The sequence below is a fragment of the Ammoniphilus resinae genome (assembly GCF_017873965.1).
In the GTDB taxonomy this organism is placed as follows: Bacteria; Bacillota; Bacilli; order Aneurinibacillales; family RAOX-1; genus Ammoniphilus_A; species Ammoniphilus_A resinae.
On record NZ_JAGGKT010000007.1, the window covers coordinates 1 to 115,343 of the forward strand.

95 protein-coding genes, 1 tRNA gene, 2 other RNA genes and 2 riboswitches (1 of these 100 running past the window's edge) are annotated in these 115,343 nt (G+C 44.3%); of the genes, 79 read left to right on the forward strand and 19 right to left on the reverse strand.

Annotated elements, in window-relative coordinates:
- Window positions 1-299: 299 nt before the first annotated feature.
- The 8 genes from J2Z37_RS12385 to J2Z37_RS12420 form a co-directional block, all read right to left on the reverse strand.
- Window positions 300-461: a hypothetical protein gene (locus tag J2Z37_RS12385; RefSeq protein ID WP_209810588.1), complete on the reverse strand. Its 162-nt coding sequence runs from the start codon at window positions 459-461 to the stop codon at window positions 300-302.
- Between the two features lie 9 nt (window positions 462-470).
- On the reverse strand, window positions 471-3,638 hold the full coding sequence (locus tag J2Z37_RS12390; protein WP_209810589.1) for a DEAD/DEAH box helicase: 3,168 nt from the start codon (window positions 3,636-3,638) through the stop codon (window positions 471-473).
- Window positions 3,635-5,200: an SWIM zinc finger family protein gene (locus tag J2Z37_RS12395; RefSeq protein WP_209810590.1), complete on the reverse strand. Its 1,566-nt coding sequence runs from the start codon at window positions 5,198-5,200 to the stop codon at window positions 3,635-3,637. Before J2Z37_RS12395 ends, J2Z37_RS12390 begins: the two co-directional genes overlap by 4 nt.
- A gap of 114 nt (window positions 5,201-5,314) precedes the next feature.
- A complete protein-coding gene (locus J2Z37_RS12400; RefSeq protein ID WP_245203778.1) occupies window positions 5,315-5,992 on the reverse strand; it encodes an ECF transporter S component in 678 nt (225 codons plus the stop codon).
- Window positions 5,965-7,626 carry an ABC transporter ATP-binding protein gene (locus J2Z37_RS12405; protein ID WP_209810591.1) on the reverse strand — a complete coding sequence of 554 codons (1,662 nt, stop codon included), beginning with the start codon at window positions 7,624-7,626 and terminating at the stop codon, window positions 5,965-5,967. The genes J2Z37_RS12400 and J2Z37_RS12405 overlap by 28 nt, the downstream gene beginning before the upstream one ends.
- A complete protein-coding gene (locus tag J2Z37_RS12410) occupies window positions 7,607-8,485 on the reverse strand; it encodes an energy-coupling factor transporter transmembrane component T (protein ID WP_342453820.1) in 879 nt (292 codons plus the stop codon). Before J2Z37_RS12410 ends, J2Z37_RS12405 begins: the two co-directional genes overlap by 20 nt.
- The gene (locus J2Z37_RS12415; protein WP_209810592.1) at window positions 8,482-9,225 is read right to left on the reverse strand and encodes a DUF4430 domain-containing protein; all 744 of its coding nucleotides are present in this window, start codon (window positions 9,223-9,225) and stop codon (window positions 8,482-8,484) included. The genes J2Z37_RS12410 and J2Z37_RS12415 overlap by 4 nt, the downstream gene beginning before the upstream one ends.
- A 396-nt stretch (window positions 9,226-9,621) precedes the next feature.
- Window positions 9,622-14,118 carry an S-layer homology domain-containing protein gene (locus J2Z37_RS12420; protein WP_209810593.1) on the reverse strand — a complete coding sequence of 1,499 codons (4,497 nt, stop codon included), beginning with the start codon at window positions 14,116-14,118 and terminating at the stop codon, window positions 9,622-9,624.
- 124 nt (window positions 14,119-14,242) lie between these two features.
- Window positions 14,243-14,430, reverse strand: a riboswitch (cobalamin riboswitch).
- 157 nt (window positions 14,431-14,587) lie between these two features.
- Here J2Z37_RS12420 and J2Z37_RS12425 point away from each other — a divergent pair.
- The 8 genes from J2Z37_RS12425 (at window position 14,588) to J2Z37_RS12460 (ending at window position 23,461) form a co-directional block, all read left to right on the forward strand.
- Window positions 14,588-15,124 (forward strand): S-layer homology domain-containing protein, encoded by a 537-nt coding sequence (locus tag J2Z37_RS12425; RefSeq protein ID WP_209810594.1) that lies wholly within the window; start codon window positions 14,588-14,590, stop codon window positions 15,122-15,124.
- Window positions 15,125-15,753: 629 nt separating this feature from the next.
- Window positions 15,754-15,903: riboswitch (SAM riboswitch) on the forward strand.
- Between the two features lie 138 nt (window positions 15,904-16,041).
- Complete coding sequence (metK, locus tag J2Z37_RS12430; protein ID WP_209810595.1) at window positions 16,042-17,250, forward strand: methionine adenosyltransferase; 1,209 nt, start codon at window positions 16,042-16,044, stop codon at window positions 17,248-17,250.
- Between the two features lie 387 nt (window positions 17,251-17,637).
- A complete protein-coding gene (locus J2Z37_RS12435; protein WP_245203779.1) occupies window positions 17,638-18,801 on the forward strand; it encodes a sensor histidine kinase in 1,164 nt (387 codons plus the stop codon).
- Window positions 18,802-18,820: 19 nt separating this feature from the next.
- Window positions 18,821-19,516, forward strand: a complete 696-nt coding sequence (locus J2Z37_RS12440) for a response regulator (RefSeq protein WP_209810596.1) — start codon at window positions 18,821-18,823, stop codon at window positions 19,514-19,516.
- Window positions 19,517-19,570: 54 nt separating this feature from the next.
- Window positions 19,571-19,987 carry a glycosyltransferase family protein gene (locus J2Z37_RS12445; protein WP_209810597.1) on the forward strand — a complete coding sequence of 139 codons (417 nt, stop codon included), beginning with the start codon at window positions 19,571-19,573 and terminating at the stop codon, window positions 19,985-19,987.
- A gap of 85 nt (window positions 19,988-20,072) precedes the next feature.
- Window positions 20,073-21,662: an ATP-dependent helicase ComFA gene (locus J2Z37_RS12450; protein WP_209810598.1), complete on the forward strand. Its 1,590-nt coding sequence runs from the start codon at window positions 20,073-20,075 to the stop codon at window positions 21,660-21,662.
- Window positions 21,659-22,342: a ComF family protein gene (locus J2Z37_RS12455; protein ID WP_209810599.1), complete on the forward strand. Its 684-nt coding sequence runs from the start codon at window positions 21,659-21,661 to the stop codon at window positions 22,340-22,342. The genes J2Z37_RS12450 and J2Z37_RS12455 overlap by 4 nt, the downstream gene beginning before the upstream one ends.
- A gap of 132 nt (window positions 22,343-22,474) precedes the next feature.
- On the forward strand, window positions 22,475-23,461 hold the full coding sequence (locus tag J2Z37_RS12460; protein WP_209810600.1) for a stalk domain-containing protein: 987 nt from the start codon (window positions 22,475-22,477) through the stop codon (window positions 23,459-23,461).
- A gap of 554 nt (window positions 23,462-24,015) precedes the next feature.
- Here the strand turns inward: J2Z37_RS12460 and J2Z37_RS12465 are convergent.
- Complete coding sequence (locus tag J2Z37_RS12465; protein WP_209810601.1) at window positions 24,016-24,792, reverse strand: alpha/beta fold hydrolase; 777 nt, start codon at window positions 24,790-24,792, stop codon at window positions 24,016-24,018.
- A gap of 143 nt (window positions 24,793-24,935) precedes the next feature.
- Between J2Z37_RS12465 and J2Z37_RS12470 the strand changes: the two genes are divergently transcribed.
- Window positions 24,936-25,973, forward strand: coding sequence for an S-layer homology domain-containing protein (locus tag J2Z37_RS12470; RefSeq protein ID WP_209810602.1), 1,038 nt, complete (start codon window positions 24,936-24,938; stop codon window positions 25,971-25,973).
- Window positions 25,974-26,735: 762 nt separating this feature from the next.
- Entirely contained in the window at window positions 26,736-27,299 is a 564-nt protein-coding gene (locus J2Z37_RS12475) for a GGDEF domain-containing protein (protein WP_209810603.1), read from the forward strand.
- Between the two features lie 56 nt (window positions 27,300-27,355).
- Here the strand turns inward: J2Z37_RS12475 and J2Z37_RS12480 are convergent, their stop codons facing one another.
- Both J2Z37_RS12480 and J2Z37_RS12485 read right to left on the reverse strand, forming a co-directional pair.
- Window positions 27,356-29,047: a methyl-accepting chemotaxis protein gene (locus J2Z37_RS12480; protein ID WP_209810604.1), complete on the reverse strand. Its 1,692-nt coding sequence runs from the start codon at window positions 29,045-29,047 to the stop codon at window positions 27,356-27,358.
- Between the two features lie 322 nt (window positions 29,048-29,369).
- Window positions 29,370-29,900 carry a BlaI/MecI/CopY family transcriptional regulator gene (locus J2Z37_RS12485; RefSeq protein WP_245203780.1) on the reverse strand — a complete coding sequence of 177 codons (531 nt, stop codon included), beginning with the start codon at window positions 29,898-29,900 and terminating at the stop codon, window positions 29,370-29,372.
- A gap of 389 nt (window positions 29,901-30,289) precedes the next feature.
- Between J2Z37_RS12485 and J2Z37_RS12490 the strand changes: the two genes are divergently transcribed.
- The 12 genes from J2Z37_RS12490 to prfB all read left to right on the forward strand — a co-directional run bounded on the left by J2Z37_RS12490 (window position 30,290) and on the right by prfB (window position 42,757).
- Entirely contained in the window at window positions 30,290-31,468 is a 1,179-nt protein-coding gene (locus J2Z37_RS12490; protein ID WP_209810605.1) for an ABC transporter substrate-binding protein, read from the forward strand.
- Between the two features lie 69 nt (window positions 31,469-31,537).
- The gene (locus J2Z37_RS12495) at window positions 31,538-32,419 is read left to right on the forward strand and encodes a branched-chain amino acid ABC transporter permease (RefSeq protein ID WP_209810606.1); all 882 of its coding nucleotides are present in this window, start codon (window positions 31,538-31,540) and stop codon (window positions 32,417-32,419) included.
- A gap of 9 nt (window positions 32,420-32,428) precedes the next feature.
- Window positions 32,429-33,379: a branched-chain amino acid ABC transporter permease gene (locus J2Z37_RS12500; RefSeq protein WP_209810607.1), complete on the forward strand. Its 951-nt coding sequence runs from the start codon at window positions 32,429-32,431 to the stop codon at window positions 33,377-33,379.
- 2 nt (window positions 33,380-33,381) lie between these two features.
- Complete coding sequence (locus J2Z37_RS12505) at window positions 33,382-34,155, forward strand: ABC transporter ATP-binding protein (protein ID WP_209810608.1); 774 nt, start codon at window positions 33,382-33,384, stop codon at window positions 34,153-34,155.
- Window positions 34,148-34,849 (forward strand): ABC transporter ATP-binding protein, encoded by a 702-nt coding sequence (locus J2Z37_RS12510; RefSeq protein ID WP_209810609.1) that lies wholly within the window; start codon window positions 34,148-34,150, stop codon window positions 34,847-34,849. Before J2Z37_RS12505 ends, J2Z37_RS12510 begins: the two co-directional genes overlap by 8 nt.
- Window positions 34,850-35,142: 293 nt before the next feature.
- Window positions 35,143-36,093, forward strand: a complete 951-nt coding sequence (locus J2Z37_RS25840; RefSeq protein ID WP_280922209.1) for a methyl-accepting chemotaxis protein — start codon at window positions 35,143-35,145, stop codon at window positions 36,091-36,093.
- 274 nt (window positions 36,094-36,367) lie between these two features.
- A complete protein-coding gene (locus J2Z37_RS12520; protein ID WP_209810611.1) occupies window positions 36,368-37,174 on the forward strand; it encodes a basic amino acid ABC transporter substrate-binding protein in 807 nt (268 codons plus the stop codon).
- An 85-nt stretch (window positions 37,175-37,259) separates the two neighbouring features.
- Window positions 37,260-37,928, forward strand: coding sequence for an amino acid ABC transporter permease (locus J2Z37_RS12525; RefSeq protein WP_209810612.1), 669 nt, complete (start codon window positions 37,260-37,262; stop codon window positions 37,926-37,928).
- A 94-nt stretch (window positions 37,929-38,022) separates the two neighbouring features.
- Complete coding sequence (cspD, locus tag J2Z37_RS12530; protein ID WP_209810613.1) at window positions 38,023-38,220, forward strand: cold-shock protein CspD; 198 nt, start codon at window positions 38,023-38,025, stop codon at window positions 38,218-38,220.
- 153 nt (window positions 38,221-38,373) lie between these two features.
- The gene (hpf, locus tag J2Z37_RS12535) at window positions 38,374-38,928 is read left to right on the forward strand and encodes a ribosome hibernation-promoting factor, HPF/YfiA family (RefSeq protein ID WP_209810614.1); all 555 of its coding nucleotides are present in this window, start codon (window positions 38,374-38,376) and stop codon (window positions 38,926-38,928) included.
- Window positions 38,929-39,151: 223 nt separating this feature from the next.
- The gene (gene secA2 / locus J2Z37_RS12540) at window positions 39,152-41,650 is read left to right on the forward strand and encodes an accessory Sec system translocase SecA2 (protein ID WP_209810615.1); all 2,499 of its coding nucleotides are present in this window, start codon (window positions 39,152-39,154) and stop codon (window positions 41,648-41,650) included.
- A 5-nt stretch (window positions 41,651-41,655) separates the two neighbouring features.
- Window positions 41,656-42,757 (forward strand): peptide chain release factor 2 gene (gene prfB, locus J2Z37_RS12545; RefSeq protein ID WP_209810616.1). Its coding sequence is split into 2 segments (ribosomal slippage): window positions 41,656-41,727 and window positions 41,729-42,757, totalling 1,101 coding nucleotides; the frame shifts between segments, so codons are not numbered across the junction.
- A gap of 153 nt (window positions 42,758-42,910) precedes the next feature.
- Here the strand turns inward: prfB and J2Z37_RS12550 are convergent.
- The gene (locus J2Z37_RS12550) at window positions 42,911-43,909 is read right to left on the reverse strand and encodes a copper amine oxidase N-terminal domain-containing protein (RefSeq protein ID WP_209810617.1); all 999 of its coding nucleotides are present in this window, start codon (window positions 43,907-43,909) and stop codon (window positions 42,911-42,913) included.
- 153 nt (window positions 43,910-44,062) lie between these two features.
- Here J2Z37_RS12550 and J2Z37_RS12555 point away from each other — a divergent pair, with 153 nt between their 5' ends.
- Complete coding sequence (locus tag J2Z37_RS12555) at window positions 44,063-44,893, forward strand: YitT family protein (RefSeq protein WP_209810618.1); 831 nt, start codon at window positions 44,063-44,065, stop codon at window positions 44,891-44,893.
- A gap of 115 nt (window positions 44,894-45,008) precedes the next feature.
- Here J2Z37_RS12555 and tkt read toward each other — a convergent pair whose 3' ends face one another.
- The 3 genes from tkt to J2Z37_RS12570 all read right to left on the reverse strand — a co-directional run bounded on the left by tkt (window position 45,009) and on the right by J2Z37_RS12570 (window position 49,955).
- A complete protein-coding gene (tkt, locus tag J2Z37_RS12560; RefSeq protein ID WP_209810619.1) occupies window positions 45,009-47,003 on the reverse strand; it encodes a transketolase in 1,995 nt (664 codons plus the stop codon).
- An 844-nt stretch (window positions 47,004-47,847) separates the two neighbouring features.
- A complete protein-coding gene (locus tag J2Z37_RS12565; RefSeq protein WP_245203781.1) occupies window positions 47,848-48,714 on the reverse strand; it encodes a nuclease-related domain-containing protein in 867 nt (288 codons plus the stop codon).
- 113 nt (window positions 48,715-48,827) lie between these two features.
- Window positions 48,828-49,955, reverse strand: a complete 1,128-nt coding sequence (locus J2Z37_RS12570; RefSeq protein ID WP_209810620.1) for a mandelate racemase/muconate lactonizing enzyme family protein — start codon at window positions 49,953-49,955, stop codon at window positions 48,828-48,830.
- Window positions 49,956-50,113: 158 nt separating this feature from the next.
- On the opposite strand from J2Z37_RS12570, the gene argC reads away from it, so the two are divergent.
- The 40 genes from argC (at window position 50,114) to J2Z37_RS12770 (ending at window position 93,323) form a co-directional block, all read left to right on the forward strand.
- Window positions 50,114-51,124, forward strand: a complete 1,011-nt coding sequence (gene argC, locus J2Z37_RS12575) for an N-acetyl-gamma-glutamyl-phosphate reductase (RefSeq protein ID WP_209810621.1) — start codon at window positions 50,114-50,116, stop codon at window positions 51,122-51,124.
- Between the two features lie 230 nt (window positions 51,125-51,354).
- Window positions 51,355-52,101 (forward strand): acetylglutamate kinase, encoded by a 747-nt coding sequence (argB, locus tag J2Z37_RS12580; protein ID WP_209810622.1) that lies wholly within the window; start codon window positions 51,355-51,357, stop codon window positions 52,099-52,101.
- A 1-nt stretch (window position 52,102) separates the two neighbouring features.
- Window positions 52,103-53,236, forward strand: a complete 1,134-nt coding sequence (locus J2Z37_RS12585; RefSeq protein WP_209810623.1) for an acetylornithine transaminase — start codon at window positions 52,103-52,105, stop codon at window positions 53,234-53,236.
- Window positions 53,233-54,300: a carbamoyl phosphate synthase small subunit gene (locus J2Z37_RS12590; protein WP_209810624.1), complete on the forward strand. Its 1,068-nt coding sequence runs from the start codon at window positions 53,233-53,235 to the stop codon at window positions 54,298-54,300. The genes J2Z37_RS12585 and J2Z37_RS12590 overlap by 4 nt, the downstream gene beginning before the upstream one ends.
- Entirely contained in the window at window positions 54,293-57,484 is a 3,192-nt protein-coding gene (carB, locus tag J2Z37_RS12595; protein WP_209810625.1) for a carbamoyl-phosphate synthase (glutamine-hydrolyzing) large subunit, read from the forward strand. The genes J2Z37_RS12590 and carB overlap by 8 nt, the downstream gene beginning before the upstream one ends.
- Entirely contained in the window at window positions 57,481-58,449 is a 969-nt protein-coding gene (argF, locus tag J2Z37_RS12600) for an ornithine carbamoyltransferase (protein WP_209810626.1), read from the forward strand. The genes carB and argF overlap by 4 nt, the downstream gene beginning before the upstream one ends.
- Window positions 58,450-58,525: 76 nt before the next feature.
- The gene (locus J2Z37_RS12605; RefSeq protein ID WP_209810627.1) at window positions 58,526-59,152 is read left to right on the forward strand and encodes a flagellar hook capping FlgD N-terminal domain-containing protein; all 627 of its coding nucleotides are present in this window, start codon (window positions 58,526-58,528) and stop codon (window positions 59,150-59,152) included.
- 100 nt (window positions 59,153-59,252) lie between these two features.
- Window positions 59,253-60,860 (forward strand): AAA family ATPase, encoded by a 1,608-nt coding sequence (locus J2Z37_RS12610; RefSeq protein WP_209810628.1) that lies wholly within the window; start codon window positions 59,253-59,255, stop codon window positions 60,858-60,860.
- Window positions 60,861-60,908: 48 nt separating this feature from the next.
- The gene (locus J2Z37_RS12615; protein WP_209810629.1) at window positions 60,909-61,631 is read left to right on the forward strand and encodes a S16 family serine protease; all 723 of its coding nucleotides are present in this window, start codon (window positions 60,909-60,911) and stop codon (window positions 61,629-61,631) included.
- A 125-nt stretch (window positions 61,632-61,756) separates the two neighbouring features.
- Window positions 61,757-62,152, forward strand: an RNA gene (rnpB, locus tag J2Z37_RS12620) — RNase P RNA component class B.
- A 23-nt stretch (window positions 62,153-62,175) separates the two neighbouring features.
- Window positions 62,176-62,252 (forward strand) — tRNA-Met (locus tag J2Z37_RS12625).
- 198 nt (window positions 62,253-62,450) lie between these two features.
- On the forward strand, window positions 62,451-62,780 hold the full coding sequence (locus tag J2Z37_RS12630) for a cyclic-di-AMP receptor (RefSeq protein ID WP_209810630.1): 330 nt from the start codon (window positions 62,451-62,453) through the stop codon (window positions 62,778-62,780).
- Between the two features lie 183 nt (window positions 62,781-62,963).
- Window positions 62,964-64,217 carry an argininosuccinate synthase gene (locus J2Z37_RS12635; protein WP_209810631.1) on the forward strand — a complete coding sequence of 418 codons (1,254 nt, stop codon included), beginning with the start codon at window positions 62,964-62,966 and terminating at the stop codon, window positions 64,215-64,217.
- A complete protein-coding gene (argH, locus tag J2Z37_RS12640; RefSeq protein WP_209810632.1) occupies window positions 64,217-65,638 on the forward strand; it encodes an argininosuccinate lyase in 1,422 nt (473 codons plus the stop codon). The genes J2Z37_RS12635 and argH overlap by 1 nt, the downstream gene beginning before the upstream one ends.
- Before the next feature lie 553 nt (window positions 65,639-66,191).
- A complete protein-coding gene (locus J2Z37_RS12645) occupies window positions 66,192-66,386 on the forward strand; it encodes an aspartyl-phosphate phosphatase Spo0E family protein (RefSeq protein ID WP_209810633.1) in 195 nt (64 codons plus the stop codon).
- Between the two features lie 244 nt (window positions 66,387-66,630).
- Window positions 66,631-67,317, forward strand: a complete 687-nt coding sequence (ftsE, locus tag J2Z37_RS12650) for a cell division ATP-binding protein FtsE (protein ID WP_209810634.1) — start codon at window positions 66,631-66,633, stop codon at window positions 67,315-67,317.
- Window positions 67,307-68,200, forward strand: a complete 894-nt coding sequence (gene ftsX / locus J2Z37_RS12655; protein WP_209810635.1) for a permease-like cell division protein FtsX — start codon at window positions 67,307-67,309, stop codon at window positions 68,198-68,200. Before ftsE ends, ftsX begins: the two co-directional genes overlap by 11 nt.
- 16 nt (window positions 68,201-68,216) lie before the next feature.
- The gene (locus J2Z37_RS12660; protein WP_209810636.1) at window positions 68,217-69,395 is read left to right on the forward strand and encodes a murein hydrolase activator EnvC family protein; all 1,179 of its coding nucleotides are present in this window, start codon (window positions 68,217-68,219) and stop codon (window positions 69,393-69,395) included.
- A gap of 131 nt (window positions 69,396-69,526) precedes the next feature.
- On the forward strand, window positions 69,527-71,002 hold the full coding sequence (locus J2Z37_RS12665; protein WP_209810773.1) for a S41 family peptidase: 1,476 nt from the start codon (window positions 69,527-69,529) through the stop codon (window positions 71,000-71,002).
- Between the two features lie 202 nt (window positions 71,003-71,204).
- A complete protein-coding gene (locus J2Z37_RS12670) occupies window positions 71,205-72,374 on the forward strand; it encodes a PDZ domain-containing protein (RefSeq protein WP_209810637.1) in 1,170 nt (389 codons plus the stop codon).
- A gap of 206 nt (window positions 72,375-72,580) precedes the next feature.
- A complete protein-coding gene (gene uvrB, locus J2Z37_RS12675; RefSeq protein WP_209810638.1) occupies window positions 72,581-74,557 on the forward strand; it encodes an excinuclease ABC subunit UvrB in 1,977 nt (658 codons plus the stop codon).
- Between the two features lie 6 nt (window positions 74,558-74,563).
- The gene (gene uvrA, locus J2Z37_RS12680) at window positions 74,564-77,443 is read left to right on the forward strand and encodes an excinuclease ABC subunit UvrA (protein WP_209810639.1); all 2,880 of its coding nucleotides are present in this window, start codon (window positions 74,564-74,566) and stop codon (window positions 77,441-77,443) included.
- Window positions 77,444-77,558: 115 nt separating this feature from the next.
- Complete coding sequence (gene hprK / locus J2Z37_RS12685; protein ID WP_209810640.1) at window positions 77,559-78,494, forward strand: HPr(Ser) kinase/phosphatase; 936 nt, start codon at window positions 77,559-77,561, stop codon at window positions 78,492-78,494.
- Between the two features lie 16 nt (window positions 78,495-78,510).
- Window positions 78,511-79,320: a prolipoprotein diacylglyceryl transferase gene (lgt, locus tag J2Z37_RS12690; protein WP_209810641.1), complete on the forward strand. Its 810-nt coding sequence runs from the start codon at window positions 78,511-78,513 to the stop codon at window positions 79,318-79,320.
- An 11-nt stretch (window positions 79,321-79,331) separates the two neighbouring features.
- On the forward strand, window positions 79,332-79,979 hold the full coding sequence (ppaX, locus tag J2Z37_RS12695) for a pyrophosphatase PpaX (protein WP_342453822.1): 648 nt from the start codon (window positions 79,332-79,334) through the stop codon (window positions 79,977-79,979).
- A gap of 6 nt (window positions 79,980-79,985) precedes the next feature.
- A complete protein-coding gene (locus J2Z37_RS12700; RefSeq protein ID WP_209810642.1) occupies window positions 79,986-80,486 on the forward strand; it encodes an acyltransferase in 501 nt (166 codons plus the stop codon).
- Window positions 80,487-81,163: 677 nt separating this feature from the next.
- Window positions 81,164-82,318 carry an ATP phosphoribosyltransferase regulatory subunit gene (locus tag J2Z37_RS12705; protein ID WP_209810643.1) on the forward strand — a complete coding sequence of 385 codons (1,155 nt, stop codon included), beginning with the start codon at window positions 81,164-81,166 and terminating at the stop codon, window positions 82,316-82,318.
- On the forward strand, window positions 82,311-82,934 hold the full coding sequence (gene hisG / locus J2Z37_RS12710; RefSeq protein ID WP_425340319.1) for an ATP phosphoribosyltransferase: 624 nt from the start codon (window positions 82,311-82,313) through the stop codon (window positions 82,932-82,934). The genes J2Z37_RS12705 and hisG overlap by 8 nt, the downstream gene beginning before the upstream one ends.
- 33 nt (window positions 82,935-82,967) lie before the next feature.
- Window positions 82,968-84,251 carry a histidinol dehydrogenase gene (hisD, locus tag J2Z37_RS12715; RefSeq protein ID WP_209810775.1) on the forward strand — a complete coding sequence of 428 codons (1,284 nt, stop codon included), beginning with the start codon at window positions 82,968-82,970 and terminating at the stop codon, window positions 84,249-84,251.
- Entirely contained in the window at window positions 84,251-84,835 is a 585-nt protein-coding gene (gene hisB, locus J2Z37_RS12720) for an imidazoleglycerol-phosphate dehydratase HisB (protein WP_209810645.1), read from the forward strand. The genes hisD and hisB overlap by 1 nt, the downstream gene beginning before the upstream one ends.
- Window positions 84,836-85,453: an imidazole glycerol phosphate synthase subunit HisH gene (hisH, locus tag J2Z37_RS12725; RefSeq protein ID WP_209810646.1), complete on the forward strand. Its 618-nt coding sequence runs from the start codon at window positions 84,836-84,838 to the stop codon at window positions 85,451-85,453.
- Between the two features lies 1 nt (window position 85,454).
- Complete coding sequence (gene hisA, locus J2Z37_RS12730) at window positions 85,455-86,195, forward strand: 1-(5-phosphoribosyl)-5-[(5-phosphoribosylamino)methylideneamino]imidazole-4-carboxamide isomerase (protein ID WP_209810647.1); 741 nt, start codon at window positions 85,455-85,457, stop codon at window positions 86,193-86,195.
- Entirely contained in the window at window positions 86,196-86,960 is a 765-nt protein-coding gene (hisF, locus tag J2Z37_RS12735) for an imidazole glycerol phosphate synthase subunit HisF (protein ID WP_209810648.1), read from the forward strand.
- Complete coding sequence (gene hisIE, locus J2Z37_RS12740; protein WP_245203782.1) at window positions 86,951-87,580, forward strand: bifunctional phosphoribosyl-AMP cyclohydrolase/phosphoribosyl-ATP diphosphatase HisIE; 630 nt, start codon at window positions 86,951-86,953, stop codon at window positions 87,578-87,580. Before hisF ends, hisIE begins: the two co-directional genes overlap by 10 nt.
- Window positions 87,581-87,661: 81 nt before the next feature.
- Window positions 87,662-88,960: a tetratricopeptide repeat protein gene (locus tag J2Z37_RS12745; protein ID WP_209810649.1), complete on the forward strand. Its 1,299-nt coding sequence runs from the start codon at window positions 87,662-87,664 to the stop codon at window positions 88,958-88,960.
- 58 nt (window positions 88,961-89,018) lie between these two features.
- Entirely contained in the window at window positions 89,019-89,978 is a 960-nt protein-coding gene (trxB, locus tag J2Z37_RS12750; protein ID WP_209810650.1) for a thioredoxin-disulfide reductase, read from the forward strand.
- 214 nt (window positions 89,979-90,192) lie between these two features.
- On the forward strand, window positions 90,193-91,065 hold the full coding sequence (gene rapZ, locus J2Z37_RS12755; protein WP_209810651.1) for an RNase adapter RapZ: 873 nt from the start codon (window positions 90,193-90,195) through the stop codon (window positions 91,063-91,065).
- Between the two features lie 12 nt (window positions 91,066-91,077).
- Entirely contained in the window at window positions 91,078-92,055 is a 978-nt protein-coding gene (locus tag J2Z37_RS12760; protein ID WP_209810652.1) for a gluconeogenesis factor YvcK family protein, read from the forward strand.
- Between the two features lie 10 nt (window positions 92,056-92,065).
- Window positions 92,066-93,007, forward strand: a complete 942-nt coding sequence (gene whiA, locus J2Z37_RS12765; protein ID WP_209810777.1) for a DNA-binding protein WhiA — start codon at window positions 92,066-92,068, stop codon at window positions 93,005-93,007.
- Window positions 93,008-93,065: 58 nt separating this feature from the next.
- A complete protein-coding gene (locus J2Z37_RS12770; protein WP_209810653.1) occupies window positions 93,066-93,323 on the forward strand; it encodes an HPr family phosphocarrier protein in 258 nt (85 codons plus the stop codon).
- Between the two features lie 58 nt (window positions 93,324-93,381).
- Here the strand turns inward: J2Z37_RS12770 and clpP are convergent, their stop codons facing one another.
- A complete protein-coding gene (gene clpP / locus J2Z37_RS12775; RefSeq protein ID WP_209810654.1) occupies window positions 93,382-93,978 on the reverse strand; it encodes an ATP-dependent Clp endopeptidase proteolytic subunit ClpP in 597 nt (198 codons plus the stop codon).
- 491 nt (window positions 93,979-94,469) lie between these two features.
- On the opposite strand from clpP, the gene rpoN reads away from it, so the two are divergent.
- The 14 genes from rpoN to J2Z37_RS12845 all read left to right on the forward strand — a co-directional run bounded on the left by rpoN (window position 94,470) and on the right by J2Z37_RS12845 (window position 111,051).
- Window positions 94,470-95,846, forward strand: coding sequence for an RNA polymerase factor sigma-54 (gene rpoN / locus J2Z37_RS12780; RefSeq protein WP_209810655.1), 1,377 nt, complete (start codon window positions 94,470-94,472; stop codon window positions 95,844-95,846).
- Window positions 95,847-95,857: 11 nt separating this feature from the next.
- Entirely contained in the window at window positions 95,858-96,133 is a 276-nt protein-coding gene (locus tag J2Z37_RS12785; protein WP_209810656.1) for a glutaredoxin family protein, read from the forward strand.
- 565 nt (window positions 96,134-96,698) lie between these two features.
- Window positions 96,699-97,703, forward strand: a complete 1,005-nt coding sequence (gene gap, locus J2Z37_RS12790) for a type I glyceraldehyde-3-phosphate dehydrogenase (RefSeq protein WP_209810657.1) — start codon at window positions 96,699-96,701, stop codon at window positions 97,701-97,703.
- A gap of 97 nt (window positions 97,704-97,800) precedes the next feature.
- Entirely contained in the window at window positions 97,801-98,982 is a 1,182-nt protein-coding gene (locus J2Z37_RS12795; RefSeq protein ID WP_209810658.1) for a phosphoglycerate kinase, read from the forward strand.
- A gap of 20 nt (window positions 98,983-99,002) precedes the next feature.
- Window positions 99,003-99,755 (forward strand): triose-phosphate isomerase, encoded by a 753-nt coding sequence (gene tpiA / locus J2Z37_RS12800; protein ID WP_209810659.1) that lies wholly within the window; start codon window positions 99,003-99,005, stop codon window positions 99,753-99,755.
- Window positions 99,748-101,286 carry a 2,3-bisphosphoglycerate-independent phosphoglycerate mutase gene (gpmI, locus tag J2Z37_RS12805; RefSeq protein WP_209810660.1) on the forward strand — a complete coding sequence of 513 codons (1,539 nt, stop codon included), beginning with the start codon at window positions 99,748-99,750 and terminating at the stop codon, window positions 101,284-101,286. The genes tpiA and gpmI overlap by 8 nt, the downstream gene beginning before the upstream one ends.
- Before the next feature lie 16 nt (window positions 101,287-101,302).
- The gene (gene eno, locus J2Z37_RS12810; RefSeq protein WP_209810661.1) at window positions 101,303-102,589 is read left to right on the forward strand and encodes a phosphopyruvate hydratase; all 1,287 of its coding nucleotides are present in this window, start codon (window positions 101,303-101,305) and stop codon (window positions 102,587-102,589) included.
- Between the two features lie 171 nt (window positions 102,590-102,760).
- Entirely contained in the window at window positions 102,761-102,994 is a 234-nt protein-coding gene (gene secG, locus J2Z37_RS12815) for a preprotein translocase subunit SecG (RefSeq protein ID WP_209810662.1), read from the forward strand.
- Between the two features lie 153 nt (window positions 102,995-103,147).
- Complete coding sequence (locus J2Z37_RS12820; RefSeq protein ID WP_209810663.1) at window positions 103,148-103,906, forward strand: alpha/beta hydrolase; 759 nt, start codon at window positions 103,148-103,150, stop codon at window positions 103,904-103,906.
- A gap of 56 nt (window positions 103,907-103,962) precedes the next feature.
- A complete protein-coding gene (gene rnr / locus J2Z37_RS12825) occupies window positions 103,963-106,269 on the forward strand; it encodes a ribonuclease R (RefSeq protein WP_342453823.1) in 2,307 nt (768 codons plus the stop codon).
- A gap of 105 nt (window positions 106,270-106,374) precedes the next feature.
- Window positions 106,375-106,842, forward strand: a complete 468-nt coding sequence (gene smpB, locus J2Z37_RS12830) for an SsrA-binding protein SmpB (protein ID WP_245203783.1) — start codon at window positions 106,375-106,377, stop codon at window positions 106,840-106,842.
- A 144-nt stretch (window positions 106,843-106,986) separates the two neighbouring features.
- Window positions 106,987-107,344, forward strand: a transfer-messenger RNA (tmRNA) gene (gene ssrA, locus J2Z37_RS12835).
- A gap of 239 nt (window positions 107,345-107,583) precedes the next feature.
- The gene (locus J2Z37_RS26015; RefSeq protein WP_209810664.1) at window positions 107,584-110,685 is read left to right on the forward strand and encodes a trifunctional glycoside hydrolase family 18/polysaccharide deacetylase/glycosyltransferase family 2 protein; all 3,102 of its coding nucleotides are present in this window, start codon (window positions 107,584-107,586) and stop codon (window positions 110,683-110,685) included.
- Window positions 110,686-110,700: 15 nt separating this feature from the next.
- The gene (locus J2Z37_RS12845; RefSeq protein ID WP_209810665.1) at window positions 110,701-111,051 is read left to right on the forward strand and encodes a hypothetical protein; all 351 of its coding nucleotides are present in this window, start codon (window positions 110,701-110,703) and stop codon (window positions 111,049-111,051) included.
- Window positions 111,052-111,098: 47 nt separating this feature from the next.
- On the opposite strand, the gene J2Z37_RS12850 is transcribed toward J2Z37_RS12845, so the two are convergent.
- Window positions 111,099-112,190: a glycoside hydrolase family 18 protein gene (locus J2Z37_RS12850; protein ID WP_342453824.1), complete on the reverse strand. Its 1,092-nt coding sequence runs from the start codon at window positions 112,188-112,190 to the stop codon at window positions 111,099-111,101.
- 13 nt (window positions 112,191-112,203) lie between these two features.
- Window positions 112,204-112,338, reverse strand: a complete 135-nt coding sequence (locus J2Z37_RS25845; protein ID WP_280922210.1) for a hypothetical protein — start codon at window positions 112,336-112,338, stop codon at window positions 112,204-112,206.
- 312 nt (window positions 112,339-112,650) lie between these two features.
- On the opposite strand from J2Z37_RS25845, the gene J2Z37_RS12855 reads away from it, so the two are divergent.
- Window positions 112,651-113,559 (forward strand): nuclease-related domain-containing protein, encoded by a 909-nt coding sequence (locus J2Z37_RS12855; RefSeq protein ID WP_209810666.1) that lies wholly within the window; start codon window positions 112,651-112,653, stop codon window positions 113,557-113,559.
- A gap of 596 nt (window positions 113,560-114,155) precedes the next feature.
- Window positions 114,156-114,953, forward strand: a complete 798-nt coding sequence (locus tag J2Z37_RS12860; RefSeq protein ID WP_209810667.1) for a sulfite exporter TauE/SafE family protein — start codon at window positions 114,156-114,158, stop codon at window positions 114,951-114,953.
- A gap of 96 nt (window positions 114,954-115,049) precedes the next feature.
- On the opposite strand, the gene J2Z37_RS12865 is transcribed toward J2Z37_RS12860, so the two are convergent.
- Window positions 115,050-115,343: the 3' portion of a YhcN/YlaJ family sporulation lipoprotein gene (locus J2Z37_RS12865; RefSeq protein WP_209810668.1), read on the reverse strand. 195 nt of this gene lie beyond the right edge of the window; the window shows 294 of its 489 coding nt (coding positions 196-489); the start codon falls outside the window, past its right edge; its stop codon occupies window positions 115,050-115,052.

Consider the following 115,343-nt stretch of genomic DNA (forward strand, 5'->3'; position numbering starts at 1 on the left):
TTTTGGTTTTGCTGGGTTTTTAAACTATCTCAGTCATTTCCAAATTCAACCTACGTAAAACATTGTGGTAGTCGGTTTCGTTCATTGTAACTATTGGCTTTGCAGGCTTGAAAAGTGGCATCTTAGCGGAAAAAGTTTCCGTTATCAATTGCAAAACTGGCTTCAAACAGTATTATAGACCCCTTTAACGGAAAAAAATTCCGCTATTCCCCTTTTTAACAAGTGATTTCTAGGGATAGCGGAAAATTCTTCCGTTAAAAGGGAAGGACCCACAACACCATAGTAGCAAGCCCCAAAAACTATTCTTCCATTTTCCGCGGACGCATCTCCCGTCCCATGTCCATCTCTTTGCGGAGAGTGATAAACCAATTTCTCCACGCTGGTGACATGTCCTGCAAATGGGCGGGAAGGTGCTTCATGATTTCCTCTTGTTCCTTCTTTGACAACTTCTCTCTCGGCATAGAAAACACCTAACTTTCAATCCATTCTTTGCGCAGCGTAAAAATGTCCTTCAGCTCGTCCGTCGACATTTCGGAAATCCATTGTTCCCCGGCACCAACAATCATTTCGCTTAACCCCAATTTACGTTCCAGCATCTCATCGATGCGTTCCTCCAAGGTCCCCAACGTAATAAACTTGTGCACGTGGACATGACGGGTTTGGCCGATTCGATAGGCACGATCTGTCGCCTGATTTTCGATGGCAGGATTCCACCACCGATCAAAGTGGAAGACATGGTTAGCCCCAGTCAGATTGAGTCCGGTTCCCCCAGCTTTTAGCGAGAGAATAAATATGGCATGCTGTTCTTCAGGCGGAAGCGTATCATCCTGAAAACGGGCAATCATCTCATCCCGTTTGTTCTTGGTCACCCTACCATGAAGGAAAAGCACGGGTTCCTGTCGATGATCCTCGATCACTTTTTGCAGCAGACGGCCCGTTTGAGCAAATTGTGTGAAAATCAGACACTTCTCACCCTCATTGCGAAGATCCTCAATCATTTCCAACAAGCGTTCAATCTTTTGGGAGCGGAACACACTCACCTGACTCAAGGGAATAGTGGCCACAGGTGCCGACCCCATGTCACCTTCCGTGCCCCCCTGACTCGAAGGAATAGTGGCCACAGGTGCCGACCCCATGTCACCTTCCGTGCCCCCCTGACTCAAGGGAATAGTGGCCACAGGTGCCGACCCCATGTCACCTTCCGTGCCCCCCTGATCCGAAGGAATAGTGGCCACAGATCCCGGCCCTATGTCATCTTCCGAATCCTCCTGACCCGAAGGAATAGCGTCCATAGGATCCGCCTCCATGTCACCCTCCACATCCTCCTGACTAGAAGGTATATCGACCACAGGACCTTGACCAACACCATGATCCAGCGCCCTGTCCCCCAACCGCGCTATCTCCTCCTTCAAATACAAAGACGGGTGATTGCACAGCTGCTTGAGCCTTGTCAATGCAGCAAAGATTAAGCCCCGCCGTTCCATTGGGGTTACGGTTTCCAAACGGGCAAACAGATCCTGGATGTACATCTCATAGAGCGAGGCCTGCTCCACGGTGAGGGAGACGAATTCCTTCGACTCATTTTTCTCCGGGAGGTCCAGTTGAATCGCGGGATCTGTCTTCAACCGTCGGAGCAGGAAGGGGCGGACGAGCTGTTGCACCCTTTGAATGACCACGGGGTCACTCGTTTTTTCTATGGTCGTAACAAATTGCTCAGAAAACTGACGCAAACTTCCCAAGTAACCCGGATTGATAAACTCAAAAATCGACCACATCTCCGTCAACCGATTTTCCATCGGGGTTCCGGTCATCGCGATCCGATGGCGGCCTTTCAAACGGCGGATGGCAGCGGATTGCTTGGTGTAGGCATTTTTAATGTTTTGCGCTTCATCTAGACAGATAGAGTCCCAACTCACAGTAGTCAGTTCCTGTTCATCCAAATGGCTTAAGGCATAGGAGGTTAACACTATATCCGCCCCGCTGACCGCCTTCGCAAATTCATCCCCTTTGATCCGCTTGGAGCCATAGTGCAGATAAACCTTCAAAGATGGGGCGAAGCGCTCCAATTCTTTCTGCCAATTTCCAAGCACAGAGGTGGGGCAGATGAGAAGCGAGGGTGAACCCGGCTGCTCCTTTTCCACCACATCAAGCAAATAGGTAATGAACTGGATCGTTTTCCCGAGGCCCATATCATCAGCAAGGCAGCTGCCAAGTCCCAAACGTCGAAGGAACAACAACCAGGAAACCCCCTGCAACTGATAAGGGCGTAGTGTGGCCTGAAGTTCTTTTGAAGGTTCAAAAGGAGGCATCGTACTTCTTTGACCGAGCTGTTCCATAACCTTGGACAAATGGGGTCCCCAATCAATTCCCATTCCCCATTCTGCAGAGGAGGGATCTCGGGTCAGCTGGGTTTCCAACAGTTCCTGAAAAGAAAGTCCATCTTGCTTCTGTGCCCTTTTCACCAGTTGTTGAATTTTTTCCATCAGCGAAAGGTCAAGCTGAACCCATTTTCCCTGGATGTTGACCAACGATTTTCGCTGCTTCAGCATTTTCAAAAATTCCTCTTCGCTAACGTCCATGTCTCCAATCGCGACTTGCCAGTCGAATTGGATAATTTGATTCAGTCCGAAAAGGGGGGCAGCAGCCGAACCCACAGAGGAAGCGACCCGCGCCGTAAGCTTAGGTTGAAGTTTCTTGAGATCTTTCCACCATTCCGGGAGAAATACTTTAATCCCCGCTTCAATTAAACGAGGTCCTAACTCGAGCAAAAACTCCCAGGCCTGCTCGTCATCCAATGTCATCCCTTTGGGTCCTTCCGAAAAAGGGAGGTGTTGAGTGAGCGCTTGAATTCCCTCTTGCATTCGTTCCATATGTTCAGCCCACAGTTTGGGATAAGAAGGACGCAATGGCTTACCGTCTCCCGTCACGGGATAAATCCGCTCTTCTTTTTCTCGATCTTGAAGAACAGGGCGTAAGATCCAATCCCCATCCTTCTTCGGTTCCTTCAATTGCAGCCCCAAATGGAAAGGACAATGATCCTCCTTCCAGCCAATCGCGACTAGCCAATCTTCATCCGTTTGTAAATTGGAGATCGGAACACTTTGCCGAACTGTAGGATGCTCAACCAGCACCTGTAACCAAGCTTCCTGAATAAAAGGGAGAGTATCCACCCTTCCGGACAGATCCCTCATGACCGCTGCAAACCAGTCGTCAAGATAGGGAAGGGGTTCCGCTGGAGGATTCGTCAAACACCAGCTCCAACCGCTCTTTTGCTCAGCATCCTCATCAAAATGCAGCCGAACAGGGAGGATCCTTCCTTCATAAATTTCATTCCACAACCAAGTAGCAGTTCGGCGCAAAATATGCGCTTCATCACTCCAAGCAATCTCCGCATGTTCTAGCGAGACCGGGGCGGAAAGATATTCAAGGGCCAAATAAGGAGGCAACAAGACCCCTTCTTGTCCATCGAGCTGATGCTCTTTAATCAATGCCCCAAAAAAAGAGGGAGAGTGCCAAGCAAATAGGGTTGACTTGATCGAATAAGGGTAAAAATCCTCATCATCACATTCCGCCCAAATGAAAACGCCCTGCTTTGGCATCCATTTTGTACGGATGTGTATCGGACTGGTCAAAATCATGTGCGGATCTTCCCCCTTTCCAATTCATCCTGAAAGGCACGAAGCCGGCTATATTCATTGGTAAGAAAGGAAACATACTGCTCCCATTGGCTTTGCATTTTCAGGTGTTTATAATGTGACTTCAATTTTTTCAACAGCTTAACTGCTTGTTTATAAGAAGGACGATTTTTAAATTGAATCCATCGCTCCACATCTTGGTGATAGAGTGGCAGCAGCAAGCGTCGGTCGTGATTTTCGACTTCTTTTAATACCTGTCTTGGGACTTCAAAAGGGGAAATCCTCTCGGCCAGCAAGAGATCAACCCACGTTTGGTAGGCTTCTAATTCAAAAAGGTAGTCCGAATAAACCCTGAAACTCCCAGGCAGCATAGAGGCTAAAGCTTTCTTTACTTCCTTCTGAATGGACGGATCCTGCTTAGAACAAGCCACCCAAAAGTTCCCAATAGAAGTCGCCATTTCACGTTTTTCATATGCTGCATAGGGACGAAGCCAGCGCAGCCATTGAAGTAGCCGCTCCCATTCTTGATAATGTTGGAAAGTGTTTAGATAAGGTAGGACATGGTCCATTCGTCGGATAAAAGTGACTTGTAAATGTTTCTGTGCGGACTCGTCCTTTTTTTCCATAAAGTCAAGATGGGCAAGTAGGACATGACAGAGATCTTCCTGCACGTCTGACCATTCGGCCTCCACCAATGCGTTTTCCAGGCGCTTCCTTTCCTGCTGAATCCAAGGCTGACGGTTTAAAGCTTTGGACCACAAAATCTGATTGATGTGAATCCACTCTCGATAGAAATTCCGTGAGGAAAAGAGAGCGTCAGATAAAAAGGGAGCCAAAGGATCCAAAATCTGGACTTCCACTTTCGCCATTTCCGAGAGGGAGCCTAATTTGGAAATCTGCTCGTACAACTGATTCAAAAGGCTGTGGATATTATTTGAATTGGGATTATAATAGTAATGGCGATTTTCAACGCCCGTTTGTTCCAGTTCCTTTACCAAATAAAGGTGAAGATAAAGGGCAAAAAACTTCTTTTTGGTTAGATTCCAGCTTGTTGTGGCATTTTGCCAGGAGCTGATAAAATGATTGATCTTGTATTCCACGTTATAGGGTTGGAACAGAGCCTGTTTTTTGGCCTCCCGATCGATAAAGCGCAGCCACTCCACAGGAGAATCGGTTTCCAATGGGGAAAGGTGGGCGGGTTTTTTCTTTTGGGGCCGCGAGACGTTGGTTACAGCCAGTTTTTTATCCTTGTAGGCAGCTAATAGATTCCGCGGATGTTCCACGGTTTCATAGATGGTGAAAAAAACAGCAACAATATGCTTGCATATCCCATCATAGGGACAGGTGCAAGTACTATTTAAAAAGAAATGAGGATCAACAATCACGTTGTAAAGGTCTGTTCCTTCAACCAAGGCGAAGACCTCGTCATCGATGACATCCAAATCTGAAACGGATTGCCTAAAATAATAATCAAAACCACGAGATATAATTTTCTCCTCTGTATACATGTCCAGGTGTTCGGCAATAAAAGTTAGGATGTCCCTTGGAATTTGTAAAACAGACATACAGGCACCTCCGTAAACGCCAAACACAACGGATCCCCGAGTGGAAGGCGTGATCATACTTATATTATCATACAACAAGCAGGCTGGTTTGCGAACCCTGTCGAATTTACCAGCCTAACTTAACAATCCATATTTCCGTTTAAATCGCTGCAGAATTCGCAGCCAACTTGGTCCAAACACAGCTAGAAAAAACACATTGGAACAGGCATGCATCAGGTCGAACAAGGCACTCGATAGGTAGGTGAAAGCAAAAGATGACCAACTAAAGTCTTCCAAAAAACTTAGTACAATAGAGAGATTCATCACCCATCCAAACAAAAATCCCCAGACAAACCCGAACACCCATTGCCCTCCGCGTTTTTTCATCCACCAGGTATCCTTTAGCAAACCTGCAGTAAAACCAACGAGCCCCCAACTCAGCATTTGCCAGGGGGTCCAAGGACCTTGACCCAAAAACAGATTAGACACTAGGGCGGCTGTGGCGCCGATCATGAAGCCTGTTTCCGCCCCGAAGACGAGGGAGGATAGGATGATGACAAAGGTTGTCGGCTGTACGCTTGGGATCGCAGCAAAAGGGACCCGGCTCACGGCAGCAATCGCGGCAAGAATGGCAATGAGTACGATCTCTCGACTACTTATTTTCCGTCCCTCAAACCGCAGCAAAAAGGGAACCAGTGACAGAATCACGAACCCCATGCTTACAAGAAGAAAATGGTCTTCATATAAAAAGGGGACGAGGCATATAAACAGGATTAGCAGCAAAATCATGAGATAGAGCGTACGGCGCGGCAATGCGCAAGCACCTCCTCACAGGTGATCATGGTGGGCAATACGTTCCGCACGGCACGGCTAACCGCTGTGGTATAGAACACATTGCCTGCAAACATGTCCTGCGGTGTCCCATGGGAAGCGATCCCCCCGTCAAAGAGAAGGGCGCAGCGGGACGCATACTGGGCAGCAAACTCGACATCATGGGACACGATCACCAGGGTGATCCCTTGTGCATGCAGTTCCTGAAGTAGGAAAGCCAACTGCTGTTTCGACACCGGATCGAGTCCTTTGGTTGGTTCATCAAGCAACAGCACTTCAGGCTGATTCAGCAATAGACAGGCAAGCGCTGCTTTTTGCCGTTCTCCGCCGCTGCAGTCGTGAGGGTGACGGTTGAGAACGTTGCTTAATCCTAACTGGCTCGTTATCTCGTGCACCGCTTTCTTGGGATCCGCTTGTCCACTTTGCTCAGCCGACGCGATCAATTCCTGTTCCACCGTTTCTCGAACAAAGAACAGCATGGGATCCTGTGGCAAATACCCGATTTTCTGATAGAGCTCCGACTTTTTGAGTTTTTTAATGTTTTGCTTGCCAAAGAGCACTTTCCCTTTTTGTGGGGAGAGGAGTCCGGCGAGAAGTTTCAGCAGGGTGGATTTTCCAGCCCCATTTCCGCCAAGGATCGCAAGGTGGTCACCCTTGTAGATCTGAAGGGAAAGGTCTTCTAGAATCCACGGTGTCTGCCGTGAATATTGATAGAAGGCTTCTTTGATTTCAAGTAAGACTTCCGGGTACTGTTCGTTGGTTCCTTGATTAGGACTCATTGGCTTTAACGTCTTTTCAGCCCATGCTTTACACTCTTTTACGGTGAGTGGAATCTGTTCCTTCGATGGATCCAATTCCAAATAGAGTCTTGCAATCGAAGGGAGGTAAGTGATCAGTTCTGGATTTCCTGATTCCCAAACTTGATCAATCACCTCGCGGGGGGACCCTTCACAGTGAATGCGCCCCTGTTTCATAAGGATCACGCGATCTGCCAAAGGGAACACCTCTTCTAATCGGTGTTCGACGAGCACAATGGTGAGACCAAACTCCTGATTGAGTCGATAGACGATTTGAATCAGTTCCTTGGCCGCAATCGGATCAAGCTGCGCTGTCGGTTCATCAAGCAGCAGCACCTGTGGTCGCAAAAGCAGCACAGAGGCAAGGTTCAACAGCTGTTTTTGTCCGCCTGACAAGGTCTCTGTTTTTGCATGCAGTAAGGGTTCCAAACCAAAAAAATGCACCAATTCCGCCACTCTTCGGCGCATCTCAGCCACCCCGACCCCCATATTTTCCAGACCCAAGACAAGCTCCTGCAGTACTTCGTCCATCACTATCTGATTTTCCGGATCTTGAAAAACCAGTCCAATGTCTTTGGTTAACTGAGCGGGTGGATAGTCTTCTAGGGCTTTTCCTTGGTAAAAAATATCTCCGGTTAGTGAGCCGAAGGGGTGAATTTCTTTTTTTAATAATTGTAAAAGGGTGCTTTTTCCGCATCCGGAAGGACCTGCCAACACGAGAAATTCCCCTTCCTGAATCGATAGAGACAGCTCGGAAAGGGTTTCTTTTGGCTCTTCGGGGTAGGAAAAATACAGTTGTTTACATTCGAGAATGGCCAAAGCCCTCCCTCCCTTCGATGAAAATGGCCAGCAGTAAGTATAGAAGAAGACTGAAGTAGTATGGAACTTCCGATGTTGTGAGCACTATCCCTTCTAATCCGGGGTAAAAGGTTAACTGGCCATGACCCAGGATCCAGCCTCCAATACAGCAAAAAAGGGCGGCGAGCGTCAGCGTTAAAAATAGATAATCTGCACGTTTGAAACGATAGGGAACATAACTGCTTCGTTGTTCGAAAAGCCCATATCCCCTCGCCTTCATCGAATCCGCTGTTTGAATCGCCTCCTCGAGAGACATCGTCAAGAGCACCTGCAGCAGCAGCATTCCATCTCGCACCCTTTTCCATAGGGGACCTTCTGTGGGGTCTATTCCTCGCGTCTTTTGGACACTATGGATTTCGCTTAGGCGACGTTTTAAGAGTGGTACAAATCGTACAGCCATCAGGCAAAGCAGGGCAGTCTTTGGAAACAGCCGACAAAAGAGAAGAAGAAATTTCCCCGCGGTGATCACGTGGTTATACGAAATAAAAACGAGTAAAATACACCAAAGCGACAGCATCATCGTGATCCCATACCAAATCGACTCCAGGGTGATCGGTTGATCAAACAGATAGAAGAGGATGTGCTGCCCCCGGTGCGAAAGAAGCGGGTTGAGGACCAGGATGAATAGTCCGATCCACAGATAGGATTTTAGGTAGCTGCGGAGGACCGAAGTCTGCCCTTGCATGCAGATGAGCAGCACAATTCCCAGCAGCATGGTGGCTAAATAAATCGGGTGGAGGAGCAGCATGGATAATAGGAATAGCCCGATAAAATAAAGCCAACTCGTAAACGGATGAAAACCGTGAAGTCCACGCGTCACTGGCTACTGCCCCTTTCAAGGTCTTTCCCTAAGTCCAGGGTATAGAGCCACTCGATCCGATCACCCGTTTTTATTTTTGTAGCCCCTGCACTTTTTCCGCCAAAGGTCCCATTCACCCGGTACATCCAACCGCTTTTCGGTCCTCTATCAAACTCATAGATATTATTAATTCCTTCGACATAGGCAAAGCTTCCCGATCCGCTAAACTCCATCTGAATCTTTTTCTCTCTGGTGATTCGCTTCAAAACGTCTAGTACATTCTCCCCATCTTTCAACTCCACTTGAGTTTCTCCAAGAATGACCTGCTGCTGATCTGCCACGACCGATACAGTCACCGTCTGTACCTGTGGCTCAGGTTGAGTTGTTGGCTGCGGTGTAGGGGCAGGTGCTGGCTGAGATGGAGCTGGTTTTGTGGCTTCAGGTTGTTCCTTTTTAGGTTGAACGGTTGGTTGAACTGATGGTTGTTCGGGTTGCTTTGTAGGCTGCACCCTGTTCGCCGCTGGCTCTGATTCCTTGCCGGTCTGTTCGGATGGCTTAGTTGCCTCCTGATCAGAAGGGATTGCGGGTTCTGTAGGAGAAGCCTCGGACGATGGCTTGGTTGGTGGAACCGTCGCTTCTACTTTGGCTGGCTCAGATGCGATTTTTGGTGGGCTTGTTGTTGGTGAGGTAGGTTGAGTGCTTTCTGTGCCGCACCCAACTAGAAGTATAAGTGTTGATAGAATAATATAAAAACGTCCCATAAAAAACCTCCTGCAAAAAATAGGCGTAAAATTTTCCTTTAAAAGGTGCGGACCCTCAGATTTATCAAAAATAGGTGGAGATTTCACCAGTAAACCTTGAAAAGGGGGCATTTTATGCCGTTTTTATCATGATAAGTGGAAATGCTCCCCCTATTTAGCCATTCTTATTGGAGAATGAACGAATAGGGGGAAATTTTCCCCTTAAGTATTGGAATAACGGTACTTTTTTCCGTTATTTCAAAATTCAAATCGGATTTTAAATGAATAGCGGAAAAATATTCCGTTATGGAGAGTCCTGAAGCCCTTTACGGCACTTCCCAGGGATGTTAACGGAACTATTTTCCGCTATTTCGTCCTTTTATTATTTATTTCAATGAATAACGGAAAATCTTTCCGTTATTTCTCAAACACCTTTACGGCAACGGTTGCTGCCATCTCTCGGGTGACAGGATCTCGTGGGGCAAAGACCCCTTGACGGTAGCCTGTCATCACCCCGTGGTTAACCACAGCCTGGATGGCGGGGACAGCATCTATGTAAGCGGAATTCAAATCATTGAACTTCGCAATTTCCCCATTTGTTTGCCAATTCATCGCTTTCGCAATCATCATGGCCATCTCTTGACGGCTGATTGATTTGTTCGGCATAAAGGTGGTGGCAGTGATCCCTTGGACAATGCCCTTTTCCTTGGCTTTGGCCACATATCCATAATACCAGGAATCTACAGGGACATCGTCAAATATTTTTTCGTTTCCGCTGGCAGGTTCATCACCTAAAAGCTGGATCAAAATCTTCGCAAACTCCGCTCTAGTCACCGTTTTTTTCGGTTCGAATTGGGGAACGGTCTTGCTGGTTCCTTCCATTAATCCATGTTGATGTGCCTGTAATACAAAAGGTCTAGCCCATGCAGAAACGCGATCTGCGTCCTGATAGAGTTCTGTTAATGAAACATCAAAGCGGTAAATCGAACCTTTTCCTTGCAGAAAAGAATCATAGGCGACAAGGGCTGATAAAGCTTGTTCCGTTGCCATCTCATTTATCTTCTGATCCTGAGGATTATGAGCGAACCCTCCATTTTTCAGCTGATAGCTTAGTAGATTGGTGACGAGGTTGCTCTTTGACTTACTAAAAGCAGGGCTTGTCGGATCAACCCCAATGGCAGACAAACCAAGGATTACCTGTGAAACGGCCTCGCTGTTCGTTGTGCCATCCAGTGTCTCCTGATATCCCCCCTGATCTGTCTGGTGTGCAGAAAGCCAGGCAACAGCCTTACTAATCGCCTTTTGTACGCGCTCCTGACCTTGATAAGGTTCCAACGCTCCTAAAGCCATCCCCGTCAAATCCACGATTCCGGGGTCGCCGACGACCAGCGCAAAGCTGCCGTCCTCATTTTGTTGTTCAAGCAGCCAATTCAATAACCGCTCCTTCGACCACTTGGCATCGGCAGGAATATCATAATTCCCACTGTTCAGGGCAATCAAGGCAAACATCACACCATTAGTTCCCTGCAGGGTCATACGTTCATTGTTGTAAATCTTTTCAATTAAATCATAACCAGCGATGTTCCGCGGATCCCCACCTGCGGCAACGACTCCAAGCACCATCCGTTCGTAGTCCGTCACATTGCGGAAGACCCCGTCTTTTTCTTTCAAAAGAGCCTCGACACTCTTTAAATACGAAGCCGGTACAGCATTACCTGCACGGGCCAACGCGAAGGCCTCCCAATCCGAAATATCCTCTGAGCCAAGGATATAGTGGGCAGAGGCTTCGATAGCCGATGCCACCGGCACCCCTTTACCCGAATGAAGTTTGGTTCGATCAATCACGGCAAACTTCGTAAAATGGTCTACTTGCCCGCTCACAATTCCCGTTTTTACATCGACCACGGCCGGGATTGGAATCCACTCACTGGTTGTTTCGTTCCACCAAACCATAGCCAATTGTTCTAAATCGCTCACGTTCCCTAATGGAACCTTGATGGAGATCTGGATAGGTTGATCAAATTGGGTGCCGCTTGGGCCAAATTCATATAACGAAGATAGTAGTTCCGGCTGGGAAGTACTCAATTCTTTAACCGTTAGGGTCCTAGAGCTTTTCAGTGCCTCAGCAGGAATAAAAAGCTGCACTTCTTGCTCATCATCTTGCAGGATCATCTCCGATGATGATGTAACCGTATCACTCAACTCGACCACATTATTCTTTAATTGCGCCGCCAACTTGTTGCTCTCGTCAACAGACATCCGCTCAGAGGGATTAATAATGGCAACTGTTTTGGCTATTTCTTTAAGAGGCTTGCGATTATCAAAGCTAAATTCAAGGGATGAAATGGCATCATCCATTGGTGTCTTCGGTAAACTATAGCCAGGATTTCGGGTAAAATCATCTGTATAGATCCATTCCACCTCATCGCCGGGTGCAAGCTCGTATATTGCCGCACTAATTTCCGGAAAACTTCCATTTACAGAGAATTCCCAACCACTTTTTGGTCCCTTATCAAATTGTGCCAAGTCATTAATTGCTTTGACATAAAGGGTATCCCCACGTCCCGAAGTTTGTACCCGACTGCTACCTAATGCCCGCACGAGGATGGAGTAGGGAGTATCCCCAGCTTCCCAAGTGATCGTTTGGCGCGGCAGGAGCGTCCCATTTTCACTATCTCCCTTTACCGAGAGACTCACCGTTCTTTGCACAGTTCCGGCAGGTGAAGGCTTAATGCTAATTTCTTTTACACTTCTCAGAACCGTAGGCGCATCATTTTGAAGGTAGCCCGTTACAATGAGGTCGTGTTTTCCAGCTGTTACCCCATAAGGAAAGCTCGCCAGCCCATCACCGTCTGTTGTCACTGTCTTAGCCCCGATACGGACCTGCACGCCTGCTGCAGGAGATATTACCTCTTGGTTTTGAACCCAGTCCCAGCTGGTTTTTTGGACGAGAACATTAAAAGGTTGGTAAGCCTCTGGTTGCTCAGGCTGGATCGTGACGCTGTCAATGAATTCGGTAATGTTCCCATAGTAAACGTACAACTCATCAGAAGGCTGGAGGAGAAACGTACCGATGCTTTCTCCCACAAAGATCCATTTTCCATTCCGCTTTACCGTATATTGCCATCCATCATACCCACCATAGGTAGAAGGGCCAATTCCTTGAATCGTATCGATGTAAGGACCATAGGGTGAATCCTTAATTATATAAGGTATTTGGTTTTTATTCAGAAATTCTTCCAGAGCATTTCGTGCCGTAACCCCATTAGCAAATCCTTCTGCAATAGGGGACTGTGGGCCCTCTACAATGACACGGACGGGAACGCGCTCAACAAAAAAGGACGCTGTCTCCCGGACGACTTTGGGTGCACTGTCATCTTGGTAACCCGATACCTCCATTGAATAGGCCCCGCGTGGGAGACCTTGCACAAATGAAGCCACTCCGTACTCGTCTGTTGTCCCGATCAGATCCCCGATCTGGATTTGAATTTCGGATGCGGGGGTTGTAATCGTTCGACCGACTGTCCAATCGTAGGTAGCCTGCGTAACCGTTACTGTGAAGGCTTCATTTTCTTCTGGCTCTTCCGGACTCACTTGGACTGAATCAATAAGAGTGGTTTCATCCCCGTAATAGACAACAAGCTGATCATCTTTCTCAAGGACAAAGTCGGCGATGCCTACCCCAGGGAAAATCCAATCTCCACTGCGTTTAACGGCATAACGCCAGCCATCATAGCCACCATATGTTCCCTCTTTGATTCCTTGAATTTCCGATACATAAAGGCCAAAAGGTAATTCTGTAAGCTGATAGGAAATGTCCTTTTCATCTAATAGTTTTTCAAAAGCATCTAAAGCTGATCTTCCTGACGAGCTTCCTTCAACAATTGGTGCATCTGGACCTTCAACACGTACGGTGGCAGAGACCTTTTGACCCGTTGGCGGCTCTGCAGGATCCTCTGTTCCAGGCTCATCGGTACCAGGTGCCATCGTATTTTCAATTCCCTGAAAAATGAGTCCGCTGCCTGAATCTAAAAGCTTTTGATAGGATAAAAGAGCCAACAATGCCTGTTGGGTCGCTAATATATTCGCGCTGCCATCTTGTTGAAAAGTGAATGCCCCTTCCACATCCTCTGAGGCAAACCCAAGCAACGATTCTACCATCTCTTCCAAATCATTTGATTCCACATTTAAGGAAGAAAGACCAATAATCCCTTGGGCAAGACTATTGCTGTTGGCAGGACGAAGTCCCTGGATTTGCTGTACTGCAGCGGATATTTTATGTTGGACTTGCGGGTACTGGTCTGTATTATAGGGAGCTAGTGCAGCAAGCGCCATCCCTGTAATATCAAAGTCGGCCTTCGTCCTTCCAAGCGTCCACCCGCCTGTATCAAGGCTTTTAGCGAGAATTCCCTCAATAAGTCGGTCTCGTGTCGTTACGGCATCACTCGGAACCTCAAAATTCCCGCTATCCAATGCAAGCAGTGCCCAAATTGCACCATTTACACCTTGTTTCGTAATTTCCAAGATAGATCTGCTATAAACCTCTTCTATTAAATTAGTGCCCCCGATATTCGTAGGATCCAATCCTGCAGATTGAATGCCCACAACCGCAAGTGACAGATCGGTCATTGTCGAGAGTTCAGACCAATTCTCGCTCTGAGCATAGGTAATGTAGCTTTTACTAATTGGCTTTTCACTTAAATAAAGGGTAAAAGCATCCCAATGGGATGTTGGGTCGGCTTTGGTTGCGTAATAGGAAATGGATTTTTCCAATTGATCAGCTACCCGTGTAGAAAGCACAGATTGTGTTTCCTCAGCCTGAGCAACATTTGCTGTTCCAATTCCAGAAAATTGCAGCAAAAGCATCATAACCATCCACAAGCTGAGATAACGCTGCATGTTTATTCGCTTCATTCAAGTATCCTCCTTTTTTGCAAACAAAAAACGCTCTATCAAAAAAAGATAGAGCGTAAGATTTTACCGTTGGGTCTCCCATAAAAGAAACCATGGCCACCTCCCTATCTCCCGTAGGTCAAAATTTGTGCCTGTTGCTACGGCAGGTCTCCTGACTCGGCTTCATTCAATGGTTTCCCCTTCCCAGTCCGATGGACCAGTGGTTTGGAAACATTGTCAGCCTTACAGTGGCGGGACCGTGTCGGATTTACACCGAACTTCCCTTTTAAAATCATCGAGTTAACGATGATTACCGTCGCAATTTTCATATGTAGTTCTTGCCCATCATACTACCCCAACCCCAATCCGTCAATAAACCGGATGTATTGTTTTTCCTCTAATTCCACGGATCTACTAGTGAGTCTTTCATCGTTGTTCGGTATCATCGGTTTTGTTGGGGTTAGACCCCGTAAATAAAGGGAGGTACATCATGAATAAAAACACAGTAAAAGGTTTTGTCCTTGGAATGGTAGCTACTATGTCTATTGGCGTTGGGATCAGTGCAGTTGCTGCTGAAGGCTTCTTTAAAGATGTAAAAGAAGGCGCTTGGTATACAACAAATATCGAGTGGGCAAAAGATATGGGATTAATGCAAGGGACTGGTGATGATCAGTTCCAACCTGATAAAGCTTTGACTCGTGCCGAAATGGCTACTGTCTTGCGCAACCTTTATGAAAATGGATATTTTGCAAAAGACGTTGAAGAAAATACAGTAAACGAAGAACCTGCACAGGATCAAGTGAAAGAAGAGCAACCTGCTAATGATCAAGTGACAGAAGAAGAGCAGGGAACTGATGAGCAAGTGGATGAAGAACAGCCTGCTGATCAAACAGTAACTGAAGAACAACCTGATAGTACAGTAACTGAAGAGCAAGCTGATAGTACTGTAACTGAAGAGCAAGCTACAGACGAGCAACCTGCTGCAACTGATGAGGCAGCTACTGAAACACAAGCAACTCAACAATAAAAAATGATGATAGGCTGTCCTTTTTGGGGGCAGCCTTTTTAATGGGCTAATATTCCATACACCTTTTGGTAATTAGGTACAGGATGATACATTTTTTAAAAAATTCGTTCGATTCAGGTGTTTTTTAAAAAAATTGGGTCTGAACATGCAAAGCTTCATCGTTTCTTTCGATGATAGAGGAGCAGATGAGATTTTGGGGTGCCCTCTAACCATTATCCCCTCATTTTGACCTTCGACGTCACCAATAATTAATCCAGGTCACAAAATGAGAGGCCCAGGTCACAAAATCGGGGGTCCAGGTCACGGGAAATAGGATTCAGGTCACAGGAAATGAAATCCTGCTCACATTGGTGTAATCATTACAAATAAATACTTGGGCTAGTATACTCCTATACTAAGAGGGTCCATTATTGGTCTTACAATCACCACTTTTAAAGGAGAACCGATCGTCAGTCCGGCATGTCTCCCGCTGAACCAAAGGGATAGCGCCCACAAGCAGCCCTGTAGCCCACACAAGCCAAGTCCCTCCAACCACACCCAAGCTCCCAGCCAGCCCCATCCCCCTGTCACCAGCATAAAATCAAATTGACAAGTTTCCAAAACTTAGATATTCTTATCCAGGACGGATACTCTTATTCCGAGCAGGCTGAGGGACTGGCCCGATGATGCCCGGCAACCGCACAAGGGGATATTGGTATTTTTCTCATAATTGGGGAAAGCTAGTATTAATCGTGAAAGGTGCTAACCAGCAGGGCCTTTACAGGTTCTGGAAATAAGAGGTAAAGGATGCGAACTAATAGCCTTTTCCTCAGGGAGAAGGTTTTTTAACGTCTTAACAGCAACACCTCTCTAACGTTCGGAAAAGCTTTGAAAGTGAGTGCCGTATCTACGATTGTTATTTAAAGGAGGTACGTGAAATGGCCCTACAAAAAGGACGTCATCTTTTCACATCTGAATCAGTAACTGAAGGCCATCCAGATAAAATTTGTGACCAAATTTCCGACTCGATTCTGGATGCGATTATTGAGCAAGATCCTAATGCCCGGGTGGCTTGCGAAACATCTGTAACAACAGGGTTGTGCCTTGTTGCAGGCGAAATTACAACATCCTCCTATGTGGATATTCCAAAAATTGTGCGTCAGACGATTCGGGAAATTGGTTATACCCGAGCCAAATACGGATTTGATGCAGATACTTGTGCAGTTTTGACTTCAATCGATGAACAATCCCCGGATATTGCGCAGGGGGTTGACCAGGCGTTAGAAGCACGCGAAGGACAAATGACCGATGAAGAAATCGAAGCCATTGGAGCAGGGGATCAGGGGTTGATGTTTGGTTTTGCCAGCAATGAAACACCTGAGTTGATGCCGCTTCCGATTTCCTTGGCGCATAAGCTTTCCCGTCGTCTTTCCGCAGTGCGTAAGGATGGCACACTAGCTTATCTTCGCCCAGACGGCAAGACACAAGTTACGGTGGAATATGATGGGGACAAGCCTGTACGGGTGGAAACAATCGTTATTTCTACCCAGCATGATCCAGAGATTACCCTTGAACAAATCCAAAAGGACTTGAAGGAACAGGTTATTCAACCCGTTGTTCCTGCTGAGTTCCTGGATGAAAACACGAAGTATTTCATCAACCCAACAGGCCGTTTTGTTATTGGTGGACCACAAGGGGATGCTGGATTAACCGGCCGTAAAATCATCGTGGACACTTATGGCGGATATGCTCGTCATGGCGGTGGAGCATTCTCCGGGAAGGATCCAACGAAAGTGGACCGTTCTGCTGCTTACGCTGCTCGTTATGTAGCGAAGAACATTGTTGCTGCGGGACTGGCTGACAAATGTGAAGTTCAAGTGGCATATGCCATTGGGGTTGCGCAACCTGTTTCAATCAGCGTGGACACCTATGATACCGGGAAGATTGCAGAAGAGCGTATCGTGGATTTAATTCGTAAACATTTCGACCTTCGTCCAGCCGGAATTATCAAAGAACTAGACCTTCGTCGTCCGATTTACAAGCAAACAGCAGCCTATGGCCATTTTGGCCGGACAGATGTTGACTTGCCTTGGGAACGCACAGACAAAGCAGAAGTTTTAAAACAGGATGCAAAAACCTTAGTTTAATTCGAACACCAGCAAACCCGGTTATTTAACCGGGTTTTTGTTTTGCCCATTATTTTCCGGTAGGAAAATAGAAATCAATGACGAATTAAATTAGATTAGACTGCAGTACGCAACAAAGGAGATAGAAAATCAGGTCATGGTACTTAATTACCATCATATCGAGCGCAACTTTCAATCAACCTAAAAGATCATACATGAAAATTTCTTGAGCAGATTTAAAAAGAATAATTTTAACCCCCTTAAATTGGAAGAGCTCTACGAATTTATGGGTACAGGACTATTGACCCAGGAAAAAGATGTTCTTACTACTTTTGATGATGGATATGAAAGTTTTTTATAAGGAATCTTTTCCTATTCTTAAATATACAGGGGAGTGACCTAGAACAGATGTATATGAGAGATTCCCTTGATTTTTCTACCCTCGACTCCGTCCTGAAAAAGACGATCGAGGCGGTTGAAACAAGTAAGGAACAAGTTTTTGACATCGCAGAAAACGCCCGCCATGAGTGCTACTCCACCCGTTCGGAGTTGGAAAGGTTGAAACGGGAGGTAGCTGCCATTATTCAAGAAACGGATGAATTGGACCGCCAGTTTCGGAGAAGTAGACAACGATTGGTGGAGGTAAGCAGGGATTTCACCCGCTACACAGAAAAAGATATCAAAGAAGCCTACGAAAAGTCGAGCGAGATGCAGGTTACTTTGTCTGTTTCTAGAGAGAAAGAAATGAGCCTACGAAAACGCCGAGACGATCTTGAGCGGCGCATGCGCAATCTTTCTGTCACAGTAGAAAAAGCTGACCAGATGATGACACAAATTGGCGTAGTCTTAGGGTACTTAAATGGCGACCTTGGCAATTTTGTCAATGCTGTCGAATCCGCTCAACATCGTCAACAGCTGGGGCTACAAGTGATCCAGGCACAAGAAGAGGAAAGAAAGCGGGTGGCCCGGGATATTCATGATGGTCCGGCTCAATCGATGGCTAACGTCGTGATTCGCACGGAAATTGCCCAGCGAATTCTTGAGCAAGGGAAAATCGATGAGGCTAGGCAAGAGCTTCGCGAGCTAAGAGAAATTGTGAAAAATACATTGGGTGAAGTGCGGAAGATTATTTTTGACCTGCGTCCCATGGCGCTCGATGATTTAGGTCTCATCCCCACTTTACGAAAATACTTAGTGGATTTTGGACAACGCTATCCGATTCAAACCGAGATTGACACTTCCGGAACCGAAAGAAGACTAGAAACGGCCAAGGAGGTTGTTATTTTCCGGATGATCCAAGAGGCGTTGAATAATGTGGTGAAACATTCCCAAGCGAAGAATGTGAAGATCACCTTATCGTTTGGAACGGAACAGGTGCAAGTGGAAGTCAAGGATGACGGAGTTGGGTTTGAGCATAAAGCTCAGACAGATCATCCGCAATTTGGTATTATGGGAATGAGAGAGCGAATGAAGCTCATCGATGGAAGGCTGAATTTGGAATCTTCAAGTGGAAAAGGAACAAGAGTTATTTTTACTATACCGATTAAAATCGAAGAGGAAAAAAAATTGTGAAAAGGGCAGAGGAGATAAAATGACGAATAAAATTCGTATCTTAATTGTCGATGATCATCAGCTGTTTAGGGAAGGCATTCGTCGTATTCTAGAAATGGAAGAGGAATTTGAAGTTGTCGGCATCGCCTCAGACGGGGAAGAGGCATGTACCTTGGTACAGGAATTTTTTCCGGATATCGTCTTGCTTGATATCAATATGCCCAACATGAATGGGGTTCAGGCGACGGAGAGAATCAAAGGGATTTCCCCGCACTCCAAGATTATTATTCTATCGATTCACGATGATGAAAACTATGTACACCAAACGTTATATTCCGGAGCCTCCGGCTATTTGCTTAAGGAAATGGAATCCTCTGATTTGATCGAGGCGATTCAAGTCGTCGCCAATGGGGAAGCGTATATTCATCCAAAGGTCACGGGTAAACTGATTACCGAGTTTCGACGTCTGAGTACTTTGCAGGATTCAGAACAGGTGAATGTAGAAATTACCGCGGATTCTGAAACCGATAGATTTTCTGCATTGACTCCAAGGGAAAAAGAAGTGCTTCAACTGATGGCTGAAGGAAAAAGCAATAAAGCCATTGGGGATCATTTGTTTATTAGCGAGAAAACGGTGAAAAACCATGTGTCCAGTGTATTGCAGAAATTGGATGTACAAGACCGGACCCAAGCCGTTGTCATTTCTATTAAAAACGGATGGGTGAAAATCAGCTAAACACTCACTCTTGAACAGCACACGGAATATCCTGTTAGAAAAGGAGGGGTATCCGTGATTGCTATGTGGGTTACCTGGTTATTGGCTATTTACGGTTTAGCCGCCATCCTTATTCAATTATTCAAGAGATTAAACAAGTATTATGATCAAGTGGCCATCCTGCGGGTGAAGTTGCTTGTGTACAATTCGGAGACTTGTTTAGAAGGAGCTGTTCGCTCCCTGGCAAATCTCTCGAGGCTGGAAGGACGTCCGATCCAAATGCTAGTGTACGATTTTGGTTCAACAGACAGCACGGCGGATATTCTTTTCAACCTGGAAAGAGAGCATCCCTTTCTATTTCAGCATATCGACGTGATAACATCCGAATTACAGCCCTATAGTTTGGTATCGATGGAAGATAAAATCGGTCAAAGCTCCGTCATTATTGACTTGCGACAAAATCTGACGGGGGCAGAACTATCGATCACCTGACAAAAAGTAGTGCTTTCAAGCTGAAAGCACTTTTTTCTTTTTCCCTGAGTCATGGTATGGTATTCCCAAAAGGGGATGTCGCGGATTGAACTTTTTTTCTTACGAAATAAACGGGAGAAGATATCTGTCTCGGGATTTATCCTTTGATCTTTTGTTTTGGTCAGCTGAAGGGTACGAGGGGGCCGGTATCGAGCAAACGACGGAGCCCGCTTCCTTGGCACATCTGGAAATGACGAAGAAACGAAAAGGCTCAGTCCATCCTATCACAACAGCCCCGCATTCTTCTCTGCGGCTGAAACAGGCCAAGCATGCTGCCACATATATCCCCCGGGGACGCGCTCTTCTTGCGGAAGAATTGGAAACCTTTCTTTCTATTGCTTGGGAAGAGGCGATCCAATTGCTGCATTTACAGGGGGAGGTCGAAATACTGCCAGGGGTAAGTCTTAAACACCAACGCTGCAATCGCTGCGGCAGTACCGAAATTCTTCCGTTAGGGAGTTGTGCAAGTTGTGGGCAAGTTTGTGCCTATTGTCCAAGCTGTTTGCAAATGGGCAGGGCAAAAGCCTGCACCCCCCTTTTTTATATCCATGATCCGGAGCCAGAGGGTGAATGGAAGGGAGGGGTTCAGCAAGGCTTCCTGAACTGGAAAGGAACCTTAACCCCTGCGCAACAGGAAGCTGCGGATGAGGCTGTAACTGTGTTGAAAAGGGAGGGTGACGGCTTGTTGATCTGGGCTGTTTGCGGCGCTGGAAAAACGGAGGTGGTCTTTACGCCGATGGATGAGGCCTTGAGATTAGGTCGAAAGGTAATGCTCGCCACCCCAAGGAAGGATGTGGTGATTGAACTGGCGCCGCGAATCCAGGAGGCCTTTCCCACTTGCAAGGTAATTGCCCTGCATGGCAAAAGCACGCAAAAATGGGATGAAGCAGCGATCACTTTGGCTACTACCCATCAGGCGATGCGCTTTTATCAAAAGTTTGATCTTGTCATTCTTGACGAAGTGGACGCTTTTCCGTACCATGGCAATCCTATCTTGTATCGCGCCGTTGAACGTGCGAAAAAACCAACTGGAAACATCTTATATCTAAGTGCTACCCCGCCTCGTTACCTTCTACGCAAGATTCCCCATGTCAAAATCCCAGCCCGATTTCATAGAAAACCATTAGCCGTTCCCCAAGTTCTATATGATTATAAGTTAGTCAAACGGATCAAAAATCAAACGCCAATCCCCTACATCCCCGTCATCATGGAGTTTCTATATCGAGAGAATCGACAAGCGCTTGTCTTTGTTCCCTATATTGAATGGGTGGAGCTGGTGGTAGCGCAGCTCGCTGGAATATGGGAGGCGGTGGAAGGGACCCATTCACGTGATCGTGACCGGGAGGAGAAGGTACAGCGATTTCGCCGAGGAGAAATCCGCGTTTTGGTGACGACAACCATTTTGGAGAGGGGGGTGACGATTCCTAAAACCGATGTTGTGGTCATTCATGCTGATTCAACGATTTTTGACGAAGCATCACTCGTGCAAATGAGTGGAAGAACCGGTCGATCAAGTCTTGATCCGATTGGACATGTCATATTTCTAGCAGCGGAGAAAACGAGAGCCATCAAAAAGGCTGTCAAGCAGATTCAAACGATGAACCGAACGGCCAAAAAAAGGGGGTTAATCGAATGAGGAGTGCACTAGAAGTTTTATTTCCGATGTATGATAAATGCGGGTTTTGTGATCGCCGTACCTACAGGAACGGGATGTGCAAAATGTGTTTGAAAGAAGTAGAGATGATCCGCGGAGCGATCTGCGAACGCTGTGGAAGACCGATGGGACAGGCTACTTTGTGTGTCGACTGCTTTCAGCGAAAGGAAACCTATTTTATGTGCAACCGAAGTGCGGTTCTTTACAACGGCAAAATGAAGGAAATGCTCAGTCTCTACAAATTCCGTGGGCAGGAAACCCTGGCACATACCTTTGCCCTTTTTCTTGAATCTGCTTACCGACAATACTATCAGCGTGTCAATTTTGATTATATTACCTTTGTCCCCGTCCATGAGGAGAGGTTGAGGGAGCGAGGGTTTAATCAAGCCCAGCAGCTGGCCTTCCAGTTAAGTCTACGAACCAAGATCCCCGTCCTGTCCCTACTCACCAAGATCAAAAACACCGACAAGCAAAGTAAAAAACATCGCAGCCAGCGTCTGCATACCCTTTACAATGCCTTTCATGTTCGCCCCTTTCCAGCTCGAATTAAACGGGTGCTGCTAGTGGACGATGTGTACACGACTGGAACTACGGTCAATGAGTGTGCTCGTGTGTTGAATAAGGCAGGGATCATTGTGTACTCTTTGACAGTGGCGAGATAAGGGGAACGGGGTCAGACCCCTATACGGAAAAAAATATAAAAAAATTGTAACCTTTGGCAGGGGTTGTACGTCATAAAATAGAAGTGGTAGAAAATGGTCGGAAATGGCCGTCGAAATAGGAGGGAATAGACGATGAAACAATGGAAGAAAACCGCTGCCGTATTGGGGACAACAACTGTATTGGTATCTGGAACTCTTTTTTCAACGGGAACCTATGCTTCCCAAGCGAAAAAAATGATAGAGGCTACATATCAGGATATTAAAATTGTGTACAACGGCAATGAAGTGGCTGTTGATGCTCAAACTGAACCATTCACCATTAAAGGAACAACCTTTATTCCGCTGCGTCAAATGGGTGAGTTGTACAACAAAAACGTTCAATGGGATGCTATTAATCATAAGATTCTAATCACTGACAAAGCCCCAGTTGTAGTACCAGATTCGAGCCAAGTCATTGCTTTGAAAGTGGAAATTGCTAACAAAGATGCGCGGATTAAACAGTTAGAGCAGCAGTTAGCGGATGCTAAGGAAAGCAGCAAAAAGGGAGATATTGATGATCTTGAAGATCAACTCAATGACGATTATGAAGATTTCTATGATGGTGATCTTGATGCATCGATTGAGCTTAGTGGTGATGAGGACGAAATCGAGGTTTTCATCGAAGTCGATGAGGATGAGTGGAATGATCTATCCACCCGCGAAAGGGAAAATCTGATAGAGAACATGGTTGATGATATTTTAGAAGAGTTTGAGGATGCCGAAATCACTGGAGCTGTCGAGGATGGATCGAGTACCCTTCTTACCTTCACAGCAGATACAGATGGAGATGTCGAATACGCTGACCTTGATGATTTGGAAGATGAGTTGAATGATGACTATGAAGATTACTTTAGGGGAATCAGACTTTCCATTGATCTAAGCGGAGACACAGAAGATATCACCTTCCGGGTTAATATCGCGCTGGATGATTATCAAGATGAATGGGATGACCTTGATCAGAATGATATCGATGATTTATTTGATGATATTGTTGATGATATTGAAAAGAAATTTAAATCAGCCGATATCGAGGGCGATATCTATGACACTGACAACCGAAAGGTTTTGGATAGATATTAATAGGTTGGTGAAAAGGGGGGCGGAGAGATCTGCTCCTTTTCAATATAGTCCTAAAGTACCAATCTATATTTTTTTGTAAAAATATGTTGAAAAAATAGTGGATATTGTCGATATTAAAAGTAAAAGGTATTTGGGTCAGCCTCCAATCGAAATTTGCCGAATGGATACAAATAGATAGCATAGTCACTTTTAGGTTTTGTATTCGACAAATTACGAGAGTGGTCTGACCCCATTATAAGGGGCAGAGAGAACCGTGAAAAAACTAAGATTATTCTATCTATTCCTCTTGATTTTCACCGTGTTTTTTTACTGGTATCACGTAAGGGATTTCGGATTTAATTCGGTTATAAGTACGATGTCGTTAGCTAGTTGCCTTTCAATTCTTATGTTTGTGGCTGCTTTTAACAAGGTAAAGAAGAGGGGGATGTAAAAATACTTGTGGGCACAAGTATTTTTTTGTTAACCAGGCATTTGCCTGTCCAAATCCTGGTCGAATCAGGGCAGGGATCATGTGAAATTTCACTTTTGCCTGTCCGAATCCCCCCTTTGGCCCCCTATATCAAATCCATAAAATACTGCAGCTCTTGATTAAACACCTTCGGCTGTTCTACATTGGGCAGATGCCCGCTTTCCGGAATCACCACAAGCCTAGAGCCTCGTATCGTATGGTGCAGTTCCTCTGCTGCTGAGAAAGGGATGAAGCGGTCCCGCTCACCGTGAATAATGAGCGTAGGTTTACTAATCGTTGAAAGAAAAGGCCGTTGGTTGTATCCAAGGGTTTGGATAAACAGGCGGTAGATGAAATCTAGTTGATTTTGCAGGATCCCTTTATGAAATCCCTTCGCAATTGAGCTATCAGGGTCAAAGCCCATCTCTTCGACGACCCTTTCCACCCATTTCTTTCCACCATCTTCTTCATAAATCAGATCAAAGATTTCTTTCCTTCGTGCTGTATCTGCTTCTTCCATCCCCGCAAACGTATCAGCGAGAACAACCGCTTTCACCATTTCCGGATAATAATGGACGAAATCAAGGGCAACTCTGCCGCCCATGGAAATACCACAGATCACAACCTGCTCAAGCTGCAGAAGCTCTTTTAGAAGTTGGTGCAAAACCTGATGGTAATCCGAATAACTCAGGTCTGCCGCGGCTTCTGATTTTCCATGACCAGGTAGGTCGATGGCTATGACTTGATAATATCGCTTAAAATTCATGCGCTGGTTCAGCCAATTAATTGAATTTCCGCCCATCCCATGGATAAAAACGATCGGCTCGCCAGTGCCTTCATTACTATAAAAAATTTCATGTCCTCTATATAAAAACGTACCCATGTTTTCACCTCCCCTCCATTTTATCCTATTCAGCCCAAAATCTCCAAAAAGTTGGTCGAAAATTGGTACATTTGGTCGATAGATAGGGTATACTAAATCTATTAAACTAGTATTATCAGATTTGAGAGGTGAAGAATACTTCGATGAAGCGCTTACTTACAATTTTGACGGCAGGCTGTCTTGCTTTATCTATTTTCCAACCAGTGGCCGCTGCTAAAGTATATCAATTTGAAGATGCAGGTCAGATTCCTTGGGCTGCGACGAGCATAGAGAAACTCTATCAAGAAGGGATTGTTAAAGGGTTAACGGAAAAAAGTTTTGAGCCGATGGCTCCGATTACCCGTGCACAACTTTCTGCGATTTTAGCCCCATTAATTAACGAAAAGGTAAAGGAAAAGGATTTTCCTTTTCAAGATATATCGGAAAAAGATTGGTTTTATGGTCCGGTTAAAAAGTTATATTCTATGGGAATGATCAAAGGTGTGAGCGAAACAGTCTTCGATCCGAATCGTCAATTGACAAAGGAAGAAGCTGCTGTGATTTTGGCTCGTACGTTTCATTATCCCCAATCTAGCCAAGCACTCGAATTTGATGATGCTTCTGGGATCAGTCCTTCCGCGGTCGAAGCCGTTAAGAGTGGTGTGAAAAAAGGGGTGTTCAAAGGCACCAACGGAAAGTTCCAACCAAAAAAGTTGATTACGCGTGCTGAAGTGGCAGTCATTCTTCATTTGACATTGTTTGGTGAGCCAGCTGCCTATGAGCCACCTCCAAAACCGGTAATAAAGAAATTAGCATCCCGCTCCTCGGATATGCTGAATCAACGCTTGACCAAGGCCGTTCAGTCTGCGATGGGAGTACCTTATCGCTACGGGGGTACGAGCACCAAGGGATTTGATTGCAGTGGTTTTACCCAGTATGTTTTTAAACAAGTGGGTGTTGATCTCCCGCGGGATTCCCGCAGTCAATACAGCGAGGGATCGGCTGTATCTATGAAAGAGATGGAAAAAGGAGATTTAATTTTCTTTGATACAGGCGGCGGTGAAATCTCACACGTGGGCATCTACATGGGCAATAACAAAATGGCTCATGCACCAAGCTCGGGAGGATCCACACGCGTTGATAGCCTAGATTGGTATATAGAAAACTATAAAGTGGTAGGTGTTAAGCGAGTCACCTCTTAAAAGACTTTTTGGGGGTTACATAATCGGGGCCAGTAGGCCCTTTTTTTGATGAATAGCAAGGTTTTGCGAAATTTGTCGAAGGGTTTTTTAAATTTTATAAATATATTTGTTGAATAATTAGAAAAAATGTCGTATTCTGAAATCAGAAAAACGAAGCGAAAAAATAGCCTCTAAGATAACATCCAAATGACCTCCGCACCAACGCCACCTAAACCAGTGTTCCGAAGTACATAGCATGATTTGCCCGTACGGAGGGCAACGCGATCCTCCTTACCCCAATCGGGGATAGAAAGGGAGCCGTCCGGTTCCTACGGACAGGCACTAGGCTGCTGTAGTTTAAAAAGTGAACTGCAGTCCCTAGAGAGTAAAATTTATAATCATTCCCCTAACTTCGCCCATCTGATTCAATAATTGGATCAAGGGCGTTTTTTTTTTTGTAAACTCATTATTTTTTAAAAAAATAATTTCAAAAATTAATTATAGTCTAAAAGTCCTATTTGTATTAAAATAGGATATAATTGGTAAATGCATATTATACTGAAACTAAATTCAATCATAATTGGATAGGGATGAATACATGGCATGGGATATACTGGCAGAGTAACTGTCGTTTTTATTTACATATCCATCGTTTTAGCATGGCACTCTTTTTATTTTTTGGTGGATTTCGATTCCGCTTCTATCTTTATGTTTGAAAAGGGTTTTTATAAATGGGATTTTGTTTTTATACCCCTGCTATCTCCTTTTTTTTGGTGGTTAGGTATGCAGTACGATAAAGCTAAATTCCTTGCTGAAAAGGATGTTTTAACAGAGGTATACAATAGAAGGTTTGTTTATGGAATATTCGATAAGATGGTAATAAAAGTTAATGCTAACCATCAGAAGCTAAGTTTGTTTGTTGTAGATGTGAACGAGTTCAAAAGTATAAATGATACATATGGGCATGAGGTGGGGGATGAGGTCCTTCTACGCATATCGAATACGCTTTTACAGAATACAAGAAAAGTTGATGTAGTGGCTAGATGGGGAGGGGATGAGTTTTTAATTATTGCCCCTTTCACAGACCGTGAAGGAACAGCGGTAATCATTAAGCGGATTGAAAAGGAACTGCAAGAACTGTCTAAGCAAATGAAAGCAGATATATCTGTTTCAATAGGAACAGCCATGTATCCCACTGACGCAAAAACACTGGACGACTTAATTAAGGTTGCGGATAAAAATATGTACCAGGTGAAAGAATCAAAGAAATTTTTTCAGGATGAAATCACATATACAAATCAACATTTCATTTGCCTTAAAGAAAAAAGTAACTATCCCAACTCATAATCAAAAGGATAGTTACTTTTTTTAATATCTATCAATCTAGTTCACTTCTCCCCAACTCATAACTTAAACTGATTAATTACCCTCTTTAAATCCTCAGCCATCTCCGCCAACGAAGTCGCTGAGGAGGAGATTTCCTCCATGGAAGCCAATTGTTCTTCGGAAGCAGAGGCCATATACTGTGTATTGGACGCTGACTGCTCTGAAATATGCGCAATCGCATCGATCATTTCCACCATGCTGCTGGAACTTGCGCTCACCTCTTCCACAATGGCAGACACTTCCTGGGACTGTACGGATACCTCTTCGATCATCTTGGTGATGGTCTTAAAGCTTTCACCGGTATGATGAACATGGCCCATTCCATCTTCCACGGCTTGGGTGCCTTCGTTCATGGCATAAATGGCATTTTGTGATTCGTTTTGGATTTCAGTAATCAGGTTCCCTATTTTCTCGGCAGCGTCTCTAGACTGCTCTGCAAGCTTTCTTACTTCATCTGCGACGACAGCAAATCCTCTTCCGTGTTCGCCGGCGCGGGCTGCTTCAATGGCGGCATTGAGGGCTAAAAGATTGGTTTGTGCTGCAACGTCAGTGATCAGGGTGACAATTTGTCCGATTTCTTTTGACTTTTCCCCTAAATTGTCTATCACAACGGCTGTAGATTCAACCTTTTCTTGAACCACATTCATTTGCTTAATCGTTTCGTTTAGGACTTGATTCCCGTTGAAAGCTTCTTGATTGGCGTTCGACGTAGCATCTGCAACGGATTGAATGGCAGCGGCGACTTGATTCATTCCCTTTGAAATCTCATTTACAATGCCGACGGTTTCTTGGGCGCTTTTCACTTGATTTTCTGCCCCCGTTGCCACCTCTTGGGAAGCGATCGTAATCTGTTCGGTTGCCTTACTGGATTGTTCTGAACTAGCCATGAGTTCTTCAGTCGACGAGGTCACTTGGTGAACACTATCACCGACATGACGGATGAGCTGGTGTAGATTACTCTTCATTTGATTAAAGGATTCAGCCAACTCGCGAATTTCGTCACGCGTTTTCACTTTCAAATCCTCTCCTGTGAGATCGCCCTCTGCTATTCGCTTTGAAGCTTTGGAAAGCTCGCCAAGCGGCTTGGAAATCAATCGGGAGATCGTTAAACCGATGATTAGGGCCAATATCACAGCCCCTACACTAAGGATTAACTGGATGCGATAAGTCGACTGGGTGAATGCTCCGTTTTCCGCAATATGGTCTTGAATCGTTGTTGCTTGGGATTGGACCAAGGTATCGGCTATTTCCATCATGTCATTCTCAATCGGAAATACCTGATTGGTTGCCAACATGGTAGCTGTAACCTTATCATCCTTAGCAAATTCCAAGACTGAATCGGTACTTCCTTTATAGCTTTCGTTTAAAGTGGACAGCAATGCCAATTGTTGTTGTATCTTCTCGTCTAAACCTTGAAATTGCAGAGACTCTTCAACCAGTTGTTGAACTTTTTCGTTCGATTGTATGTAGGCTTCGAGGTTAGCGGGATCTGCAGTAAGTAAAAATCCCCGGACATTGCTTGTCTGCTGGGCCACATGGAGTTGAATGGAAATCGCATTAAAGCGCATCGTGGCATCACGATCGATGATTCTAGAATACGATTGATCAACCTTTTGAAGTGAAGTGTAGGATAAAAAGCTACTAATCCCTATAAGAATGGCAATCACAAGGAAGGAGGCTACTAATTTTTTCCCTATTGTTATTCGCATCTGTCCGTATCGATCCTCTCTATGTCGGCATGTAAAAGTGCATAATTTGACGAATAATGTAATCAATCTGATTATAGAAGTTTTAATTCTTAATATCAATAATGTTTTATAAATATAGACATTTTCGGAAGGGATAAGCGGAGATTTTCCGGTTAATTTTAAAAAAAGGCCAAATTTGGGGAAAATAAGCGGACTTTTTCCGACTAATTCAGGAAAAAGCTTCTTTTTTGATGTGTTTTTAGATGATAAGCGGAATTTCTCCGTCTATTTTCGCTGTTTTCGCTCCTGTGCGGAATTTAAGCGGATATTCTCCGCCTATTTTTTAGAGCGGATTCTTTACCCGATCTCCCACTCGATAAGAACGGATTCTTGATGTCCCGGATGCGGGGACCAGCCATCCTTTTTCTACTAATTGTGAGAGTACTTTTTTTATCGGCTTGTCGCTATGTCCCATATATTTCTGGACTTCTCCTGGGGTAATAGGTTCTCCTTTCCGAATCGCGAGACGAAGGACTTCCTTTTCCAAAAAGGATAAAGCTGTTTGATCCAGTTCATCCCCCAGCCATCGGCCGATTACTTGTTGGACCATTTGCTGGCATTGACGCGGTTGGTCTTTCACTTGATCATAAGAAAAGCGAATCACGTTCCATCCGTCAATCACCAACTGGTTTTGTCGTACCAGGTTGTCTGCAAATTGCCATCTGCTTATGTTCTTAAGGTGTGGGCCGTAACCATCGATTTCAAAGCATATTCGAATGGCGGGTCGAATGTAGGCAAAGTCCAAATAACGCTTGCCATCCTTGAAATCATTGACTTCATATTCCGGATGAAGGTATGATGAAATAAAGGCCACCACACTTTTTCCAAAAACATCATTTCGGCCTTACCATGACCCTCCTGTAACCGCCGCAATCGTTCACCGGTTCTTGCCTCAGTATGAGCATTTAGAAACACTTGGTAATCCTCTTCAAACCCCATAGCACCCCTCCTTGATTATCAGGACTATTTTACTAATTCAACAAAAATTGTGAATTCCCTTTATGCCCCCCAATAACTCATTACCATGTCCACCTTCACCCCAAACCCTCTACCCATTAGTTAAACCAAACAAAAATAACCATTGCCAATAAACCAGTTTATTATGTAAAATAAATTGAAAAAATTTAAAGAAGATGCATTTGAGTGGTATTATATTACTAATGTAATATCAACAAAAAAAGAGAAAATGGGGGCACTAGAAAAATGAGAAAGTTTTCAAAAGGTCTGATTTCTTTGGTAGCTGTCTCATCCCTACTAGGGATCACTGCATGTGGCGGTGGCGGGACAAGCTCTGAACCAGCAGGAGGAGAAAAGCCTGCGGCTGAAACAGCGGCTAGCGGAGATACTGTTAATGTGAACGTCGGTGTTGTTTCTATTTTGACTGGTTCTGGTGCAGGTTACGGTGAAGCTATTACAAACGGTTTAAAACTTGCAAACAAAGAAATTACAGAGCAAGGTAAAGTCAAATTGAATCTATTAATTGAAGATTCTGCTGGTAAGCAAGAACAAGCCTTGTCTTCTGCGCAAAAATTGATGAACTCTGACAATGTTTCTGCTATTATCGGGCCAACACTAAGTACAGAAATGAATGTAGTAGGTCCTGAAGCTGATATGAATGGTGTGCCAATCATCGGAACTTCTACGACGGCACAAGGTATTCCGCAAATTGGAGACTATGTATTTAGAAACTCCATTCCAGAATCAATGGCTATTCCAGCATCGATCGATGCTGCGGTTAAAGCTTATGATGTGAAAAAAGTAGCGATTATTTATGGAAACGATGACGTATTTACAAAATCCGGCTTCGATACAATGAAAGCTGTAGCAGAAGAAAAGGGTCTTGAAATTACGACCATCGAAGAGTTCCAAAAGGGACAAGCCGATTACAATGCGCAATTGACCAAGATCAAAGGAACGAACCCAGACTTAATTCTAGCTTCTGCCCTTTATAATGAAGGTGCGGTTATCATGAGCCAAGCTAGAAAAATGGGTATCACCGCTCCATTTGTAGGTGGAAACGGCTTTAACTCACCTGAAGTAATCAAGATTGCTGGGGAGGCTGCCGAAGGATTAATCGTTGCAACACCTTGGTTTGGTGATAAGCAGGATGAGAAAGTACAAGCTTTCGTTGAAAAATATACAGCTGAATATGGAAAAGCACCAGACCAATTTGCTGCTCAAGCTTATGATGCCCTATACGTTTTGGCTGATGCTGTTGAAAGAGCAGGAAGCGACGATCGTGACGCGATTCGTGATGCACTAGCAGAAACAAAAGGCTTCAAAGGAATTCTTGGAGAGATGTCTTTCGATGAAGAAGGGGACATCGTAATGGATCCGACTGTACTAACAATTAAAGATGGTAAGTTCCAGTTATTCCAATAATCCCTACCGATTAAGAGAGTGAGTGAATCACTCTCTTAATCTTATTATGATGTAAGAGGTGAGATCCCTTTGATATTAGAACAGCTGATTAACGGTATTACGTTAGGAAGTATTTACGCCATAGTTGCGCTTGGTTATACCTTGGTTTTTGGTGTTTTAGACATTCTTAATATGGCACATGGTGAGATTTTCATGTTTGGAGCTTTCATGGGGGTTCTCGTCACCAATACATTAAAGCTTCCATTAATTGTGGCTTTTTTGGTTGCCATCGGGGTAACAGCCATCCTGGGCTTTTTATTAGAAACATTAGCTTTACGTCCTTTGCGGGGAAAAAAAGGGGTATCCCACCTTGCACCGCTAATTAGCACCATTGGTGTTTCGATTTTTCTGGAAAATTTGGCGCACCACTTCTTCGGTGCCGGGAACCATCCCTTCCGCACCTCATTTTCTGAAATGAGTTTTCAAATTGGCACGGTTACGGTTTATGCTGTACAGATTGTGATTTTTGTTATTGCTGTTTTACTCATGGTCGGCCTTTCCTTCTGGTTATCGAAAACCAAAGCGGGAAAAGCGCTTCGTGCCTGTGCTGAAAGCTTAGAAGCGGCAAGTATTCTAGGTGTTAACACGAAAAAGATGATTACGACAACCGTGATTATTGCCTCTGTCATGGGGGGAATCGCCGGGGTGCTCGTCGGAATGGCCTTTAACTCAGTCAGCCCGCAAATGGGATTATCAATGGGTCTAAAAGGTTTAGCCATTATCATCTTAGGTGGTATGGGCAACGTGAAAGGGGCGATGGCCGGTGGTTTAATTCTCGGTTTAGCTGAAACACTGGTCGTTGTATTTGGTGAATCAGGGTATCGTGATGCGATTGCCTTTGCTCTTATTATCATTATCTTATTGGTTCGTCCTCAAGGGCTATTTGGCAAAGCATCAGAGGCAAGGCGGTGATTTGAAAAAATGTTGGCAGAATTAATCAATCCATATTATTTGCAAGTGCTATCCTTTATTTTGATTAATATCATCCTAGGGGTTAGTATTTATATTACTTTATCGACTGGACAACTATCCCTCGGCCATGCTGGGTTTATGGGAATCGGAGCGTATGCATCAGCCATTTTAACGTTAGATTATCATATGCCTTTGGTCGTTGGGATTGTGGTTGGTGCAATACTTGCCGGAATTGTCGGTCTATGCATTGGGATTCCAACCCTTCGTCTACAGGGTGTTTACTTAGCGATTGCGACCCTCGGTTTTGGAGAAGTCATTCGTGTATTATTTATAAACCTAGAAGGTTTGACAAAAGGGGCAGTGGGGATCTCCTCCATCCCTCATATCGGACGGGAATTAGTAAAAGGGTTGCAGGATTTTGGATTTAAAGCAAGCATGATCGGTTTGAAAAATAATCAGCTGATTAGTTTATCTGTATTCCTTTTATTATTGATCATTACTTTGCTTATCATTGCCTTCTTTATCAGACAGACCAACTCCAGAGTAGGACGCGCTTTTGCTGCGATTAAAATGGATGAAAGAGCCGCGGAAGCCATGGGTGTTAATATTACTTATTATAAGGTGTTAGCTTTTGCTCAAGGGGCAATGGTTGCTGGTTTTGCCGGTGCGTTATTTGCCCACGTCACCGCTTATATCAGTCCAGCTGACTTTTCGTATCATCGGGCGGTTGAAATCTTGATTTTTGCGATCTTCGGTGGTAGTGAAGTGATTTGGGGCCCTATTTTTGGTGCAGCCTTCTTGACCGCCATGCCAGAGATCTTGCGTGAGGTCAACGAATATCGCTATATGATTTATGGGGTTCTCTTAGTCGTGATGATGGCCTTCCGTCCACAGGGACTTATTGATACGCAAATGATCTATAAATTGAAACAACGTCGTAAAAAGAAAGGAGTGTCCTAGTCATGGTATTGGAAGTGAGAGGAATCACCAAGCGATTTGGCGGGATCCAAGCCTTGACAGATGTGACGTTCCAGGTCGGCAAAGGTGAGGTCTTTGGACTAATTGGCCCGAATGGTGCGGGGAAAACGACGATGTTTAACATTATTACCTCGATGTTTCCACCAACGATGGGTGAAGTCATTTTTATGGGTAAAAAGCTTACAGGATTAAAGCCACATGAAGTGACGGAAGCAGGCGTTTGCCGGACCTTTCAAAATATCCGCTTGTTCCCTGAGATGACGGTGTTGGAGAATGTAACCGTTGGCCAGCATTGCCGTACAAAATCAGGAGTATGGTCTAGCGTTTTTCGCACAGGGGCTCAGAAACAAGAGGAGAAGTCCATTCGTGAAAAAGCACTTGAGCTGCTGCGGTTGGTAGGATTAGAAGAGTTGCAAGATACTTTTGCAGACAACTTGGCCTATGGACAACAGCGCCGTCTAGAAATTGCCCGTGCCCTTGCGAGTGATCCCAAGCTATTATTATTGGATGAACCTGCAGCAGGGATGAATGAATCGGAAACGAAGGATTTGTTTGATCTGATTCAAAACATTAAAAAACTCGGCATTACCGTATTGCTTATTGAACATGATATGCCTCTGGTGATGAGAATTTGCGATCGGTTGATCGTTCTCAACTTTGGGAAGGAAATTGCCCAAGGAACTCCAGAGGAAATCAAAAACAATCCAGAAGTTATCGAAGCCTACCTCGGTCGAGAGGAGGAAGAAGACCTTGCTTAGTGTAAAAAATATCAATACGTATTACGGAAATATCCAAGCATTGAAAAATGTCAGCATCGACGTTCCGGAAGGAAGTATTGTGACCATCCTCGGAGCCAATGGTGCGGGGAAAACGACAACGATGAAGTCGATCGCAGGGCTACTTAAGCCTCGAGATGGAAAAATTGAGTTCTTGGGTCAAGATGTAACCGGGAAAACTCCCGATCAAATGCTTTCGCGGGGTCTTGCTCTCGTTCCTGAAGGCCGGGCAATCCTCTCTGGGATGTCCGTGTTGGAAAACCTGGAAATGGGCGCTTTCCAACGCAGGGATAAAGAAGTGAAGCAAGATCTGGAAAAGGTGATGGACCGCTTCCCCATTTTGCGTGAACGTCGGTCTCAATTAGGAGGAACCCTCTCTGGTGGTCAACAGCAAATGCTTTCCATTGCTCGCGCCTTGATGTCACGGCCGAAGCTATTGTTGTTAGATGAACCATCGATGGGATTGGCACCGCTAATCGTTCAAGACATCTTCCGGATTATCCAGGAGATTAATGCAGATGGAACCACCGTCTTGCTCGTTGAGCAAAATGCGCGTCAAGCATTGAAGATTGCCCATCATGCCTACGTGCTCGAAACAGGGAAAGTGGTGAAAAGCGGTCCCGCACAGGAGCTGCTCCATGATCCAAGTATTAAAGAGGCTTATTTGGGCCATTAATTGAAATGAAAAGGCTGTCCCAGCAGGGACAGCCTTTTCATTATATAAACGAATGATAGTTTATTAAATTTTAAATTTGTGACTCCTTTTTTTGAATAATATTCATAAACGAAGTGTTAACAAAATTATAGTACTGCTCCCCTTGTTAAAATTCAACAAATTTTAACAAAACTCTCCGAAATTTGATATAGATCTTGGTAAAAATGACAAGTTCCATTACAATAATAATGGATTAAAGTTTTATAGAAGATAACAAGTTCCTTTTTTAAATAATGGAAGGGTGGGAATACATCATGTTTTGGAAGAAGAAAGTGCAAGAGGAAGTTAGCGCAACATTAGAAGTACAAGAACAAACCGAAGATCGTAAAAAGAGGGAGCATCTGGAGGAAGAAATTTATACGTTATACGAACAGATGGGGGCCATTATTCGCCAACATGAATTGGTAAACTATCAACATGGAGAATTGGCAGAGATGGCTGATTCACTAAAAAATACAGTCGAACGTATTCAACGGATTAGTACAAACTCCACGCAAGAAGCCTATACGCTTTCTACAACAGGGGAAAATCTAGATCAGATCTCCACACAGTCTGTGCAGAATTCCTTAGAAGGTGAAAAGGCCTTAAAAAATTTGGATAAAGTGATCGGTCAATTAAAAGAGGAATCGGAACGAACCGCCTTTTCTATGAATCAACTAGGGGAACGCTCGGAACAAATCACATCGATTGTCAAAGTAATTAGCGATATCGCCCAACAAACGAATTTATTGGCGTTAAATGCTGCGATTGAAGCGGCAAGGGCGGGGGAACACGGACGAGGTTTTGCAATCGTTGCGGATGAAGTTCGCAAATTAGCTGACATGACTAACCGTTCAACAGGTGAAATATCAGGCCTGATCCAAGCCATTCAGCAAGAAGTGAAAGTTGCTCTTGGAAACTCCGAAAAAAATACAACCATGATCCAAGAAGCACAGGACACATGCCAGAATGTTTCCGAGAAAATGAATGCCATTGTGCAGGCGTTCGATGAAGCGCGGAAAGAAGTCAGAACTGTCGGTGAACACATCGAATCGCAAAAGCGTTATTCCGCGGAAATTCAGGAGCAGATTAATGCATCTTACGAAATTCTTCATTCCGTTCATGAGAAGATTGTTTCCCATATTAAGGAAGCCTCAATCGTCGACGAAGGCCTCGAAAGGAACTATCAATACTTAGAAAAGCTTTATCAATCGGAAAAAGAGTAATACATTTAGAAAAAGGCTGCCCTTTCAAATTAAAAGTACGGAGGGGTCAGCCTTATTATTTTTTTGACAAGTTCTTTAACGGTTCATACTCTCAGAAAATGTAAAAAAAGGGATGGTTTGTTTATAAATAACAGATAATAAAAGAAACCATTAAGAATGTATGTCCATATTTTACCAAACACCCTTTTAAAAAAACCATTGAAATTTATTCGCCAAAATGTATAATTACTCATGTTGATTTTTTTATAGACAGCTACAAGGGGGTAACAGAAAAATGAATATCAAAAAACTTTTCATGACCGGTGTGATCGCCTTAAGTGTTAGTGCTTTAGTGGGGTGTGGTGCAGCGAAGGATGAGGCACAACAGCCAGGTGCAAGTGATGAAAAAGCGGGTGCTGCAGAGCAAACGGTAACGTATAAAGTGGGGACAGAGGCTGGCTTTCCGCCGTTTATGTGGATGGAAGGGACCCAAGTTGTTGGATTTGAAGCAGACCTTCTTAAAGCCATTGCAGAGGGCGGCGGCTTCCAAGTGGATTTGCAAAATACAGGTTGGGATCCTCTTTTCAATGGGATTGACACGGGAAAGATTGATCTCGGGATAGCCGCTATTACGATTACGGAAAAGCGGAAGGAAACCTATGATTTTTCCGAACCCTATTTTGATGCGAAACAATTGATTCTAGTTCCGAAGGATTCGACAGTAAGCAAATTGGACGACCTAGAGGGCAAGAAAGTTGGGGTGCAAAGTGCAACAACCGGAGAGGCGGTTGTACAAGATAAATTTGGCAAGACATATGAGGGAATTAAAGGCTATGATGACATTCCTGCAGCTGTCGATGATTTGCTAAGTGGCCGTTTGGATGCGGTTGTGGCTGATAATGCCGTAGTGAAGAAATATTTGGAGAAAATCGGGGATCAAGGATTTAAGCAGATTGATGACCCGTCCTTTGAACTTGAACAATACGGTTTAATTGTTAAAAAGGGAAATCAGGAAGTGTTGGATAAAGTCAATGCTGGTATAAAGGCTATTAAGGAAAACGGGAAGTATCAAGAGATTTATAATCAATATTTTAGTGAATAATAATCACATACAATAAAGGGTGCACGGTTTAGGACGTGCACTCTTCTCGTTGTGCATATTTGCAACAAGTCTTTAGGAGGAACCTATGTGGGATTGGTCGGTTGTCTGGGATTATCGGGAATTATTTGTTAGAGGCTTTTTTAATACGATTTTACTTACATCAACAGGGGTCGCTTTTGGGCTTTTAATTGGGTTGTTTGTAGGGCTTGGGAAAATGTCACGAAATTGGTTTGTGCGCATTCTCTCAAGTATTTATATCGATGTGTTTCGTGGAACCCCACTTTTTGTACAGATCCTGCTTATTCACTTTGCTGTTATACCTTCTGTTTTTGAAGCGTTAAATATGGATATCCCCCCCGCCATCTTTTCGGGCTTTGTCGCCCTCTCTTTAAATTCGGGGGCTTATATCGCGGAGATTTTCCGTGCGGGGATTCAATCGATTGACCAAGGACAAATGGAAGCGGCACGGTCTCTTGGGATGAATCATAAACAAGCGATGTACCACGTCATTATTCCCCAGGCTTTCAAACGGATTTTGCCGCCATTAGGAAATGAGTTTATCGCCTTGTTAAAAGACTCATCATTGCTTGCCGTCATTGCAGTGAACGAATTGGCCTATGCCGGATTTACGACAGCCAAAAGCACCTTTGTAAGATTTCCGCCATACCTGTCCATCGCTGTCTTATATTTATTCCTAACCCTGATTTTTTCTCAGGTCGTATTCTGGTTGGAACGTCGATATAAAACGGATTAGTTTGGTTTGACAGTTCATGGGAAAAGTGGTATCGTTTAATTAGCGAGCTAAAAAAATTTTCGCTAGTTTACCTTGAAAGGACTGTATACGTAACATGCAAGGAAAAGTAAAATGGTTTAATGCAGAAAAAGGTTTTGGATTTATTGAGAGAGAGGATGGAGACGACGTATTCGTACACTTCTCCGCAATTCAAGGCGACGGTTTCAAAACCCTTGAAGAAGGACAAGCAGTTGAATTCGAAATCGTTCAAGGTGCACGTGGACCTCAAGCGGCTAATGTCGTTAAGCTATAAATTATAAAAATACAAAAGCCTCTGGTGAAATTTTCACCGGCGGCTTTTTTTTGTTCACAAATATTTCAACGAAACAGGATATTTTTAGGGATTATGTGGAAGGATTTTGATGTAGTATAGAGAAGTAGTTATTATCGAAAGGAGGAGTTCACGATGAGATACAGCATTCGTGGAGAAAACATTGAAGTAACACCAGCCTTAAGAGAATATGTAGAGAAAAAGGTAGGGCGTTTAGAGAAGTATTTTGATGATCTTTCTCCTTCTACTGAAGCGCATGTCACCTTGAGTGTGCTGAAAGATGAACATACAATCGAGGTAACCATTCCTATGCCTGGGGTGATCTTGCGTGCTGAAGACACCCACACAGATATGTATGCTGCAACCGATTTGGTTGTTGAAAAATTGGAAAGACAAATTCGTAAACACAAGACCAAAGTGAACCGCAAATTCCGTCAAGAAGGCAGTCTAAAAACATTGTTTGCTGAGAATTTGCCAGGTGGAGCGGCTGATGAAGAAGAGCCAAACATCGATATCGTTCGTAATAAGCGTTTTGTCTTGAAGCCGATGGATGCAGAAGAAGCCGTACTGCAAATGGACATGCTTGGTCATAATTTCTTCGTCTTTACTAACGCTGAGAGCGATCAAATTGGGGTTGTTTATAGACGCCGCGATGGTCGGTATGGATTGATTGAACCAGAATTTGAATAGAAACATAATCGAAAAGCGCCTCTTCCAGGAAGGAAGGGGCGTTTTTAAGTCCATTTGAAACTTTCCTGCTTCTTTTTTCGTAAATACATAATAAACCAAGTATCATTTCTTGTTTTGAGTCAATAGTTGAAGTAAAATATTATTTTAGAAAATGTTTTTTATGTACGATAATAGGTGAAAGCTGCCAGGAGTAGCTTTTTACATTGGAAGGAGTTCTCTCTCTATGCTTGGAATGGTGAAAAAGATCTTTGGATCTTCGGACGAAAGAGAGTTAAAAAAATATTATAAAAAGGTAGCAATCATAAACAACTTAGAACCTGAAATAGAAAAGCTGTCTGATGAACAACTTCAGGCAAAGACGATAGAATTTAGGGAACGCTTGGCAAATGGAGAAACACTCGATGACATTCTTCCAGAAGCCTATGCGGTGGTTCGCGAGGCTTCCAAGCGTGTTCTTGGCATGCGTCATTATGATGTCCAATTGATCGGTGGGATGGTTCTGCATGATGGACGAATCGCCGAAATGAAAACGGGGGAAGGGAAAACCCTCGTTTCGACCCTGCCGGTTTATCTAAATGGTCTAGCTGGTAAAGGGGTCCACGTCATTACGGTAAACGAGTATTTGGCTGCTCGTGACTGTGAGGAAATGGGACGGCTTCATCAATGGCTTGGCTTAACGGTTGGTTTGAATAAGTCTGGGATGGAACCAGATGCGAAGCGTGAAGCTTACAGCTGTGATATCACCTATGGTACGAATAACGAGTTTGGCTTTGATTACCTGCGGGATAATATGGTTCTGTACAAGGAACATATGGTTCAGCGTCCGTTGCATTATGCGATTGTCGACGAAGTAGACTCTAACTTGATCGATGAAGCGAGGACCCCTTTAATTATTTCTGGTCAGGCACAGAAATCAACAGATCTCTATTTTATTGCCGCCCGCGTCGTCAAGATGCTGAAAGAGGAAGAGCATTTTACGATTGATGAAAAGACTCGTTCGATTTCACTTACGGATGAAGGGGTCAGTCGAATCGAGAAGATGTTCAACATCGATAATTTATACGATACAAACCATATTACGCTAAATCACCACATCCAAAATGCGCTGCGTGCCGAGTTTATTATGAAGCTGGACGTTGATTATGTGGTGCAGGAAGGCGAAATTATTATTGTCGACGAATTTACCGGACGGTTGATGCAAGGTCGCCGTTATAGCGATGGGCTTCACCAAGCCATCGAAGCTAAGGAAGGTCTAAAGGTGCAAAATGAAAGTATGACCTTGGCAACAATTACCTTGCAAAACTACTTCCGGATGTATGAAAAATTGTCAGGAATGACAGGGACAGCAAAAACAGAGGAAGAAGAATTTAAGAAAATTTATGGGATGGATGTTGTCGTTATTCCAACCAACAGACCGATTGCAAGGATTGATTTGCCAGACATGATTTATAAGTCTGAGGCAGGCAAATATCGTGCAGTAGTAAATGAAATCGTTGAGCGGCATAAGAATGGACAGCCAATTCTTGTAGGTACAGTTTCTATCGAAAAATCGGAGTTGATCTCTGATATGCTGAAACGAAAAGGCGTCCGTCATACCGTTCTTAATGCAAAGCAGCACGCCAAGGAAGCAGATATCGTTGCACATGCCGGGCAAAAAGGGGCTGTAACAATTGCCACCAATATGGCTGGTCGTGGTACCGACATTAAACTCGGCGAAGGCGTGATGGAAGCTGGCGGCTTGCACATTATTGGTACCGAACGCCATGAGAGCAGGCGGATTGATAACCAGCTGCGCGGTCGTGCCGGACGTCAAGGGGACCCAGGATCCTCGCAATTTTATCTTTCCATGCAGGATGAATTGATGCGCCGCTTTGGCTCGGAGAATATTATGAATATGATGGATCGCCTCGGGATGGAAGAAGACCAGCCAATCGAGAGTCGCATGGTTTCAAAGGCGATTGAATCCGCACAGAAACGCGTGGAAGGGAATAACTTTGATGTACGTCGGGTCGTTCTTCAATATGATGATGTCATGAATCAACAGCGTACCGTGATCTACAAGCAGCGGATGGAAGTGCTCGAGAGCGAAGACCTGCGTGAGATTGTGATCAATATGATTCTTTCCCATGCCGATCGTTTGGTTGAGATGTTCTGTCCAGACAGCGAAGTGCCGGAAGAATGGAACCTCGAAGGCTTAGTTGAGCAGGCGAAAGCAACCTTCTTGATCGAAGGCTATCTAACCGAGAAGGATTTGAAAGGTAAGGAAGCTGAAGAAATTACGGAGCTGATGCATCAGGTAATCGAAAAGCAGTATCAGGAACGCGAAGATCTGATCGGTGCCGAACATATGCGGGAATTTGAAAAAGTGGTCGTGCTGCGTTCGGTTGATAGTAAGTGGTTAGACCATATCGATGCGATGGATCAGTTGCGCCAAGGGATTCACTTGCGTGCCTATGGTCAGACCGATCCGCTTCGTGAATACCAGTTTGAAGGATTTGAGATGTTTAATGATATGGTGGCTCGGATTGAAGAAGAGGTTGCTACCTACATCATGAAGGCGGAAGTATCCGTGAACAACCTTGAACGTAAAGAAGTGGCGAAAGGGCAAGCAGTAAATCCAAATGAGCCGCCGAAACCTGCTCGAAACGATGATAAAGTTGGCCGCAATGATCCGTGTCCGTGTGGAAGCGGAAAAAAATATAAAAACTGCCACGGAGAGTGATGCGAATGGAAATCTCAGAAATCAGGCAAGAACTAACCAGCATTGCCAAAAAACTAGGTGAATTTAGGGGGTCTCTTTGACCTCGATGTGAAAATTCGCCGGATTGCCGAGTTAGAGGACAAAATGGCTGCTCCCGGCTTTTGGGATGACAATGATCAGGCCCAGAAGGTGATTAATGAAGTCAATGTCTTAAAAGATTCGGTTACACGGATTCAAGAATTAGAGGCTAGCCTGGAGGAACAGCAGTTGATGCTCGAATTGATCATGGAGGAGAAGGATGAATCCCTTCTTCCTGATCTCGAGCGCAGTGTGAAAGCATTAAGTAAGGAAATGGATGACTTCGAACTGCAATTGCTCTTGAGTGAACCTTATGATAAAAGCAACGCGATTCTCGAGCTCCATCCCGGTGCTGGTGGGACAGAATCACAGGACTGGGCAGAGATGCTCTTGCGGATGTACACCCGTTGGGCAGAGCATAGAGGATTCAAGGTGGAAACCATGGATTACCTTCCAGGTGATGAGGCTGGGGTAAAAAGTGTGACACTGCTGATTAAAGGGTACAATGCCTACGGGTACTTGAAAGCGGAAAAAGGGGTTCATCGCTTGGTGCGAATTTCTCCTTTTGATTCCTCAGGTCGCCGCCATACCTCCTTTGTATCCTGCAGTGTTGTTCCGGATATTGAGGATGATGTCGATATTGAAATCCGTACCGAAGATTTGAAAATCGATACCTATCGAGCTAGCGGGGCCGGTGGACAGCATATCAATACGACGGATTCCGCCGTCCGCATCACCCATATTCCAACGGGGGTTGTTGTCACCTGCCAATCTGAACGCTCACAGATTAAAAATCGCGAGCAGGCGATGAAAATTCTTAAGGGTCGTTTATATGAGAAAAAGATTGAAGAGCAGGAAGCTGAGCTAGCCAAAATCCGCGGGGAACAAAAGGAGATTGGTTGGGGAAGCCAAATCCGTTCCTATGTCTTCCACCCATACAGCATGGTCAAAGATCATCGTACAGCGGAAGAAACCGGAAATATTCAAGCGGTCATGGATGGCGAAATCGATAATTTTATACACGCTTATTTGCGGCACCAGATGAACTGATTTGCTTACATGCGGACATTGGTTAAGCAGGTCAAAAAATAAAAGCCTAATAGCAGGAGGAAATCCTGTTATTAGGCTTTTCTAGTTGAAAGATGACCCGATTAACCGATTGTCTAATCGATTAAAGTCAATTTTCGTTTAACATTTTTCCTACTATTGCTTCTCAACCGCTACATCTTCTTCATTGATTGCTTCATCTTGATTTACAGCTTCATCTTGATTTATAGCTGTTTCTTCTTCAAGCACGATAGCCGTTTGTGTTTTGGCTTCCCATAATACTTTGGCATTTAAGCTTTGGCTGAGGAAGCGAAGAGGGATTAAGGTTCTGCCCTTCTTAGCTTTTGCTGGGACATCCAACAGGACAATTTGATTGTTCACTTTAGCTGTTTTGCTATCGATTGTGAGAACGACGGAAACGTCCCCTTTTGTCACTGTAACGGTTTTAAGTTCTGCATCATACTTGACTTCTGCATCTAATGCTTCCGCTAAGGCACGGAATGGAAGTAAAACACGGTTCTCTTCGATCACAGGCTGGACATCCATCTCAGGTTCTTCTCCGTTTACAAAGGTAAGGACGCCTTTTTTGCCCATTTTCTTCAGAATTGTAGCCAATTCTTCATATTCTGCAAGAACTTCTTCGTCAGTAGCTTCGTCGCTTATTTTTTTCACATAAGTCTTTTGCACATCTAATTGACCCTGCAGGTTATCTAGACCAGCATAAAGTTCTTTCAAGGCATCTGCTGCTTTTTCTGCTTCCTCACCTTCTAAATCCTCAAGCTCCTCTAAAAGAGGGGCTACCGCATCCAACTGTGCTCGGAGGGCTTCTGCACGGTTGTTGATGGCTCCTTCTTTGCCTTGCCTTGCAGAATCCGGAACAGTTTGGGTATCAAATTTGGCTAAACTAGCTTCAATCTTTTCTAGTTTTTTAGTAAAATTTCCGAGGGTGACTTCTTCGTCTATGGTTACTTCCACATCCGCATCCGTTTCTGCAGTTACTTCTGTTTCTTCATCACTGCTCGTAACAGAGGCTTCGGTAGAGGATTCCACTTTCGTTTTATTTTTAGCATGATCGGGTTGGTCGGCAAATGCTGACTGTGACATTAATAAACTCGCTGCTAATACACCAAATGTTACTTTTCTCCAATTTTTCATGTTCGTTACTCCTTTATTTATGTATTGTGGCTTGTAATATTAAATGTTTTCGTAAAAGATTATGTTTTTTGGGGGGAAAAAGAAATTTTTGGAGAATCATGGCATATGCAGGGGTAAAATAATCTTATCGATAAGATTGCAGAGGAAAAGAATATGAAAACTATTTATGATTATTTGTTATTAGGTTTGGGTTCATTTATTATCGCTGTCACCTTCAATTTGTTTCTGAATGCCTTTGATATTGCCTCAGGTGGAGTCAGTGGGATTAGTATTATCCTTCAAGATTTATTTGGCTGGCGTCCGGCTTTTACCCAATGGGGGGTTAATATTTTGTTGATCGGACTGGGGTTTCTTTTGCTTGGCAAACAGTTCGGGATGAAAACGATCATCGGCACACTGATTTTGCCTTTGTTTGTGTTTCTTACTGAGGATTGGCAAACGATTACTTCCAACCCTTTGTTAGCTGCATTGTATGGCGGTGTCGGAGTAGGATTGGGAATTGGGCTGGTTTTCCGAGCGAATGCTTCTACAGGTGGTACGGATTTGGTTGCCCAAATCATACATAAATACAGCGGTTTTACTCTTGGGATCGCTGTTCTATTAATTGATGGTCTAGTCGTGTTTTCTGCTGCCATCGTGTTTGGACCAGAAAAAGCTTTGTATGCCTTGGTTGCCCTTTTTGTTACGGGAAAGACGGTGGATGTGGTGCAAATTGGACTTGGAGTCTCTAAAATTGGATTTATCATTTCAGAAAAACAAGAAGAGATTCGAACGGCCATTCTATATGATCTGGATCGGGGTGTCACCAAGATTCCCGGTTATGGAGGATACACTGAAAAGGAGCGTCCTGTCTTGATGTGCGTCGTTTCCCAGCGGGAAATCAGCCGTTTGAAAAATGTGGTCCGCGAGATTGATCCAAAGGCCTTTGTCATCGTAGCGGACGCCCATGAGGTGTTGGGGGAAGGGTTTAAAAGGAGCGTGTAACGATTGTGGCAGGGTGATGGAGATGTATTTTTTGTCCCTTTGGGCACTCTCCCTTTTTCTCAGTATGGTAGGTAGTGGCTAAACAAGAAAAACCGGGCAAATGCCCGGTTTTTACTTATTTTAAAACCTTTTCCACATGGTTCACTACATTTTCAACGGTAAATCCGTATTCTTTAATTACGCGGTCGCCAGGTGCGGATGCTCCGAACTCATTAATCCCTATGATTGCACCCTGATCGCCAGTATAGCGCTCCCAGCCAAGTGGCTGTGCCATTTCCATCGCGACGCGTGCTTTGATTTCGGGAGGAATTACGGAATCTTTGTATTCCTGTGATTGTTTTTCAAATAACTCCCAGCTCGGCATACTGACAACGCGAGCGGAAATTCCCTTTTCTGATAAGGCTCCTTGCGATTCAACCGCCAAACTCACCTCGGATCCAGTAGCAAGTAAGAGGACTTGCGGTTTTTCACCATTTGCAGGGTCAGCTAGTACGTAAGCCCCTTTTGCTATGCCCTCACGCGCCTTGGTTGCAGAACCCTCAAGGGTTGGCAGTTTCTGACGGGTTAAGATCATAGCTACTGGAGATTCCTTTTGACTAAGCGCATACCGGTAGGCTTCCATTGTTTCATTCGTATCAGCCGGACGCATTACAATCAGGTTTGGCATGGTGCGCAGCGAAGGAAGCTGTTCTACTGGCTCATGTGTAGGACCATCTTCACCAACTGCGATACTGTCATGTGTGAATACATAGATGACAGGTTGTCCCATTAAAGCCGCCAAGCGGATCGCTGGACGAAGGTAGTCAGAGAAGACAAAGAATGTTCCACCAAACGGGCGAACGCCGCCATGCAAGGACATCCCGTTCATTGCTGCACCCATCGCAAATTCACGTACCCCGAACCAGATGTTTCGTCCTGCATAATTTGGTTGATGGAAAACATCATACCCTTTTAGGTTGGTGTTGTTCGATGATGCAAGGTCTGCGGAACCGCCGAAAAGAGTAGGCAGATTCTTGGCAATCGCATTGAGGGCAATCCCGGAAGATTCGCGTGTCGCCATTTTTGGTGCATCTGGCTGATAGACTGGCAGATCTTTATCCCAACCAGCAGGAAGTTCGCCATGGATTGCTTGCTCCAATTGTTGACCTAATTCAGGAAAAGCCTTTTTGTACGCAGCAAGTTTTTCATCCCATGCGGCATTCTTTTTCTCGCTCTCGGCTTTTAATGCAGCAAAATAATCCTTTACTTCCTCCGGTACAAAGAAAGGCTCATGATCCCAGCCATAGGATTTCTTCGTTAGTTCCACTTCATCTTTTCCAAGAGGTGACCCGTGTGCAGCGGATTTCCCAGCTTTATTTGGACTTCCGTAACCAATCACGGTGCGCACTTCAATTAAGGTAGGGTGTTCTTGATCCTGTTGCGCTTTTGCGATCGCTTCACCGATGCTGCTGATGTCGTTTCCGTCCTCAACGCGCAGATACTGCCAGCCATAGGATTCGAAGCGTTGTGCTACAATTTCAGTGAAGGCTTGGTTTAGATCACCATCAAGGGAGATATTGTTGGAATCGTATAGGACGATCAATTTGCCAAGCCCCATATGGCCCGCCATGGAGGCAGCCTCAGCTGAAACGCCTTCCATCAAATCACCGTCACCGCAAATCGCGTATGTATAATGGTTGATGATATCGTGGCCTTCTTTATTGTAGGTAGCAGCCAAATGGGCTTCTGCCATCGCCATTCCCGTTGCCATGGCAATCCCTTGACCAAGAGGACCGGTTGTGGCATCTACCCCAGGTGTATGACCAAACTCCGGATGTCCAGGTGTTTTGCTTCCCCATTGACGGAAGTTTTTCAGTTCATCCAGGGAGAGATCAAAGCCAGTCAAGTGAAGAAGACTGTATAAAAGTGCAGATCCATGTCCTGCAGAGAGGACGAAACGGTCACGGTTAAACCACTCTGGATTTGTTGGGTTATAATTCATATGGTTTGCCCACAGTTCATAGGCCATCGGAGCAGCGCCCATCGGCAATCCAGGGTGACCGGAATTGGCTTTTTCGACCATATCAATCGATAGCATACGAATCGTGTTAATCGCTAACTGATCATTCATGCGGTTTCCTCCTTTTTGTCTGTCGCTTGAATATTCTCTTCATTGGCACGACATTCCTATATTACCATATTTATAAAGTTTCCTGTATTGGCTGGAAAAATTCGTGGACGATATAGGGTGAAATTATGACTTGATAAGGTGGGAACCATGACCCTGTCTGAAATCGGGTGTGATTCGGACAGGATTAAGAGGAAAAGACGCAACCTAGTCAGAAGCCCGGTCCTTTCCTGACAGGATCAGGGAGAAAAGGAGGAACCGAGTCAGAGATCTGCCCCTTTCCTGACAGGATCAAGAAGGAAAGGAGAAACCGAGTCAGAGATCCGCCCCTTTCCTGACAGGATCAAGAGTAAAAGGAGGAACCGAGTCAGGCATTCGGTCTTTTCCTGACAGGATCAGAGAGAAAAGGAGAAACCTAGTCAGAGATCTGCCCCTTTCCTGACAGGATAAAGAAGGAAAGGAGAAACCGAGTCAGAGATCCGCCCCTTTCCTGACAGGATCAAGAGTAAAAGGAGGAACCGAGTCAGAGATCTGCCCCTTTCCTGACAGGATCAAGAAGGAAAGGAGAAACCGAGTCAGAGATCCGCCCCTTTCCTGACAGGATCAAGAGTAAAAGGAGGAACCGAGTCAGGCATTCGGTCTTTTCCTGACAGGATCAGAGAGAAAAGGAGAAACCTAGTCAGAGATCTGCCCCTTTCCTGACAGGATCAAGAGGAAAAGGCACAACCGAGTCAGAGATCCGCCCCTTTCCAGACAGGATCAGGGAGAAAAGACGCAACCGAGTCAGGAACCCGGCCTTTTCCTGACAGGATTAAGAGGAAAAGACGCAACCGAGTCAGTAATCTAATTATTTATAATAAGTATTCTTACTTTTACCAAACCTAGTATAGTTTTTCTTTAAAATCCTTATAATTGTCCTCATGCTTAAATCAGCCTTGCACCACTCAAAAATAGTCTGGGTTGTAATCTTTTGCTCAGGGAATAATAGTTTGTACTCCTCCACATGTCGTAAAATAGCCGGTTCCAAACTTTCGGATTCCCCACATCTACCACACACAAAATCATAATTTCTCTTGCGCAGAAGAAAAGACCCACAACTCCTACAATACATCCCCTTCTGTAACTCTTCATAATCATATCTAGGCAACTTAGTAAATGGATTTTTCGTTTGATGTAATGAAATTAATGTTTGCGCTAAACGCCTATGCCCATCATTCAACGTTGATGGTTTTTGATTCAAATCTCTTAAGAAACGATTGACTTGGGTTGGCAAGATAATAGGTTGGTCCAATGGGGCTTGATACAGGGTGAATTCGGGGTTGATAAAAATGACGGAGGCTTCTACAACATAATAGAGCTTGAGGTATTGAAGGAGTTGGCGGAATAAAGTTTCGCTTCTTTTTAATTGGATAATTGGGTTTTTGTACTCGCGGTCCGTAGCCCGGGAGAAGAACTTGTCCGACTCCAAGTAATAATCACCTTCAAAATTTTTAACATCTAAAAGATGAATCCCACCTTGTGAAATGATTAATGAATCAATTTGAAAATGGGAGTTGTTTACCTCAAGGAGTAAATCATTTATGATAAACCTTTCTTCTGAAAGATTTTCGGCTCGTTTGTCAAATATTACTTCTCCTTCATAGCCTTTCTCAAGAATTGAATAATGAAACCTTTCCTTTTCTGCTAAATCCAATCGTGCATTTAAATAACGCATCGCCTTTAATTCATCCGATTCAGACCGGCTTTTGAGCAACAACCTAAGCCACTTCCTTTCTTTCAAAATAATGAAGAAGGGCAACAGCCCTTCTTCTGCTTACACCTTGCAGCCTAAACCCTTGTCGGCACGACCCCTGTCACACTTCCCTTCACTTCATAAGCGGCAAGGGCCTTCTCATCAAATACGATCCCGTGGCCTGCACGCTCTGGAGGCACAGCGACACCGTCCCTTACCACATAGGGCTCCGCCAGCAATCCTAGCTCTGTCAAAGACCCGCCCTGTACATCTTCCAAAATCAAGCCGTTAGGCACTGCACACAAACCATGGACTGAGAGCTCCATACAAAAATGAGGGGCAACAGGCAAATGATGACTCTCAGCGAGCTTGGCGATTTTCATCCATTCCGTAAATCCGCCTACGCGTGGCAAATCTGCCTGCACAATGTCCACTGCATCGGCACGAATATAATCTGCAAACTGGTACCGGGTGAACAATGTCTCCCCTAGGGCGATCGAGGTTTTGGCGGACTGACGCAATCGCGAGTGACCCGGAATATCATCAGCAATAATCGGCTCTTCGAGCCAGAAGATATCGTATGGTTCGAGCATGGACAACCTCCGGACCGCATCCCCAGATGTCCATTTCTGATTTGCATCAAGCAAGAGCTTAATATTAGGCCCGATTAATTTGCGCACGCTTGCCACACGTTCCACGTCTTCTTCGGGATTTTCTCGGCCGATTTTCATCTTCACCGCTCTAAATCCGCGTTCGATGTACTCATTCATATGCTCAAGCAATGGATCTCCGTCTAGATGCATGTTAATCCCGCTTCCGTAAGCCGGAATGCTGTCCCTGAAACCACCTAATAGCTTGTACAAAGGGACATCAGCCTTTTTGGCCAAAATATCATATAAAGCAATATCGATTGGAGCAATGGCCAAGGTCGTAAAACCACCTGAGCCATTCGCATGCAGTTCATGCCAGCAGCGATTCCAGATCCGCTCCACATCATGGGGGTCGCTGCCTATTAAGATTGGTGCAAGATACGAATTAATAATCTCTCGAATCGCTGATCCGCCCATACCAAGCGTATAGGTCCAGCCGGTTCCGGTAATTCCAGCATCCGTTTCGATGGTTGTGATGACCCACTCCCAGGTGCTAATTCTTTGAATCGAATCCTGCAGATGAATCGTTGGTGGTACGCGATAAAGTTTGCTTTCGATGCTCGTAATCCGCATGGTAACCCTCCTAATCTATTTTCCCTTTCATCATACCACAATTCAGAAAAGTGAATCACCTGGATTTACGGAGTATACCTACAGAAAAAACCATTGTATAAAAATAATCGCAGATGTATAATGATTCATATGAAAAGGGGTTAGGGGAGTAGACGAAGATGAATATTTCTATTATTGGTGCAACTGGGTATAGTGGAGTTGAATTAATTCGCCTTCTAAAAAGCCATCCAGAAGCAAAAATTGAATCATTATTTGCGAGTTCCCAGGCGGGAAATGAACTGACAAATGTTTTTCCACATTTAACGAATATCGCACAATTTCCTTTAGAAGCGATTGATATAGAAAAAACAGCGGAGTGGGTATTTCTAGCGACGCCGTCAGGAGTCAGCGGGAAGCTGGTTCCATCTTTACTTGAAGCAGGACGCAAGGTGATTGATATCTCGGGGGATTTCCGTTTGCCGCAGGAAACCTATCAAAAGTGGTATGGAAAAGAAACAGCTGAGGAGAGTCTTCGGCAAAAAGCAGTGTATGCACTTCCAGAATGGTTCTCGGAACAAATCAAAGGTGCTCAGTTGGTTGCTAATCCGGGTTGCTATCCGACAGCAGCTTCATTGGGACTCGCACCTGCTTTGCCTTATATCGATCCAAACAGTATTATCATCGATGCCAAATCAGGGGTTTCCGGGGCGGGAAGAAGTGTCGGCTTAGGTACCCATTTTGGTGAGGTTAACGAAAACATTAATGCTTATAAAGTTGGAAAACACCAGCATACACCGGAAATTGAGCAAACGCTAACGCGGATTGGCGGTAAGGAGACAATCATTTCTTTCACGCCGCACTTGGTGCCGATGACGAGAGGGATTTTGTGCACCATGTATGCAACTATTACTGAGGAAGTGAACTTCCAGGAGCTTTATCAAAGCACGTACGAAGGAAAGCCATTTGTGCGCGTACGTCCAGCAGGAAGCTATCCGAAGACGAAAGAGGTCCTTGGCTCCAACTATTGTGATATTGCCGTCCATGTGGATCCACGGACTAACCGTTTGGTCGTTTTGTCGGTAATTGATAATGTCGTCAAAGGGGCCTCCGGTCAGGCGGTGCAAAACATGAACCTGATGGCAGGACTTGAGGAAACGGCAGGGCTTGAATTTAGTCCAGTCTATCCGTAGGCAGTCGGTGGAATAAACGGAGAATTTCCGGTTATTTCGTTCAAAATTGCAATTTCAGCCAAAATAGGCGGAGTTTGTCCGACTATTGTCAGGTTTTGTTTCATTCAACTTAGTATTTTGCCCGATAGTCGGAATTCCTCCGCTTAATTTATCTGGTTTTTAAGAGTTTGGATAAATAAGCGGAATATCTCCGTTTATCAACGTTAAAAAAGATTGAGGAGAGAGAAATCATGTTTATATTAAAATGCGGAGGAAGCACCTTGGATCAACTTCCAGCTTCTTTTTATGAGGAGCTGATCCAACTGAAAAGGGACGGATTCGATCCCATCATCGTGCATGGGGGCGGACCGGCGATATCCAATACGCTAAAATCCCTACAGATCGAACCGCAATTTATTGACGGATTAAGGGTAACAGACGAAGCGACCCTGCAGGTTGTAGAAATGGTCCTCATCGGGCAAACCAATAAACAAATTGTAAAACAGCTGAAAGGTTATGGATTTGGTCTTAGTGGGATGGACGGAAGCTTGATCAAGGCAAGCAAAATGGACGGTCCATTCGGATTCGTAGGGCAGATCGAAGCGGTTCAACCAGAACTAATCAAAAGCCTCAGTGACAACGGCTATATCCCAGTCATTGCCCCACTTGGCATCGACGAACAGGGGCAGTCCTATAATATCAACGCAGATACAGCAGCTGGCGCGGTCGCCACGGCACTTGGTGTAGAGCAGTTGATCGTTGTGACAGATGTGCCTGGTGTCATGGAGAATGGCCAGGTGATCCCGGAATTGACCACACAACAAGTAACCGAACTTATTGACAAAGGGGTCATCACAGGCGGCATGATTCCGAAGGTAAAGGCTGCGATGGACGCCTTAAAAGCAGTTGATGAGGTAGTTATCATTCCACCAGCTAATCTTGGCAAAGCGGTACAAAAAGAGAAGGTTGGAACAAAAATTAAAGGGGGTGCGGAATAAGATGAGCAGTAGCTTATTTCCCAATTACGGAAGATGGCCAATTACGATTGTAAAAGGTGAAGGCAATTACTTATATGATGAGAACGGAAAAAAATACTTGGACCTCGTATCGGGGATTGCCGTGACATCGCTTGGCAATATTCCTCCACAGGTGAAGCAAAAGGTAGCAGAACAGCTAGATACATTATGGCACTGCTCGAACCTATTCCATATTCCTCAGCAAGAAGCGCTAGCACAAAAGTTGACGTCGATTAGCTGCGCCGACCGGGTATTTTTCTGCAACAGCGGGGCGGAGGCAAATGAAGCAGCAATCAAGCTGGCCAGAAAATGGGGGAACCAAACTGGAAAGTATGAAATCATTACATTTGATTCGTCTTTCCATGGTAGAACCTTGGCGACCCTTACGGCAACTGGACAGGAAAAGGTGAAAATCGGATTTAGTCCACTGCCAGATGGTTTCAAGACTGTCCCCTATAACGACCCGGAGAGTCTAAGCCAAGCGATCAGCGACAAAACGTGTGCGATCATGCTGGAAATGATTCAAGGGGAAGGTGGTATCCACCCAGCGGATCCGGCATTTATTGAACATATTAAAACCCTTTGTGAAAAACATCAGCTCCTTCTTATCGTCGACGAAGTCCAGACTGGAATGGGCCGTACAGGAAAATGGCTGGCCTACCAACACTATGATATCGAGCCGGATATTATCACACTGGCAAAAGGGCTTGGCAGTGGATTCCCTGTTGGGGCGATGATGGCGAAGGAATTTCTTACTGAGATGTTCGGTCCTGGCAGTCATGGCTCAACTTTTGGCGGGAATCCGCTTGCCATGGCGGCTGGTCTAGCGACAGTCGAAGCGATGGAACCGTTGCTAGACAGTATCCAACAAAAAGGCGAATACTTGATGCAAAAACTCGGAGGACGTGGAAAAGGGCTTTTAATCGGTATTGAATACGATTTTGATGTCGCGCCCCTCCTTGGAGAATTAAGAGAACAAGGGATCCTTGCCTTGCAGGCAGGACCGAAAGTCTTGCGGATTTTACCGCCGTTTACGATCACCAAAGAAGAAATGGATCATGCTATCGAAGTTATTGAGAAGGTGGTCCAATCATACAAAGGAGCGGTACAGCAATGAAAGGATACCTTGTATTAAGCACAGGGGATGTTTTTGAGGGAACCCTGTTTGGAAAGCAGGAAGCTTGTGAAGGCGAGATCGTGTTTAACACGGGGATGACTGGGTATCAGGAGGTTTTAACAGACCCCTCCTATTCCGGTCAAATCGTCACGTTTACCTATCCGTTAATTGGAAACTATGGGGTTAACCATATAGATCATGAAAGTGTATTTCCGGCTTGTAAAGGGCTAGTAGTGGGGGAATTATGCCAAGTTCCTAGCCATTACCAGTCAAGTTTGAGCCTAGCTGAAATGGCTGAAAAATTTGGACTGGGTGGAATTTCAGGGGTAGATACTCGTGCGGTTACGCATATTGTGCGGACACAGGGGCTAGTCTTTGGCCGGATTACGACGAATCCAGAGGACCTGCCGAAAGCGAGTGAGCCTTTGATGGATCAAGTGGCTGCCGTTTCGACGAAAGAAAAAGAGACTTATCCAGGTAACGGACCACATGTGGTGATGCTGGATTTTGGCTATAAGAAGTCAATCCTCGATTGCTTGCTCGAGAAGGGCTGTAAGGTGACGGTTGTGCCTTATCACACTAGTCTGAAGGAAGTGGCCGCCTTAAATCCAGACGGAATCATGCTCAGCAATGGACCTGGAGATCCCCTAGAGATGCAGCCGTATTTGAAGGAAATTAAGAAGATTATTGAAGCCTATCCGACGTTTGGGATCTGTTTGGGACACCAAGTCATTTCCCTTGTATATGGCTGTGAAACGGCTCGCTTGCCATATGGTCACCGGGGAAGTAACCATCCTGTGAAGCATGTGGAAAGCGGGAAAGTGTACATGACATCGCAAAACCATGGTTATATGGTGAAAGAGGACTCGGTCAATCCAAAAGTCCTGAAAGTTTCTTATATCAATGTCAACGATAAGACGGTAGAAGGCTTGCAACATCTCTTCCTACCGATCTCAACCGTGCAGTTTCACCCAGAGGCCCATCCAGGGCCAAGTGACACGGACCATTTGTTTGAACAATTTATTCAGCAATGCCAGAACATAGGAGAAAAGAGCTATGCCTAAATTAGATGACATCAAGAAAATTCTCGTTATCGGATCTGGTCCGATCGTGATTGGTCAGGCAGCTGAGTTCGATTACGCAGGGGCGCAAGCCTGTCTTGCCTTGCGTGAGGAAGGAATCGAGGTTGTCCTAGTAAATAACAATCCTGCTACCATCATGACGGATGAAGAAGTGGCAGATAAAATTTATATGGAACCCCTAACGGTGGAATCCCTTGAACGAATCATTGCAAAAGAGCGTCCAGATGGGATTCTTCCCACGTTAGGAGGGCAAACGGGATTAAACCTGGCGGTGGAAATTTCCGATGCTGGGATCCTTGAAAAATATCAGGTTAAACTCCTAGGAACTCCGTTGGAAACGATCAAAAAAGGTGAGGACCGGGAAGAATTTAAGCAAATGATGATTGACATCGGTGAACCAGTTCCGGAAAGTAAAACCGTGAATGCAGTCGAGGAAGCCTTGAGCTTTGCCGAGGAAATTGGTTACCCCGTGATCGTTCGTCCAGCTTATACATTAGGTGGATTTGGTGGCGGGATTGCGTCCGATCAGGAGGAGTTGCGTACCGTAGCCAAAAGGGGAATTGCGGCCAGTCCGATTCAGCAGATTTTGATCGAGCGAAGTGTGAAAGGCTGGAAGGAAATTGAATATGAAGTGATGCGTGACAGCAATGATACGTGTATCATCGTTTGTAACATGGAGAATCTGGATCCAGTCGGTGTTCATACTGGAGATAGCATCGTCGTCGCGCCTTCACAAACTTTAACAGACCGCCAATATCAAATGCTTCGTTCGGTTTCCACGAAGGTCATTCGTGCCTTAGGGGTTGTGGGTGGCTGTAATATTCAGATTGCTCTTGATCCTGATAGTGAACAGTACTATTTAATTGAGGTCAATCCTCGGGTAAGTCGTTCAAGTGCGCTTGCCTCGAAAGCGACGGGTTATCCGATTGCAAGAATCAGTGCCAAGTTGGCCATCGGTTACCATCTTGACGAGGTGATGAATCCGATTACCGGCTATACGTATGCAAGCTTTGAGCCGGCGATTGATTACATCGTTTGCAAGATTCCACGTTGGCCATTTGATAAGTTTCCACACGCGAATCGCTTGCTAGGGACACAAATGATGGCTACGGGTGAGGTCATGTCGATTGACCGTAATCTCGAAGCTTCGTTGCTCAAAGGAATTCGCTCGCTGGAAATTGGCGTCCACCATTTGAAATTGGATGGCGTGACCTGGACCCAGGGGGAATTACTGAAAGGGCTAGAGCAGGCAACAGACATGCGGATTTTCCTTCTAGCTGAAGCGTTCCGCAGGGGCATGACGGTTGCGGAGATCCATCAGGTGACGCAAATCGATCCCTTCTTCTTAGGGGCTATCGCAAATATCATTGGAATCGAACAACAGCTTGCTGAGTATACCTGGGAAAGGGTGCCGGAGGAATTATTAAAAGAGGCTAAACTGAGAGGTTTTGCAGATGAAACAATCAGTGACTTGTTTGGAATCTCTTTTGCTGCGGTTAGGTCGCGCTGGCAGCAGCTGGGCTGGACGCCTAGCTATAAGCTCGTAGATACCTGTGCCGCAGAATTTGTGGCTGCCACGCCATACTATTATTCAACCTGGCAGGGCCGTGATGAAGTGCCTGTCACCAAGACAGGCAAAAAGGTTCTAGTTATTGGTTCCGGACCAATCCGTATTGGTCAAGGGATTGAGTTTGACTACTGCTCGGTCCATGCGGCGAAGGCGTTGAAAAAGCAAGGTATTGAAGCTGTCGTTATCAATAATAACCCAGAAACGGTGAGTACCGATTTTAATACAGCAGATCAATTGTATTTTGAACCGCTTGCTTTATCTGACGTCCTGAACGTGATCGAAAAGGAACAAGTGGATGGCGTCATGGTTCAGTTTGGCGGGCAGACAGCGATCAATCTAGCAGCTAAACTGGAGGAGATGGGGGTTACCATCTTTGGGACCTCCGTTCAATCGATAGACTTAGTAGAGGATCGCGATCTCTTTTATCAAATGTTGAAAAAGCTAGAAATCCCACATATCCCGGGGATCAGCGTGAACAGTGAAGAGGAAGCCTTCCAAGCGGCTGATCAGTTGGGATACCCTGTGCTCGTTCGTCCTTCCTATGTGATTGGAGGGCGGGGGATGGTTGTCCTGAATCATCCGGATGAACTAAAAGACTATTTGGAGGAAACGACTTTTTCCTACCCGCTGTTAGTAGACAAATACCTCTCTGGAATGGAAATTGAGGTAGATGCGGTTTGTGACGGAGACCAGGTTTTAGTACCAGGGATTTTCCAGCATATTGAACGTGCAGGGGTTCACAGTGGAGACAGTATGGCCATTTTCCCGGCACCTGGTTTGACGAAGCAACAGAAGGAAATGGTGACCAGCTATACGGAAAGAATTGCAAGAGAAATGAAGGCCAAAGGTTTGATCAATATCCAGTTAGTGATCGCAGACAAGCAGATTTATGTCCTTGAGGTGAATCCGCGGGCTTCCCGAACGGTTCCGATTGTCAGCAAAATCACAGGGACCCAGATGGTTGAATTGGCGGTCAAGGCACAACTGGGTGAGAAGCTCACAGACACAGGGTTAAAAGAAGAGATCTCCTTTTACGCTGTGAAGGGGCCGGTATTCTCGACAGTGAAGTTAGCAGGGGTTGACCCTGCGTTAGGACCGGAAATGAAATCGACTGGAGAAGTAATCGGGCTGGGGTATAATCAACAAGAGGCGACCGGCAAGGCGATACATTGGAAAGAAGGGGTTTGCCCGCCTTTACAGGACGGGGACTATCTCGTGATTTCGCTTTCGGAGACGATGAAGCGTGAATTTATGGATTGGATCCCGTTGTTAAAAGCCTATCGCGTGTTGGCAACCCCAGGAACAGCAGCATTTTTACGGGATAACGGAGTAGAAATAGTTCAGGAAGTAACCGATGTTGAGCAGGTTAAAGCCTTTGGGCTGGAGCAAGAGATTAAGTCAGTGGTAAACACACCAACTGTCGGAAACAAGCATGGCCGCTTGGGATTTGGACTGAGGCAGCTAGCTGTCCAATTAAATATTCCGTGCTTTACTTCCCTCGACACCTTCTACGCTTATTTGCAGGTGAAAACTGGGGAGCAAACGGAACCAATGGAATTAAAGGCTTATCTTAAGCAAAAGGAGGTAAAGCTATGAATTTAGGGGAGAACCTAGTGGAGCTAAGTAAGAAAATAAGTTTGAACGGTAGAGACTTTTTATGCTTAGCTGATTTTTCTAAGGAAGAGCTACAGTATCTTCTTGATTTGGCCGCAGAGTTAAAAACGATGAAAAAGGAAGGGATTCCATACCAGCCTTTGCTTGGGAAAACGATGGGGATGATTTTTGAAAAGTCCTCTACACGGACCCGTGTTTCTTTTGAGGTAGGAATCTATCAATTAGGCGGGCAAGGAATGTTTTTCAGCAACCGTGATTTGCAAATCGGTCGTGGGGAGCCTATTTCAGATACGGCGCAGGTCATCTCGCGTTATTTAGACGGAATTATGATCCGCACCTTCGAACATGAGAAGGTCGAAGAGCTCGCCTTACATGCACCCATTCCGGTAATCAATGGCTTGACGGATAAGTTCCATCCCTGCCAAGTGATGGCCGATTTTCAAACGATTATCGAACAAAAGGGAAAGTTAGAAGGGCTGAAGCTGGCTTATGTAGGTGATGGCAATAATATGTCCCATTCCTTGCTGCTTGGTTGTGCGAAAATGGGCATGAATATTTCCATCGCTGCTCCGGAAGGGTACATGCCTGCAGCTGATGTGGTGGAAATGGCAGAGAAGTTTGCGGAAATCAGCGGTTCTAACATATTAATTACGGACAGCCCGGTGGAAGCTGTCAACGGGGCGGATGTGATCTACACCGATGTGTGGGCAAGTATGGGCCAAGAAGCGGAGCAGGAACAAAGGGTGAAGATTTTTGCCCCGTACCAAATCGACGAAAAGCTTGTTAAGCATGCGGATCAAGATTATATCTTTATGCATTGTCTGCCTGCCCACCGTGGGGAGGAAGTTTCATCGGATGTCATTGATGGAGGCCATTCGGTCATTTTTGATGAGGCTGAAAACCGCTTGCATGCGCAAAAGGCGGTCATGGCCGCTGTCATGGGGTAAAATAAATTAACAATCCCCTTCATTTTTGCCGATAAAAGAAATAAGGCGAACCGTATGCAAAATGGAGGGGACCTATATGTCAACGATTATTAGTGAAACCAGAATTAATGATTATTACAGCAAAGCAAGGACATTGAAGAAGGAGTTGGGTCAAGAGGATTTCTTCAAGCTCATGATTGAACAACTGAAAAACCAGGATCCCACCCAACCCTCCAATGATTTAAACCAAATTTTGAATACAGCCACGTTTGGAATTTTGGAAGGGGTTAATTCGATTCGTGATGCTGTTGCGGATAAAAAATTAAATGTGTTTGATTATACCGGGCTCGTTGGCAAGGAGATTACCTTTGAAAAGACCAATATCGATCCTTTTACGAAAGAACAGGTGCAGGTTTTAAAAAAGGCCGTTGTACAAGGAGTTTCCCTCCAAAATGATAAAATTATGCTGCAGGTGGACGATGGGATTGTTTTCCCGGATGAGATTAAACAATTAGACTTCCAAGGTCAGGACAAGAACCGTTTGTTTCAGGATACAATGGCCTATTTCTCGCTTGTTGGCAAAAAGGTGGACTATCTTCAGGATGAACAAGCAAAAAGTGGTTTGATTGACGCCGTTGTCCTAAAAAATGGGGTCATGGAATTCACTGTTGGTGGGGAAAAGATTTCATTGGATCAAATAACGGGCGTTTATAATGCAGAGTAAAGAGGAAAAGCTGTTCCAAGAGAAGTGGAACAGCCCTTTTTTGTTTGCCAGAGGTTTGGTAAAATCTTAGAAGACAAGCAGAATGGACGGAGGGGTTTCATTGAAGGAAACAAGGGTAGTCCCTGTAGAAAAACTGGGTGGGGAATATCGGGCAGAGGATTTTCCGTTTGAAACAACGGAGGAGATCGAGTCCCTTCCAAGTGTTATTTTTGGTCAGGACCGCGCAATCAGAGCCATTGATTTTGGTTTAAAAGTCAAACAGCCAGGTTACAATTTGTTTGTTGTTGGGCCGTCTGGCTCGGGGAAGAGTACATATGCTTTTAGTAAGGTCAAAGAAGTGGCAAAAGGACAAGCCGTACCTAAAGATTGGTGCTACGTTTATAATTTTGAGCAGCCTGATCATCCGCTTGCGCTTTCCTTTGAAGCAGGCAAGGCCTCTTTGTTTAAGCAGGATATGGAACAACTGGTGAAAGAAGTGGAGCGTTCCATACAATCCGCTTTTTCGAGCGAAGATTTTGAAACGAAGCGCAAAGAAGTTCATAAGTCTTTTGATGACCGGGTGGAGAAAATATGGAAGCAGCTTGAGCAATATGTGCGCGACCACAATTTTTCCATCGAACGTACCGCACAGGGGATTGTCACAGTTCCGCTAAGATTTGGCCGCCCCTTAAGCAATGACGAATTTAAAACCATGCCGGAAGCGATGAAAGAAGAATTAACACGCAAGGGTAAAGAAATTGAGGTTGAAGTCACGGAAGCCGCGCGGAGAATGCAGCTGATTGAGCGGCAGATGGAAGAAGCCTATACCGAGTTGAAAACAGAGATGGCTCTAGGGGCATCGGAAGAACCGTTTCAAGCAGTTCGTGATAAATATACTGAGCAATCCAGAATTATCCAGTATTTACAGCACATGCAAGAGGATATGGCGGAAAACTTCCAGCTTTTTCAGGGGGAGAAGCAGGAAAAAGATTTGCTTTTTTCCTTTTTGGAAAATGACAAGGAAAAATATAACCGTTATAAGGTGAATATTCTCGTCGATCAGAGTAAAGCCGAAGGTGCACCGGTTGTTTTCGAAACGAATCCCAGCTACCATAATCTGTTTGGAAAGGTGGAATACAAGGGCACATTTGGCTCGATGACGACCGATTTTACGATGATTAAACCGGGTGCCCTGCACCTTGCTAACGGTGGGTATCTTTTGCTGCAGGCGGCGGAGCTGTTTACCAATCCGTTTTCTTGGATTATGTTAAAGCGAACCTTAAAGACAGCTGAAATCCGGATCGAAAATGTATTGGAAGAAAGAGCGTTGGTTTCGACAGCAGGATTGAAACCTGAGGAGATTCCACTTGACATTAAAGTGATCTTAATCGGTAATCCTTCTCTCTACCATTTACTTGCTCAGTGGGATGAGGATTTCCAGAAGATCTTTAAAGTAAAAGTGGAATTTGATTCGGAAATGGAAAGAACGACGGAACATATCCGCGAGTTTGCGGCCTATGTAAAAAGGTATGCGGAAAAATCGGGACTTCTTCCTTTTCACCGCGAAGCGTTGGCGAAGATCGTGAATTACAGCTCTCGCTTGGCGGAAGATCAACGGAAATTATCCACCGGTTATCATGCCATGTCCAAGGTGTTAGTTGAATCCAGTTTTTGGGCTGAACAAGAAGGTACACCCGTTGTTCTTTTGGAACATGTTAAAAAGGCTTAGGATGAGCAGGAATTCCGCTCCAATCGAATTGCCGAGAAAATCCGAGAAATGATTTCCGATGGCACATTGATGGTGGATACCGAAGGGGAAGCGGTTGGTCAAATCAATGGATTAGCAGTCCTGCATACAGGGGATTATGTATTCGGACAACCACATCGCATTACAGCACAAACATTCTTAGGGCGAAAAGGAATTTTGAATATTGAACGGGAGGCCTCTTTAAGCGGGCAGATCCATGACAAAGGTTTATTAATCCTAAGCGGGTACTTGAATGCTAAATTTGCCCAGGATCGTCCGCTCCCTGTATCAGCAAGTATTACCTTTGAGCAAACCTACAGTATGATCGATGGGGATAGTGCCTCCAGTACAGAACTTTATGCACTGTTATCCTCCTTGGCTAATATCCCGATTGATCAAGGGATTGCTGTCACCGGATCTGTTAATCAAAAGGGAGAAATCCAACCAATCGGCGGAGTCAACGAAAAAATTGAAGGTTTTTTCCATGTTTGTCGGGCAAAAGGTCTAACTGGACAGCAAGGCGTGTTAATCCCGCACCAGAATGTGAAAAATCTTCTTCTTCATGATCAGGTTGTGGATGCTGTAAAAGCAGGGCAATTCCATATTTGGGCAGCTCGCACGGTGGAAGAAGGGATCGAAATTTTGACAGGCAAGAAAGCGGACGTCGTCTTTCAACAAGTCCATCGACGTTTGGATGAGATGATAGAACGTTTGAAAAGCCTAGAGTCCACAAACGATAAAAAGGATCATTAAACAGCAGTGGAAAATAGTACCGTTGTCTTCTGTTTATTTTTATGTTAAATTAATTCTTGTCGCTTCGGATGTAACTTGCGATTCACACGAAAGCGAATTACAATAATAAATATCTATACCGTAAGGAATGTGTGTAGTTGCGGCCTGCATCATGCAGGTTGAGGAAAGTCCAGGCTCACCCGGTGCTGCGATGCCCGGAGTGTTCGTGCCTCTCGCAAGGGAGGGCAACCTAGTTTCGACTGGGTTGACGGCGGGGAAAATACCTAAGGTGCATCTTGCATGATGGTATGAATACCCTGAAAGTGCCACAGTGACGGAGTTCTTCTGGAAACGGAAGAAGTGGAACGAGGTAAACCCCACGAGTGAGCAACCCAAATTTTGGTAGGGGCACCACCCCGCGGTAAAGACAAGGAACCAAACGGGTGGATCGATCGGATGATCGATAGTCAAATAACTACAACTTCTCGTACGAGGTTGGCAACCGCTAGCAGTACAAGAAGGACAGAACCTGGCTTACAGCATTCCTTACAGCCATTATAAAAGTGGCGGTGTAGCTCAGCTGGCTAGAGCGTACGGTTCATACCCGTAAGGTCGGGGGTTCGATCCCCTTCGCCGCTACCAATTACATACGAAGATGATATTGAGGATCCCTAATGTTGGGATCCTCATTTGCATACAAAAAAAGTTCAAAATTATCCCCTATGTGTCCTATTTTTTCACTGGTAGTTTTTGCTATAATAGAATTACTCACATGCGCAAATTCATTCACATACACTAAGTTAAACATATTCGATTATTTTCTGAGGAGGTGCCGAAGGGATGAAAATGGTAATTGCAATCATCCAGGACAGGGACTGGGTGAAGCTGTCTAAAGGGCTGACGGAACACGGGTATGGTGTGACGAAGCTTTCAAGTACTGGCGGTTTTTTACGGCAAGGGAATACGACCATCATGATTGGTGTTGAAGATGAAAAGGTAGAGGATGTTTTACAGCTAATTAGGGATAATTGTAAAAAGAAAGAAATACCGATGACCCTCTATCCCCCAAGCATCACCGGTTTAAATATGACATCTCCCCCAGTAAACGTAACCGTGGGTGGGGCAACCGTATTCGTCATGAATATTGAACAATTTCATCACGTGGAATAAAATGAAAGCCCTTTCTTTTCTCCTTCAATGGGATAAAGGAGGGGGTTTTTATTTTCTTCAAAAAAAACCTATTGAATTTTTATTAATATTAATGCATAATATTACACGTAGCACACAGATAAAGATTTTAGCCTAACGGCTTAAGATACTTAGATTAAATGGGATAAAGGAGAAACGATAACGATGAGTAAAGAAAAAATCGTTCTGGCATATTCTGGTGGACTTGATACTTCTGTAGCAATCAAATGGCTACAGGATACTTATAACTTTGATGTCATTGCTGTTGCTTTGGATGTCGGCGAAGGAAAAGATCTTGAATTTGTAAAGAACAAGGCTATCCAAGTTGGGGCAATTAAATCCTATGTAGTGGATGCTAAAGAATTATTTGCGGAAGAGTTTGTACTTCCTGCGTTAAAAGCAAATGCTATGTATGAAGGAAAATATCCGGTCGTATCTGCACTCTCTCGTCCTTTGATTGCCAAAATTTTGGTTGATATCGCGAAAGAAGAAGGTGCCGTTGCCGTTGCACACGGTTGTACGGGAAAAGGAAACGACCAAGTTCGTTTTGACGTATCCTTTGCTGCACTAGACCCGAATCTTCAAATTGTCGCACCCGTTCGGGAATGGGGAATGACTCGTGATGAAGAGATTGCCTACGCGGAGAAACACGGGATTCCAATTCCTATTAATTTAGATAATCCTTACAGCATTGACCAGAACCTTTGGGGACGTGCTTGTGAGTGTGGAGTATTGGAAGATCCTTGGGCAGAACCGCCAGCTGGCGCCTATGATCTAACAGCAGCAATTGAGGATACTCCTGATACACCAGAGGAAATTGAAATTGAGTTTGTAGAAGGAAAGCCAGTTGCTATTAATGGAAAGCAATTGCCATTAAGCGAGCTTATTCTTGAGTTAAATCAAATCGCTGGGAAGCATGGGATTGGCCGCATTGACCACGTGGAAAACCGCCTTGTCGGAATTAAATCCCGTGAAGTTTACGAATGCCCAGGTGCAATGACCTTGATCTTGGCTCACCGTGAATTGGAGTTCCTTACCCAGCCAAGAGAGGTTGCCGGATTCAAACCAACCATTGAGCAAAAGATTTCTCAAGTCATTTACGAGGGCCTGTGGTTCTCCCCGATTATGGATGCTTTGAAGGCTTTCGTTGAAGAAACCCAAAAGTATGTTACTGGAACCATCCGCGTAAAATTGTTTAAAGGACATGCAACGGTAGTCGGAAGAAAATCTCCGAACTCTTTATATGATAAAGAACTTGCTACTTATGGCGCAGAAGATTCATTTGACCATAAAGCAGCGATTGGATTTATTAAACTATGGGGAATGCCAACCAAGGTGTTTTCGCAAATCAACCGCGACAGATTGGAAAATGCACCAAAGGCGGTTATCATCGATAAGAAAGAAGCGGTGACACAATAATGAAATTATGGGGCGGTCGTTTTACAAAAGCTACAGATAAACTAGTGGAAGAATACACCGCCTCCATTTTCTTTGATCAGCAGCTGGCGAAGGAAGATATTAACGGCAGCTTGGCCCATGTGACTATGCTTGGAAAATGTGACATCCTCCCCCAAGAGGATGTCAATGTCATTAAGGCAGGTTTAAAGAAGGTGGCGGCAAAGATTGAAAACGGTGAAGTGGAATTTACCGTTTCTAATGAAGATATTCATATGAATATCGAAAAGCTTTTAATTGAAGAAGTGGGACCGGTTGGCGGGAAACTGCACACGGGAAGAAGCCGGAACGATCAAGTTGCATTGGACATGCATTTATATTTGCGTGAGCAAGTGATTGAATTGGTGGATTTGATTAGTCGTCTGCAGGATTCCCTCATTGAGCAAGCAAAGGATAATGTGGATACCGTATTACCGGGGTATACTCACCTTCAGCGTGCACAGCCCATTTTATTTGCACACCATCTGATGGCTTATGTTGCTATGCTGCAGCGAGATGCGGAGCGCTTGATGGATGGTTGGAAAAGAATCAATGTACTGCCATTGGGGGCTGGTGCGCTCGCTGGGACAACCTTCCCGATCGATCGAGAATACGTAGCAGAGCTGCTGAAATTTGATGGGGTGTATATGAATAGCCTTGATTCGGTAAGTGATCGTGATTTTATCGTGGAATTTTTATCCGGATCAGCCTTGCTAATGACTCATCTTTCCCGCTTGTGTGAAGAGCTAGTGCTGTGGTCTAGCAATGAGTTCGCGTTTGTCGAGTTGGATGATGCCTTCTGTACCGGAAGTAGTATCATGCCGCAAAAGAAAAATCCCGATGTCGCCGAATTGGTCCGTGGAAAAACGGGACGTGTCTACGGAAATCTGGTTGGCTTGTTAACCGTTTTGAAGGCACTTCCGTTGGCTTATAACAAAGATATGCAGGAAGACAAAGAAGGCATGTTTGACACCGTGAAAACCTTGCACGGAGCCCTTTCCTTATTTATTCCGATGATCGCAACCATGAAAGTCCGCAAGGAAAACATGAGAAAAGCGGTAACGCAAGACTTCTCCAATGCAACGGATCTGGCTGATTACTTGGTGAATAAAGGTTTGCCATTCCGCCAAGCACATGAAGTTGTAGGGAAAACCGTCCTCTATTGCATCCAGCAAAATAAATTCTTGTTGGACTTGGATTTGGAGGAGTACAAGCAGTTTTCGCCTCTGTTTGAGGAAGATATTTATGCAGCCCTCGACATCGATCAAGTAGTCAATGCGCGTGATGTTCTAGGTGGGACAGCGAAGCCGCAGGTGATTAAACAGATCGAATATATGCAGCAATTGAAAAAGGCAACTGATAACTGGGTTGCCGAGCACCGTCAAAAGGTGCAGGTAGAGCTTTAGTGAACAAAAAAGGGCCTATCCTAACGAGGATAAGGCCCTTTTTGCTTTTTTGAAGGAGTAGCCTCTTTCCAGCAGTTGAGTTATAGCGGAAAACTTTTCCGTTAACTTTGATTTTTGGATGGATTTAGGCTAAATAAGGGAAAATTATTCCGTTATGGAGAAGTGTACCGACGTAAAATCGACTAGGTCATCTAAATAGCGGAAAAAAATTCCGCTAGTATGGTTTAGCAAACCGGATTTTCTTGAATAACGGAAATTTTTTCCGTTATTGAGGTGCCCCGAAATCCCATTTAGTTTTCCTGCCTCCATCCGGCCAACAAAGAGAAAAAGGATAAGTACTTTACTATAACAAGTCTAGATTTTGTAACAAAAGGGAAGAATGTATCTATAGATTGAAGGAGATGCATTAAACATATCGAATATATGGGGATATAGAAAAGTTTTTGGGCTGAAATCGGGAATTACTTTTAATTCGAAGCATATAGATAGAATGCACGGTAAAATTTGGGAGAAGTCAGAATAGATAACGAAGTGTTTAGGGAGGAATCTGTTCATGGTGTCAATGCCAAGTGAAACCTCATCCAAATTAAACTTGGATTTGTTATTAGAAGAAATATATACGCTTCGACTCCATTTGAATGAATTAAGTCGTGATATGGGCAATTTGACACATCCCAAATTAGTTGAAGTTAGCCAGCTGCTTGATCAAAAATTAAACAGCTATAATCAAATATCCTTACGACGTTAAAATACCCAATGTTGGGTATTTTTTTATGTTCAATGATTTTAATTATACATTCCAACTTCTAACCTATATCGCCAACAATCACTGTTTTGTTATAATATTAAAGGCTTATCATGGCGGATACTGTCATTTCCTAGGAAATATTAGGGGATTAGGCAGGAATTTGCTAGGAAACTGTCGAAAAAAGCATGAGATGGAAAATGAGGTGTTTGCAACCATCTCAGAAGGAAAAAGCAGGTGACTTTAAGTGATAGAAATGTTAGACGTTTGGAAAACATACCCGAATGGAACGAATGCACTGGAAGGCATTAATGTAAAAATCGAAAAAGGTGAATTTGTCTATGTTGTTGGACCAAGCGGTGCAGGGAAGTCTACCTTCATTAAGTTGATGTATCGTGAGGAAAAGCCTACTAAAGGGACAATTCTATTAAATGGTTTCAATATATCAAAATTAAAAGAAAGACAGATTCCTAAAGTACGCCGCAGCATTGGGGTTGTTTTTCAGGACTATAAGCTGCTTCCGAAAATGAATGTCTATGAAAATGTAGCTTTCGCCATGGAAGTTGTGGAGGCGACGAAGAAACAAACCAAACCGAGAGTTCTTGAAATGCTGGAATTGGTCAAATTGAAAAACAAACTGCGATCCTATCCATCTGAACTTTCTGGTGGTGAGCAGCAGCGAGTGTCAATCGCTCGGGCGCTTGTTAACAGTCCAGGAACGATTATTGCCGATGAACCTACAGGGAACCTTGATCCAGAGACCTCTTGGGAGATTATGCGAATCTTTGAAGAAATTAATCTGCGCGGTACGACCGTGGTGATGGCAACGCACAATCGAGAGATTGTCAACACGCTGAGAAAACGAGTGATTGCCATTGAAGGTGGCCGGATTGCCCGTGACCAACAGAGGGGGGAATACGGCTATGAAGGTTAGAACAATGGGGCGACATCTGCGGGAAGGTTCTCGGAATATTACCCGGAATGGATGGATGTCATTTGCCTCCATGAGCTCAGTCGCTATTACCTTGTTTATTCTAGGCGTTTTCCTCCTATTGGCCCTCAATGTCAACCATATTGCGAATGTGGTTGAAAGACAGGTGGAAATTCGCGTCTTTGTAAAACAGGGTGTTGAGAAAGTCGAAGTAGACAAGCTGGCCGAGAAGTTAAAGGACTTTTCCCAAGTAGAATCCGTTACTTTTATTCCGAAAGAAGAAGGCCTGGAGAATTTCAAAAAAAGTTTCGGGGACAAAGCTTACTGGTTTGAAGGATTAGAAAAAGAAAATCCACTATCTGATGAATTTGTCGTGAAAACGAAAGACCCGGTCGAAACGGAAATGGTTGCCGAACGGATCAAAAACCTTCCATATGTGGAAAGTGTAAACTACGCCAAGGATATGATTAAAAAACTGTTTACGATTACCACGATGATTCGGAATGTAGGGATTGGCTTCATAGTAGCACTTGCTTTTACGGCGATGTTTTTGATTGCCAACACGATCAAATTGACGATCGTTGCTCGACGCAGGGAAATAGAGATTATGAAATTGGTTGGAGCCACGAATTCTTTTATCCGCTGGCCTTTCTTTATTGAAGGACTATTAATGGGCGGTTTGGGTTCGGTTGTTCCTATTCTTTTGCTGCTTCTGGGCTATCGCTATTTAATAGATTTGGTTCAGGTGGATTTGAATTTATACTTCCTAGATTTACTCCCGCTCAATCCGCTGGCCTGGCAGCTCTCTGTTTTGCTCATGGGAATTGGCGCTTTTATCGGAGTTTGGGGAAGCATGATGTCCGTGCGCCGTTTCTTAAAAGTATAGAATCTGGGAGGGGAATATGAAAAAATTACCTTTGTTGACTGCCACCGTGCTTGCCGCGGGTGTTCTTCTGCCTTGGCATGGACAAGCTGCAAGTTCGCTGGATCAGCTCAATCAACGAATTTCTTCGCTAAAAAAAGAGCAGAGCAATGCATCAAACCAGATTTCAACAATAGAAAACCGCATTCAGGCAATCGAAGGACAGAAAAATCAGGTCAAGCAGGATATTATGCACATTGATCTGAAATTAAACGAAACGCAGGAACGAATTCAAGAGTTGGATTTGCAAATTGATACAACAACCCTAAAAGCACAGGAAGCCGCAGTACAGCTTGACGCAGCAATGAAACGGGTAGAAGAACGGAATGATTTGTTGAGGACAAGGGTAAAGGTAATGTATGAAATGGGTGACGTTTCTTACCTTGAAGTCTTGTTGGGATCCACCGATTTTGGGGATTTCTTAAATCGACTGCACGCTGTAAACCTTATTATTAATCAAGATACGAAGATCTTAGAAGATAATATTAAAGATAAGGAAACGATTGCTCTAAAAAAGAAAGAAGTCGATGATTACTTATCAAAGCTTCAAGGGTACTACGCAGCTGCAGAAGAGTTGAAAGCAGATTTGAAAAAACAGCAAAAAGAGCGTACGGTTTTTATGGCGCAGCTTGAAAAAGAAGAGGGAGAACTAGAAGAAATCAAGGAAGAACATGAACAAGCGATGCTAGCCCTCGTCCAAGAAATGAAAGCAGCATTGTACGAGAAAAACAAGCTGCTGAGTCAACGGAAATTTACCGGTGGCAAGTTTGCTTGGCCTGCTCCAGACCTAACCAGAATCACCTCTTACTTTGGAAATCGCAAGGATCCATTTACCGGAAAAGCTAGCGGTCATAGCGGAATGGATATCGCCGGTCCGCAAGGAAGCACGATCGTCGCAGCCGCGGATGGAACCGTCATTGTATCAGGCTATGTGAGGGGATATGGAAACTGTATCATTATTGATCACGGTGGCGGAATCTCTACTTTATACGGTCATATTCGGGAAGGCGGTCTGATGGTAAAGCAAGGGCAGGAAGTGAAAAAAGGAGATAAGATTGCGGAAGTGGGGTCAACAGGAAGATCAACAGGTCCACATCTTCACTTTACGGTTCTCAAGGGCAATACGGAGGTTGATCCGATGGGATATTTGAAAAATTAGCGATGAAACTGCTATCCTGAACATAACTCCGAAATGTATATGTTCATAACCATCAAGGGGCCATCATATACTACTAGGGACAAACTAAGGTGGCTTCAATTATGGTAGAAAGGTGGTGTAAGGGATTGCAGATGAAAGGACGCACGTTGGTAGCGCTGATTGGAATTACCATCGTAGTAAGCAGCCTGCTGACATATGCAGCAACCGATTCCGAAAAGGGCTTTCTTCGGGGAATGTTGGGACAAATAGGTCCTACTAAGGAGCAAGGAACAAATAGTAATCCCCAGAATGCTGAACAAGCAGCTAGTCTAAAGAAAGTGTATGAAATTTATGGACTCATCCAGGATAATTATCTAGAAGATGTGGATCAACAAAAGCTTATTGATGGCGCAATTAATGGGATGATTAATGCTTTGGGTGATCCATACACCGTTTATATGGATCCTAAATCGGCGGAGCAATTCAATCAGTCTATATCCTCTTCTTTTCAAGGGATTGGCGCGGAAGTAACGATGGAAGGCGGCAAAGTTACCATCGTTTCTCCATTTAAAGGATCCCCTGCAGAAAAGGCAGGTCTACGGCCGAAGGATCAAATTATTAGTGTGAATGGTGAAACATTAGAAGGATTGGATCTCTATCAAGCTGTCCTGAAGATACGAGGGCCGAAGGGTTCAGAAGCGGAGTTAAATGTTTTACGCCCAGGAATTTCTGATCCGCTCACGGTTACTGTAGTTCGTGACGATATTCCGCTAGAAACGGTTTATGCGGAAACGATTCAGAAGGATGGACATACTTTTGGGAAAATTGAAGTGGCCCAATTCTCCACAGATACAGCTGCGCACTTTAAAGAACAATTGGAAAAAATGGAACAGCAGCAGGTTGATGGATTGATCATTGATTTGCGTGGAGACCCGGGAGGACTGTTGCCCGCAGTAGTGGAAATGTCACAAATGCTCATTGCAAAGGATAAGCCGATTTTGCAATTGGAAGATCCGCAAGGAAATCGTGAAGTGGTGAAGTCAACAATTGATGGGAAGAAATCCTATCCAATCACCGTACTTGTAGATAAAGGTAGTGCCAGTGCTTCAGAAATTATGGCTGCCGCATTAAAAGAAAATGGCTATAAATTGGTCGGACAGCACACCTTTGGGAAAGGAACCGTACAAAACACGGTTGAACTTGGTGATAAAAGCCAGGTGAAAATGACTATCGCCAAATGGCTGACCCCAACAGGTGAATGGATTCATAAAAAGGGAATTGAACCGAGTATTTCGATTGAACAGCCGAAATACTTCCTAGCCGCACCGATCGACGTGAAAAAGGGTTCCTTGCAATTTGACCAGAACAGCGAATCAGTAAAGAACTTGCAAGTCATTCTAGACGGCCTCGGGTTCCCACCAGGAAGAACGGATGGTTATTTCGATCAAAAAACAGAGACCGCTGTGAAGGCATTCCAGAAACTTAACAATCTATCCATGACTGGAAAGGTTGATCAAAAAACTGCACAGTTACTACAAGATCAACTAATCAAAAAGATTCAAGAACCGGCTAACGACTTGCAACTTCAAGCTGCGATCCAGGTTTTGCTAGAACAGGTAAAAAAATAATCCCGAAATAGAGAAGGGAACAAGGGAATTTATGTAGAAAAAGTAATGACAGTCAAAATTCTGTCATTACTTTTTTTGTCGTAGATCAAAGGTGGTGAACAAAAGCTTGCAAATAACACTTGAACTATTGGTAATCATCGGGAAGGGAATTTTGTCTTTTTTCACAAACCCTTTTCTATACCTATTTCTTGTCCTCATTTGGATGCAGTATCGGCGCCAAACCTTGTTTGAGCGAAGACTATTCAGCGTAAGGGTACATAATCCGTGGGAACAGTTTATAGAGTCAGTCGCGCAAGGACTAGGCGGCGGTATCATTATTTCCTTATTGACCATAGCGATGGGGATTGTTATCCAACCAACACAATTGTTTTTATTGTGTGTGATAAGCTTTTTATTAGCCTGTTACCATATTCAGTATTTATGTTATGCCTATTCAGGAGGTGTGTTGAGTCTTCTTGCCTTGATCGCAAAAACGTATCCGCAAGGGGAAGCCATTTCTTGGCTGAGAGTGATCTGGAAACCTTTGGTCTCGCTGGAGTTCTCGTCTCTCTTTGCTTTCATTGCCATTCTGCACTTACTCGAATCCTATTTATTACTGCGCAACAGTGGAAAGGATAGCTCTCCTTTATTGGTCAATGGGAAGAGGGGAATGCTTGTTGGAGTGCATCAAATTCAAAAATTTTGGCTCGCACCGGTCTTCGTGGTGGCGGCAGTTCCGCCTGAATTGGCAATGCCAGTTGGTCACCCTTCCTGGTGGCCGTTGTTTTCAACATTGGGCACAGGGTTTACCATCCTGCTCTTTCCGGTCGTGATTGGCCATACTACTTTAGCCATCTCATCGCTGCCATCTCATAAAATAAAGCGAGTTTCGAAGCAATTAATTTATTACAGTTTCATTCTTTTTGGGTTGGCTTGGGGAATCCAGTTTTGGGGTGGAGCGGGGATCCTTGCGGCCTTTTGGATGATCCTAGGGCATGAAGCAATCATGCGAATCGGAAATTGGTTGGAATGGAAGCGACCTTTGTTATTTGTTCCCCGTCCAGAAGGGGTTGTTGTACTGGCGGTGATTGCAAATAGCCCCGCCGCCGAGATGGGTATTGAAGTTGGTGATGTTCTGCAAAAAATTAATGGGATAGAAATTCATCATCCGGATGAAGTGTATCCTGCTTTGCGCTCCACCTCCACCTTTTGCAAGATGGAGGTACTGAATGAACAGGGCCATATCAAATATTTGCAGCGAACGATTTATCAAGGAGAACATCACGAGCTGGGGTTAATTTTTGCTCCAGATGAGCAATCTGAATACTATGTGGATTTGAAACCGATCAGTATCGTACAGTTGATCCGCCAGCAAATTCAGCGAGGAGCATAAGACAAAGAGGTGCAAGGATGAGCGCCTCTTTGTTTGCGTTTGACCGCATAGGAAAGCTTTTCTTATCCCACCCGCTTGCTAATTAGAACAAACGTTTGGTATAATGTACCAAGATATCAAATTCGCAAAATAGCTAAAAAAGCATTAAACTAGAAAACGTATAGATATACACGGTGTTAAACTTCCCGGAAGAAGGTGAAATCTCCATGGAAACTTTTAAACTCGTCTCCGAATATGAGCCGAAGGGAGATCAACCAGAGGCGATCATCCAGTTGGTTGATGGAGTCCAAAAGAATAAGAAATACCAAACGTTGCTTGGGGCTACCGGAACAGGGAAAACCTTTACGATTGCGCAAGTGATTAACAAGGTAAATAAACCAACTCTGGTCATTGCCCATAACAAAACGTTAGCTGCACAGTTGTGCAGTGAATTCAAGGAGTTTTTTCCTGAAAATGCGGTGGAATACTTCGTCAGTTACTATGACTATTATCAACCGGAAGCTTATATTCCGCATACAGATACCTATATAGAAAAGGACGCGAGTGTCAACGATGAGATTGATAAACTCCGACACTCCGCAACCAGTTCCTTATTTGAACGTAATGATGTGATTATCGTAGCAAGTGTGTCCTGTATCTATGGTTTGGGTTCTCCTGAGGAATATCGAGAGTTGTTGGTCTCACTTAGAACTGGAATGGAAAAGGGCAGGGATGAAGTACTTTATCAGCTAGTGGATATCCAATATGAAAGAAATGATATCAATTTTACCCGTGGTACATTCCGTGTTCGGGGAGATGTTGTGGAAATTTTCCCCGTTTCCCGAAGTGAACAGGCGATTCGTGTAGAGTTTTTCGGCGATGAAATTGATCGGATCACGGAAATCGATGTGCTTACCGGGGAGATCGTGGGTGAGCGAGATCATGTTGCGATCTTTCCAGCTTCTCACTATGTTACAAGAGAAGAGAAAATGAAAATAGCACTGAGGACGATTGAAGAAGAGTTGGAACAACAGTTGGCGAAATTCCGCGAGGAAGGCAAGCTGCTTGAGGCGCAAAGGCTGGAGCAGCGCACACGTTATGATATGGAAATGATGGCGGAAATGGGGTTCTGTTCGGGGATTGAAAACTATTCCAGGCATCTTACAGGGCTCCCGGCAGGTGCGACGCCATTTACCTTGTTTGACTACTTTCCAGATGATATGTTGATCATTGTGGATGAGTCCCATATTACCCTTCCGCAAATACGCGGGATGTACAATGGGGACCGGGCACGCAAAGAGATGCTTATTAATCACGGATTCCGCCTGCCCTCTGCGGCGGATAACCGGCCGATGCGTTTTGATGAATTTGAAAAACATATTAATCAGATTATTTTTGTTTCCGCTACGCCTGGACCTTATGAACTGGAACATTCACCTGATGTGGTGCAGCAAGTGATCCGACCAACAGGACTGCTTGACCCTGTTGTGCAAGTGCGTCCGATTAAAGGACAAATCGATGATTTGATCGGAGAAATCCATGAACGGACCAATAGAAATGAGCGCGTTTTAGTTACTACATTAACGAAGAAAATGTCTGAGGATCTTACAGATTATCTCAAGGATATTGGGATCAAGGTGAAATATTTGCACTCCGATATTAAGACCATTGAGCGAATGCAAATCTTACGAGACTTACGTGTTGGAACGTTTGATGTATTAGTCGGAATTAATCTGCTAAGAGAAGGACTGGACCTGCCAGAGGTATCTCTTGTTGCCATCCTTGACGCGGATAAAGAAGGCTTTTTGCGAGATGAACGTTCCTTAATCCAAACCATTGGGCGTGCAGCGCGGAATGCGGATGGACAAGTGATTATGTACGCGGATCGGATGACCAGGTCCATGGAGCGTGCAATGGAAGAAACGGCACGCCGGCGGGAAATCCAAATGGCCTATAATGAGCAGCATGGCATTACGCCACAGACGATTAAAAAGGCCATCCGCAACGTCATTGAAGCGACAAAGGTTGCGGAAGAAAAAGAAGATTACTTGCCAACCAAAGAATATCGCAAGTTAACGAAGAAAGACCGCAAGGCCTTAATCGAAAAACTAGAAGCAGAAATGAAAGACGCTGCCAGACATTTGCAATTTGAGCGGGCGGCTGAATTACGAGATTTATTGATTGAACTGAAAGCGGAAGGATGATTGTTCGTGAGCTTAGAAAATATTGTGATCAAAGGGGCGAGAACACATAACTTAAAAGACATCAATGTGACCATTCCCCGTGATCAATTTGTCGTTTTGACGGGGCTTTCCGGATCGGGTAAATCGTCCTTAGCATTTGACACCATCTATGCCGAGGGACAGCGACGCTATGTAGAATCGCTCTCGGCTTATGCACGCCAGTTCTTAGGACAAATGGATAAACCGGATGTGGACTCCATTGAAGGGCTTTCTCCGGCGATCTCCATCGATCAAAAGACGACGAGCAGAAACCCGCGTTCCACCGTCGGAACGGTTACGGAAATTTATGATTATCTGCGTCTTTTATTTGCCCGCATCGGGAAACCTTTTTGCCCAACACACCATACCGAAATCTCCGCGCAAACCGTGGAACAGATGGTCGATCGGATCTTGGAATATCCAGAACGAACAAGAATGCAAATTCTCGCCCCTCTCGTACAAGGGCGCAAAGGTGAACACACTAAATTGCTCGAAGATGCCCGCAAACAGGGATATGTGCGTGTTCGGATTGACGGGGAAACAAGGGATCTTTCGGAAGAGATTCAGCTTGAAAAGAATAAAAAGCATACCATCGAGGTCGTGATTGACCGGATTGTTGTGAAGGAGGGAATCCATTCCCGTGTCGCGGATTCCCTGGAAACAGCCCTAAAGCTTGGCGATGGGAAGGTTATTGTGGATATTATTGACCAGGAAGAATTGCTGTTCAGTCAGAATCTCGCATGCCCACAATGCGGGTTTAGCATGGCTGAACTGGAACCGCGCATGTTCTCCTTTAATGCACCGTACGGTGCTTGTCCATCCTGTGATGGGTTGGGTATGAAGCAGGAGGTGGATCCTGATTTAGTCATTCCTGACCGCACCAAAAGCCTAAGTGAAGGCGCTATTGAACCATGGGAAAGCTCTACAAGCAATTATTATGAGCAGCTTCTTCACTCGGTATGCAAGCATTTTAAAATCGACATGGACCTGCCTGTCGAACAGCTTCCGAAAGAACATCTTGACATCCTCCTTTACGGAAATCGTAAGGAGAAATTCCGTTTTGTTTTTGACAGTGACTTTGGTGGACGGCGGGATTCGGAAATTTATTTCGAAGGAGTCATCAATCAAATTCAACGCCGCTATGTGGAGTCAACCTCAGACCATATGCGAGAATCCCTAGAGCATTATATGTCGCAAAAAGCCTGTCCGGCTTGTAAAGGACAGCGTCTGCGACCAGAGGTTTTGTCTGTTTTCATTGATGGGCAAAATATCTCTTATGTCACCGGATTATCTATCAAGGATGCCCATCTTTTTTTCGATCAGCTACAGCTATCTGAAAAGGACATGGCCATTGCTCGCCTGATTCTGAAGGAAATCAAATTCCGTTTGGGATTTTTACTTGATGTCGGCCTCGACTACCTAACGCTTAGCCGTGCGGCAGGAACTCTTTCAGGTGGGGAGGCACAGCGGATCCGTTTAGCTACCCAGATTGGTTCCTCTTTAATGGGGGTGCTGTATATTTTGGACGAGCCGAGCATTGGGTTGCACCAACGGGATAATACCAAACTGATTAAAACCCTTGAGCATATGCGGGATCTTGGCAATACCTTGATCGTTGTCGAACACGATGAGGATACAATGATTGCTGCCGATTATATTGTTGATATCGGACCTGGCGCAGGTGTGCACGGAGGGAAAGTGGTTTCCCAGGGAACACCGGAAGAGGTCATGAACGATCCCCATTCACTTACTGGGCAATATCTATCAGGTAAAAAGTTCATCCCGGTGCCACTGGAAAGACGGAAACCCAATGGAAAATGGATCGGGGTCGTGGGCGCAAAAGAAAATAACTTGAAAAATATTTCCGTTAAATTCCCACTTGGCGTATTCACCTGTGTCACGGGGGTTTCCGGTTCAGGTAAAAGTACGTTAGTAAATGAAATCTTGCATAAAGCATTGGCTCGTGATTTAAACAGAGCCAAGACCAAGCCCGGATCTTACCGGAAAATTGAGGGGCTTGAGCATCTTGATAAGGTCATTGATATTGACCAATCACCGATTGGACGTTCACCAAGGTCAAACCCTGCAACCTATACCGGGGTGTTCGATGATATCCGTGATGTTTTTGCCCAGACGAATGAAGCTAAGGTACGCGGATACAAAAAGGGCCGGTTTAGTTTTAATGTCAAGGGCGGCCGCTGTGAGGCTTGCCGCGGTGACGGGATCATCAAAATCGAGATGCACTTCCTGCCTGATGTCTATGTTCCTTGTGAAATTTGCAAGGGAAAACGCTATAACCGGGAAACGCTGGAAGTCAAATATAAAGGTTTAAATATAGCGGATGTACTCGATTTAACTGTGGAAGATGCAGTGGAATTTTTCAAAAATATTCCCAAAATACACCGCAAAATGCAAACCCTTTATGATGTGGGCCTAAGTTACATGAGGTTGGGGCAGTCAGCTACTACCCTTTCAGGAGGTGAGGCGCAGCGGATTAAGCTTGCCTCAGAGTTACACCGACGCAGCACCGGGAAAACTCTGTACATCCTCGATGAGCCAACAACGGGTCTGCATGTTCATGATATCGATCGTTTGTTGAAGGTACTCCAGCGCCTGGTTGAAGCGGGGGATTCTGTCCTTGTCATTGAGCATAACCTCGATGTCATTAAAACAGCCGATTATATCCTCGATTTGGGACCTGAGGGTGGAGAGCGGGGCGGATTAATAGTTGCCAAGGGGACTCCGGAAGAAGTTTGCCGTGTAGAAGAGTCTTATACCGGGCAATACCTGGCACCGATTATCGAACGCGATCGTAACCGCACAGAAAAGCAAATTGCAGACTACGAGAAACAAGCAGCGACACCCTAAGTGGGGCTGTAAAACACCTACCAAGCCGCCTCTGTATGAAAGGAGGTGGCATTTTTTCACGCATGATGGCTTTTTCTATGTTAGAATAGTTGAAGAAATTAAAGGGGGCAACAAAATGAAAAGAACTGTTGTCAAAGACATCGTCCAGCAGTTTCAGCTAAAGGTCGTAAGCGGCGAAAAAGGATTGTTTCGTGAAATTAAAACAAGTGATATCAATCGACCGGGGTTGGAAATCGCCGGTTACTTTAATTTCTATACAGCGGAACGGGTGCAGCTGCTAGGCAAAACAGAAATGGGGTTTATCACTACCTTAAGTTCAGAGGAAAGATTGGAACGTTTTCGCAAGCTGTGCAGTGTGGGTGAGATTCCTTGTTTTTGTGTATCCCGTCTGCTGGACATACCTGAGGAGCTGCTGCAGGCTGCTGAGGAAAAGGATATTCCCATTTTACAGTCCACTCTTCCGACAACGAAGTTGTCGAGTAAAATTACTACCTTTCTAGAGGGCCGGTTAGCTCCGCGAACGACGATTCACGGAGTGTTGATTGACATTTATGGTGTCGGGGTTCTATTGATCGGAGGGAGCGGAATCGGGAAAAGTGAAACAGCCCTGGAATTGGTTAAAAGAGGCCATCGCTTAATTGCTGACGATGCCGTGGAAATTCGCCAAACCTTGGAAAACCAACTGATTGGAAGCGCTCCCGAGTTAATCCAACATTTGCTGGAAATTCGCGGCTTAGGTATTATTAATGTCATGACCTTGTTTGGGGCTGGGGCTGTCCGGAATTTCAAGAAAATTTCGTTTGCTATACGCATGGAGATTTGGGACCCGCAGAAGCAATATGAACGGCTGGGAATCGATGAAGAAACGATGAAGGTGATGGATACAGAGATTCCGCAAATTACGATACCCGTTCGTCCTGGTCGAAATATGGCGGTGATCTGTGAAGTGGCAGCGATGAATTTCCGTTTGAAACGCATGGGCTATAATGCTGCAGTTCACTTCAGTAAGCGACTGACTGATACGATTGAAGAGGCAACAGAAGAAATCTAAAAAAGGTGGAGGATATATGAGTACAATCACTCCGTTGGATCCGATAGCTTTTCAGCTGGGTCCTATCGCTGTCCATTGGTATGGAATTATTTTGGGTACGGGGGCATTGCTGGGCCTCCTCTTGGCCATGAACGAATCAAAGCGGCAGGGGCTTAATCCAGATTTATTTTTAGATCTTGTGATGTTTGGTGTCCCCATTTCGATCATTTTTGCTCGGGCCTATTATGTGGCTTTTGAGTGGGATTACTATCAGCTTCATCCGCAAGATATTATTGCTGTATGGAAGGGTGGCATCGCCATTCATGGGGCGTTAATCGGCGCCGTGTTGACAGCCCTTGTTTTTACCCGTGTGAAAAAAGTAAGCTTCTGGAGAATCGCGGATATCGCCGCACCCGGTCTGATTCTTGGACAAGCGATCGGACGCTGGGGAAATTTTATGAACCAGGAGGCTCATGGGGGACCAACAACCCTTGATTTTTTACAATCCCTTCATTTGCCTGATTGGATTATTAATCAAATGTATATTAACGGAACTTATTATCATCCGACTTTTCTTTATGAATCGCTTTGGAATTTTGCTGGACTAATTATTCTTTTAATTATTCGCCGTAAATTGTCCCTGCATCGTGGGGAGTTGTTTCTCAGCTATTTTATCTGGTATTCCATCGGTCGATTCTTCATTGAAGGGATGCGCACAGACAGCCTTATGTTGACGGATACCCTGCGGATTGCCCAGGTAATAAGTATCGTTATTGTTGTCATAGCGATTATCCTATGGATTGCCCGACGAAAACTGGGGTACGCGAATGCCAAATATGGTGAATAAGGAGTTAGAACGTGTTGAGATATCAGACGGTGTTATTTGATTTAGATGGGACAATTATTGATACGAACGAATTAATTATTACTTCTTTTTTATATATCTTGGAAAAGTGGTTTCCTGGAAAGTTTAAACGGGAGGATATTATTCCCCAAATGGGGAAGCCCCTTCCTGAGCAAATGGAATTTTTCGGCGGTGCCGATCTACGTGAGGAACTTGTTGAGGCGTATCGAAAATATAATGTCGAAGTCCATGATGAATTGGTCAGGGAATTTCCGCATATCATGACAGCACTTATAGAGCTTCAAAAACTGGGTGTCACCATGGGAGTTGTTACAACAAAGCAGCGTGTGACCGCAGAAAAAGGTGCCCAACTGTTTGGCATTGATCAATTTATGAAAACTTTTATCGTGCATCAAGACACGACACATCATAAGCCACATCCGGAGCCGATTCTTTTGGCTATGAAAAATGTAAATGCCGATCCTCGTACAACTTTAATGGTTGGGGATAGCCAATATGATATTGAAGGGGCCCATAATGCTGGAGTTGATGCTGCAGGTGTCGCTTGGAGTTTAAAAGGGCCGGAGTTTCTAAAACAGTTTAAACCTGAATACATGCTTTATGATATGCGAGAATTAATCTCTATCGTCAAAGGAGATTGATGCCACATGCGACGAACGGAACGATTTGCCGTAGAGGGGGCGAATTCACTCTGGCAGCTGTATAAGACGATCAGTTTTTGGCGCGCCTTTCGGAATACGGCAGTCATCGTGATAGGCCGTTACATCCCTTTTCCAAGCTGGAAAAATTGGCTGTTTCGCACTTTCCTGGGAATGAAAATTGGGGAGCAGGCCGCCCTTGCTTTTATGGTAGTACCTGACATTTTATACCCCGAGAAAATTACGATAGGCTCCAATTCAATTATTGGGTACAATACTACGATTTTGGCTCATGAGTATTTAATTGATGAATATCGGATTGGAGAAGTTGAGATAGGCTCCAATGTGATGATCGGAGCAAACAGCACCATTTTGCCAGGCGTCAAAATCGGGGATGGAGCGGTTGTCTCTGCCGCTTCGCTCGTCATTCGCGATGTGCCTGCGGGAGCCTTTGTGGGAGGAAACCCGGCCAAGGTGATTCGCTTGAAGGAGCGCGTGAACCATGTGTAGGGGACAAATTATCCGCCGATTTCTTATCGTACTCATCCCCTGTACGCTGCTCCGTTTTTATCTGGGGGAGGATTCGATTAATTTCCTCTGGTTCTTTGTACTTTATTTACCAATGATTAATTGGTCCGTTTATTGGCTGATGTTTTCCGTTCGGGTAGTTCTGAACAAATTGAGAGGTTTTGATTGGATCGATGTCCCTAGATTGAGACGATTCTATGTGTGGTACCTCAATGTCCCGGGGGCATTAGCGTTCGCGGACCTGATTTATCGTGGATATGTATTTAATTCTTAGGTTGGAGAGGATCGTCTGTCTTTAGCGGAAGAAATTTCCTTTATTCTAGGGATTCCATTAAGAATAGGTGAAATAGCGGAAGATTTTTACGTTATGGATCCGATTAGATTGATTGTAAACGATTGCAAGTATATATAGCGGAAAATTTTACCGTTATTTACTCCTTATAAGGCTAAAAATAAGGAATAACGGAAAAATTTTCCGCTATTTTTGGTCAGCCTGGGTTCTGGTGACATAGGTTCCACTACGTTATTAGGGGATTTTGTGTTTTAACGGATTCACTGTCCGCTCGCCACCCACCGCTTGACGCTATTTGTTTATCTATGGTAGAATCGCTTTATCATATTAGCAGACTAAAGCAAAATAACTAGATGGGGTGAATCATATGACAAAGCCTTTAGGTTTTGAAAAGCCGTTAGGGATGCGCGATTACCTTCCTGATTTGCTATGGAAGCAGCGACAGATTGAGGAGAAACTACATAGATGCATGCTGCACTGGGGCTATCAAGAGATTCTAACCCCGACACTGGAATACTACGACACAGTTGGTGAAGCCAGTGCGACACATGACAGCAAACTATTTAAGTTATTAGATAGACAAGGCAGGACGCTCGTGCTTAGGCCAGATGTTACCGCACCGATTGCACGCGTAGCCTCCTCTCTTCTAAAAGATGAACCAAGGCCACTTCGGTTGATGTATAATACAAATGTTTTCCGCGCACAGGAAAAGGAAGCAGGTCGAAATGCCGAATTCACTCAGGCAGGGGTTGAATTGATAGGTGACTCTTCCGTAGAGGCTGATGCCGAAGTCATTGCCTTGGCGGTGGCGTGCTTGAAAGAAGCTGGACTTGAAGAATTTAAAATTGCCATCGGCCATGTAGGCTTCATCGAAGGGCTGCTAGAAGAAGTGGTCCCAGAAAAAAGCGGCCGTGACCAATTAAAGGAACGTCTGCATAATTCTGATTATGTTGGATTTAGACAAGACATTGCAGGCTTAACCATCTCAGAGGATGAGAAGAATCGGCTGCGGGGGATCCTCAAGCTGAGAGGCGGCGCAGATCGATTGGAAGATGCGGAGGCATTAACCATTAATGGCCGTGCTCGTCGTGCTGTTCGCAACTTGAAAGAACTATGGGCTGCACTGCAAGCCTATGACGTGACAGACTATGTCTTGTTTGATTTAAATCTACTAAGCAGCTTAAATTATTACACTGGTATTCTTTTTGAAGGGTATGCGGCCAATCAGGGCTTTCCGATTTGCGGGGGAGGAAGATATGATGACCTGTTCAAGCAATTCGGTATGGACAACCCTTCTACGGGATTTGCAATCAAAATGGATCGCTTGATTCAGTCCTCCGACCTGCAGCCAACGCAAGAAAAGAAAACCATATACATCCGATTTGATCAAGAAACACGCAACCTAGCGTTGAAAAGAGCGATGTTGTTAAGGCAAGAAGCAATTGTTGTCACAGGAATAGGGGAACCATCGCAGACATTTGATCAGATCATAGATTTTCGAGGAGGCCATGAAGATGTCTAAGCTTACCGTCGCGATGCCGAAAGGGCGAATCTTTGAAGAAGCTGTTGAGCTACTGCGTAAAGCGGGTCTGGATATTCCACCGGAATTTGAAGATTCCCGTCGTTTAATTATTCCTGTTGATGAAATCGGGATCGACTTCATCCTGGCAAAACCAACAGATGTCCCTACTTATGTGGAATATGGGGTCGCCGATATCGGTGTCGTTGGAAAGGATGTTTTGCTGGAAGAAGAACGGGATGTTTATGAGCTCCTCGACTTGAAGATCAGTTACTGCAGGTTATCTGTGGCTGGATTGGCCAATTGGCAACCGACAGATTCCCCGCGGGTAGCAACCAAATATCCGAAGGTTGCCTCTAAATACTTCCGGGAAAAAGGGGCACAGGTTGAAGTCATTAAATTAAACGGCTCAATCGAACTGGCGCCGATGATTGGTTTGGCTGATCGAATCGTTGATATTGTTTCGACAGGAAGAACATTAAAAGAAAATGGCTTGGTTGAGTTGGAGGAAATCACGCCGATCACCTCACGCTTAATTGCCAATCGGGTTAGCTACCGGATGAAAAGCGAGGCCATTGATTACGTTGTCGAAAAATTTGCCTCGGTTATTCCATCGTAGGTTACACTTTATAGGGGTGTTAAAATAATGAAAATGAAAATCGTAGATAGAAAAAACTTCTCAACGAAACGGGATGTAGAATCAGGAACAGATGAGCAGCGAAAAGCGGTTCTTGAGATTTTATCCCGCGTCAAGCAAGAGGGTGACCAGGCGGTCTTGGCCTTTACGGAAAAATTTGACCGGGTGCACTTGGCCTCCATGCAGGTAACCATTGACGAAGTTGAACAGGCTCAAAAAGAAGTCAGCCAAGAAGTTCGCCAAGCATTGCAGGAGGCGGCTGAAAATATTCGTACATTCCACGAAAAGCAAAAGCGCCAATCGTGGATGCAAACGTCCGACACCGGAACGATCCTTGGGCAGTTGATCCGTCCGCTGAAGCGGGTGGGGATTTATGTGCCGGGAGGACGTGCCGCATATCCCTCTTCCGTATTAATGAACGCCATTCCCGCACAGGTTGCAGGAGTAAAGGAAATTGTCATGGTTACACCGCCGGATCAACAGGGGAAAATTGATCCTGGGGTTTTAACTGCTGCAGCTATCGCTGGAGTCACGGAAATCTATAAGGTTGGCGGAGCACAGGCGATTGCCGCTTTGACCTATGGAACCGAGTCAATCCGGGCAGTCGATAAAATTGTAGGACCGGGAAATATCTATGTGGCCCTTGCCAAACGGGAAGTATTTGGTTTTGTGGATATCGATATGGTGGCTGGGCCGAGCGAGATTGTTGTTTTAGCCGATGAACAGGCAGATCCTTGTTATGTTGCTGCTGATCTGCTCAGTCAGGCGGAGCATGATCCGATGGCTTCCGCGGTCCTAGTGACGCCATCGCCCGAACTTGCCGAACAAGTTCAAAATGAAATGACCAGCCAGCTCGCTAAACTGCCGCGAAAGGAAATAGCCGAGGCATCGATTCGTGATTACGGAGCAATATGTGTAGTGGCAGATCTCGAGGAAGGCATCCAAGTTGTCAATGAGTTGGCACCGGAGCATCTGGAAATGCTGATTGCCCAACCATTTGATTATCTAGGTAGGATTGAGAATGCAGGCGCTATTTTCCTTGGGGAATACAGTTCAGAGCCTGTTGGCGATTATTTCGCCGGCCCGAATCACGTATTGCCAACCAATGGCACGGCGCGGTTTTCATCTCCGTTAAATCTTGATGATTTTATTAAAAAATCAAGCCTCATCTCCTATAGCCGTACGGATCTATTGAGAAACGGCGAAAAGATGATGGCCTTAGCCAAGTCAGAAGGGCTAACTGCACACGCCAAAGCGATTGAAGTTCGATTGCAAAAAGAGAGGGGTTTATCCAGGTAATGCGAACAGGTGAAATTAAACGTAAAACAAATGAAACCAACATTGAATTAAACTTTAATATAGATGGAGAGGGCAAAACCTCCTTAGAAACAGGTGTGCCTTTTCTGGACCATATGCTTGACCTTTTTGCCAAGCACGGCCAATTCGATCTTCATGTCAAAGCTGTAGGCGATATCGAGATCGATTACCACCACACAGTGGAAGACATTGCGATATGTCTTGGACAAGTCTTGCGCGAAGCTCTGGGAGATAAAAAAGGGATTAAACGATATGGAAATTTCTTTGTTCCCATGGATGAAACCCTGGCCCAGGTTGCCATTGATTTAAGCAACCGTCCCCATCTGGAGTACCGGGCAGCTTATCCAAGCCAACAGGTAGGTCAATTTCCAACGGAACTTGTTCATGAATTCATGTCAAAGTTAGCCTTGGAAGCCCGTATGAATCTACACATTATTTTGCATTATGGGATGAATACTCACCATATGATTGAAGCGATTTTTAAGGCTTTGGGTCGGGCATTGGATGAAGCGACAATGATTGATCCGCGAGTCAAAGGCGTCCCTTCGACAAAGGGGATGCTGTAAATGATAGCGATCATCGATTATGGAATGGGAAATTTGCATAGCGTCAGTAAGGCCATTGAAAGACTTGGCTATGATTATCAAATCATTGATCAACCAGAGCAATTGAAGGAAGCGCAGGGTGCCATTTTGCCCGGAGTTGGCGCTTTTGGAGATGCCATGAGAAATTTGCAAGAGCGAGATTTCATTCCCGCTATAAAGCAATATGCCGCTTCAGGGCGTCCACTGTTTGGGATCTGCTTGGGAATGCAGCTTTTGTTTGCGGAAAGTGAGGAACATGGAAACCATCAAGGGATTGGGCTTTTTCCTGGGGTTGTGCGTCGCTTTCAGGGGGATTACAAGGTGCCGCATATGGGTTGGAACAAACTCCAATTCCTGCGGGAACACTCCATTTTACAAGGAGTAGAGGAAGGGTATGCCTACTTCGTGCATTCCTACTTTTTGCAGCCTGAGACGACGGATTCCGATGTCCTTCTTGCTACTGCTGATTATTATCAAGAGGTACCGGCGATCATTGGAAAAGGGAATGTGATGGCTACCCAATTCCATCCAGAAAAAAGTGGAGAAGTGGGGATGCAGATTTTGCGTAATTTTGCTCAGATGGTGAAGGAGGGGACGTAACATGGGGGAATTTATTATCTATCCTGCGATCGATATTCGCGGTGGGAAATGTGTACGATTGCTGCAGGGGGATTATAATCAGGAAACGGTTTACGGCGATTCGCCTTTAGAAATGGCAAAACAGTGGGAGAAGCAGGGAGCAAGCTGGGTACATCTAGTCGATCTCGATGGCGCGAAGGCCGGTCACCCGGTGAACGATGCCATTATCCTGGAAATTGCGGCTGCCCTCTCTATTCCAGTTCAGGTTGGCGGAGGTATTCGTACGATACAGGAAGTCGACCGTTATTTGGAAGGTGGAGTAGCGCGAGTAATCCTTGGAACTGCGGCCATTCAGGATCGCCCCTTCGTGGAAAATGCGCTTCAGCAATATGGAGGTTCCCGCGTGGCGATTGGCATTGATGCGAGAAATGGGTATGTAGCTACACATGGCTGGTTGGAAACCTCTGAGGTGAAAGCAGAGAAATTGGCGCAGGAACTGGCGAAAAAAGGGGCAGAGACTTTCATCTATACCGATATTTCTCGCGATGGAACGCTTCAAGGACCAAACGTAGCGGAAATTGTGGGTCTAGCCCGTACAGCGGAGGTCCAGGTTATAGCTTCTGGGGGAGTCAGTGTGATGAACGACCTACAGAACCTTGGCCAATATGCTAGTGATGGGGTTTGCGGTGCGATCGTAGGAAAGGCTCTCTATACTGAGCGGATCAATTTGGCGGATGCGGTCCGCGAATTAGAGGTGAAATAATTGTTAACGAAGCGAATTATCCCTTGCTTGGATGTGAAAGATGGAAGAGTAGTGAAGGGCGTTAGCTTTGTCAATTTGCGTGATGCCGGTGATCCTGTTGAGCTGGCTGAACTCTATAGCCAAGAAGGAGCAGATGAACTGGTTTTTCTTGATATTTCTGCATCCCATGAAGGCCGGGAGACGATGGTTGAAGTGATTCGCCAAACGGCGGCGAAGGTGACTATTCCTTTCACCGTGGGTGGGGGGATTAATAGTATTGAAGATATGCGTAGGGTATTGCGCGCGGGGGCGGATAAGGTATCCATGAATACATCTGCCGTGCGAAACCCAGAGCTTGTGCGTGAAGGGGCAGAGGTGTTTGGGTCCCAATGCATTGTTGTTGCCATTGATGCCACGTGGGTGGAAGAGAAAAAAGGCTGGGAGGTCTATACTCATGGTGGCAGGCAAGCGACAGGCCGCGATGCGGTGGAATGGGCCAAACAGGTTGAACAATTAGGTGCCGGGGAGATCTTATTAACAAGCATGGATACCGATGGGCATAAAGATGGTTTTGACATTTCCTTAACCAAGGCCATCTCTGAAGCTGTCAGGATTCCCGTAATCGCGTCAGGCGGAGCAGGGAATGAAGAACACTTTTTGCAGGCATTTCGCGATGGAAAAGCAGATGCTGCCCTCGCTGCTTCGATTTTCCACTATAAAGAAGTTACCATTGATCAGGTCAAACAATATTTGAATGAAAAAGGGGTCGAAGTACGATGCAAATGATAGATTGGGAAAAGATTACATTTGATCAACAAGGGCTTGTACCAGCCATTATTCAGGACGCGCAAAGTAAAGAAGTGCTAATGATGGCCTATATGAACAAGGAATCGTTGCAAAAAACACTGGATACTGGAGAAACCTGGTTTTGGAGCCGCTCTAGACAAGAGCTTTGGCACAAGGGTGAAACCTCAGGCAATACACAAAAAGTGGGGAGAATATCGTTGGATTGTGACGGGGATACCCTGTTAATTCAGGTAAATCCGGCAGGACCTGCATGTCACAATAATACTTACACCTGCTTTACCTCTCTTACAGATGAAGAACAGGCTGGGCCTGGTCGGTTTGAGATCCTTGGCCAGTTGGAAGCATTGATTGCCAAGCGTGATGCGGAAAGGACAGAAGGTGCCTATACTACCTACCTTTTTGAAAAAGGTGTAGATAAAATTTTGAAAAAGGTTGGCGAAGAAGCTGGTGAGGTCATCATTGCTGCAAAAAATCGCAGTCATGAAGAGTTGCGCTGGGAGGCTAGTGATTTAATTTATCACCTGCTAGTTTTACTGCGTGAACAACAGCTGCCATTAGACGACGTGTTAAAGGAACTATCTGGACGTTATCATAAATAGGCGAAAAGTGTTGTGAAGCAGGTTTTAAACGGGAACTTGTGCTATACTTTGGTTAAGAACCATAGATTATGAGGAGTTTATATGCTTTCTAAACCAACTAACGTAATTGAACTAAATATGAATGCAGAAGCATTTAATCATATTGCCGTTAAATCACTCGACCGATTTAATTATTCGAAAGCACTTCGATACTTCACCCGGGCGTCCCGTTTAGAACCAAAGAATCCGCGTTACCATTACAACGTAGCAGGCGTATTGACAAAAATGGGGGACTACGCGGCCTCCAATGAAGTCTTGCAGCAACTGCTGGAAGATGATGTGGAAGGTGCTGTGGATTCTCATTATTATCTGGCGTGTAATTATGCGCATATGGATTTACTGGAAGAGGCAGAAGAACACGCGATGAAGTATTTAGAACAGACCGAAGATGGAAAGTACATAGCTGACATCCGGGATTTATTGGATTATGTCGGAGTGGAATTGGATCGACCGTGGTTTTATCCCATGCTGCAAGGGGACATGGATGAAAAGACGAAGCAGCACGAACAAGCGCGTAAACTTTTGGAGGAAGGTAACTTTGTCCAAGCAGAGAAAATTCTTGTTCAATTGGAAGAAGATCATCCCGATTTTATTGCCGCGAAAAATAACCTAGCATTATGTTACTATTATATGGGGGATTTCCCAAAGGCAGAACAAACGATTCTATCTGTTCTGGAGCAGGATCCCGACAATTTGCATGGATTATGTAATCTTGCTGTACTATACTTCCATAATCAGGATAAGGGGAATCTGGAAAAGCTGCTTTCTAATTTGGCTAAGGTAATTCCCTTGCAGTATGATCAAGCCTATAAGCTAGGGATAACCCTTGGAGTTTTGGGCGAGCACAAATCTGCCTTTCTTCTTTTTAAACAGCTTACTGATTATGCCTGGCACCTCGATTTTCACCTGTTTCACTACTGTGCGGTGGCGGCGTATAATATAGGAAGATACAAGGAAGCCAAAAAAAATTGGAAATTGGTTTGCAGAGAAGATCCGGAATCAGGAGTGGCCCCCTTCTATTTGCAATTTTTGGAGGAGGGGAATGCTGGTGAAAAGCAGGAAATTCCTTACTATTACGGGATTCCTATGGAATTGCAGGAAGCTTCCAAAGCCAATCAGAAGCAAATAGTAACGAATGACCCGTTTGTTCGGTCTTCTTTTCTTTGGGCCTTGCGACATGGGGATAAAGAAACCAAGCTGCAAGTTCTTCAAGCTTTCGAATGGCTTGGTGATCAGGAAGTGGTGGAAACCTTGCTTCAATTCCTGGAAGATCCTAACGAAGATGAAGAATTAAAAAGGCTTGCCCTGTTTGTCCTTAAAACGCTTGGACATTCCGTTTAATATTTCACTAGCTTTACTAGGAAGATAAATAGAGAAGAAGTGGGAGAGTGAAACTACCATGGCTGATGAAAATATTTATGATGTCATTATTGCCGGGGCTGGTCCTGCAGGGATGACGGCTGCTGTTTATACAGCTCGCGCGAATATGTCGACGCTAATGATCGAACGGGGAATGCCTGGCGGTCAGATGGCGAACACAGAAGATATTGAAAATTACCCTGGATTTGACAGTATATTAGGTCCGGATTTATCGAATAAAATGTTTGAACATGCAAAAAAATTTGGTGCAGAATATGCCTACGGTGATATTCAGAGCATTGAAGACGGATATCCCTATAAACTAGTGAAAGCCGGAAATAAGGAATACCGTGCCAAATCCGTGATCGTAGCATTGGGTGCGACACATCGTAACCTAGGGGTTCCGGGGGAGAAAGAACTATCCGGACGAGGGGTTTCCTATTGTGCTGTTTGTGACGGTGCTTTTTTCCGCGGAAAAGAGCTGGTTGTCGTTGGTGGTGGAGACTCGGCAGTAGAAGAAGCGATCTTCTTAACCCGTTTTGCCTCGAAGGTCACTATTGTACACCGTCGTGAGGAGTTCCGCGCGCAAAAAATTATACAAAAACGGGCCTTTGAAAATCCGAAAATTGAAGTCATCTGGAATACGGTTGTGAAAGAGATCCGTGGTGATCAGAAGGTTTCCGGCGTATTGATGGAAGACGCAAAAACGGGAGAACAGCAGGAGTTTGCTTGTGACGGGGTCTTTATTTATGTAGGCATGGATCCATTATCGAAGGCTGTACAAGGGCTTGGAATCACAAATGAGGCAGGGTATATTTTAACAGATGAGAAAATGCAGACAAAGGTGCCGGGAATTCTCGCAGCAGGTGATATCCGCGAGAAGATGCTGCGTCAAGTGGTAACTGCAACTGGGGACGGCGGAATTGCCGCACAGAGCGCTCAGCACTTTGTAGAAAATCTGGAAGAGAAGCTAAAGGAAGAAGCCGGGTCTAAAGCTTAACCCAATCTTAACCGGTTTGTAACAATGCTGAAATATTAAGGGGCTATACTTAAATTATCAAATTGACCCCCTTATATAATATACCTTTAGGCGTGATTCTCCGTGATCACGCCTCTTTTTTTGCATTCCTTTACCCTTTTTCAAAGTCTAACGTCCAAGTGGCTTTGCACCTTTTAATCAAGGGTGGTATTCTATGGGAGAGAGGTGAGGAGTCGTGACTGGCAAACAGATTAATTTATTGATTATTACGGGGATGTCAGGTGCAGGGAAAACAACCGCAGTACAGAGTCTGGAGGATCTCGGATTCTTCTGTGTGGATAACCTTCCCCCACTACTAATACCCAAATTTGCCGAGCTTATTGAGCAATCGGGAGGCCGGATTCAAAAAGTCGCTCTAGTTATTGACCTAAGGGGACGAGAATTCTTTGTCACCTTATCCGATGCACTGGCTCGTTTAGAAGAAATGGAACATATTAACTATCAAATTCTATTCCTTGATTCCTCTGACCAGGTACTGGTTCAACGCTATAAAGAAACTCGGAGAAGACATCCGCTTGCTGCCGAAGGTTCACCACTGGAAGGGATTTTGGCAGAGAGAAGGCTTTTGGAAGAATTGAAGGGTCGTGCCAATCTAATTTTAGATTCAAGTCAATTGAAACCGATTCAGTTGAAAGAGAAGATCTCCAATTACTTCTCTACCATGCAGTCAAGGATGACTGTAAATATAACTTCCTTTGGATTTAAATACGGGATTCCGATTGATTCGGACTTGGTTTTTGATGTTCGTTTTCTCCCTAACCCTCACTATATTACAGAGCTGCGGCCGAAAACAGGCCTAGACGAGGAAGTTTCCACATATGTATTTAAATGGGATGAAACCGCGCAATTTGTTCATAAATTAGAGGATTTTATCGCCTTTACTCTGCCGCATTATCAGCGGGAAGGAAAAAGTCAACTAATCATAGGTATTGGATGTACTGGTGGAAAACATCGATCTGTTTCGATAGCCGAGTATTTAGGAAAGAAATTTAGCAGTCAATACGTGACAAGGGTAAGCCATCGTGATATCGAACGTGACCGAAAGTGAGGTGTAGGGTTCATGAGCAACTCAGAACTAAGCGCGGATCGGCACCATCACAAGGTCGTTGTCATCGGTGGAGGAACTGGTCTATCCGTTCTGTTGCGCGGCTTGAAAGAAAAACCATTTGATATCACCGCAATCGTGACGGTTGCGGATGACGGGGGAAGTTCAGGACGGCTACGCGAAGAAATGTCAATGCCGCCGCCAGGTGATATTCGCAACGTGATTGTGGCTCTTGCTGACACGGAACCATTATTGGCTCGTTTGTTCCAATACCGTTTTTCCCAGGGGATTGGATTAGCGGGTCATAGTTTAGGCAACTTGTTTATTGCAGCAATGAAAGAAATTACCGGTGATTTTGTTACAGCAATTAAAGAAATTAGTCGAGTATTAGCTGTAAGAGGGCAGGTGCTTCCGGCAGCCAATCAAGCGATCATTCTGAAAGCAGAGATGACCGATGGGACCATTGTCTCAGGCGAATCCCAAATCCCTCGTACAGGGAAAAAGATTAAAAGGGTATTTCTAGAACCAAAGGATGTGCAACCTTTGGATGAAGCGATCAGGGCTTTGCAGGAGGCCGAGTTGATCTTACTCGGACCAGGAAGCTTATTTACGAGCATACTGCCAAATCTTTTAGTGCCGGGAATCTCTAAAGCCATCAAAGAATCCGCAGCAAAAAAGATGTATATTTGCAATGTAATGACACAGCCAGGGGAAACCGATTTTTATACTGTTACAGATCATGTACAGGCGATATATAATCATGTGGGGGCTGACTTGTTTCAAACCATTCTTGTCAACAATGCCTGGATAGCAGACGATGTCCGGGATCAATATATGGAACAAGGGGCAGCGCCGGTAAAATATGACCGGGACCGCCTGGAGAAATTTGGTTTTGATATTATTGAGGATCATTTTATAGTTTATGAAACTTACTTGCGCCACGATGCTAGAAAAATTGGCGACGCCATTCAAAAACTTTTGAATGATAAATGAGGTGGGAATGTTGTCTTTTGCGGCTTTAACCAAGAAGGAATTGACGCAGGTAGAGAATAATTCATGCTGTGATCTGGCGGAGATGGCGGCCTTAATTCGAATGAACGGAACGGTTCAATTCGGAAGTAATCGATTTATTCTCGACATTGTCACAGAAAATGCGGCCATTGCCCGCAGAATCTATTCCCTGGTGAAAAAACATTTTAAGGTGCATGCAGAACTGCTGGTGCGTAAAAAGATGCGCCTGAAAAAAAATAATGTGTATATCGTACGTTTACCTCAACAAGTTAAAGATATCTTGGAAAGTTTGTCTATTTATCAGGATGGAACGTTTATTCGAGGGATTCCGAAGGAAACAATAAAAAAAGCCTGCTGTAAACGGGCCTATTTAAGAGGGGCCTTTCTAGCAGGGGGATCTGTCAACCATCCAGAATCCAATAGTTATCATTTAGAGATTTCTTCCTCCTATCAGGAGCATTGTGAGGATTTAAATAAATTGGCCAACACCTTCAAGCTTAATGCACGCTGCATTGAGCGAAAGAAGGGATATGTGATGTATATTAAGGAGAGTGAAAAAATCACTGAATTTTTAAGTGTGATAGGGGCCCACCAAGCTCTCTTGTATTTTGAAGATGTACGAATTGTCAAGGATATGCGCAATTCCGTCAATCGCCTAGTCAATTGCGAAACGGCAAATCTAAATAAAACGGTCAGTGCCGCGATCCGAACGATTGAGAATATTAAGCTAATTGAACGGGAGATCGGATTGGATCAATTGCCTGATCGGCTCCGTGAGGTTGCAGAGGCAAGAATGAAGCATGCCGACTTAAACCTGTCTGAATTAGGGGAGATCCTCCCCAGCGGAAAGGTTAGTAAATCGGGAATTAACCACCGCTTAAGGAAAATCAACGAGATCGCAGAAAAACTTCAAGGAAAAGACAGAAATTCTTAATCAATACATGCTATAATGAAGTATAATTAGTTCGATGATCGAATTGGAGGTCATATCATTGGTTCGTGAACAGGTTATTGTAAATTTGAAGACAGGATTACAGGCTCGCCCTGCTGCCTTTTTTGTACAGGAAGCCAATCGCTACTCTTCCGAAATATTTGTGGAAAAAGACAATAAAAAAGTGAACGCAAAAAGCATAATGGGAATTATGAGTTTGGCCGTTGGAAGCGGATCCACCATTACTATCTCCGCTGATGGGCCAGATGCTTCTGAGGCAGTTTCAAATCTGAAAGCGCTTGTAGAAAAGGAAGATTAAGTAGCTCTCAAGCGAAGAAAAGCCGATCGCCTATTTTTAAGCGATCGGCTTTTTCTTTTTATTCATTGTTTTTCTGTTCAATTCTTTGAATGACATTGTCAATTAAACCGTATTCCTTGGCTTCCTGAGCGCTCATAAAATTGTCCCGATCGGTATCGCGTTCCACTTTTTCTAATGGTTGTCCAGTTCTCTCCGCCATGATCGAGTTGAGATGATCTCTCATTCTGAGAATACGCTTGGCGCTGATTTCAATATCTGTCGCTTGTCCTTGGGCACCACCCAGTGGTTGGTGAATCATGACCTCGCTATTTGGTAAGGCATATCGTTTCCCTTTGGCACCTGCGCAGAGAAGAAAGGCTCCCATACTTGCTGCCATTCCAATGCAAATAGTAGAAACATCTGGTTTAATGAACTGCATCGTATCATAAATAGCCATACCTGCTGTAATCGACCCACCGGGACTATTAATATAAATATTAATGTCCTTATCTGGATCTTCCGCAGCTAAAAATAGTAATTGCGCAACCACACTGTTTGCGACTTGATCATTAATCGCAGTCCCTAAGAAGATAATGCGATCTTTAAGCAAACGGGAATAAATATCATAAGCTCTTTCACCACGGTTCGTTTGTTCGATGACTGTAGGTACTAACATATCTTTTCCCCCTCTCAATATCCATAGATTACCTGTACAGTTTAATACTACACTAAAGGTCAACAAAGGTCAAATAAGATAATTCCTTACTATACATTGTAGTCTATTTCTATGGAATTTTATACCTGAACAAAAAAATTCCACCGGCCATAGGCTCGGTGGGATTGATAGGAGTGGAGAGAAACCTGAACAATGGTATCAGGATTAACTTAAGTATAATAAAAGAAGAAAGCGTTTTCAATATATTACGAAAAATTTTTCAGCAGGAATTGTTTCTGTACTTTTCAACTTCGATTCATTAAAAAATAGACTCGCAACATCTTCTTGTTGCAAGTCCAAGTAAAAATATCAAGGGGGTCACAAAAAGTGCATGACCTCTTATTATATTAAAGCGTTTAAGTGATAAAATCAAGACTAAAATTGGAATTGTATAAATTTATTGAAGGAACTAAAATAGAGAGTAAGAAGAAATATGTCTAAGGGGGGATTTCATGCAAATCGGTTATGGACTACACCAGGAACAAACCATGAAGTTGGTGATGACACCGGAATTAAGACAAGCCATTACAATTTTGCAGCTATCAGCCCTAGATCTTTTAGAATATTTGAATGGAGAATTAAATGAAAATCCGGTCATCGAACCGTTGGATCTAGAATTCAATCGTCAGGAGAAGAAGCAACCGGAAGATCCTCTTTCAGAACTTCAGTGGAAAGAATCTATTCAGGATCGCGGTTACGAATACCCCCATACAATTACCCGTTCAGGTGAAAGTGAATCTAATACCCTCGATTGGATTGCCCGAAATGACATCTCGCTGGAGAAACACCTGCTTGAGCAGCTATCCTTTCTGCGAAATCTGCCTGAAATCATTCGAATTCTTTCTCGTTTCCTCATTGGAAATTTAGATGAGAACGGTTATTTAGATATACAATTGGAAGAAACAGCAAAACAATTCAACGTCGATCCGGAATGGCTCGAGCAAGCACTAATCGTTGTTCAAGGGTTAGAGCCGAGAGGGGTAGGGGCACGCAATTTAAAAGAATGTCTGATAATCCAGTTGGAATATGCGGGGAAGAAGGATAGTGTTGCTTTTACCATTGTGGAGAATTATCTGCATGAGCTGGCAGAGGGGAAGGTAAGCAAGATTGCTGCGGAGATGCAAATCAAGCCGCGAGAGGTTCAGGAAGCCGTGGATTATATCCGCACCTTGAATCCGCGTCCCGGTGCCTTTTACCATCAACAGCAGGCACGATATATCATACCCGATGTGACCGTGAAAAAGGTGAATGATCATTATGTTATCCTGGTCAACGAATCCGTCACACCGAGGATTACCATTAGCAAACAGTATGAGAAGATGATGCACCTGGATGCAGAAACCAAAAAATACGTTCATAATAAAATGAACTCTGCATTATGGTTAATTAAAAGCATTGAGCAGCGACGGACGACGATTTATAAGGTAACAGAGGCTATCGTTCAAGCCCAAATTGATTTTTTTGAAAAAGGATTAACCTATCTTAAACCGATGACACTAAAAGAAATTGCGGAAACGGTTGGACTCCATGAGTCAACAATCAGTAGGGCTACCAATAATAAGTATGTTCAGACACCAAGAGGATTGTTTGAATTGAAATATTTTTTCTCCTCTGCATTAACCACTTCGACTGGCGAGTCAGCCTCATCAGAGAGCGTAAAGATGAAATTAAAGGAGTTCATTGAAAAAGAGGATCGCTCAAAGCCGTTATCTGATCAAAAATTAAGCGATATGTTTCAGCAAATGGGGATTACTGTCTCCCGGCGGACGGTGGCAAAGTACAGAGAAGAAATCAACATCCCCTCATCCGCAAAAAGAAAACGTTATTAGGAGTCGAAATGATGGAACAGGAAATTAGGCCTTTTCGTATCACCCTGTATACGAAGGAACGCTGTAGTCTATGTGACGACGTAAAGGAGCGGGTAAACCGTGTAGCTAAAGACATCCCGCTTCAGCTGGAATTGTTTGATATCACCACCGATGAAGCCATTTTTGAGAAATATAAATGGTTGATTCCGGTGGTCCACATTGATGGAGAAGAAGTCTTTGTTTCAAAAATGGCCGAACTATGGTTGAGAAGAGAATTAGATAAACGTAGAGATCTGAAGAGTGAATGACCTGGGAACAAAAGGCTGTCGATTCAATTTGGATTAAGGGGAGTGCGAATTCGGACTGAAACTTTAAAATGATGCCAGCCTTGGTCCGAATCGAACCGAATAGGGACAGGTGCACCCCTTTCTACGTGAAACCTGTCTCAATTCCGAGGGAATAGGGACAGCTGCACCTCATTCATACTGAAGCCTGTCTCAATTCCGAGGGAATAGGGACAGCTGCAACTCATTTAACCCGAAGCCTGTCTCAATTCAGAGCGAATCAAGACAGGGCAACGCCCTTCACCCCAAAACCTGTCCCAATCCAGACCTAATAGGGACAGCTCGCACCCCATACCACCCGCAACCTGTCCGAATTATTGTCTTTTCACCTTCCTGTATTGACAAAAATGGAAAGATCTGCGTACAATGAAGTTACCGGGACGTAAAAGATATTATATGGACTATAATTGTCCCGATATAATCAGGTGACTTCTCTTTGAATGTGGATGATGCACCTGATTCATACTAAAACTAGGCATTGCTCCGTGACTTGGTAAATTAGCCTTTTTATAATTAAGGAGGATTAAATATGGTTAAAGTTGGAATTAATGGGTTCGGTAGAATTGGAAGAAATGTTTTTCGCGCTGCGTTAAACAATCCTGAAGTGGATATCGTTGCGGTCAATGATTTAACTGACTCCAAATCTCTAGCACACCTTCTGAAATACGACAGTGTTCATGGAAAACTTGATGCGACAGTAGAAGCAGGAGAAGGCTTTATCACGGTCAACGGAAAAGAAATTAAGGTTCTTGCAGAACGTGATCCGGCCAAACTTCCATGGGGAGACTTGGGTGTGGAGATTGTGGTGGAATCCACCGGACGGTTTACCAAACGTGAAGACGCATCAAAACATCTCGAAGGCGGAGCGAAAAAGGTTATCATTTCTGCTCCAGGAAACAATGAAGATATTACGGTTGTAATGGGAGTCAATGAGGATAAATATGAGCCAGCCAGCCATCACGTTATTTCCAATGCCTCTTGTACAACCAATTGTTTAGCACCTTATGCAAAAGTGCTAAACGATACATTCGGGATTCGCCGCGGATTAATGACCACGGTACACTCCTATACAAATGACCAGCAAATCCTTGATTTGCCTCATAAAGATCTGCGTCGTGCACGGGCAGCCGCAGAAAATATTATTCCGACAACAACAGGTGCTGCCAAAGCTGTCGGCCTCGTTCTGCCGGAATTAAAAGGAAAATTAAACGGATTTGCGATGAGGGTTCCGACCCCCAATGTATCGGTGGTTGACTTAGTAGCAGAATTGGATCGCGATACGACAGCAGAAGAAATTAATCAAGTGTTGAGAAAAGCAGCAGAAGGGCCTCTCAAAGGGATTCTGGGCTATTCAGAAGAACCTTTAGTATCCGGGGATTACAACGGGGATGCTCATTCTTCTACGATTGACGCGCTATCTACAATGGTGCTGGAAGGGAACATGGTTAAAGTTGTTTCCTGGTATGATAACGAATGGGGATATTCTAATCGAGTAGTGGATTTGGCGGCATATATTGCCAAACGTGGTCTATAAAAGTAAAATGATAACGATGTGCTAAAGGGAGAAATCATTGATTCTCCCTTTTCGGTATGATGAGCCCATGAAGGGTAAATTAGGAGGTTCTTGTTGCATGCCTAAGAAAACCATACGTGATGTGGATGTTCAGGGGAAAAGAGTATTCTGCCGGGTAGACTTCAATGTACCCATGAATGGGCAGGAAATTACAGATGATACAAGGATCCGTGCAGCCATCCCTACGATTCAGTATTTGGTTCAACAGGGAGCCAAAGTCATTCTGGCTAGTCATTTGGGCAGACCCAAGGGAAAGGTAGTCGAAGAATTAAGACTAACACCTGTTTCCACCCATTTAAGCCAGCTTCTCAATCAGGAGGTTAAACAAGCCACTGAGGTAGTAGGAGATAAGGTGACAGATCAGGTCAATGGACTAAAACCCGGTGAGATTTTACTTTTGGAAAATGTGCGTTTTGAGCCTGGCGAAGAGAAAAATTCACCTGAATTAGCCAAGCAAATAGCTGCCCTTGCTGACATGTTTGTCAATGATGCATTTGGAGCGGCCCATCGTGCCCATGCCTCGACAGAAGGAATTGGACACTACATTCCTGGAGTTGCCGGATTTTTAATGGAGAAAGAATTGGCTTTTCTTGGTGATGCCTTAGCGAAACCAGAACGGCCTTTCACGGCGATTATCGGCGGGGCCAAAGTGAAGGATAAGATTGGGGTCATTGAAAGCCTTTTGGAAAAAGTGGACAATCTAATTATTGGCGGCGGACTCGCAAACACCTTCATTAAAGCCCAAGGCTATGATGTAGGGGCTTCCTTATTGGAAGAGGATAAAGTCGAGCTTGCTGCATCTTTTATTGAAAAAGCCAAACAGCGCGGCGTCAATTTTTGCATTCCAACTGATGTTGTCGTGGCTGACAAATTTGCTAATGATGCCGAGACAAAGGTTGTCTCTGTAAAGGATATTCCCGCAGGTTGGCAAGCGCTCGATATTGGACCGGAAACGGTAAAAGCTGACCAACAGGTGATTGCAAATTCCAAGACAGTGGTTTGGAACGGGCCAATGGGCGTATTCGAAATGGAGACGTTCATGAAAGGTACCGAGGCCATTGCCCAGGCCATGGTCAAGGTACAAGGGACAACAATCATCGGCGGAGGAGATTCTGTGGCAGCTGTGGAAAAGGCAGGAGTAGCGGAGAAAATGTCGCATATATCCACTGGCGGCGGTGCTTCCTTGGAGTTTATGGAGGGTAAGCAGCTTCCGGGTGTGACGATTTTACAGGATAAATAAATCATCGAAAAGGTGATGAAATGAGAATACCAATCATTGCAGGAAACTGGAAGATGTTTAAGACTGTTGCCGAAGCTAAAGATTTTGCAACGGCCTTACCGGCCATAGAAAAAGGGGTTGAAGCTGTCGTTTGTGTACCTTTTACTGCTCTTTCTTCGGTTGGAGAGATTTTATCCAGGAAAAATGTGTCACTAGGTGCACAGAATGTTCATTGGGAAGAAGAAGGTGCGTTTACGGGTGAAATCAGCCCTTTAATGCTGAAAGAACTCGGTGTAAAATATGCCATTATTGGGCATTCCGAACGGCGTGCCTACTTTAATGAAACAAATGAGACCGTGAATTTGCGAATCAAAGCCGCTTTAAAACACGGCATTCATCCTATCGTTTGTGTGGGAGAGGATTTGCAGCAAAGGGAAACAGGTCAGACCAAAGCTGTAGTCAAGGAGCAAATGGAAGCGGCGATGCAGGGAATATCCCAGGAAGATTTGTTTAAATTCGTGATTGCCTACGAACCGATTTGGGCAATTGGGACAGGGAAAACCTCCTCTGCGGAAGACGCAAACGAAGTCATTGGATACATAAGGCAACTGATTGCAGACCAGTTTGATCAGAATACTGCCATTCAGGTTCGCATCCAATATGGAGGAAGTGTCAAACCCGAGAACATTGCAGGTTTCATGGACCAGCCAGATATTGATGGGGCTCTTGTCGGCGGGGCAAGTCTAAAGCCTGATTCGTTTGCTGCTCTTTTGAAAGGAGCTCGTCATGAATAGACCAAAACCAGTCGCACTGATCATTATGGATGGATTCGCCATCCGGAACGAAACTATAGGAAATGCGGTAGCCCAAGCGAAAAAGCCGAATTTTGACCGCTTAAGAAAACAGTTTCCACATACCCTTTTAGGAGCAAGTGGAGAATCTGTTGGGTTGCCAGATGGGCAGATGGGTAACTCCGAGGTTGGCCATCTAAATCTGGGTGCAGGAAGGATCGTCTATCAGGAATTAACTCGGATTTCAAAGGAAATTCGTGAGGGATCTTTCTTTCAAAATGAAACTTTTCTCAATGCAATTCAACATGTAAAACAACATCAGTCCAAGCTTCATTTGTATGGATTATTTTCAGATGGTGGGGTTCATAGCCATATTAAACATCTTTTTGCTTTATTGGAATTGGCGAAGATGGAAAACCTGGATCAGGTTTATATCCATGCCTTTCTTGATGGCAGAGACGTAGCCCCTAACAGCGCGGTAAAATTTATCGAAGAAACGAACCAAAAGATGGAGCAGCTCGGGATTGGAAAATTTGCGACTGTGCAAGGGCGGTATTATGCCATGGATCGGGACAAGCGTTGGGAACGGACTGAAAAGTCTTATCGGGCTATGGTATATGGGGAAGGACCCGGGTATCAAAATCCGTTGGATGCGGTTAAAGAGTCCTATGAAAAGAGCGTGTACGACGAATTCATTATGCCCACTGTGATCGTGGATGAAGTCGGTCATCCAAACGGTCTCGTGGAAGATCACGACGCGGTGATCTTTTTCAACTTCCGCCCAGACCGCGCCATTCAGCTATCTCAAGCCTTTACAAATGAAGATTTCCGTGAATTTGAACGAGGAGAAAAAGCACCTAAGGATCTGTATTATGTCTGCTTGACTAAATTCAGCGAGAGTGTCGATGGATATATAGCTTATAAACCAACGAATCTGGATAATACCCTAGGAGAGGTTTTGCAGCAAAATGGCATGAAGCAGTTAAGGATTGCGGAGACGGAGAAATACCCACACGTGACGTTCTTCTTCAGTGGCGGACGGGAGAAGGAGTTTGAAGGGGAGACTAGGGTTTTAATCAGCTCCCCGAAGGACGTTGCGACCTATGACCTAAAACCGGAAATGAGCGCTTATCAAGTAACGGAAGCAGTCCTGGCCGAGTTGGATAAGAATCTGCACGATGTGATCATCCTTAATTTCGCGAACTGTGATATGGTGGGACATTCCGGGAAAATGGAACCGACAATCAAAGCAGTTGAAACAGTTGACGAATGTATGGGGAAGTTTGTGGATGCGATCTTGGAAAAAGGTGGAGTTGCTCTTGTTACTGCTGATCATGGCAATGCGGATTGGATGATTGATGAAAATGGTCATCCAATTACCTCACATAGTACGTATCCGGTTCCCTTTATTTTAACCAAAGAGGGAGTCGAACTACGAGAAGGCGGGGTTCTTGCGGATATTTCTCCAACCATTTTGAAATTATTAGGGGTCGAACAACCACAAGAGATGACCGGTAAACCATTATATAAATAAAGGAGTGTCAGAGAGAATGACAATCATATCAGATATTTATGCTAGAGAGGTTTTAGATTCCCGCGGGAATCCCACAGTAGAAGTTGAGGTTTATCTTGAGTCGGGAGGATTCGGCCGGGCTATTGTCCCTTCAGGAGCATCAACAGGTGCATATGAAGCGGTTGAGCTAAGAGACCAAGATTCTGCGCGTTATTTAGGAAAAGGGGTTTTAAAGGCTGTTGAAAATGTGAACGAAATTATCGCCCCTGAAATTATCGGCTTGGATGCCTTAGACCAGATTGGAATCGATCAACTGATGATTGACCTTGACGGTACTCCTAATAAGGAAAAGCTTGGCGCAAATGCCATTCTAGGGGTTTCTATGGCTGTTGCCCGTGCGGCTGCAGATGCATTGGATATTCCTTTGTATGTCTACCTTGGTGGGTTTAATGCAAAGCAATTGCCTGTTCCAATGATGAATATCTTAAATGGCGGAAAGCACGCGGATAACAATGTAGATATCCAAGAGTTTATGGTCATGCCTGTAGGCGCCGCGAACTTTACTGAAGCTTTGCGCACAGGAGCAGAAATCTTCCATCAATTAAAAACGGTTCTGAAGAGTAAGGGATTGAACACTGCAGTAGGAGATGAGGGGGGATTCGCCCCGAATCTAAAATCGAATGAAGAAGCCTTGCAAACGATCATGGAGGCTATTAAAAAAGCGGGCTATGAACCTGGGAAAGATGTTTTTCTCGCACTCGACGTTGCTTCTACCGAAATTTATAAAGACGGGGTTTATCACTTAGAAGGTGAAGGTTTAACCAAAACAACCGAAGAAATGATTGAATACCTGTCTATGCTTGTAGACAAATACCCCATAATTTCTGTTGAAGATGGACTAGCAGAGGATGATTGGGATGGCTGGAAGAAATTGACCGAGCGAATCGGCAGCAAGGTGCAATTAGTTGGGGATGATCTCTTTGTCACCAATACTGAGCGACTATCACGCGGAATTGAAAGTGGAACGGCCAATTCAATTCTTGTAAAGGTAAACCAAATTGGAACCTTAACTGAAACCTTTGATGCTATTGAAATGGCGAAGCGTGCCGGATATACTGCGGTTATTTCCCACCGTTCGGGAGAAACAGAGGATGCTACGATTGCCGATATTGCGGTCGCAACCAATGCTGGACAAATCAAAACTGGAGCTCCATCTAGAACAGATCGGGTTGCCAAGTACAATCAACTGTTAAGAATCGAGGACGAACTTGGCGCATTGAGTCAATACGGCGGCTTGAAATCTTTCTACAATATTAAGCGATAAATAGGTTGATGAGAGGAGAATGCGACCGTGCATTCTTCTCTTTTTCTTGCCGAATAGGTTCTTTTGTGATACATTACTAAAGAGTAAACTTGTACTAATTGCCGTTAACCATGGCTTGTACGGGGATATTTATGTCAGGAAGAAGTACAGGCTTTAATGGAGGTGGAATGATTGACTTTATTTCTGAAAATCCTTCTTGTTATTTTTAGTATCGGACTAATCTTAGTCATTTTGTTACAATCCGGAAAGAGTGCAGGATTATCCGGTTCCATTGCCGGTGGAGCCGAGCAGATGATGGGAAAGCAGAAAGCCCGTGGAATTGACGCGTTTTTGAATAAATTGACGATTTTCATCGCAGTAGGATTTATGATTTCGGCGATGGCTGTCGCTTTCTTCATGAGATAAGTAAAGCTATACCGATGCACAAAACCAGTGGAATTCCACTGGTTTTTTTGCATTTCTATCGGCCGCACACAGGAATGTCTATTTGATAATATTATACTGCATGAAAAATATGGTAAAATAGAGAAGTTGATTAGAGGGCGAGGAGGCATGCAGATGGCTAAAATGATTCCAACTCCTGTTTTCTGGAAAGGGAAGGGAAAAAGGGCAGTCCTTTTGATTCATGGTTTTACTGGTTCTACATTGGAAGTCATGCCATTAGCTTCTCACTTTCAAAGACTTGATTATCATGTGGCAGCACCCTTGCTAGCTGGGCACGGAACTTCTCCTGAAGAATTACACAAAACTTCAAGGGAAGATTGGTTTCATTCCGTCGTAACAGCCTATCAAAAGCTAATGGCTTGGGATCCAACGGAAGTTTATGTGATTGGACATTCGATGGGAGGCCTGCTGGCTATTCAATTGGCTTCTCTTTACTCGATAAAAGCACTTGCTACACTGAGTACACCGATTTTTGTTCGTGATCAGCGAATAAAGTATGTTGGATTCCTTAAATATATTTTGTCCTATTCAAAACGGTCAAAGGAAAAACCAGCACATATTGAAGAACATATTTTTCCCTACCAAAGAACACCGCTGGCTAGTGTCCATCAGTTGTCTCTTCTCATTAAAGAGGTAAAGGCTCTTTTATCGTCGATCCAATCCCCTATCTTTATTGCCCAGAGTGGACAGGATGAAACAGTTGATCCATCAAGTGCAGATTATATCTTTCGGGAAATCGGGTCAAACTATAAAGAGAAAATCCTGTATCCGAAATCTACACATATTATTACCTTCGACATCGAGCGAGAAAAGCTATGTAAGGATTTAACAAATTTTATACAGAATATATCGGATGCTAAGGAGGGAAGATAGCTCCCTCTTTTTTTTCCATTCGGGAAGAAGTCTAATTTAAAAGGAGAAATTCACAGGTGGTTACAGAAGAAAAAGTAATTCAATTTATGCAAGAAAAGGCTTATCATCCAATGACGGTTCAAGAATTAGAAGAAGCTTTTGAAGTTTCTTCAGCGGACGCTTTTAAAGATTTTGTGAAATTGCTTAACATCTTGGAAGAGCAAGGGAAAGTGATTCGCACGCGGTCAAACCGTTATGGGGTACCGGAAAGAATGAATTTAATTCGCGGAAAAATCCAGGGGAATGCAAAGGGATTTGGGTTTTTGTTGCCTGACGATAAAGGATTAGATGATGTGTTTATACCGGAACATGATTTAAATGGTGCTCTGCATGGAGACATCGTCATTTGCCGGACTAATCCTAAAAGCAAAGGATCACGTTTGGAAGGAGAGGTCATTCGGGTTGTTCAGCGAAGTAAGCATCGTTTCGTTGGGACTTATACCGATCAAAAGAATTACGGCTTTGTTGTTGTTGATGACAAGCGCATGTCTAAGGATATTTTTATTCCAAAAGGAATGAACGGTGGGGCTGTGGACGGGCATAAGGTTATCGCCGAAATTGTTCAGTTTTCAGAGGGAGGACGGGCAAACCCGGAGGGCAAAGTTGTACAAATTATTGGTCACAAGAACGATCCGGGTGTTGACATACTTTCCATTATACATAAGTATGAGCTTCCGGAAGGATTCGATGATCATGTACTGCAGCAAGCAGAGGATGTACCGGAAACGATTTCCGACGAAGAAATAAAAGGTCGACGGGATTTGCGTGACCGTGTAATGGTAACTATTGACGGGGCAGATGCAAAGGATTTGGATGATGCGGTTTCCTTAGAACTGCTGGACAACGGCAATTACCAGTTGGGAGTTCATATTGCCGATGTGAGCTATTATGTCAGAGAAGGATCACCAATTGACCAGGAAGCTTTTAATCGCGGAACCAGTGTATATCTGGTAGACCGTGTGATCCCGATGATCCCCCATCGCCTTTCCAATGGGATTTGCAGCTTGAATCCGCAGGTTGACCGTCTAGCGATGACGTGTGAAATGGAATTGGACCAGGAAGCGAAAGTCGTCCGATACGATCTCTTTACCAGTGTAATTAAAACGAATGAACGAATGACATATACTGATGTCTTTAAAATCCTCGAAGAAAAGGACGAAGCCTTAATCGAACGATATCATGAGCTGGTTCCAATGTTTGAAATGATGAAAGAACTTGCCTTGAAATTGCGTAACAAACGGATGGAACGAGGCGCGATTGATTTTGATTTTCACGAATCGAAAATTCTAGTCAATGACGAAGGCAAGCCGACAGATGTGATCTTGCGCGACCGAACCATCGCGGAACAGATTATCGAAGAGTTTATGCTCGCTGCAAATGAGACCGTTGCGGAACATTTCCATTGGATGAATCAACCTTTTATCTACCGAATTCATGAAGAACCTGATGAAGGAAAGCTGCATAAATTTCTGGAGTTTATCACAAATTTCGGATATGTAGTGAAAGGTACAGCAAATACGATTCATCCGCGTGCCTTACAATTGTTGCTGGAACAGGTACGGGATACTCCGGAAGAAACAGTGATCAGCAAAGTGTTGTTGCGTTCCATGAAGCAAGCGAAATATGATGCCACAAATATTGGACATTTTGGACTAGCATCCGATTATTATACTCATTTTACCTCCCCCATCCGGCGGTATCCAGACCTGATCGTTCATCGATTGCTTCGTGAATGGATTGAACTTGGGCCAATTGATGAGGAAAGAAGGGAAAAGTGGAAGGATCTGCTTCCCGATATAGCTCGGCATACCTCTGAACAGGAGCGGGTTGCGGTTGATGCTGAAAGGGAAACGGATGACCTGAAAAAGGCCGAATTTATGGCTGATAAAATTGGTCAAGAATTTGAAGGAATGGTTAGCAGTGTGACCAATTTCGGGATGTTTATTGAATTGCCAAACACCATTGAAGGCCTTGTTCATATGAGTTATCTTACGGATGACTATTATCATTATAATGAAAGGATCTATGCTCTTGTTGGTGAGCGAACGAAGAAGACCTATCGCATTGGGGATCTGGTAAAGGTTCGTGTGGTAAACGTCAATAAAGATGAACACTCGGTTGATTTTGAAGTTGTGGGCATGGCGAAAAAAGCAGAACGAAAAGCGAAGAAAGCCCCGATCGTGATCGAAGGGGGAAAAAGAGAAAAGCCTAAAAAGTTGCCGAAAATGCAAAAAGAAAAAGGGAAGGAGCCTTTCTGGAAGGGTGCCGCAAAAAATAGCCAAAAGCCTGGGAAAGGAAAGGCGAAGAAGAAAAAGAAAAGATGATCCCAATGTAGCGCGCTTGCTGATTTGCGGCAGGCGTGTTTCTTTTACAGCTTTCACATGGGCGAGAATTTTGATAGAATAAAGCCATGAATCGAGGTGTATATTATGGCGATTACACGTGGTGAAAAGCTGGTCGCGCAAAATAAAAAGGCGTTCCATGATTACCATATCGAAGAAAGATTTGAAGCAGGCATCGTTCTAACCGGAACTGAAATTAAATCCATCCGATCAGGAAAGGTAAACCTCCGGGATAGCTTTGCACAGGTTCGTCGCGGTGAAGTGACTTTGCACAATATGCATGTAAGTCCTTATGAGCAGGGGAACCGGTATAATCATGAGCCACTGCGTACAAGAAAACTTTTGCTGCATCGAACCGAAATCAACAAGCTGATTGGATCAATCAAAGAAAAAGGTTTCACCTTGGTTCCCTTACGTTTATACTTAAAAAATGGATTAGCTAAAGTGGAAATTGCGCTGGCGAAAGGGAAAAAGGAATATGACAAGCGTGAAACTTTGAAAAAGAAGGATGCTCAGCGGGAAATCGAAAAAGCGATTAAGGATCGGCTTCGTTAAAACATTTCATGGCTGGCGTTTGGTGGCCATGCATACTTTATCAATGTTCCAAACAGTACCAGTTGAAGTGCCAGCAATCTTATGATATATTTTATAGTACATGTTCGAGATATTTTGATACCTTTTCCCTCCGGGGATATACACGGGGGCGTTCTGGATTCGACGGGGGTAGTTCGGGCATGAGTAGCGAGTCGGGGGGCTGCGGGCCTCGTTAACAACGCGGAGTTAAATATAACTGCAAAACAACCTAAATTACAATTAGCTGCTTAATTGCAGCCTAATCCTTCTTTAGCGGATCGCCCATGTTCTCTTTAGAAGGTCATCTCAGTGGGATAGCTCGTCCGGAACGTTATCAGCCGGAAAGCGAAATGTAGGTAACTAGCCAAACCAGAAGCCTGTTGTTGGGCGTCGGGGCGGCGAAACTCTAATTCAGCAACTGCACTCGGAGAAGCTTATGTTGCGTTGCTTTCGGACGTGGGTTCGATTCCCACCGCCTCCACCATACATAGTGGAGGTTTTTTTGTTTTACTAGTATATATGGAAGTTAATGACTGAGGTGTGACCGAATTTTGTTTTTTTGACGTCTGTGAAGACGCTTTTTTTTTTTGGGAAAAATGATGTAATAATTTGAGTTAAGGATCAAAATAACCTAATTATTGTTTGAAAATAGATATATACACTCGAAACCTTGAATACCTTATACATAGGAAAAAATACCTAGGGAAGGGGAATCGAGTATATGTGAAGATTAAAACGGCATTGAAAAAATTCTTGTATCCTTCAACCAGCAGTATATGGCATGCGATGGCAATCGTATACAGCTTTTCTGTCATTTCTTTGTTTCCCACCGTGTATGCCTTGTTGTTGTTGTTTGCAGGTGTGCTGTTGCTACGCTTTGATCTTCTTGCCGTGCTGCTTGGGGCGATGATTCCTTATGTATTTCCAAGCCTCCTCCCTTTATTTGCCACGGGTGAGGGGAGTTCATTTTGGATTGGTTTTGCCATGCTAAACGCAGGCTTGTATGTTCTTTTTTGGATCATATTTTACAAAAGGGCGGAAAAATCAGCTGAAACGGAGCGCAAGGCAGTTTTTTTGGACCCAACTGGGATCAGGTGGAGTTTATTAAAACGATCGACGATTGTATTGATCACCTTGTGCCTTGCGATCTCTACTGTTTTGCTAATGAACCTGCTGCAAATCCCAACTCTTACCCAGCCCAAAAATCTGCAAACCCTAGCCGTTCCCTTTGTATTTCAAGCCGGATTACGTGAAGCAGGACTTTATGGAACCGATGACACCAAAGAACTGTATGCCTACATCAAGACCGATGACCCAGAAGGAGAGCAATCCTTCGCAAATCATATCGAATCCATTCATACCCTTCTTCCGCATTGGTTTCAATTCTCAGAAGGGGCAAGGCTAGAGGATCACTCTGAGGAAAATCTTTTAGAACTGGCAAAACAACATCACGTGGAGATCTTGCCGATCCTTTCCGATTTTCCCGATGGTTGGAAAGATCCACACATGGCAGCGAACCTTGAAGTTGAGCATGCAAGGGCACAGCTCGCTTTAAACTTATTAGTGCAAGTTTCCAAGTATCAAGTCAATGGAATCACCTTTGATTTCCTCAATTTCCCAAATGACCCGAAATTTCATAAGAACTTCCTTAAATTGATTAAAGAATTACATGAACTGTTTCAACCCTTTCATCTAAAAATTGCCGTTACGGTTTACCCAGGAAGAACAGATGCAGAGAACATTAAACAGTTAGAGCCCTATGTTCATCGTTTCATTGCTGTAACGGACGGCTTAGGGCAGGGTGATCTGGGCAAATGGAAGATTCCTTCAGAAAAACTCATTATTCGCTTAGAAAACTATGCAACCACAGAGGGAACAACCCTTTCCTTTATGGATGCAATCAATCGCAGTTGGGAACAGCAAACATCTATAACTTGGGGAGAAAAGGGGCAACCAGTATTTCACTATACCCAGGGGGACCACGTTCATCACTTTCGGCTTTTTGATGCAGCAACTCTTTACAATCAAATTCACGGATCTCTATCGTTTATCCCAAAAGGATATGCCTTGAATCGGTTAGGAACGGAAGACCCAAGCTCTTGGAATGTACTGGCCCATCTTTTTCGCCAAGAACCATTGAACCTGACCCGCATCGAAGTGCCTGGGGATATCCGTATGATGGGAGAAGGGGAAATCCTAAAGCTCTATTCTCAATCACAGGAGGGGAAACGGGATCTGCAAATTGATTCTACCGGAAAAATTATTGATGTACGGTACCTCCAATTGCCCTTTGCATTTCAGATCCAACGAGCCGGAAAAACGAATGAAAAAGTGGTTGCCCTAACCTTTAGCGATGGTCCACATCCTGTCTTTACCGAGCAAATTTTAGACATTTTGCAGCAATATAAAGTTCCCGCTACCTTTTTCCTGATTGGGACGAATGCCTCCATGAATCAGTCTTTAGTCCAGCGGATGGTCAAAGAAGGGCATGTGATCGGAAATGCCACGTTTTCCATTGCTAAGGAGACTGACTTGCAACGATTAAAGTTAGAGCTTCATGCTAATCAACGATTCATCGAAGGGATTACCGGTTACTCTACACGCTTGTTCTCTCCACCACCTAACCTTCGAATCGAACCGAATTGGAATAAGATGATGGAGATTGTTCATGAATTGGAATATTCCTTGGTAGAAGGAGCTATCGATCCTCGGGATACCCAACATCCTAGTCCATCTCCCGAAGAAATTGTGCAGCGAATTATCCGCAATACTCAGAAAGGGCATATTATCTCCCTTCATGATGGCGGAGAACAGAGGGAAAATACGGTAAATGCCTTACCCATCATCATTGAAACCTTACAGAGTAAAGGATATCGCTTTGCACCCATCAGCGAGCTGATGGGCAGTACCCCTCAACAGGTAATGCCTATCGTTACCGCTCAGACAAAATGGATAAATGATCAACTGGCTTTTTTGGCTGCTCCTGCCGTTCACCGATTCTTTACAGTTGTGTTTTATGGATCAATTATTCTTGGGATCTTACGCCTACTACTCTTGTGTGTATTCGCTTATAGCCAGCGTAAAAAGCAAAAAACGATACCAACCAAATCGTCCCCGTTCGTTAGCGTGGTTCTTGCAGCCTATAATGAGGAGAAAATTATCCAGAAAACGCTAGAATCAATTCTTGAGAGTACCTACCCACAATTCGAAATCATTGTTGTCAATGATGGCTCGGTAGATGGTACACGAGATAGGGTACTAGAAATGAGTAAACTTGATCCTCGAATCCGCTTAATTGATCAGGAAAACCAAGGGAAATCGTATGCTATCAACCGAGGGTTCCAGGCATCACATGGCGATATTATTGTTTCCATTGATGCAGATACCCAAGTCCTGCCGCAGGCGATTGAATGGCTAGTCCGTCCATTTGAACATCCAGAGGTAGCAGCTGTATCCGGTAACGTCAAGGTCGGAAATCTAAAAAACCGGTTAACAATGTGGCAGCATATGGAATATGTAGCCAGTTTTAATTTGGACCGTCGAGCCTTTTCTTTAATCCGTTCTGTTCCTGTTGTTCCTGGAGCAATCGGGGCGTGGAGGAAGGAGGACGTGGAGCGAGCCGGCTTTTTCTCCCATGATACATTAGCAGAAGATACGGACATGACCCTAAAGCTGCTGCGTGAAGGGAAACGTGTTTACTATGAAGAAAGAGCCCTAGCCTATACGGAAGCTCCCGATGAATTTCGAAGCTTTGTCAAGCAACGCTTCCGCTGGGTCTATGGCACCCTTCAATGTGTTTGGAAGCATCGAGACACCATCTTTTGAAAGCGGTTTGGAAAGATGGGATTCATTGTAATCCCCTACATGTGGCTCTTTCAGTTTATTTTTCAGCTATTTGTCCCATTTGCTGATTTGTACTCCCTATTTGCCCTCCTCACGGGGGGATCGATAAAAATCTTATATTTCTATCTTGCATTCTTTCTTGTAGATTTCTTCACTTGCTGGTTTGCTTTCGGTCTGGAAAAGGAAAGTCGCAAACCACTGTGGGGATTCTTATACCAACGTTTCGTCTATCGTTACTTGCTTTGTTACATTGTATACCGAGCCTTCCTTAATGCACTCAGCGGAAAACGCCTGGGCTGGAATAAACTGCAAAGAAAAGGAAGCGTGAAGTTGCCTTTAAAAGGGTGATATAGATGGGAGAGGAGGGGGACAGTTACCCCCTCCTTCTCAATTTATCAGTGTTTAAAATTGAGTGTTTGAAGCACTTCACCTATAAGCTGGCCATTTCTATCTCCTGATAAATCCCAGAAGGTTGCCCCGCCCAGTTTATTTTCTTGAATATACTTTGCTTTATAAGAGACCGATTCTGCATCTTCATAGCTAATGAATACCTTTGTCAACGGATTAAAGGCGTAGGCAGTTTTTGATATGTCATTCCAATGCCGCGTATAGCCTCTTTTGTTGAGGTAATTTTGCCGTATGTCAGTTACATCGAGGATACCGGTGTAATCTTTCCCTTCATCCCAAGTCCCATTCGGTGTCTCTATAGGGTTAAAGGATTGATATTCCCCATAATCCTTCCCATTTACCCCGCCAAAGCTGCGACCATATAGTGGGATCCCCAATACTAATTTTTCAGGCGGAATGCCTTGATGAAGGTATTCATTTACTACCCAATCAATGTAATTTTCCGATGCATTTGGCGCCTTTTCGTCATAATACAGCGGTGCCAAGTGTCCCGTAACCGGAGAGAATTGTGCTCCATTATAATCGTAAGCCATCATATTAAAGAAATCGACAGAAGCGTTTAAAGCAGCTCCTTCAATGAACTTAGCATGCTTCATCCCAGGTCCAATGGTAGCTACTAATGTCCATCCAGCTTTAGCTTTATTCATTTGCTGGCGAAGCTCTGCCATCAAAAGGGTAAAGTTGGTTTGATCTTCGGGTGTGCTCGGAAACTCCCAATCAATATCGATGCCATCAAACTTCCAATGCTTTAAAAATTGAACGGTGCTTTGAGCAAAGTTTTGCCTTCCTTGAGGAGTTGATGCTGCTAAAGCAAACTCTCTAGTCTGGTACTCGTTAGCCCCCCCTACAGTAATTAGGATCTTGAGATGTGGATAGGTTTTCTTTAATTCTTGCAACTCGTAAAAGTTACCACTTTGACATTGATCGTCTGGAATATTAGCATCCCAACAACTTGGTCGTCCATTCAACCCAACTCTCACATCCGCCCACGGATCGCCTAGCACTATTTTTCCTTCTTTAATATGCGCAAATGCATAGTGTAGATGGGTCAGTTTATCAAGATTCTTGATATCCTTCACGTGAAAGCCTCGCTTATAGATGGCCCAAGAGGGATAATACCCCCCCCACCCTGTATTCTACCTTTACACTTGAAGCCTGCACAATCCAAGGTTCCGCGACTTGCATCACGAATAGCAGAACAAGCAGGAATGCCCAAGTTCTTCGCATTCTAAGCCTCCTTTATTGGTTTATCTTTGGATGCCTATCTATATGCTATTAAACTAAACATGTATACCTATTTGAAGCCTTGTCATCTACTTTCCTATTCACATTTTATAGTTTTTTTAAATTGTTTTGTAATTTTAAAATGGTGTGATAAAATGGTTTTGAAATTTGGTATGGAGGTGATTAGATTTGAAATAAGGAACTGAAAGCAATCTCGTAATTCCTCAACCTTTCCTCTTGTACTGGTTTCTCTTTTACATTGTAGTACTCCCCTGATGTATCAGAATATCTATAAAATAAGAAGGGCTGTGGCTTATGTTACTTAAAGGCCGATCCGAATCGGATGAATTAAAGAAAATGCGTTATTTAAACATGCGAATGGAGTTGCCTGAAAAAGATAAGTTTTATTATTCGAATCTTGAAAAAGGTTATGAAGGCGAAGTGAAATTCGACCAACTTACCGAAAATCTTCAGGAAGAAAGAATTATCATTAATGATTTACTGCTTGAAGTAAATAACTCCTATTTTCAAATTGACAGTTTAATTATATCCCAGGGAGTGATTCACCTTTTAGATGTTAAAAATTACGAAGGGGATTATTTCATAGAAACGGACAAGCTATTTGCTGTGAAAACTCGTCGAGAATACAAGAATCCAGTTACCCAATTAAACAGAAGTGAGACTCTTTTTCGCATACTCCTCCAAAATCTTAGGCAAAAATATATTGTTGAAGCCTTTGTTATTTTTATCAACCCCGAATTCACCTTATATCAAGCCCCGATGGACCAACCCATTATTTTACCAACTCAAGTCAAACGTTTTTTGAGGAATCTAAATGAAACACGGTCAACTTTGAGTGCTGGACACAGAAAACTTGCTCAAAAACTTATATCATTGCATCAAACTAGTAATCCATTTTCAATGTTTCCTGGATATAACTATGATGAGTTACAAAAGGGAATATACTGTATAAATTGTGGCTCATTTCATTCTTATAAAAAGAATTATGATCTAGTTTGCGGAAAGTGTGGGGAGTTCGAAAAAATTGAATCTGCTATTTTACGTAGCGTAGAGGAATTTAAACTATTATTTCCTGGACAAAGGATTACAACCCAAAGCGTTTCTGAGTGGTGCACGGCCGATTTAAATAACAAAACTATTTCTCGGGTTTTAAAGAAGAATTATACGAGCCTTGGAAAAGCCAAAAATACCTATTATAAATAATTAAGAAATAATACCTTGTCTCGATAAGGTGAGAGCTGTCCCGAATAGGCCGGAATAGAGACAGGTAGCAAGTAAAATAGGCAGGAGCTGTCCCGAATCGGCCGGAATAGAGACAGGTAGCGAGTAAAATAGGCGAGAACTGTCCCGAATCGGCCGGAATAGAGACAGGTAGCGAGTAAAATAGGCAGGAGCTGTCCCGAATCGGCCGGAATAGAGACAGGTAGCCAGTAAATTAGGTGAGAGCTGTCCCGATTGGCTGGAACAGACAAAAAAACGAACCCCCAGGTTCGTTTTTATTCCAATTATTGCTATAATAAAATCAATCTTTATATATAATACGTACTCCAAGGTGGTAATAGGTTTCCTCGAGATAATGCTCGTTCGGGCATTGCATTGAATAGCCTGTATAGGAGTTCTGGTGTTCCAAAGGTTCGCCGCAATCAGGGCATTTGTGAGAAAACCAATCTTTGAGCAGGGAATACATACATTGAAAAACCCCTTATCCTCTAGGATTTTGTCTAAGATTTTACATCGTATGTTTATTATGCCTTATAGGTTCACGCGTATTCTTTCACTCTAGAAATGGGGACTACATGATGGATATTTTGCTGTACCTTTTAATGTTTGTTCTGGGCGTGTTTGGCTCTTTTTTCTCCGGAATGCTAGGCATTGGCGGGGCGATTATTAATTTTCCGCTGATTCTGTACATCCCACCTTTGCTTAATGTAGGAGGTTTTACAGGGAAAGAGGTAGCTGCCATCAGCATGTTCCAAGTGTTTTTTGCCTCTCTTGCGGGCGTGCTTGCGTTCCGAAAGCAGAGTCGTGTTTCCGGACCCGCACTTATTCATAAGGGACTAGTCCTCAATATGGGGATAAGTATTATGATTGGCAGTTTAATCGGTGGAACGGGTTCGATGTTCTTAACGGGATATACGATTAATTTTATCTACGGGATTTTAGCGATTGTTGCAGTCGTCCTAATGCTTATCCCTTCTAAAGGTAAGCGAGAGATCGTTGAACTTGAGCAAGTCACCTATAATAAGCTAATTGCGATTAGCTCATCCTTTATAGTTGGAATAGTTTCAGGAATTGTAGGTGCTGGAGGGGCTTTTATTCTAATTCCAATCATGTTAACGATCCTCAAGATCCCCGCACGTGTCGCCATTGCCTCATCACTTGCCATTGTTTTTATTTCTGCGGTGGGTGGAGTTATAGGGAAATTGGTGGCGGGAGGCATTCCATTTCTGCCAACACTTTTTATTGTTATGGGCAGTTTGCTTGGAGCGCCACTCGGGGCAAGGGTCAGCAAGCAGATCAATGTCAGATACCTTCGCTATACATTAATTGGTTTTATCTCAATAACGGCTATTAAAATCTGGTCAACGATCATTTAAATGAAAAGGGGGTATCCTTAATTTGGGATACCTCCTTTTCGCTGCATGTTTTCCCAAAAAAAGGAAATTGTATATATCATACCCCGTAGAAACTGCTTAGGATTTTTGAATGAGCGTAAAAGGCTTGACCTTCAAACCAACTTGGTTCATAAGGGTATTTAATTCTCGGTTCCCCACGGGTTTTCTGTTTTGAATCCTTTGGCTTATTTTATCAATTCGATTGTATAAATCACGATCAGTTACAACGTATAAGATGTTTTTCCTGGCTAGCCCTTGCATGCTTTGTTTTACTTTTTGTTTTAGGGAGTAATCAGACCCCTGATAGCGAGCGTCTTTTTTCAAACCAATGAAGATACTGTCTCCGTACAGGACAACACTTGCGTTTGCCAC

Bases quoted from the DNA above. Each gene is read 5' to 3' on its own strand.
- argH (WP_209810632.1), top strand. From the start codon at position 64,217: ATGAAATTATGGGGCGGTCGTTTTACAAAAGCTACAGATAAACTAGTG.
- hisB (WP_209810645.1), top strand. From the start codon at position 84,251: ATGCGAACAGGTGAAATTAAACGTAAAACAAATGAAACCAACATTGAA.
- J2Z37_RS12785 (WP_209810656.1), top strand. From the start codon at position 95,858: ATGGAACAGGAAATTAGGCCTTTTCGTATCACCCTGTATACGAAGGAA.
- J2Z37_RS12585 (WP_209810623.1), top strand. From the start codon at position 52,103: ATGAGCAGTAGCTTATTTCCCAATTACGGAAGATGGCCAATTACGATT.
- J2Z37_RS12385 (WP_209810588.1), bottom strand. From the start codon at position 461: ATGCCGAGAGAGAAGTTGTCAAAGAAGGAACAAGAGGAAATCATGAAG.
- J2Z37_RS12460 (WP_209810600.1), top strand. From the start codon at position 22,475: ATGAAACAATGGAAGAAAACCGCTGCCGTATTGGGGACAACAACTGTA.
- J2Z37_RS12425 (WP_209810594.1), top strand. From the start codon at position 14,588: ATGAATAAAAACACAGTAAAAGGTTTTGTCCTTGGAATGGTAGCTACT.
- rpoN (WP_209810655.1), top strand. From the start codon at position 94,470: ATGCAAATCGGTTATGGACTACACCAGGAACAAACCATGAAGTTGGTG.
- J2Z37_RS12490 (WP_209810605.1), top strand. From the start codon at position 30,290: ATGAGAAAGTTTTCAAAAGGTCTGATTTCTTTGGTAGCTGTCTCATCC.
- J2Z37_RS25840 (WP_280922209.1), top strand. From the start codon at position 35,143: ATGTTTTGGAAGAAGAAAGTGCAAGAGGAAGTTAGCGCAACATTAGAA.
- J2Z37_RS12605 (WP_209810627.1), top strand. From the start codon at position 58,526: ATGTCAACGATTATTAGTGAAACCAGAATTAATGATTATTACAGCAAA.
- ftsX (WP_209810635.1), top strand. From the start codon at position 67,307: ATGAAGGTTAGAACAATGGGGCGACATCTGCGGGAAGGTTCTCGGAAT.
- argC (WP_209810621.1), top strand. From the start codon at position 50,114: ATGAATATTTCTATTATTGGTGCAACTGGGTATAGTGGAGTTGAATTA.
- J2Z37_RS12665 (WP_209810773.1), top strand. From the start codon at position 69,527: ATGAAAGGACGCACGTTGGTAGCGCTGATTGGAATTACCATCGTAGTA.
- eno (WP_209810661.1), top strand. From the start codon at position 101,303: ATGACAATCATATCAGATATTTATGCTAGAGAGGTTTTAGATTCCCGC.
- J2Z37_RS12455 (WP_209810599.1), top strand. From the start codon at position 21,659: ATGAGGAGTGCACTAGAAGTTTTATTTCCGATGTATGATAAATGCGGG.
- J2Z37_RS12395 (WP_209810590.1), bottom strand. From the start codon at position 5,200: ATGTCTGTTTTACAAATTCCAAGGGACATCCTAACTTTTATTGCCGAA.
- tkt (WP_209810619.1), bottom strand. From the start codon at position 47,003: ATGAATGATCAGTTAGCGATTAACACGATTCGTATGCTATCGATTGAT.
- secA2 (WP_209810615.1), top strand. From the start codon at position 39,152: ATGCTTGGAATGGTGAAAAAGATCTTTGGATCTTCGGACGAAAGAGAG.
- clpP (WP_209810654.1), bottom strand. From the start codon at position 93,978: ATGTTAGTACCTACAGTCATCGAACAAACGAACCGTGGTGAAAGAGCT.
- J2Z37_RS12635 (WP_209810631.1), top strand. From the start codon at position 62,964: ATGAGTAAAGAAAAAATCGTTCTGGCATATTCTGGTGGACTTGATACT.
- trxB (WP_209810650.1), top strand. From the start codon at position 89,019: ATGGCTGATGAAAATATTTATGATGTCATTATTGCCGGGGCTGGTCCT.
- J2Z37_RS12660 (WP_209810636.1), top strand. From the start codon at position 68,217: ATGAAAAAATTACCTTTGTTGACTGCCACCGTGCTTGCCGCGGGTGTT.
- J2Z37_RS12525 (WP_209810612.1), top strand. From the start codon at position 37,260: ATGTGGGATTGGTCGGTTGTCTGGGATTATCGGGAATTATTTGTTAGA.
- J2Z37_RS12440 (WP_209810596.1), top strand. From the start codon at position 18,821: ATGACGAATAAAATTCGTATCTTAATTGTCGATGATCATCAGCTGTTT.
- J2Z37_RS12760 (WP_209810652.1), top strand. From the start codon at position 91,078: ATGAGCAACTCAGAACTAAGCGCGGATCGGCACCATCACAAGGTCGTT.
- J2Z37_RS12700 (WP_209810642.1), top strand. From the start codon at position 79,986: ATGCGACGAACGGAACGATTTGCCGTAGAGGGGGCGAATTCACTCTGG.
- hisH (WP_209810646.1), top strand. From the start codon at position 84,836: ATGATAGCGATCATCGATTATGGAATGGGAAATTTGCATAGCGTCAGT.
- J2Z37_RS12465 (WP_209810601.1), bottom strand. From the start codon at position 24,792: ATGGGTACGTTTTTATATAGAGGACATGAAATTTTTTATAGTAATGAA.
- lgt (WP_209810641.1), top strand. From the start codon at position 78,511: ATGAGTACAATCACTCCGTTGGATCCGATAGCTTTTCAGCTGGGTCCT.
- hisG (WP_425340319.1), top strand. From the start codon at position 82,311: ATGTCTAAGCTTACCGTCGCGATGCCGAAAGGGCGAATCTTTGAAGAA.
- J2Z37_RS12705 (WP_209810643.1), top strand. From the start codon at position 81,164: ATGACAAAGCCTTTAGGTTTTGAAAAGCCGTTAGGGATGCGCGATTAC.
- tpiA (WP_209810659.1), top strand. From the start codon at position 99,003: ATGAGAATACCAATCATTGCAGGAAACTGGAAGATGTTTAAGACTGTT.
- J2Z37_RS12505 (WP_209810608.1), top strand. From the start codon at position 33,382: ATGGTATTGGAAGTGAGAGGAATCACCAAGCGATTTGGCGGGATCCAA.
- J2Z37_RS12855 (WP_209810666.1), top strand. From the start codon at position 112,651: ATGTTACTTAAAGGCCGATCCGAATCGGATGAATTAAAGAAAATGCGT.
- hprK (WP_209810640.1), top strand. From the start codon at position 77,559: ATGAAAAGAACTGTTGTCAAAGACATCGTCCAGCAGTTTCAGCTAAAG.
- hisIE (WP_245203782.1), top strand. From the start codon at position 86,951: ATGCAAATGATAGATTGGGAAAAGATTACATTTGATCAACAAGGGCTT.
- J2Z37_RS12520 (WP_209810611.1), top strand. From the start codon at position 36,368: ATGAATATCAAAAAACTTTTCATGACCGGTGTGATCGCCTTAAGTGTT.
- hpf (WP_209810614.1), top strand. From the start codon at position 38,374: ATGAGATACAGCATTCGTGGAGAAAACATTGAAGTAACACCAGCCTTA.
- J2Z37_RS12475 (WP_209810603.1), top strand. From the start codon at position 26,736: ATGCAGTACGATAAAGCTAAATTCCTTGCTGAAAAGGATGTTTTAACA.
- J2Z37_RS12555 (WP_209810618.1), top strand. From the start codon at position 44,063: ATGAAAACTATTTATGATTATTTGTTATTAGGTTTGGGTTCATTTATT.
- J2Z37_RS12795 (WP_209810658.1), top strand. From the start codon at position 97,801: ATGCCTAAGAAAACCATACGTGATGTGGATGTTCAGGGGAAAAGAGTA.
- uvrB (WP_209810638.1), top strand. From the start codon at position 72,581: ATGGAAACTTTTAAACTCGTCTCCGAATATGAGCCGAAGGGAGATCAA.
- argB (WP_209810622.1), top strand. From the start codon at position 51,355: ATGTTTATATTAAAATGCGGAGGAAGCACCTTGGATCAACTTCCAGCT.
- J2Z37_RS12470 (WP_209810602.1), top strand. From the start codon at position 24,936: ATGAAGCGCTTACTTACAATTTTGACGGCAGGCTGTCTTGCTTTATCT.
- carB (WP_209810625.1), top strand. From the start codon at position 54,293: ATGCCTAAATTAGATGACATCAAGAAAATTCTCGTTATCGGATCTGGT.
- J2Z37_RS12745 (WP_209810649.1), top strand. From the start codon at position 87,662: ATGCTTTCTAAACCAACTAACGTAATTGAACTAAATATGAATGCAGAA.
- J2Z37_RS12630 (WP_209810630.1), top strand. From the start codon at position 62,451: ATGAAAATGGTAATTGCAATCATCCAGGACAGGGACTGGGTGAAGCTG.
- J2Z37_RS12820 (WP_209810663.1), top strand. From the start codon at position 103,148: ATGGCTAAAATGATTCCAACTCCTGTTTTCTGGAAAGGGAAGGGAAAA.
- gap (WP_209810657.1), top strand. From the start codon at position 96,699: ATGGTTAAAGTTGGAATTAATGGGTTCGGTAGAATTGGAAGAAATGTT.
- metK (WP_209810595.1), top strand. From the start codon at position 16,042: ATGGCCCTACAAAAAGGACGTCATCTTTTCACATCTGAATCAGTAACT.
- J2Z37_RS12550 (WP_209810617.1), bottom strand. From the start codon at position 43,909: ATGAAAAATTGGAGAAAAGTAACATTTGGTGTATTAGCAGCGAGTTTA.
- J2Z37_RS12435 (WP_245203779.1), top strand. From the start codon at position 17,638: ATGTATATGAGAGATTCCCTTGATTTTTCTACCCTCGACTCCGTCCTG.
- J2Z37_RS12415 (WP_209810592.1), bottom strand. From the start codon at position 9,225: ATGGGACGTTTTTATATTATTCTATCAACACTTATACTTCTAGTTGGG.
- gpmI (WP_209810660.1), top strand. From the start codon at position 99,748: ATGAATAGACCAAAACCAGTCGCACTGATCATTATGGATGGATTCGCC.
- argF (WP_209810626.1), top strand. From the start codon at position 57,481: ATGAATTTAGGGGAGAACCTAGTGGAGCTAAGTAAGAAAATAAGTTTG.
- J2Z37_RS12570 (WP_209810620.1), bottom strand. From the start codon at position 49,955: ATGCGGATTACGAGCATCGAAAGCAAACTTTATCGCGTACCACCAACG.
- J2Z37_RS25845 (WP_280922210.1), bottom strand. From the start codon at position 112,338: ATGCGAAGAACTTGGGCATTCCTGCTTGTTCTGCTATTCGTGATGCAA.
- smpB (WP_245203783.1), top strand. From the start codon at position 106,375: ATGGCGATTACACGTGGTGAAAAGCTGGTCGCGCAAAATAAAAAGGCG.
- J2Z37_RS12500 (WP_209810607.1), top strand. From the start codon at position 32,429: ATGTTGGCAGAATTAATCAATCCATATTATTTGCAAGTGCTATCCTTT.
- J2Z37_RS12390 (WP_209810589.1), bottom strand. From the start codon at position 3,638: ATGATTTTGACCAGTCCGATACACATCCGTACAAAATGGATGCCAAAG.
- hisD (WP_209810775.1), top strand. From the start codon at position 82,968: ATGAAAATCGTAGATAGAAAAAACTTCTCAACGAAACGGGATGTAGAA.
- J2Z37_RS12565 (WP_245203781.1), bottom strand. From the start codon at position 48,714: ATGCGTTATTTAAATGCACGATTGGATTTAGCAGAAAAGGAAAGGTTT.
- J2Z37_RS12845 (WP_209810665.1), top strand. From the start codon at position 110,701: ATGGGATTCATTGTAATCCCCTACATGTGGCTCTTTCAGTTTATTTTT.
- J2Z37_RS12480 (WP_209810604.1), bottom strand. From the start codon at position 29,047: ATGCGAATAACAATAGGGAAAAAATTAGTAGCCTCCTTCCTTGTGATT.
- cspD (WP_209810613.1), top strand. From the start codon at position 38,023: ATGCAAGGAAAAGTAAAATGGTTTAATGCAGAAAAAGGTTTTGGATTT.
- J2Z37_RS12670 (WP_209810637.1), top strand. From the start codon at position 71,205: ATGCAGTATCGGCGCCAAACCTTGTTTGAGCGAAGACTATTCAGCGTA.
- J2Z37_RS12590 (WP_209810624.1), top strand. From the start codon at position 53,233: ATGAAAGGATACCTTGTATTAAGCACAGGGGATGTTTTTGAGGGAACC.
- J2Z37_RS12615 (WP_209810629.1), top strand. From the start codon at position 60,909: ATGATTTCCGATGGCACATTGATGGTGGATACCGAAGGGGAAGCGGTT.
- J2Z37_RS12860 (WP_209810667.1), top strand. From the start codon at position 114,156: ATGGATATTTTGCTGTACCTTTTAATGTTTGTTCTGGGCGTGTTTGGC.
- hisA (WP_209810647.1), top strand. From the start codon at position 85,455: ATGGGGGAATTTATTATCTATCCTGCGATCGATATTCGCGGTGGGAAA.
- J2Z37_RS12645 (WP_209810633.1), top strand. From the start codon at position 66,192: ATGGTGTCAATGCCAAGTGAAACCTCATCCAAATTAAACTTGGATTTG.
- J2Z37_RS12420 (WP_209810593.1), bottom strand. From the start codon at position 14,118: ATGAAGCGAATAAACATGCAGCGTTATCTCAGCTTGTGGATGGTTATG.